This is a genomic window from Flavobacterium sp. GW821-FHT11G01 (assembly GCF_058808175.1).
Map to the genome: position 1 here is coordinate 230,686 of NZ_JBXARK010000007.1, position 92,858 is coordinate 323,543.

The 92,858-nt window shown below is 34.9% G+C and carries 55 protein-coding genes (1 of these 55 running past the window's edge); 21 read left to right on the plus strand and 34 right to left on the minus strand.

The features are described 5' to 3' along the window. A protein-coding gene (locus AC1RRN_RS14435; RefSeq protein ID WP_492967967.1) for a DUF8696 domain-containing protein crosses the window boundary here: on the minus strand, window positions 1–13,313 show its 5' portion. Its footprint begins 1,552 nt before the window's first position; only the first 13,313 of its 14,865 coding nucleotides appear in the window; its start codon is at window positions 13,311–13,313; its stop codon lies off the left edge, out of view. Between the two features lie 537 nt (window positions 13,314–13,850). Here AC1RRN_RS14435 and AC1RRN_RS14440 point away from each other — a divergent pair. Further along, window positions 13,851–16,238: an arylsulfatase gene (locus tag AC1RRN_RS14440; RefSeq protein WP_492967968.1), complete on the plus strand. Its 2,388-nt coding sequence runs from the start codon at window positions 13,851–13,853 to the stop codon at window positions 16,236–16,238. Window positions 16,239–16,351: 113 nt separating this feature from the next. On the opposite strand, the gene AC1RRN_RS14445 is transcribed toward AC1RRN_RS14440, so the two are convergent. Beyond that, window positions 16,352–16,831: a CinA family protein gene (locus AC1RRN_RS14445; RefSeq protein WP_492967969.1), complete on the minus strand. Its 480-nt coding sequence runs from the start codon at window positions 16,829–16,831 to the stop codon at window positions 16,352–16,354. A gap of 303 nt (window positions 16,832–17,134) precedes the next feature. On the opposite strand from AC1RRN_RS14445, the gene AC1RRN_RS14450 reads away from it, so the two are divergent. The 3 genes from AC1RRN_RS14450 to AC1RRN_RS14460 are packed head-to-tail and all read left to right on the plus strand — an operon-like array spanning window position 17,135 to window position 18,226. Then, window positions 17,135–17,506, plus strand: a complete 372-nt coding sequence (locus AC1RRN_RS14450) for a hypothetical protein (protein ID WP_492967970.1) — start codon at window positions 17,135–17,137, stop codon at window positions 17,504–17,506. A gap of 14 nt (window positions 17,507–17,520) precedes the next feature. After that, window positions 17,521–17,919 (plus strand): hypothetical protein, encoded by a 399-nt coding sequence (locus tag AC1RRN_RS14455; protein WP_492967971.1) that lies wholly within the window; start codon window positions 17,521–17,523, stop codon window positions 17,917–17,919. 37 nt (window positions 17,920–17,956) lie between these two features. Further along, window positions 17,957–18,226 (plus strand): PrgI family protein, encoded by a 270-nt coding sequence (locus AC1RRN_RS14460; RefSeq protein ID WP_492967972.1) that lies wholly within the window; start codon window positions 17,957–17,959, stop codon window positions 18,224–18,226. Between the two features lie 308 nt (window positions 18,227–18,534). Here the strand turns inward: AC1RRN_RS14460 and AC1RRN_RS14465 are convergent, their stop codons facing one another. The 3 genes from AC1RRN_RS14465 to AC1RRN_RS14475 form a co-directional block, all read right to left on the minus strand. Continuing rightward, window positions 18,535–18,909: a SpoIIAA family protein gene (locus AC1RRN_RS14465; protein ID WP_492967973.1), complete on the minus strand. Its 375-nt coding sequence runs from the start codon at window positions 18,907–18,909 to the stop codon at window positions 18,535–18,537. Window positions 18,910–19,264: 355 nt separating this feature from the next. Continuing rightward, window positions 19,265–19,756, minus strand: a complete 492-nt coding sequence (locus AC1RRN_RS14470) for a hypothetical protein (RefSeq protein WP_492967974.1) — start codon at window positions 19,754–19,756, stop codon at window positions 19,265–19,267. Window positions 19,757–19,797: 41 nt separating this feature from the next. Beyond that, on the minus strand, window positions 19,798–20,454 hold the full coding sequence (locus AC1RRN_RS14475) for an outer membrane beta-barrel protein (protein ID WP_492967975.1): 657 nt from the start codon (window positions 20,452–20,454) through the stop codon (window positions 19,798–19,800). Window positions 20,455–21,078: 624 nt separating this feature from the next. On the opposite strand from AC1RRN_RS14475, the gene AC1RRN_RS14480 reads away from it, so the two are divergent. Then, window positions 21,079–22,398 (plus strand): hypothetical protein, encoded by a 1,320-nt coding sequence (locus tag AC1RRN_RS14480; RefSeq protein ID WP_492967976.1) that lies wholly within the window; start codon window positions 21,079–21,081, stop codon window positions 22,396–22,398. An 89-nt stretch (window positions 22,399–22,487) separates the two neighbouring features. Here AC1RRN_RS14480 and AC1RRN_RS14485 read toward each other — a convergent pair whose 3' ends face one another. The 4 genes from AC1RRN_RS14485 to AC1RRN_RS14500 all read right to left on the minus strand — a co-directional run bounded on the left by AC1RRN_RS14485 (window position 22,488) and on the right by AC1RRN_RS14500 (window position 29,359). After that, on the minus strand, window positions 22,488–24,257 hold the full coding sequence (locus AC1RRN_RS14485) for a RagB/SusD family nutrient uptake outer membrane protein (protein ID WP_492967977.1): 1,770 nt from the start codon (window positions 24,255–24,257) through the stop codon (window positions 22,488–22,490). 5 nt (window positions 24,258–24,262) lie between these two features. Further along, window positions 24,263–27,547: a SusC/RagA family TonB-linked outer membrane protein gene (locus AC1RRN_RS14490; protein WP_492967978.1), complete on the minus strand. Its 3,285-nt coding sequence runs from the start codon at window positions 27,545–27,547 to the stop codon at window positions 24,263–24,265. Between the two features lie 73 nt (window positions 27,548–27,620). Then, on the minus strand, window positions 27,621–28,544 hold the full coding sequence (locus tag AC1RRN_RS14495; protein WP_492967979.1) for a FecR family protein: 924 nt from the start codon (window positions 28,542–28,544) through the stop codon (window positions 27,621–27,623). A gap of 290 nt (window positions 28,545–28,834) precedes the next feature. Beyond that, on the minus strand, window positions 28,835–29,359 hold the full coding sequence (locus tag AC1RRN_RS14500) for an RNA polymerase sigma-70 factor (RefSeq protein ID WP_492967980.1): 525 nt from the start codon (window positions 29,357–29,359) through the stop codon (window positions 28,835–28,837). A gap of 266 nt (window positions 29,360–29,625) precedes the next feature. Between AC1RRN_RS14500 and AC1RRN_RS14505 the strand changes: the two genes are divergently transcribed. Further along, window positions 29,626–30,687 (plus strand): phosphatidylinositol-specific phospholipase C1-like protein, encoded by a 1,062-nt coding sequence (locus AC1RRN_RS14505; protein ID WP_492967981.1) that lies wholly within the window; start codon window positions 29,626–29,628, stop codon window positions 30,685–30,687. 168 nt (window positions 30,688–30,855) lie between these two features. Here AC1RRN_RS14505 and AC1RRN_RS14510 read toward each other — a convergent pair whose 3' ends face one another. Continuing rightward, on the minus strand, window positions 30,856–32,802 hold the full coding sequence (locus AC1RRN_RS14510; RefSeq protein ID WP_492967982.1) for a metallophosphoesterase: 1,947 nt from the start codon (window positions 32,800–32,802) through the stop codon (window positions 30,856–30,858). A gap of 497 nt (window positions 32,803–33,299) precedes the next feature. Here AC1RRN_RS14510 and AC1RRN_RS14515 point away from each other — a divergent pair, with 497 nt between their 5' ends. Continuing rightward, entirely contained in the window at window positions 33,300–33,674 is a 375-nt protein-coding gene (locus AC1RRN_RS14515) for a YdeI/OmpD-associated family protein (protein WP_492967983.1), read from the plus strand. An 83-nt stretch (window positions 33,675–33,757) separates the two neighbouring features. On the opposite strand, the gene AC1RRN_RS14520 is transcribed toward AC1RRN_RS14515, so the two are convergent. From AC1RRN_RS14520 to AC1RRN_RS14550, 7 genes are all read right to left on the minus strand, one after another. After that, on the minus strand, window positions 33,758–36,631 hold the full coding sequence (locus AC1RRN_RS14520) for an RICIN domain-containing protein (RefSeq protein ID WP_492967984.1): 2,874 nt from the start codon (window positions 36,629–36,631) through the stop codon (window positions 33,758–33,760). Between the two features lie 311 nt (window positions 36,632–36,942). After that, complete coding sequence (locus tag AC1RRN_RS14525; protein ID WP_492967985.1) at window positions 36,943–38,580, minus strand: glycosyl hydrolase family 18 protein; 1,638 nt, start codon at window positions 38,578–38,580, stop codon at window positions 36,943–36,945. 177 nt (window positions 38,581–38,757) lie between these two features. Then, window positions 38,758–41,430: a beta-1,3-glucanase family protein gene (locus AC1RRN_RS14530; RefSeq protein WP_492967986.1), complete on the minus strand. Its 2,673-nt coding sequence runs from the start codon at window positions 41,428–41,430 to the stop codon at window positions 38,758–38,760. A gap of 123 nt (window positions 41,431–41,553) precedes the next feature. After that, a complete protein-coding gene (locus AC1RRN_RS14535) occupies window positions 41,554–45,510 on the minus strand; it encodes a family 16 glycosylhydrolase (RefSeq protein ID WP_492967987.1) in 3,957 nt (1,318 codons plus the stop codon). Between the two features lie 470 nt (window positions 45,511–45,980). Continuing rightward, window positions 45,981–48,911: a triple tyrosine motif-containing protein gene (locus AC1RRN_RS14540; protein WP_492967988.1), complete on the minus strand. Its 2,931-nt coding sequence runs from the start codon at window positions 48,909–48,911 to the stop codon at window positions 45,981–45,983. Between the two features lie 472 nt (window positions 48,912–49,383). Beyond that, window positions 49,384–50,022, minus strand: a complete 639-nt coding sequence (locus AC1RRN_RS14545) for an HAD family hydrolase (RefSeq protein ID WP_492967989.1) — start codon at window positions 50,020–50,022, stop codon at window positions 49,384–49,386. Between the two features lie 77 nt (window positions 50,023–50,099). After that, on the minus strand, window positions 50,100–50,564 hold the full coding sequence (locus tag AC1RRN_RS14550; RefSeq protein WP_492967990.1) for an NUDIX hydrolase: 465 nt from the start codon (window positions 50,562–50,564) through the stop codon (window positions 50,100–50,102). Between the two features lie 184 nt (window positions 50,565–50,748). Here AC1RRN_RS14550 and AC1RRN_RS14555 point away from each other — a divergent pair, with 184 nt between their 5' ends. Continuing rightward, entirely contained in the window at window positions 50,749–51,918 is a 1,170-nt protein-coding gene (locus tag AC1RRN_RS14555) for a BT3233 family polysaccharide utilization protein (protein ID WP_492967991.1), read from the plus strand. A gap of 60 nt (window positions 51,919–51,978) precedes the next feature. On the opposite strand, the gene AC1RRN_RS14560 is transcribed toward AC1RRN_RS14555, so the two are convergent. Continuing rightward, complete coding sequence (locus tag AC1RRN_RS14560) at window positions 51,979–53,052, minus strand: substrate-binding domain-containing protein (RefSeq protein ID WP_492968021.1); 1,074 nt, start codon at window positions 53,050–53,052, stop codon at window positions 51,979–51,981. A gap of 161 nt (window positions 53,053–53,213) precedes the next feature. Here AC1RRN_RS14560 and AC1RRN_RS14565 point away from each other — a divergent pair, with 161 nt between their 5' ends. The 10 genes from AC1RRN_RS14565 to AC1RRN_RS14610 all read left to right on the plus strand — a co-directional run bounded on the left by AC1RRN_RS14565 (window position 53,214) and on the right by AC1RRN_RS14610 (window position 70,250). Beyond that, complete coding sequence (locus AC1RRN_RS14565; RefSeq protein WP_492967992.1) at window positions 53,214–53,663, plus strand: NanQ anomerase/TabA/YiaL family protein; 450 nt, start codon at window positions 53,214–53,216, stop codon at window positions 53,661–53,663. A 20-nt stretch (window positions 53,664–53,683) separates the two neighbouring features. Continuing rightward, window positions 53,684–54,496, plus strand: coding sequence for an SDR family oxidoreductase (locus tag AC1RRN_RS14570; protein WP_492967993.1), 813 nt, complete (start codon window positions 53,684–53,686; stop codon window positions 54,494–54,496). Between the two features lie 180 nt (window positions 54,497–54,676). Then, entirely contained in the window at window positions 54,677–55,861 is a 1,185-nt protein-coding gene (gene uxuA, locus AC1RRN_RS14575) for a mannonate dehydratase (RefSeq protein ID WP_492967994.1), read from the plus strand. Between the two features lie 276 nt (window positions 55,862–56,137). Then, window positions 56,138–57,778, plus strand: a complete 1,641-nt coding sequence (locus AC1RRN_RS14580; RefSeq protein WP_492967995.1) for a hypothetical protein — start codon at window positions 56,138–56,140, stop codon at window positions 57,776–57,778. A 212-nt stretch (window positions 57,779–57,990) separates the two neighbouring features. Next, window positions 57,991–62,100: a two-component regulator propeller domain-containing protein gene (locus AC1RRN_RS14585; RefSeq protein ID WP_492967996.1), complete on the plus strand. Its 4,110-nt coding sequence runs from the start codon at window positions 57,991–57,993 to the stop codon at window positions 62,098–62,100. Window positions 62,101–62,482: 382 nt separating this feature from the next. Next, window positions 62,483–63,661: a glycoside hydrolase family 88 protein gene (locus tag AC1RRN_RS14590; RefSeq protein ID WP_492967997.1), complete on the plus strand. Its 1,179-nt coding sequence runs from the start codon at window positions 62,483–62,485 to the stop codon at window positions 63,659–63,661. 3 nt (window positions 63,662–63,664) lie between these two features. Beyond that, window positions 63,665–66,103, plus strand: a complete 2,439-nt coding sequence (locus AC1RRN_RS14595; protein WP_492967998.1) for a glycoside hydrolase family 2 protein — start codon at window positions 63,665–63,667, stop codon at window positions 66,101–66,103. A gap of 149 nt (window positions 66,104–66,252) precedes the next feature. Continuing rightward, window positions 66,253–68,067 carry a glycoside hydrolase family 2 protein gene (locus tag AC1RRN_RS14600; RefSeq protein ID WP_492967999.1) on the plus strand — a complete coding sequence of 605 codons (1,815 nt, stop codon included), beginning with the start codon at window positions 66,253–66,255 and terminating at the stop codon, window positions 68,065–68,067. A 97-nt stretch (window positions 68,068–68,164) separates the two neighbouring features. After that, complete coding sequence (locus AC1RRN_RS14605) at window positions 68,165–68,728, plus strand: DUF2911 domain-containing protein (protein WP_492968000.1); 564 nt, start codon at window positions 68,165–68,167, stop codon at window positions 68,726–68,728. Window positions 68,729–68,852: 124 nt separating this feature from the next. Beyond that, the gene (locus AC1RRN_RS14610) at window positions 68,853–70,250 is read left to right on the plus strand and encodes a serine hydrolase domain-containing protein (protein WP_492968001.1); all 1,398 of its coding nucleotides are present in this window, start codon (window positions 68,853–68,855) and stop codon (window positions 70,248–70,250) included. Between the two features lie 894 nt (window positions 70,251–71,144). Here the strand turns inward: AC1RRN_RS14610 and AC1RRN_RS14615 are convergent. From AC1RRN_RS14615 to AC1RRN_RS14625, 3 genes are read right to left on the minus strand one after another with little or no spacing between them, the layout of a single operon-like run. Further along, the gene (locus AC1RRN_RS14615) at window positions 71,145–73,352 is read right to left on the minus strand and encodes a xanthine dehydrogenase family protein molybdopterin-binding subunit (protein ID WP_492968002.1); all 2,208 of its coding nucleotides are present in this window, start codon (window positions 73,350–73,352) and stop codon (window positions 71,145–71,147) included. 8 nt (window positions 73,353–73,360) lie between these two features. Continuing rightward, window positions 73,361–74,341 carry an FAD binding domain-containing protein gene (locus AC1RRN_RS14620; RefSeq protein ID WP_492968003.1) on the minus strand — a complete coding sequence of 327 codons (981 nt, stop codon included), beginning with the start codon at window positions 74,339–74,341 and terminating at the stop codon, window positions 73,361–73,363. After that, window positions 74,338–74,979 (minus strand): 2Fe-2S iron-sulfur cluster-binding protein, encoded by a 642-nt coding sequence (locus AC1RRN_RS14625; RefSeq protein WP_492968004.1) that lies wholly within the window; start codon window positions 74,977–74,979, stop codon window positions 74,338–74,340. Before AC1RRN_RS14625 ends, AC1RRN_RS14620 begins: the two co-directional genes overlap by 4 nt. A 169-nt stretch (window positions 74,980–75,148) precedes the next feature. On the opposite strand from AC1RRN_RS14625, the gene AC1RRN_RS14630 reads away from it, so the two are divergent. Next, complete coding sequence (locus tag AC1RRN_RS14630; protein WP_492968005.1) at window positions 75,149–76,282, plus strand: cysteine desulfurase family protein; 1,134 nt, start codon at window positions 75,149–75,151, stop codon at window positions 76,280–76,282. Window positions 76,283–76,439: 157 nt separating this feature from the next. Here the strand turns inward: AC1RRN_RS14630 and AC1RRN_RS14635 are convergent, their stop codons facing one another. Further along, window positions 76,440–77,027 carry a nucleotidyltransferase family protein gene (locus tag AC1RRN_RS14635; RefSeq protein WP_492968006.1) on the minus strand — a complete coding sequence of 196 codons (588 nt, stop codon included), beginning with the start codon at window positions 77,025–77,027 and terminating at the stop codon, window positions 76,440–76,442. 11 nt (window positions 77,028–77,038) lie between these two features. Continuing rightward, on the minus strand, window positions 77,039–78,160 hold the full coding sequence (locus tag AC1RRN_RS14640; protein ID WP_492968007.1) for an XdhC family protein: 1,122 nt from the start codon (window positions 78,158–78,160) through the stop codon (window positions 77,039–77,041). Window positions 78,161–78,394: 234 nt separating this feature from the next. Between AC1RRN_RS14640 and AC1RRN_RS14645 the strand changes: the two genes are divergently transcribed. Next, the gene (locus tag AC1RRN_RS14645) at window positions 78,395–78,727 is read left to right on the plus strand and encodes a YegP family protein (protein WP_492968008.1); all 333 of its coding nucleotides are present in this window, start codon (window positions 78,395–78,397) and stop codon (window positions 78,725–78,727) included. A gap of 52 nt (window positions 78,728–78,779) precedes the next feature. Here the strand turns inward: AC1RRN_RS14645 and AC1RRN_RS14650 are convergent, their stop codons facing one another. The 5 genes from AC1RRN_RS14650 to AC1RRN_RS14670 form a co-directional block, all read right to left on the minus strand. Further along, window positions 78,780–79,169: a helix-turn-helix transcriptional regulator gene (locus tag AC1RRN_RS14650; RefSeq protein ID WP_492968009.1), complete on the minus strand. Its 390-nt coding sequence runs from the start codon at window positions 79,167–79,169 to the stop codon at window positions 78,780–78,782. A 224-nt stretch (window positions 79,170–79,393) separates the two neighbouring features. Beyond that, complete coding sequence (locus tag AC1RRN_RS14655) at window positions 79,394–79,801, minus strand: hypothetical protein (protein WP_492968010.1); 408 nt, start codon at window positions 79,799–79,801, stop codon at window positions 79,394–79,396. 396 nt (window positions 79,802–80,197) lie between these two features. Beyond that, the gene (locus AC1RRN_RS14660) at window positions 80,198–82,618 is read right to left on the minus strand and encodes a glycoside hydrolase family 2 TIM barrel-domain containing protein (RefSeq protein WP_492968011.1); all 2,421 of its coding nucleotides are present in this window, start codon (window positions 82,616–82,618) and stop codon (window positions 80,198–80,200) included. 188 nt (window positions 82,619–82,806) lie between these two features. Beyond that, entirely contained in the window at window positions 82,807–83,706 is a 900-nt protein-coding gene (locus tag AC1RRN_RS14665; RefSeq protein WP_492968012.1) for a carbohydrate kinase family protein, read from the minus strand. A 130-nt stretch (window positions 83,707–83,836) separates the two neighbouring features. Then, window positions 83,837–84,313: a GNAT family N-acetyltransferase gene (locus AC1RRN_RS14670; RefSeq protein ID WP_492968013.1), complete on the minus strand. Its 477-nt coding sequence runs from the start codon at window positions 84,311–84,313 to the stop codon at window positions 83,837–83,839. A gap of 783 nt (window positions 84,314–85,096) precedes the next feature. Between AC1RRN_RS14670 and AC1RRN_RS14675 the strand changes: the two genes are divergently transcribed. Next, window positions 85,097–85,333 carry a hypothetical protein gene (locus AC1RRN_RS14675; protein ID WP_492968014.1) on the plus strand — a complete coding sequence of 79 codons (237 nt, stop codon included), beginning with the start codon at window positions 85,097–85,099 and terminating at the stop codon, window positions 85,331–85,333. Between the two features lie 108 nt (window positions 85,334–85,441). Here the strand turns inward: AC1RRN_RS14675 and AC1RRN_RS14680 are convergent, their stop codons facing one another. The 6 genes from AC1RRN_RS14680 to AC1RRN_RS14705 all read right to left on the minus strand — a co-directional run bounded on the left by AC1RRN_RS14680 (window position 85,442) and on the right by AC1RRN_RS14705 (window position 92,666). Beyond that, entirely contained in the window at window positions 85,442–86,029 is a 588-nt protein-coding gene (locus AC1RRN_RS14680; protein ID WP_492968015.1) for a LutC/YkgG family protein, read from the minus strand. Beyond that, entirely contained in the window at window positions 86,022–87,422 is a 1,401-nt protein-coding gene (locus AC1RRN_RS14685) for a lactate utilization protein B (protein ID WP_492968016.1), read from the minus strand. The genes AC1RRN_RS14680 and AC1RRN_RS14685 overlap by 8 nt, the downstream gene beginning before the upstream one ends. A gap of 37 nt (window positions 87,423–87,459) precedes the next feature. Beyond that, complete coding sequence (locus tag AC1RRN_RS14690; protein ID WP_492968017.1) at window positions 87,460–88,830, minus strand: glycoside hydrolase family 28 protein; 1,371 nt, start codon at window positions 88,828–88,830, stop codon at window positions 87,460–87,462. Window positions 88,831–88,966: 136 nt separating this feature from the next. Next, window positions 88,967–89,704 (minus strand): (Fe-S)-binding protein, encoded by a 738-nt coding sequence (locus AC1RRN_RS14695; protein WP_492968018.1) that lies wholly within the window; start codon window positions 89,702–89,704, stop codon window positions 88,967–88,969. Between the two features lie 167 nt (window positions 89,705–89,871). Further along, window positions 89,872–91,233 carry an FGGY-family carbohydrate kinase gene (locus AC1RRN_RS14700; protein ID WP_492968019.1) on the minus strand — a complete coding sequence of 454 codons (1,362 nt, stop codon included), beginning with the start codon at window positions 91,231–91,233 and terminating at the stop codon, window positions 89,872–89,874. Window positions 91,234–91,391: 158 nt separating this feature from the next. Further along, complete coding sequence (locus tag AC1RRN_RS14705; protein ID WP_492968020.1) at window positions 91,392–92,666, minus strand: sugar isomerase; 1,275 nt, start codon at window positions 92,664–92,666, stop codon at window positions 91,392–91,394. Window positions 92,667–92,858: the final 192 nt, after the last annotated feature.

Below are 92,858 nucleotides of genomic sequence, written 5' to 3' on the forward strand. Positions count from 1 at the left end.
GTTGCCGTATTCAGTGTAGGAACTGCACCTCCAGAAATAGGATCCGCAGGTGATAATACACTTATTTTAACCTGAGATAAAGTTGGTGCTGTATTTTCTAATAAATCATTTGTTAAAACATTTATCACATTTACCGCTCCGTCTAAACCGTTTATTCCGGTTACGGTATCATCGTTGGCGATAATTGGTCCTGAAATAACAGTTACAATAATATCTGCCTGACTACAATTTGATGGATTTAAATTCTCGCAAATAGAATAACGTATTGTATACGTTCCGCTTGGTGTTCCAGCCGAAACACTTACATTTCCTGAAACAACATCTAATGTTGGTACTGGTCCGGCATTAATTGCAGTCGCTGGTGTTACAACTCCTATCGTAATTTCAGACAATTGTGCTGCAACTCCGTTCAGATTATCATTTGTAATTGCATTTATAACATTGGCCTGACCGTTAAAACCATTTATATTGAGAACTGTATCATTATTCGCCTCAATTGCAGTTGCTCTAACCGTAATAAATATTGTGGCATCATCAAAATTTGATGGATTTAAATTCTCTGAAATTCGGTATTGAATGGTATATAATCCAGCCGGAGTTTGCGGCGGAACACTAACAATACCCGTTGCAGGATCTAAAACAGGAACATTAGCATTTCCGTTTACAGGATCTGCGGGATCTAAAATCGTAATTGTAATTTGGCTAATATTTATAGCAGCTACTTTTGCTTTTTTAGCCTCTATTGAAGAATCATTAAACGAGTCATTATCCAAAACATTCAATAAATTTGGAGATCCTACGTAACCATTTGCGTTTAATTCAATATCGTTATTGGCAATAATGGTTGCTGCACTTACGACAACAGTAATATCAGCTTCACTGCAATTGGTTGGATTTAGTTTTTCGCATATTCTATAATGAATAGTATAGGTTCCGTTTGAAGTTCCTGCAGGAATATCAACATTTCCATTGGCGATATTTAAAACCGGAATAGGATTTCCTGCAATATAGTTTGCCGGTGTTGCTGTACTTACTGAAGTACTATTTATTTGAGCTAATTGAATGGCAGCGCCGTTTAGCGAATCATTTGTAAGTGCGTTTATAACGTTGTTTGCACCTGTGTAACCATTTACATTTGGAACGTTATCATTAACAGCAAGAATTGTTGGTCCAACTACCGTAATATAAACCGTAGCATCATTACAATTGGTTGGATTTAAATTCTCACAGATATGATATTTAATTTCATAACTACCTGCCGGAGTTCCTGCCAGAATACTTACTTTTCCTGTCAAAGGTTCTAATGTTGGTACTGGTCCGCCATTTATTGGTGTTGCTGTAGCATCAACAAAAACACTAATTTGACTTAGAGTAGTAGCAGAACCATTAAGTGTGTCATTGGTTAAAACATCTATAGCGTTATTAGTTGCAACATAACCGTTGATATTTGTTAAGGTATCGTCATTCGCTACTATTGCCGGAGCATCAACAATAATTGTTATCGTAGCATCATCAAAGTTTAATAAAGTTGTTGCTTCTCTCAATCTATAGGTGATTGTATATGTTCCTGCCGTAGTTCCTGCCGGAACACTTACAATACCAGTTGCGGCATCTAAGATTGGTACTGTACCACCATTTATAGGGGTTGCACGAACAACATTAGTAATAAGAACATCTCCCGGATTTACCAAAACACCATTTAAAGTATCGTTGTCCAAAGCATTGATCGCATTTGTAGTTCCCACAAAACCATTAATTCCGGTTACATTATCATCAACCGCATCAATTGGTGCCGGAACAACTCTTATTGTAATTACTGCCTGATCACAATTGGTTGAATTTAATCTTCCACAAATTTCATAAGTAATAAAATAGGTTCCTGCGTGCGTACCAGGAGGAACGTCTACATTTCCGGTAAGCTCATTAAAGACAGGAACCGGAGCTCCATTAAATGAACTTGCTGGCGTAATTAATCTTCCTCTGAAATCTGTAAAATCCATTGGAAATCCATCAAACGTATCATTATTATAAGCATTCAATACATTATTTGCTCCTGTATTTCCATTGATATTATCTACCAAATCGTCATTGGCAACAATTGGAGGCACTACTACAAGAATGGTAATAGTCGCTTCATCACAATTTAAAGGATTTAACTTATCGCAAATTAAATATCTAATTTGATAAGTGCCCGCCGGAGTACGTTGTGGAATAGACACCAGTCCGCTTGAAGGCAGTAAGAAAGGAACTGCACCTCCATCAATAGGAGTTGCAGGAGAAACTACTGTTCTTAATACTAAATCAAGATCTGTTAAAAGAGATCCGTCATATCGATCATTAGACGTTAAAGCATTCAACACATTATTTGCTCCACGATACCCATTAACATTGGTAATCACATCATCTTCAGCTAAAATTTGAGGTTGCTCTACAATAATATAAATTGAAGCATTATTACAATTATTTGGGTTTAATTTTTCGCAGATTTCATATTGAATTATATAGGTTCCTGATGATGTTAAAATCGGAACATCTACATTTCCAGTAATGGTATTCAATACAGGCACATTTCCGTTAGTTGAAGTTAAAGGCACAATGGTACCGATATGACGAATATTAACCTGAGAAAATGTAACAGATGCACCATTCAATAAATCATTTGTTAAGGCATTTACCACATTGTTTCCTCCTCTGTACCCATTTATATTCTGTACCAAATCATCGTTGGCAATAATACCTGTGGCTAAAACATTGATTACAATATCAGCCTCGCTACAATTTGTTGGGTTTAGTTTTTCGCAAATTCTATAATGAATAGTGTACGTTCCTGCAGATGTTCCTGCCGGAATATCTACATTTCCTGTTAAGCTATTCAATACCGGAACAGGATTACCAGAAACATAATCTACTGGTGTTGCAGTGCTCAATGATGTAATATCAATTTTAGTTAATTGAATATCCATTCCATTTAATCTGTCGTTTGTAATGGCATTTATTACGTTATTAGCTCCTACAAAGCCATTAATATTATTTACAGCATCATTATTGGCAATAATAGTTGGCACTATAACATTTATGGTTATTTCGGTTGTATCTAAATTAGCTGTATTTAGATTTTCACTTAAAGTATATTCAATATTATAAGTTCCTGCTGCCGTACCTGCCGGAACACTTACACTTCCTGTTAAAGGATCTAAGACAGGAATTGCTCCGCCATTAATTGGAATCGCAGGAATAACATTACTGATGGTCACTTGTGAAGGAATTACAGCAACTCCGTTTAACGTATCATTCGTTAAAGCGTTTACAACATTTGTTGCTCCAACAAAACCATTGATATTATTAACCGTGTCATTAACAGCATCAATTGGTGCTCCAACCACGTTAATAAATACGGTAGCATCATCACAATTGGTTGGATTTAGTTTTTCGCAAATATGATATTTAATTTCATAGTCGCCAGCCGGAGTTCCTGCCGGAATACCTATCGTTCCGGTTAATGGTACTAATACAGGAACTAGTCCGCCATTAATTGAAGTCGCTGGAGTATCTACCGTAATTGCAACCTGATTTAAGTTGGTACTTAGTCCGTTAAGAGTGTCATTTGTTAAAACATTTATAGCATTTAAAGTTGTAATGTAACCATTAATATTTGCAACTGTATCGTCATTGGCTTCAATAAGTGGAGCTATAACTTCGATCGTAATTATTGCTGTATCATTATTGCTAAGGTTTAATTTCTCTCTTAAACGATATGTAATAGAATAACTACCAGCCGCAGTACCCGCAGGGACACTAACATTTCCTGTAGCAGGATCCAAAATAGGAACTGGACTTCCATTAATAGGAGTTGCTGTTGTCAGCACATTTATCTCTACTTCTGAAGGATTCACCAGAACACCATCTAAGGTATCATTGTTCAAAGCGTTTATAGCACTTGGATTTCCAACAAATCCATTTATAGCAGCAAAAGGAGTATCATCTTCCGCAATAATTTGCGCCGGAACTACCGTAATAGTTATCGTTGCATCATCACAATTGTTTATATTCAGATTTTCACAAATCTTGTAAACAAATTTATATTCTCCGGCAGGGGTTAACGGAGGAACGCTAACAAAACCTGTTGCAGTATCAAATGAAGGAATTGGCCCTCCATTTATGGAGCTTGGACCAGATATAACTGTTGTTGTTATTTTACTAAGATCAAGTGCTCCTCCATTTAATAAATCATTATCGTATGCATTTAAAATATCTGTTGCACCAGCATAACCATTTATATTTGCTACAGCATCATCTGTAGCAATAATTCTGGGCGCGATTACATTTATAGTAATAATAGCATCATCACAATGGCCTGGATTAAGATTTTCGCACAATTGATATTTAATTTGATATTGTCCTGCGGGAGTTCCTGGCGGAACATTCACTCTTCCGGTAGCTACGATCAATTCAGGAACCGGACCACCATTTATAGAAGTAGCCGGACTCAGGATTGTTGGTGTAAGTACACCCACTAAGGTTATATTTACAAGGTTTCCATTAAAAAAATCATTGCTCGTATAGGCATTAATTATATTTGCTGCCCCCTCAAAACCATTAACATTATTAATCACATTATCATTGACAAGAAGTGATGCAGCATCGACAACAATTGCAATACTGGCATCTGAACAATTGGTTGGATTTAATTTTTCGCAAATATGATAGGTAATGTAATACGTGTGAGCAGGAGTTTTCTCTGGTATCGTTACCCATCCTGTTGTTGTGCTGAATATAGGTACATTAGCTCCCGGATACAAAGGAGTCGCAGCTGATTCTTGTGTTATTGTTATGTCATTAAAAGTTGTCGGGTTTATTGGTATGTTATTTAATTCATCATTCTGTATTGCATTTATAGCATTCATCTGACCAATAAATCCATTTATATCTTCGACAGCATCATCATTGGCATCAATATTTGCAACTCCCACTGGTATTACAATTCTTGCCGTATCACAATTTCCCGGAGCAGCTATTTCACATATTCTGTATTCTATTTCGTAAAGACCACTTACCGTTCCTGCCGGTACATCAACATCACCAGTTGTAGTATTTAAAACAGGAACTAATAAAATTGATGGATCAACTGGTAATGCAGGATGAACCACAGATATTTGAACATTTGAAGTAGTTGCTGGTAAAGTAGCCAGTTTATCATTCGTTAGTACATTTATAACGCCTATATTATCTACTGATCCATTCAATATTGTCGGAACAATATCAATTACCGCATCAATTCCAGAAGTTGTTACTATTATTGTTTCTGTCGCAGAAGAGCAGTTTGAAGGATTTGTATTTTCGCAAATTGTGTACGTAAGTGTATAATAATCTGCTGGTGTTGCTGCCGCTACAGAAATAGTATTTGTACCAGGATCAAAAGTTAAATAACTTGAAATCGAATTTATCGTTACAGTTACATCTGCCGGATTTAAAATCACTCCGTTTATTAAATCAGAATCTAAAATGGTATGTGTTCCGGTATTTCCACCTGTATCTCCAGAAATTGAGGCAAACGTTTCAGGAATAGCACAAATTCCATTAAAAATAGTGAATGCTGTACTTGGAGATATACACGTATTTAAACCAATCTTTCTAACATAAATTTGTTTAATTCCGGGTGTAAGATTATCAAAAATATTGCTGAATTGAAAAGTTGTGCCATCTATACTGTATTCAAAACCAGTTCCTAAATCAGGATTGGTAATGGCAATTGTTCCGCTTGCATTTGCACATGTTGGCTGTTGTATAACATCTCCAATTGGAGCCACTGGAAAATCAAAAACCTCCAATGTTACCTCATTTGAAATGGTTTGACAACCTGCTTCTGCTTGAGAGATTAAAACTCTGAAATATCGATTTCCTACTGTTGCATAGGTTGGCGTTGTATAGGAAGCTGTTGTTGCTCCTGTTCCGTCAGTAACATTAGTATAGGGACCGGATAAAGCTGTTGCTGTTTGCCATTGGTATAATATCGTTCCTGGAGGTATATTTCCTGAAGCGGTAACTGTAAAAGTATTGGTTTGGTTGATACATACTTCTCCATCTATAGGTTGTACACTTATTAGAGGAGATTCAAAAGTATTAACCAGAGCCGGATTCGAATTTGCAACACCACAACCAATGCCTGAATCAGTTACCTGCAATCTGTAATAAGTATCCATAGTTACAAGACCGGTCGTATAAGTTGTTGTATTAGCTCCGGAACCATCTGTTACATTTGCCCATCCGGTTGTTCCATCCAAAGATCTTTGCCATTGATAAGTAAAATTCCCTGAACCATTGGTTGCACCTGATGACATTGTAAATGTTCCTCCTTCGCAAATATTACCTCCTGTTGGTTGGGTTGTAATAACAGGATCCGGAATTACAGTTGCTATTACCACATTAGTAGTAAGCGTGCAAGATGGGCTTGATGAAGTTATTACAGCACGATAATAAGTCGTAACTGTTAATGCGTTTGAAGTATAGTTTGTTGTATTGCCTCCTGTTCCGCCAGAAACATTTGTCCAGCCTGTTGTACCGTCTAATGAACTTTGCCATTGATAGGCGAATGTTGCAGAACCGCCGTTAGCTGATGCTGATGTTGACAACGAAATTGTTCCGCCAACACAAACCGTAGGTGGAGTAACGGGCTGTGTGACAATACTCGGAATAATAACTCCGGAAATGCTTGAAGTTACCGAATCACATCCCTGCGTATTATCCGAAATGACTACCTGATAATATGTGTTTTGAGTTAAAGCCGGAGTTGTATAAGAAGATGAAGTTGCTCCCGAAATATTGGTAAATGGTCCTGCCAGTACCAAAGAATTTTTCCATTGATAAGTATAATTTCCTGAGCCTCCACTTGCAGCTACATTTAAAGTTGCAGTTGAACCACTACAAATATTAGTTCGTAATACAGGCTGAGTAGTAATGAAAATATCTGATAAAACAACTACTGTAGCCACAGAAGAAGTTACAGTTGTACAGCCATTTCCACTTGCAGAAACGGCAACTCTGTAATAAGTAGTTTGTGTTAAAGCTGGCGTCACATAAGTTGCTGAAGTGGCTCCAGAAATAGCAGAAAAATTAATATTATCTGTACTGTTAGACCATTGATACGTTAAACTTGGTGTACCGTTTGTAGCGGTTACAGTTAATGTATGACTTCCACCGGAACAAATTGTTGTTCCCGTTGGCTGAACTGTAATTGTCGGATCAGGGACAACTGTTGCTTGTAGTACATTAGAGGTTAAGGTACAATTTGTCGTTGATGAGGTAACGATACAGCGATAAAAAGTATTTGTTGATAATACTCCTGATGTATAGGCATTTGTAGTCGCTCCTGTTCCATCAGTAACATTTGCCCAACCCGTTGTTCCGTCTGGTGAGCTTTGCCATTGATAACTCAATGTTCCTGCGCCTCCGTTTAAAGAAGCAGTAATATTTAGATTTACAATTCCTCCAACACAAATTGGTGCTGGTGTCGTTGGTTGTGCAGTAATTGTTGCTACAAATACCGGAACTGCATCTGAAAAAGTTTCGCATCCGTTAAGAGATTGTGTAACCTGTACTCTGTAATATAAAGTTGAGGTTAAAGCAGCTGTAGTATAAGTATCTGAATTTGCTCCTGTTCCCCCTGTTACGTTGGTCCATCCGCTTGCTCCATCAGTAGAACTTTGCCATTGATAAGCTAAATTTCCACCCAAAGAATCTGAAGAAACCGCAACTGTCATAGTATGGGTTCCTCCTGAGCAAATGGTATTTCCTACTGGTTGTTGTGTCACAACCGGATCCGCAATAACGTCAACCAAAACTCCATTTGAAGTTGTCGTACCACAACCATTTCCTGTAGCTGAAACTTCAACTCTGTAATAGGTATCAACCGTAAGAGCTGGTGTTGTAAAAGTACTTGAAGTTGCACCAGATATTATGCTAAATGTATTATTATCTGAACTGCTATACCATTGATAATTTAAACCTGGTGTACCGCCTGTAGCCGCTACTGACAAAGTCGTGGTTCCACCTGTACAAATAATTGCAGGCAATGGTTGTACTGTAATTACCGGATCGGGAACAACTGTTGCTGTTACTGTATTTGAAGTCAACGTACAATTTGTTATTGATGAGGTAACCAAACATCTGAAATTAGTATTTCCTGTTAAAGGATCTGAAGTGAAATTTGGAGTTGTTGCTGATGCATTACTTTCGTTAACAAAACCAGAACCAGAATCACTTTGCCATTGATAACTCAATGTTCCTGAACCTCCGTTTAAAGAAGCAGTAATGCTGATATTTACAATACCTCCAATACAAATTGCTGGCGGAGCTATCGGTTGTGCAGTAATTGTCATTACATTGACTAAAGCCGGATCTGAAAAAGTTTTGCAGCCACTTCCACTTTGTGATATTCTGGCTCTAAAATATAAGTTTGAAGTTAAAGTAGCAGTTGTATAACTAGTTGTTGTCGCGCCTGTTCCGCCTGTTACATTGGTCCAGCCAGAAATTCCATCTGCAGAACTTTGCCATTGGTAATCAATTGCGCCTGCAGCCGAATTTGTAGTTGTTGCAGCAACAGTCATCGTGTGCGTTTCACCGGAACAAATAGTATTGCCAACTGGCTGAGTTGTAACTACAGGATCGGCAATAATTGTAAGTGTGGCTACAGTACTACTTATTTGAGTACACGAATTAGAAACATTTACCCGATAATAATATTCTCCAATTGTTAAACTACTTGCTGTTGTATAAGAGGCATTCGTTTGACCTGAAATATCAGACCAAGCCGTAACACCATCGGCCGAGCTTTGCCATTGATAACTATAAGGTGTCAAACTTCCTGAAGGAGTTGTGCTTAATGTTATCGTTCCATCCTGACAAATGGTAGTATTTGCTGGTAAAGCAGAAGTCGTTAAATCGGATGGTTTTGTAATTTGAATCTCATCAGAATATGGAGTACATGTACCATTTGAAATGGTCCATTTTAATCTCGTAATTCCTTCTGAAATTCCGTTAACCGTTGTATTATAAAGACCAGGATTGGTTATAACAGCTGTATTTCCTGCATTTAAAACAAATGTCCAGGTACCTGTGGCTGTTAAAGGATCGTTTCCGTTTAAAGTTGTTGTTGACGTATTACAAATAGTCTGGTCTACGCCTGCATCTGCTAGAGGTGGCAGCTCATTTATGGTTACAGTAACATCACTTGAACTTGGCGGACAGGTTCCACTTGAAATAGTCCATCTAAAAACATACACTCCGGCCTGCGTTCCTAATACACCGGTTGTAGGTGATGTTGCATCAGCAAATACTGCTGTGGTTCCTCCTGAAACCTGTGTCCATAATCCTGTACCAATTGTTGGAACATTTCCGGCTAAATTCACCGGTTGAAACTGACATACTGAAAATGCGGTTCCGGCATTAGAAACAGACGGTAAAGGATCAACCGTCAATGTCATATCATCAAAAAAAGTACAACTAAGATTTGTTGATGACCATCGCAATACATAAGTTCCTGCTGCATTCGGAGTAAAGATAGCCGTTGGATTTGCAGTGTTAGAAAAAGATCCACCTGCCACATGTCCGCTAAATATTGACCATGCTCCGGTTCCTACTGTAATAGTATTTGCGGCTAAAGTTGCCGTTTCTGATGCACAAATATTTTGATCTGGTCCTGCATCTGGTGTTGTCAAATCTGCTGTTACAGTAATTTGAACAGTATCTGTTGTTGGCGAACAAATTGTACCGTTGGTCACAGTCCATCTAAAAATATAAACTCCACCTGTTACGGTTAAATTAGAAACTGTTGTTGCAGGTAAAATCTCTGAACTAAAGACAGCTGTAGTTGGCCCGGAATCCTGTGTCCATTTTCCGGTTCCTACTGTTGGAGCCGTTGCCAAAAGATTTGTTGTTGATCCGCAAATTACATCATCGCCTCCTGCATTAGCTATCGAAGGTGCATCAGAATAAACTACTCTTACCTGATCAGAGTTACTACAAGTTCCTGAACTTACTTTCCAATTAAAAACATAAATTCCAAAACCCGGATTACTATATATGGCATTAGGATCATTCACATCTGAAAAAGTTCCCACATTCTGGCCTGCTAAAACAGTCCATTCTCCAGTTGTTCCTACATCTGGCGGAGTTGCTGCAAGCTGAATTTGCTGAATGGCTAAATTAGCAGCACATAAATCCTGATCTGGACCTGCGTTTGGAGGTGTTGAGACACTTCCGTTGATGGTTACCGTAATATCATCAGAGGTTTCAGGACATCCTCCCTCAGCTGCAATAGTATATCTAAAAACATAAACTCCCGGAATCAAACCATTAACTGCGGCACTATTATTTCCTGTCGTTATTACTGTTGGCGTATTTGGCCCTGAAACATAAGTCCAGGTTCCTGTACTACCATCATTTCCCTTTAAATAAAGTGGTCCAACTAAACAAGTCGCAAAATCAGATCCAGCGGCGGCCGGTTCTTTTACAGTTATACTTACCTGATCTGTACTTTCCGGACAGCCCAAACCATTATATGTTTTCCATTCCAGAATATAGATTCCGGTTATTAAATTTGATAAGGTTGAAGTTGGTGATGTCAAATTTGAAAAAACTGGTGAATTCGGACCTGAAACCAGTGACCATAATCCACTTCCAACTGTTGGTGGAGCTGCTGCCAATGTAACACTAGATGAATTACATGTTGTCTGATCGGGACCTGCATCTGCTGTTGATGGAGCTTCTCCTATATTTAATTTTACCGAATCTGTCGAAGCATTACATACACCTCTTGAAATAGTCCATTTATAAGTCCATGATCCTGCTGTTAATCCTGTTATGGTTGTTGTTGGACTAGTAGGATTGGTAATCACTGGTCCATCTCCTCCACTCACAAATTCCCACAAACCCGTTTCTCCTGCAGCTGTTGTATTTCCTGTCACGGTTACCGTACTCCCACATACATTTTGATCCGGTCCTGCCTGTGCGACAGTAATCGCAGGAGCAATTGTAACCGCTACAGTATCAGAATTATCAACACATCCTACATTTGAAACTGTCCAGGTAAACTCATAATCTCCATCACTTAGTCCGGTAACTGTTGTATTGAATTGGTTCGGATTAGTTATGTTTGCCGGAGCACCCGAAGCTTGCGTCCATAATCCCGTTCCCGGAGCAGGATTATTAGCGGCTAAAGTTATTGTGGAGGTTCCTGTTGGACCACATTGGTCTGGTCCTGCATTTGCATTGGCGCCTTCCGAATTATTAGTATTAACATCAACAGTGTCTGAACTTGAACCACAACCATTTACAATAGTCCATGTAAATGTATAAATAGTATTTGCTGTCAAACCTGAAGCAATGGCATTTGGATCATTGGCATTGCTAAAAGTAATTCCTGCACTTGGTGTAACGGTCCATGTTCCTGTTTCACTGCTAATAGTAGCATTTCCCTGCAATTGAACTGGTGCTCCGTAACAAACAGACTGGTCATTTCCTGCATTAGCTGTAGTTGGTGTTGCGTTAGATACAATTACATCCGTAATGCTTTGTGAAACATCACATGCCCCACCGCCTGAAATAGTCCATCTAAATCTATAAACACCACTCACCAAAGGCGAAGCTGTTGTTGTAGGGTCGTGAACATCAGTAAAAACAACTATACCAGGACCTGTAACCTGCGACCACGTACCTTGTCCTTTTGTCGGGATATTTCCTGCTAACTCTACTTGGGTATCATTACAAGGTAAAACTTGCCTTGTAGCAGCATTTGAACCTGTTGGTTCAGCAGATACTATTAAAGCAACATCATCATATATGGTTTCACATTGACTACCCGGATTTGGGTTTTTTATTACTCTGACAATATAAGTTCCGGAATATATTAATTGATCTACAATGAAACTACTACCTGAAAAATTCACCAGAGGTGTTGGATACGATGGATAAGGTGGATTTAAAATAGGATTTATAATCGGACCACTTACAATTTGCCAACTCATTTGGCCATCTCCTGTTGAAGTAACAGGAATTGTTGCTTCTGAAACATTACAGTCTAATATCTGATCTGGTCCCGCTGATACAGCAATTACATCTTCTAAAATAACAACAAATGTTCCTGTACTAACACAATTTGTTGTGCTATTGGTTAGAGTATATGAATACGTATATGTGCCTGTTGTAGTCATGCCGGTAACAACAGTCGAAGGTGAAGTCGGATTTACGATGGTTGAAGCTGGCCCACCAGTTTGTGTCCATTGTACGGTTTCGTTTACATACAAAGGTGCAGTTCCCTGTAAAACGGTAGAAGTTCTTCCATCACAATAGTAAGATGTAGCGCTATTTACATTTGTAATATCGGCTGTTGGTGGCGGAACTGTAACCGAAACCTCATCGACACCATTTGCACATGTACCTGCCACAGTCCATCTAAAGACATAAGTTCCTTCAACAAGACCACTAACATTGGTATTATTATCATTGGCATTTGCAAAAGTGGGAACAGTTGGTCCTGAAACAACAGTCCATGTTCCTTGTTGCTGTCCTGGTGTATTTCCTCCAAAACTTCCGTTTAAATTTACGTTTTGGGTGGCCGAATAACAATTTGAGAGTGTAATATCTGTTCCCGCTGTAACGGGTTCTACACCTCCTAAAGTAGAAATAACCACTTCATCAGACGAATCACAACCTGATGACGTATTGGATAAAGTCCAGGTCAAAGTTGTATTCCCGGCTGAATTACCAGAAACTGTAATAGTTGTATTTGGAGAATTGGGATTATTAATTGTAACTCCTGCATTATTAGCACCATTAACAGTCCATATTCCTGTTTCATTGGCACCAGGTGTGTTTCCATTTAAAGGATAAGTGCCCTGACAATACGTTTGATCTGTACCTGCATTTGCAAAAGTAATAGGTAAAATGGTAATAAAAACATCATCAAAAACGGTTGCGCCGTCTGCACAAGTAGCGGTTAACCTAAATCCATAGGTGTTTCCCGGTACGGCGCCTGTAACTAAAGTCTGAACAGCATTAGGAAGAAGGATATTTACTGAGTTACCGGATATTTGTGTCCAGATAGGATTTTGCAAATAAGTCCCCTGAGAATTTGCAGTTCCTAATAAAGCAAATACATCTGGCGGAAGCGATGCCAATCCACCTGGGCATAGCGATCTGTCTGTATTGGCATTAACCGTACAATTTTGAGAAAATGCAAAAAATGGCAATAGAAAAAATAGAAATACTAATTTTTTTTTAGCCGTTCTAAATTCAATCAAAGAGTAAAGTAATTTCATAAATCTTCAGTTTAATTTAAAAATGAAATTTATAATCAAAGGCGCTTAGCAATCGGATTTTTAATTTTATCATTTCATCGCAGACTAAAATCAGATAACATTTGGGGCTGTTAAATGATAGTAAGAATACCTGCAAAAAAGAAATAATAGAACATCAACAGGTGATAAATAAAAATTAAGAGCAATTAAAATTGAATCTTAATTTTAAAAATATTAGTAGGGTTCCAGTATTATTAAACTAACACATCGTAAAACATAAATACATCGTAAATTTTTACTATTTACATCTTAAAAAAAACAGTGTTGTCTTTAATATTTATTTATAAACATAAAATTAGGAAAAAATTCAAAATTTTATCTTAAAAGTCTGTTCCATTTTATAAAATGCAACCTGTTTAATGCTAAACAATTCTTAGTTTTTGTAAACATTGTGTAATTTTATTTATCCTCATTACAAAGCAATTCAAAACAAAATGAATCAATAATTTAAATCATTTTTTCACTTCTTTTTTTGATAATTAATAAACTACCAATGTTATGAAAAGTAAATTTTTACTATTACAATTTGCTGTATTGCTTTCATTTTGTTTAGCGAAAGCGCAGGATAAATCTTCAACAGGAAATTGGCCTGACAGAACTGTTTTACCTATTGAAGCCTATCAAAAGGTTGGTAAAGTTGAGCCAAATATTAAGGATTCAGACCCTATTGAATGGCCTAAAGAAATTAGTGCTCCGGAAGGCGCTCCTAATGTATTATTAATTCTTATTGATGATGTTGGTTTTGGAGCAACTTCTACCTTTGGAGGACCAGTGCCAACACCTAATTTTGATGCTCTTGCTAAAAACGGACTTCAGTATAATCGTTTTCATACCACAGCAGTTTGTTCTCCTTCAAGAGCAGCATTAATTACAGGTAGAAATCACCATACAGCAGCGACAGGCATTATCATGGAATTTTCAACCCCATATCCGGGATACAATAGTTTAGTACCAAAAAGCGTAGCTACTATCGGAAAAATTTTAACTGACAATGGCTATGGAACCTCTTGGTTTGGTAAAAATCATAATGTACCGGATTGGCAATCAACACCTGCCGGACCATTTTACCTTTGGCCAACTGGTTTAGGTTTTGAATATTTTTACGGATTCCTGGGTGCTGATGCCCATCAGTTTAGACCTTCTCTTATTGAAGGAACAAAACCTATAGATCCTTATTTGGTAGATGGCAAGGTAGATCCTAATTATATTTTAGACAAAGACTTAGCAAATCATGCTATAAAATGGATTCAGACACAAAAAGCGGTTTCTCCAAATAAGCCATTTTTTGCTTATTACACTCCGGGAACAGCACATGCACCACATCAGGCACCGAAGGAATGGATTGCAAAATTTAAAGGAAAATTTGATCAGGGTTTTGACAAACAACGTATTGCAACATATGAAAATCAAAAGAAATTAGGAATTATTCCTAAAGACGCAAAACTGGCACCAACTCCTGACGACTATCAAAAATGGGACGCACTTAGTCCGAATATGAAAAAAGTTGTAGCGCGGGAAATGGAAGTGTATGCTGCACAATTGGCCTATTGTGATAACCAGATTGGCAGGGTAATTCAGTCTATTAAAGATCTTGGAGAACTTGACAATACGCTTATTATTTATATTATGGGTGATAATGGAGCAAGTGCCGAAGATCCAACAGGGCAAGGATTGACAAGTGAAATTGGAATTATGGTTAATGGAGAAAAAGATACCGAAGAATTTATGCTGAAAAATTTAGATGAATTTGGAGGACCATGGACACAGGAACATTATTCTCAAAGCTGGGCACATGCAATGAATACACCATATCAATGGGATAAAAAAATAGCATCTCATTTGGGAGGTACAAGAACCGGAATGGTGATTTCATGGCCAAAAAGAATCAAGCAAACAGGGCAAATTCGTAGTCAATATGCGCATATTACAGATATAGTTCCTACTATTCTGGAAGCGGCGAATATTCCTGCTCCTACTTCTGTAGATGGATTTAAACAGGTGCCAATGGCCGGAAAAAGTCTTGTATACAGTTTTGATAATGCAACAGCTCCTGAAACGCATACTACTCAATACTACGAAATTATTGCCAACAGAGGTATATACAAAGACGGCTGGCTGGCCAATACAACTCCAAGAAACTTACCTTGGCAAGGACATCCTATTCCGTCAGAAGATCCTATGAAAGATTACAAATGGGAATTATATGATCTTAAAAAAGATTTTAGTCAGGTAGATAATGTTGCAGAAAAAAATTCGGAAAAATTAAAAGAGCTCCAAAAAGCCTTTTTAGAAGAAGGAAGAAAGTTTAACGTATTTCCGTTAGATGACCGTTATATAGACAGAGTAAATCCGGAAAATCGTCCGAATTTAAATAAAGGAAGAACGAGCTATGTATACCACGAAGGAAATTCGCGAATTACGGAAGGAATGGCTCCTAATATGAAGAACACTTCATTTAGTATTACAGCAGATATAGAAGTTAAAGCAGGTGACGAAGGAATGATTATAACTCAAGGTGGCTATTTTGCAGGTTTAGCTTTAATGCTGCAAAAGGGTAAACCTACTTTTGCCTATGCTTTTTCTCATTATCCACAGTCAAAATGGTCTGTACAATCGCCAACTGCTTTAACAGCCGGCAAACATAATGTTACGGTCAATTTTGATTATGCCGGAGGCGGTGCAGGAAAAGCCGCTAAAGTTACATTACTAGTAGACGGTAAAGTAGTAGCCAAAGGTGATATCCCAAAAACAGTTCCAAGTAGATTTTCAGCTGATGAAACTTTAGATGTTGGTGAAGATTTCGGTACACCAGTAAACAGAACTTATGATGTACCATTTACTTTTCAGGGAGAAATAGATAAAGTTACAGTGAATTTAAAATCTTAAATAGTAAAGATAATCTTTCCTATAATTCACAAAAAGCAGGTATTTGGTTGAACAGTAAAATGGACAACAAATACCTCTTTTTTATTCTATTACTTTTTTAAATAAAACAAATACTATCTCTTAATTTCCTCCAAAATCAAATCTGACACTGCATCAATTGCCTGATCGATGATTTCTTCAGGAGTTCCTTCAAATAAATATCTTGCAGCAATTTCTTTATCAGGAAATACTATATGTATAAAAATAGTTCCGACAGGTTTTGTCGGGCTTTCGCTTCCGCCTGGAGTTGTCAGTCCAGTTAAGGCAACACAGACATCTGATTTGACATGAAGATGGAAATTTTGTGCCATCAATTTCGTTACTATGGCTGATTCTGCGGTATATTTTTCAATCGTTCCCTGCTGGATATGAAGTAAATCCTCTTTCATAGAAGGATGGTAACAAACCATTCCGCCAATTAAAATTTTTCCGGAATCAATAACAGTAGAAAACTCATAACTAAGTTTTCCTGCCGAAGCACTCTCTACAAAAGTTATGGTCCATTTTTTTTCTATAAGGGCTTTGCAACAAGTAGTTACTCTTTCAGAAGCCATAGTGTTTTACATTTAAATGATACATTTTATAAGAACAAATGAGGACTTCTATCCTCCATTTAATAAACAAATATAAAATGCGCTCTTCGTTATGCACTTATATGATTGTAATCAAAAATTATATGATTTAAACTTTGCAAATCAATTAGTATAATTTATATATGAAACTGATAATTATAGAACGAGAATCGAATTTTCTGTAACAAATTCAAACAATTGAAAAGGTAATTTTGTAAAATACAAGCCTTTAAAATAAAATTGGAAGACCTCTTTCAAGAAAAAAACAATTAAAAAATAAATATCATGGAAAAGTATAACAACGAAAATTATGGTCAGACTGACCCGGATTTTATAGATCAGGAAACCCTTATTGATAATGATAATTATAAAAAAGAAGAAGATCCTTATGAACAACAATATAATGGAGAATTTATAGGAGATGTTAATCATGAAACAAATGATTTCAACCGAAATGAAAACATTCCCAATGAAGAGAGAATTATCAATGAAGATGGTTTAATTACTAACGACAAAGAAAAGGATAACGAGTACGTTCCGGATGATGTCGATGATCACAGTCAGCCCAAAGATGAGGAAGAGCATATAGAGGACGACACTGATAAAATGGACGATTTCGAAGCAGAACATTTTCCTGAAACTCATCCGAGAGAATAAAAAAACATCTATTTATGGATCTTTCCACCCAAATTATTTGGCTTTTTGTTTTAGCAGTTCCAATTGCGTGTATCAGTTGGACAGTAACGCATGAAGAAATATTTCGGGAACCCAGGGAATGGTGTGTCAAACATTCTAAAAATGACCGGACATTACTGTCACGAAAAGCGTTTTATCTTTTTACCTGCGAATATTGTTTTAGTCACTATGTCACAATTGCCTGTTTATTCTTTACAGACTATAAACTTTTGTTAAATGACTGGCGCGGCTACATTTTGGCAGGATTCTCGCTGGTTTTTGTTGCAAATGTCTATATGAGTCTTTTGGCCTTATTAAGACAAGCCATCAAAAAAGAAAAAGTAGAAATTGAAAAAATCGAGAATGAAACAGAAAATGAAAAATTCTCGACATAAAATACAAATATGTTCAAACAAATAAATTAGTATAATCATGGAAAATTTAAATTTTATAGACCCACTATTGCACGGAATTACTCCAAATCCAGCATCAAAACTTTCTGTTAAGAATTTGGTTTGCGCCGGTGTAAGTACACTTATTGTTAGTGCTGTATTAAAAAAAACGGGACACAATAAAACTGCAGCTGTAATTGGAGGTCTTGCATTACCATTGTTAGCCTCAGCATGCTATAAAAAATTATCAAAAATATCTAAAGAGAAAAAAGCAGAAACGGAAAGCAGTGGTATAGAATACAATCACTAAGATTAGTGGTATAGAATACAATCACTAAGATTTAGTTTCAGTTTTTTCTTGTTTTAGTCTTCAGATTGAAACTGGGCTTAAAAAAATAAACAAAAAATTAGCCACGAAAATTCATCAATAGCTACAGTTATGTAGAAAATTTATGAAGGCGTGGCTATTTTTTTTGTTTCAGGTTTCACGTTTCAAGTTTCAAGTTATTGGAGCGATATATATAACTAAAAAAGTCAGTCATGAATTCATGATTGACTTTTTTTAACGTTCGAAATGAACTTAAAACCTGAAACAAAATAAAACCTGAAACAAGTCTTTTAAGCTATATTAATATTTCCTTCTACCCAATTTAAAGCTTTATTGAAATCTATTTTTTTAAATCCGTGGAATTCTCCCGGAACTACATAACTAAATCCGTTCGTAAAAGAAATAATATCTTCTGAATCTGTAATTATAGCAGCTCTATTCCATTTTCCAAGATGCTTTAATCCAAGTAATGCATCTTCAAGCCAGGCACCGGCCGTAAAATTTTCAAGATCCGTATCTAAAACTAATAAAAAATTAATTTCATTAATCTGCTTAACCAGATGTTCAACTGCCGGAACAACCACACTTAAAAAATCTTCTTTTGTTACTTCTGCTAATGCTCTAAAAGCCACTATATTATCAGTTGTGTCAATTTGATGTATCATGATATTCTTATTTTGAATTGTTATTTAATTGCATGTTTTATCTATTGATTTTTTTATCACAGTTAATGTGAAATTCTATCAAAAATACCGATAGTACACTATTAAAATATTATATCATTGCAATCGTATTTTATAAAATAACTACTTTTTTTTTTAGGCTCAAAGATACAAAGGCTCAGAGGCCCAAAGGTTTGGTAGTTATGAGTTTGAAATATGAATTGTAAATTATATGTCAAAAGATTCTAATTCAACCTTTGCACCTTTGTCCCTCTGAAACTCTGAACCTTTGAACCTTTGCCCCTCTGAACCTAAAAAAAGAAAATGCAACTCTCAAGAGTTGCATTTTTTCTTTTTTCTACTTAGAAATTTTTGATTTATCAATTTCATCAATAAAAGGAATTGAGTCCTGAATTTCACCTCTTATGGTTACTTGAAGATATTGCTCTAACTGAACAAACTTGGCAGCGTTACGTCCGCCAACTGCTTTTTTCATTTTACTAAACGTTTTAGATAGCAGTTTGTCTGAATCTGCCGTATTTTTCAAATTAGTTTCAGTTAATTCTGCTGCTTTGACATCATCAAGATTCTCGTAACTATCAGCGTAATCTTTTATTAATTGCATTTTCTTTTGCCCTAATGCTTTACGTTGTGTTTCATATTCATCATAAATTTTTTGAAACGCTGATGCCTGTGGTTCTGACAGGTTCATATATTGTTTGACTAAATCTGCTTTAGATTTACCATAAATAGTCTGAATTACAGCAACGTCATCAGCAAGATTGGAATCAGTTTGTGCGTATCCGCTCAGACCTAAAGTTAAGACAAGTAATAAAAATATTTTTTTCATGATTTTATTTATAAGATTGAAATTTGATTTAAGGTCAATTTTTATTTACTGAAGTCATAACTTAGAGAAGCTCCAAGTCCGAATTGAAATGTTGATGCATAATCATTAACTGCGATAGGTCCCCAATAGTAGTCCCAATAGTAATCATATCCAACAGCTGCCGACATAGATTGTAAATAAGCATGCAGATTGATTGATAATGGTGAATTGGTTTTTACTTTTACACCAGCTTTAATTTCCCATGCAAAATAAGTTCCGTTGCCACTTTGAGGTGTTTCAAGAATCGAAATCCCTGCACCGGCTCCTAAAAATGGTATCGCTTTCGAAGCACTTGATCCAAAATAATACGTGTAATCTGCCAATATATAATTAATAGCACCTTTATCATCTCCGGCGTTAAGTTGAGTTCCAGCAGGAATAGTATTAGGACCATTAATTAATGTAACATTTGTGTATAAAGGCATTTTTGTATCAAGCCTGTTATATTTTAATTCAATTGATTGGTTGTCGATAAAGAAATATTCCAATCCTGCACCCCACTCAAAACCATCTTCCACACGAGCGTAAGAATTATCAAATTCTACTTTGTCTGAAAAGGTATAACCTCCATACACATTAAGTAAAAATGCCCCTGAACTTTGTGCCGACATTGCCAGCGAAAAGAAAAAAACAACGAATAATAAATGATACTTTTTCATGATTTCTAATTTTAATTTGATTTATAATTTGTATTTGCTTTAAAATTTTCAGGCATAAAAATTCCCAACGACTACCACGAATAGAGTGCTGCTCTAATTTTGACGAAAAATACTCTTGAAAAAACATGGGTTCCCAGTACGGTTCCCAAACCTGAAAGTAATTTTATTTTCATACTTCTCTTTTGTTTTGCAAATTAAATCTTGTAGAATGGGGATTTTCAATTTGTCTGAATTGCAAATATTATACTGTTACTCTTCTTTCTAATTCTGATGATCAGTCAGTTTATAAAGTCGAAGCATAATTCTAAGAATGTCAAAATAATTTCAACAGTTTTAAAATCACATCAAAACTAAATAGAATTAAAAAATAAATATTTAAAGTATAGCTCCTTATTGGTTTCAAATTATAATTTGCAACCAATAATTCTTATAAATTATATTGCTTTTACTGCCTTAAAAAATGCTGAATTATTCTTAAAACATCAAAAAAAAGCAAATTGGGTGCTAAACAATAACACTAACAAAACGTCTCTATATCTTTGATTTACATATATTTGTAATCAAATTCTTAAATTATCGATAAACAGAAAAGTATCCTCTTATTAACTTTAAATCATAAATCACATGGCAGAAGTTTACAAAGTAGTTACCACGCTTTACGCGAACGTCTATAAAGCTATAGCAATAGACGGAAAACCAAAATCAAAGAATAATACCATTTTGATGGGTTCATTTGTCAAAGTTTTAGCTGAAGAAAATGGCAATTGGCAAAAAGTTTATGCTTTTAGCAAAGAAGGCTGGATTGATAAAACCTGTATTGGTTTGTCTCCGTCGCTAAAATGTTTTTATGTGGATGTTGGTCAGGGTGATGGCGCTTTGATTGAAGTAGGAAATGATGAAAACGGACTCAAAATCATTATTGATGGAGGACCGAATGATAACTTAAGTCACTATTTAAGCAAATGGCAATACAAGTATTACTTTGATAAAAACAAGAAAGTTCATCTGGATTACATTTTTATCAGTCATTTTGATAAAGATCATTATCAGGGTTTAATTGATATTATTAATGATGATCATTATACTATCGGAACAATTTACCATAACGGAATTGCGAAATTCAATAATGCAAAAATCAATTTTCCGAAACTGGAATACAATACTGAATTAGGCAAAAAATCCAAACAAGGAAATGAATATTATCTCGAAACTCACTTTGATACATTAGCCGAATTCAATGCTTTAAAACTAAAAGGCGGAATGCTTGATTTGCAGGAAAAGTTTCTGGCAGCAGTCAACAATGCTACTTCTCAGGGAAGATTAACTAATTTTCAGCGTCTGGATCATACGAGCGTGATTCCGCAGAAATTAATCAATAATAAAAACTTTAAGATCGAAGTTTTAGGGCCGGTCACTTCACAAATCAATAGTAAATTGGCCTATAAATATTTTGATGATGAAGCGCATACCATAAACGGACATAGTATTGTACTAAAAATTACCTACGGAAACCGTTCTTTTTTATACGGAGGAGATTTGAATATTCCGGCCGAAGAGCATTTGATGGAGCATTATCAAAATGCAAATCCGTTTGAAGTTGATGTTGCCAAATCGTGTCATCATGGTGCATCAGAGTTTACAACCGAGTTTATGAATCAGGTAAATCCTTATGCAACTGTAATTTCTTCAGGAGATAATGAAACCTATTCGCATCCGAGAGCTGATGCTATTGGCTGTGCCGGAAAATATACCAAATCAAAAAGGCCTTTGGTTTTTTCGACTGAACTGGCACGTTCTATCGACAGTACCAACAGAGTTAAATACGGAATGATTAATTTAAGGTGCGACGGAGAAAATATTATCATGGCCCAAATGAAAGAAGCGGTAAGTGGCGGAAGCGTCTGGGATTTATATGAAGAAATTCATTTTAATCCATCGATTTAATACTTCTGATTTACCAAAAAAAACAAAAGCCTGTCTCTTCCGAAACAGGCTTTTTGTAAAAAAATAAATAAAAATAAACTAACACAAAACTAATTGTATCCTTGATTTTGTTTGAATTCCTTAGTCACATCAATTGTTGATTGCGGAATTGGGAATACTCTTCTAAATGGCTGTGAAGCTGCTTTTGCAGTTCCCGGTAAATCAAACTTTCCAAAACGGATCATTTGTGGTCTTCTGTACAATTCCCAGTACAATTCGAAACCTATTTCATTATACAATTGTGTTGCATCTAATGATGTTAAAGCTTTTCCAGGAGCACTTGCATATAAAGATTCTCTTTTTCTGCTTGTACGCAATTTATTCAAATCATCCATTGCTAATCCTGTGCTTCCTTTTCTGAAATAAGCCTCAGCTCTCATGGTATAAATTCCACCTAAACGAAACAACGGAATATCAACATTACTATTACCATTTCCTCCTTCAGGATCAAATTCATATTTAAAAACACGTGCTCCCTGATTGATTTCATTTTGGGCAAAAACAGCCTGAGCAGGATTTTTAAATGTTAATGATGGCGTGAAATCCATTCTTGTAGTAGTACTTTTTTCCATGTATAATGGAGAAACTTTAATACGGTTACCTACCATTTCTAAAGATCCGGAAGGCAATAATATAGGACCATATTGAAGTCCGGCCTGAATTCCTCTGTTAAAATGGAACCAAGGTAAATTAGCACTTTTAGGAACGATATCTGTTGCAGGAACACTTACATCAGTACCATCATTCATAAACCATGTACCATCTGAGTAACGATAATGTTGTTGGAATCTTGGGTCATCATGATTTCCATCCCAGGTTGCATAAAATTCAGGGGTAATACAAGATGCATTTGTTCCTCTATTCGCTGCAGAAGTTCTCTGATTACGTTCCATAGACATATAAGCGAAACTGTTAGAACCGTTACGGATATAATCTATCTTTTGAGAAATAGCAAAAATAAGTTCTTTACCATTTTCATTGTCTCTTGCAAAGTTTTTGAAATAATCACTTTCTAAACTGTATTTCCCGGAATTGATTAATAATGAAGTGTAGTAAATTACACGATCCATATCAGTTCCTCCTCCACTTACTGCAGGCTCGCTAAAATTGAAAGTTGAGTTTGCATTAAAACGATCTTTAAAAACAGCACGGTTCAAATACATTGTACCTAAAAGACCATAAGCTGCTTCTTTTGTAAAACGTCCGTGGTGTGTTTGTTGTTCTCCCATAGAAGCCAAATCCGGAATCAGGGCTTCAACATCCGTGATTAATTTATCGATTTGAGTATCAGCTTTTAAAATTTGCAAAGGCGCATTCGGATTCATTGGATCTCTGTATGGCACTTGTCCGTACATATCCAAAGTGTTGTACAAATAATAAGCTAAAAGTGCTTTCGCTTCCGCCAAAAACAATTTTTTCTCCGGAATAGAACTTTCTTCAATTGACTGAATTGCAGTTAAAGAACGTGTAATTCCGTTAGTCAGCTTATTCCAGGTATCACCTACAACAGCATTATCAGATTTCCATGTAAATTCATGCATGTCTCTCCATTTTCCACCATCTCCCCAGTCACTTCCACGTGTTGGCAAGATAGCCTCATCTGTACTATATTCCTGTAAAGAAAAAACACAACCGTGATCTGTAAAAGTTCCGTCTCCTAATCGGTCATAAGCTGCAGCAAGCGCACCGGCAGGGTTAGAAGCATTATTTCCTAAAACCTCATCCAAAACAACTTCGTTAAGATCTGTACAGCTGGCAAACAACCAGATGAAAGAGAACAATGTGATTAATTTTATATTAAAAATTTTATTTGTCTTCATAATAATTATAATTTTAAAGTTGCACCAAAACTGAACGTTCTGGAAGTTGGATAACTAGCATAATCAATACCCAGAGATTGATTTCCTCCGTTTGATTTTGGACTGTTGATTAAAGGATCATAACCAGTATAGTTCGTAATTGTAATTAAGTTTTGTCCTGTAACATAAAGTGTCAATCCGTTGATCCAGTTCATTCCTTTTAAATCGAAATTGTATCCTACACGAGCCGTGTTCAATCGAATAAAATCTGATTTTTCTAAGAAAAGTGTAGATAAAATTGGTGAGTTTGTAGCATTTGCACCCGACTCATAATAACCTGTAGCAACGTTTCTGTCAGAAGCTAAGTTATTTATGTTCAAAGCGTTTAATCCTGTGTTATTCAACAAATACCCTCCTGTTTGCCCAATGATAGAGAAAGAGAATGTAAAGTTTTTGTATCTCATATCACTATTAAATCCGTAGTAAAAAGTTGGTAATGCACCTTCAATAATTACCCTGTCGCTGTTATCAATTTTACCGTCTCCGTTTTGATCTTTAAAGACATTTGCTCCGTTTGCATCAAAACCAGTATGTTGTAATAGATAGAAAGATCCTGCAGCGTAACCACTTTTGTAAATATTAGCATTTACTCCAGATTGTCCTGGTCCTGAAATGGTTCCTGAATAAATTTCTGAAACTGGTAAATCTTCAATTTTATTATTTAAAGTCGCTCCGTTCATATCGATATTCCAAGAGAAATCTTTTTTATCAATAATTTTTGATCCTAACATAAACTCAAAACCTTTATTGATAATTTTTCCATCGATATTAGTCCAAATTGTAGTTGTTGGACTCAATGCCTGAGAAGGAATATTCAAAATAGCATCAGTTGTCGTTTTGTTGAAATAATCTAAAGTTCCGTAGAATTTATCATTCCAAAAACTAAAATCTAAACCAGCATTATATTGCGTAACAACTTCCCATTTTAAATCTGGATTTGGTGTTCTGTTTACAGAAACTCCGTTTACCAAATTCAAATCGTTATACAAATAATATCCGTCAGCACCTGCCAATGAATAACTTGCCTGTGTAATTTTATTCTCTACTTCCTGATTTCCGGTTTGTCCCCAGCTTAATCTTAATTTTAAGTTGCTGACAGCTGTAGCATTTTCTAAGAATTTTTCTTTAGAGATATTCCAACCCAAAGCAGCTGAAGGAAAGTAACCGTATTTGTTATTATCTCCAAAACGAGTTGAACCATCTGCTCTCATCGAAGCTGTTAAAAGATATTTTTCATTGAAAGTATAATTCACCCTTCCAAAATAAGACTGTAATTCATTTTCCTGTGCATAACCTGAAACTCCGGATTGTGTTCCTGCAAAACCAGGATTAATGGCTGGAGGTACACCAACTCCCTGATTTGTAATTCCGTCTATACTGAAACTTGTTCCTGATCTTTCAAACTTTTGATAAGAAAATCCGCCTAAGGCTTCTAATTTATGTTTGTCTGACAATAAATTGTATGTCAAATAATGCTCGATCAAAGAGTTTTTTGAATCTAAATTGTTCTGAACATATTTTCCTTTAGGGTTCAAATCCGTTAAGTTTGGAAAAATTGTAGTGTTTCTTTCCGCTGCAGAACGGTCAAAACCAATATTTACTTTATATTCTAATCCATTTACAATTCGCAATGAAGCTTCGAAGTTGGCCAAAACTCTTAATGTACGTGTTTGGTCATCATAAATACTTAGCAAATAAGCCGGATTATAATGCGCGTTCATATTGAAGTTAGTATACTTTCCGTTAGCATCAAAAACAGATCTTGTTGGATTCGCCATTAAAGTATGAACGATCAATTGTCCGTTTGAACCTCCATCATCACTTGTCGGAACTCCGTCGTCTTTGGTTTCACTCGCCGTAAGATTCATTTTTACTTTTAAACGTTTGTTGTCCAAAAATGATTCAGCTGCATTAATTCTACCTGACATACGTTTAAAACCACTCGTTCTGATTACACCTTCCTGATTCATTTGCGCAGCAGAAGCATAATAATTACCTGTTTCTGTTTGTTTTGAAAAAGCCAATGAGTTGTTTGTCGTAATAGCCGTTCTGTAAATTACATCTTGCCAGTCTGTGTTTCCTCCGTGATCAAATGCAGGATCTTTAATCGCTTTTCTGTATTGATCAGCACTTAAAACATCTAATTTATTGGCAACATTCGCTATTCCGGTATACGTATCAAAAGTTAAAGTTCCTTCACCTTTAGATCCTTTTTTAGTCGTAACCAAAACAACTCCATTCGATCCTCTCGCTCCATAAATTGCTGAAGCCGAAGCATCTTTCAAAACTGTAATCGATTCGATATCACTATTGTTCAAAAAGTTTAAAGGATTTTTAGCTTGCGAGCTTCCAAAACCAACATTGCTTGCACCAGGGCTCACATCATCATTTGACAACGGAATACCATCAACTACGAACAAAGGCGTACTTCCGCTTCTGATAGAACCAACTCCACGAATCGTAACATTTACTCCCGCTCCCGGCTCACCGCTTGTACTTACCACACGAACACCAGCTACTTTTCCTTGTAATAATTGATCAGGAGAAATAGAAATACCTTGTTTAAAGTTAGCAGCTTCCAATTGTGTAACAGCTCCTGTAACATCTTTTTTAGATTGTTTACCGTAACCTACAACTAAAACCTCACTCAATTCGGCAGCATTTGGTTCCAACTGAATGGTCATAAAACCATTTTGAGCAGCTACTGTTTTCGTTTTATAACCTAAATACGAGATTTCGATTGTTTTTCCTTCTCCAACAGTAATTTCAAATTCTCCATCAAAGTTTGAAACTGTTGAATTTGATGAACTCGTTTCCATGATAGTGGCACCTGGAATCGGCACTTTGTTTTCATCAACAATTTTTCCTTTTACTTTAATTCTGTCAACCGCTTTATGTGTTGTCGTTTTTGGAGCTTCTGTTTTCTGAATTAAAACTAATTTTCCATTAATATTATAATTGAAATTAGCTTTTTTAGAAAGGTCGTTCAAAATTAACGAAACAGATTCGTTGGTATAATTTACCGTATAAACCGTATTATCAGCAATAATAGCTTGTCCGTAACTAAATTTATAATCCGTTTGTTGACTTAATTTTGAAAAAATAGAAACTAGCGTAGCTTTTTCTATTTTATTTTTTACATTTGATTTTTTTAGGGAATTAGTTGTACTGTAACCATTTTGAATGGCCAGTAACGCCATTACTAAAAAGACAATTCTCTTTAGATTTAAATAGGAAAGTTTAAAATACATGATTTAAGTTATTGGTTTTTTATCGATACTTAATTATTAATCGCAGTTGTTCTCAGCAACTGCTTTTTTGTTTTTAATCCACTTTTACTATTTCGCCATAAACTTTGAATTTTAGGTTTGTGATATAATTTATTTGTTCTAAAACATTCTCTAATGATGCGTCCTTCTTAATGAATACCGTTAACGGCATTGCTAATACTTTTTCATTATCATATTGAAATGAAACTCCGTATTTATATTGTAAAATCGTGATAACATGTTTAAGAGTAGTTTGATTTAGTGTGACATCGGTATTATACCAATTAACCAAAAACGATTTGTCTGCCAGTTGTTTGCTTAGTTTTTGAGATTCAAACAAGGCTTCTTCATTCGGAACCAAATCAACGCTTTGTCCTTTTGAAGTGACATTTACTTTTCCCGTAACAACAATCACTTCGCATTTTGATTTTGATAACTGAATGTGAAATGAAGTTCCAACCACTCTCGTTTTAATTTCGCCGGAAGTAATGATAAAAGGATGTTTTTTGTCTTTGGCCACTTCAAAAAATGCATTTCCTTTTAATAGCGAAACCTTTCTCTCTTGTCCTTCAAATTTTTCAGGATATTGAAATATAGAATTTGCTGCCAGATAAATTTTCGAGCCATCATTTAACTGGATAAATTTGGGGGTATCTACCGTTTTAAATGTTAGCTGCTTTTCGATTGAAAAACCTGGTTTGAAGAAGAACCCCAAACCAACAAGAAAAAGAATACTGGCAGCGGCCATGTATTTTAAACAAGGATTGAAGTTGCTCTTCTTTCCTATTCGAAGTTGAATTCCTTCATATATATGTTGCGAAACTTCATCTGGATTTCCCATTGTAGTTTCATTCCATTTTGAATTTTGATATTGGTCAAAAGCAAAATCGTTTAACAGATTTTCTTCTGCGATTGAAGTTTTATTTCGTGAACTCTTATTAATTAAATGTTCTAAACTATGTTTGATTCTTTTTATCATATTACTTATTGGTTCCTATTTGGCATAATTTTTAAACACATAGAGACATAGTCTTTGTTTACTTATTAAAGTCGTTTCACTTGCATTAACAATCATAGTGCATACATCTTGCTATGTGTGAAAAACTAGTTTTTTTTAAAAAATTCTCTTTTTTCAAAAGAAAAACCTATGTTTCTATGTGTTTAAACAGAAAACCATTAATTTCTTAAAGGTTATTGTTACCTATAAGTACCCGAATCACGAAATCGTACTATCGGGAAATATTATGAAAACATCAACTGAAAGTTATCTTAAAACTTTTGATGCAAAATAATGTATGGAGCCAGCCAGGCCAGATCTTTTAAGCCTTCACGAAGTTGTTTTAAGGCAGAAGAAATTTGATTTTTAACCGTTTGTTTCGAAATTCCAAGTTCATCAGCAATCTGATCGATTGACATATCCTGAAATTTATACATCAATAAAACCTCTTTTCGTTTCTCCGGAAGTTTATCTAATGCAGCATAAAGTAAATCCATTAATTCAGGATCGATTGACGAAAAGTTATCAATAATGTAGTCTTCGAATTTATCTTCCAGAATGGTCTTGTCAAAACGGTTATTTTGATAATGTTTGAAAACCTGATTTTTTACGGCACGAAATAAATAAGGTTCGATCGCATTAATATTCAAATCGTCCTTTCGTTCCCATAAATCAATAAAAACATCCTGAACGATGTTCTGCGCCAAGTCTTTATCCTGAGTCATCGTATACGAAAACGCGTTAAGCTTTTTCCAGTATTCGGTATACGTTTGTTCAAAAATTTCAGGATTCTTCATAGTCAATTTTGGTAGCATTTGGTGATGTAAAATAATAAAATGTTATACCAAAGTTTTTTGTCTGAAGGTTAACTTTAAATTAAATAATGAATTCTTTTGCTGTATAAATACTACTATTTTAAGGTAAAAATGACAATCGGTTTGCGATTTCTTTTTCTTAATCTAACATGAAATTCAAATACTGATTTTAATTTAGTGCTCTCTAAAAAGTGTTTTCTTTTGATGCGTCCCCAAAAATCTAATAACACTTTTTACACCCTTACATCATGAAACAAATTCTGTTCGCCTTATTTCTTGCCGGCGCTGTATCTAGCAGCGTTCAGGCACAAAATGACAATTTAAAAATCAATCAAATTCAGGTTATCGGATCTCATAACAGTTACCGTCATGCGATTGAAACTGATTTGTACAATTTTATTCAGGCTAAAGATACAAGCCGTTCTTTAAAAGGTTTACAATACACGCATATTCCACTTACAGAACAATTGAACAAAGGTTTAAGAAATCTTGAAATTGATGTTCAGGCGGATCCTAAAGGTGGGAAATTTGCACACCCAAAAGGTTTAGATCTTGTAAAATCTGAAGAAGCTTATGATCCGAATGGCGAAATGAAAAAACCGGGTTTTAAAGTTTTTCATATGATCGATATCGATTTTAGAACATCATGCTACACGCTTCAAAATTGCCTTGCAGAACTTAAAAAATGGTCTGATGCAAATCCGGATCACGTTCCGGTTTTTATTACTTTGGAACCAAAAGATGACGACAGCCACTTAGGTACAAAAGCAGAAAAATTTACATCTGAATTATTTGATGCTTTAGACAAAGAACTTAGAAAAGGCTTAGGAAATAAACTTATCACGCCAGATATGGTACGTGGAAAATACAAAACGTTAGAAGAAGCTGTTTTGAACAACAATTGGCCAACACTGAAAAAAGCAAAAGGTAAATTCTTGTTTATTTTGGATAATAATGGAGCCAAAAGAGATTTGTATGCTTTGAATCATCCTTCATTAAAAGGACGTGCCGTTTTTATCAATGCTGAACCTGGAAAACCGGAAGCCGCCTGGTTATTTAAAAATAATGCTGAAGATCCGCAAATTGCAGATTTAGTTAAAAAAGGTTACATCATCAGAACCAGAGCTGATTCTGATACCAAAGAAGCCCGCAAAAATGATTATTCGCACTTCGAAGCAGCGAAAAAATCTGGAGCACAAATCATTTCAACAGATTACTATTTACCAAGTACTTTCTTTAATTCTCCTTATCAAATAAAATATGATGACGGAACTTACGTGAGAGTTGATCCGATTAATGGAGAAAAATAGTTTCTGGTTGGAATGAATAAAATTTAACCACAGAGAACGCTAAGATTTTTATCTCAGTTTGTGTTCAGTAAACACAAAGTTCACAAAGCTATATCAATTAATAGCTTTGCGAACTTTGTATTCTTATAAAATCTCCTTTTAAAAAATCTTTGTGTACTTTGTGTAATCTTAGTGCTCTCTGTGGTTAATTTCCCCAGTCTTCAAATCAACTGTAAAATGATCTGCAGGAACTTCGTGCATGAATTTATTGAAGATGATTAAAAACAATCGCATTTGATTTTGCAACGGTTTTTCTTTTGAAGTTTGTTCTTTATGATTTTCAAAAAACAGCTGAGACAAAACTTTATATTGTTTCGCTCTTGCAGTTCCAACATCGGCTAAAGCCAATTCATCGGCACTTCTAAAACGATAAAAATCAACTAATAAATCGTAACCGGTCCAATTAAAATCTTCTTTTTTGAGTTTATTTTCTTTTAAATATTGAGCCGATTTAAGTTGTGCATCGCTCCATTCTTTTTGAAATCTTTCCTTATTTTTCAAAACTTCATCAAAATCACTATCCGATTGAACGCTCGCTAAAACCAATAAATCCTGGGCAGAAAGTTTCAGGAAAAAATCTTTAAAACTAGAAGGCCAATCATCTGATAAAAAACGCAAGCGAACCAATTCTTTCAAATGAAAATCGGTAAAATCATGATAATTTTTGGTTTTCAGAATATCAATATTCCAAATATCTTTTGTTTGCTGACTTTGCAAAAACTGATACTCCATTTTGTACAAATCAAAAAGTTCATCATATCTCGAAACCTCATTAATGGTAATCGTTTGAATATCAACTACATTATCTTTTTTAATAGTCAATAATTTATAGGCCGGAATATAAGCGGCCAAAGACGGCGTTTGAATATTCACCAAAGTATTTCCTTTTTCCGTCGTGCGAATTCCGGTATCATTAATATGCATATGCCCGCCAAAATGGATTTTTAATCCCGCATCGGCAAAAGTTTGCGCCACTTCTTCGACCGGAACTCTGTTCAATTGCCATTTATTTGGCCCGAGCAGTTCTTTTATTTCTGCGGAAGCGTCATCATTAAAATCAATCATCGGAAAATGACTGAAAGCTATTAAAGTTTTGCCTTGTTTTTTGGCTTCCGCCGAAATTTCTTCCACCCATTTTATAAGATGCTTTTTATTTGAAAGCACATTATTATAACCTGTACTTGCCTCCGAATAATTTTTAGGGTCTTTCGGGTCGCCATCATTTTTCTTCGGAATATAAACGTTTCCATCAATCGCCATTAACCAAAGTCCGTCAATTGGTTCAACGACATAACTTACATCCGGAACTTCGTAACCCGGTAACACATTGTAAACCCGATTTGACAATAAAGCGGCTTGAGACGCTTTTTCAAAACTATAATTCTGGCTGTTATACGTCGAAAACGGAGTTGCCCAGAATTTGTATTTTTTATTCGGATAAAAACCAAAATCTTTTAATCCGTCTGTGATTCCTAAATAACCCATTTTGGCAATATCGGCTGTTACAACTACAGGCTGTTCGGTACTTAAATTGGGCTTATAAAGGCCGTCTTTGCTATAAATGGGCTGGGTTTTTCCGTCTTTTCCTAAAAAATCTTCTTTACCGGAATCTTGTGCAAAAGGTCCAACAGGATCATGATTTCCTGTTGTGATAAAAAATTCAATATTGTATTTTTTGCTGTATTGTTCTAAGATCTTTTCTAGACCACGAACGTGAATAGGCTGACCATCATCAGTATAATCTCCGGGAAGTGCGACGTATTTTATTTTTCGCTTTGTGATATCCTCCAAAGCAGCGATAAAAGCAAAGTAATTTTCATTGAAGATTCTAGTCGAATGCAATTGCGAAGCCATCGTTCGAATTAATGTATATTGTCCGGTTTTCGGATTCAGAATACCTTTATAATCGTTGTCTGAAAAGGTTCCGAATAAATCCTGCAAATGCACATCAGACAAAAAAGCAATTTGAGTGCCGTTAAGATTCTTTGGATTTTGGGCTGAAATAGTAGAATTGAAAAAAATATAGAATAGAAATATAAAATAAGCTTTATGAGCGAATGTAATTTTTAAATTCATTAGGTTAAATTTTAAAAAGATTTATGAAATGGCGCAATCATAAAAAGAACGTGCAATTTTATGTCTAAAAATCTTAAATGCGTTTAACGTATTGTTACCGAATGATAATTTTTAATGCAGAACTTATTTAACCACAGAGTACACCAAGATTTTTTACCTTAGTTTATGGTTAGAAAACACAAAGTTCACAAAGCTGGAATTTACAAAGCTTTGTGAACTTTATGTTTTTTATAAAATCTTTACTATAAATCTTAGTGCACTCTGTAGTAAAAAAACTTTGCGGTTAATTTTATTGACAAAGCTTTGTGAACTTTGTGTTTTTATAAAATCTTTACTATAAATCTTTGTGCACTCTGTGGTAAAAAACTTTGCGGTTAATTTTATTGAGAAAGCTTTGTGAACTTTGTGTTTTTATAAAATCTTTACTATAAATCTTAGTGCACTCTGTGGTTAATTTTTTCATTAAATTTATATTCAATTTTCAATTCCGATAAATCATGGAAACAAAAGACGGAAAACTAGCCGTTTACGCCAAAACCAGAAAAGAATGGCGTGATTGGTTACAGCAAAATTCTCAGACAGAGAAATCAGTCTGGTTGATTTTATACCACAAAAAAAGTAAAGTCGAAAGTGTCAATTTGAATGATGCAACTGAAGAAGCTTTATGCTTTGGCTGGATTGACAGTTTGTGTAAAAAACGAGATTTTGAAAGTTTCTATCTGACTTTTACACCCCGAAACCCGAAGAAAAGTAAATGGAGTCAGCCCAACAAAGACCGCGCAGCAAAAATGATTGAACAGGGTTTAATGACAGAACATGGCCAACTAATGATTGATCTTGCAAAAGAAAACGGCAAATGGGAATCTGCATAAAAAAGGCTGCCATTTCTGACAGCCTTCATTACATTAAAACTTAAATTTAATGCACCTAAAACCATTATGGCAAATGGGTAAGATTATTTTTTAATAAAACGTTTAATCGTCTTTTCTCCATCTTTCTCAAAAACAACAAAATAAATTCCTTGTCTCAAATTCGAAACATTCAAACTATTGTCATTTATTTTTTGAGATAAAACTATATTTCCTGTTTGAGAATCGACAACATTTAAATTTCCTCCTGAAACATCTTTTGTAAAGAATAACGTCTCTGAAACCGGATTTGGATACACATTAAATGCAATTGCTCTAACCTCTTCTTCTTCAATCGTTGCTGCCGCAGCCGGTGCTCCTGCTCCAACTTTTGTAATTCTGATCCAGTTGATGTTCATACCCGTATTTTGAATATAGATTCCGAAATTATAAGTTCCGGCAGTCACACTTACCGTTTGAGTCACCGTTTGCCAGTTTTGCCATCCTCCGGTATTGGGTACGTCAACATTTCCTAAAACAATTGTTCCTCCGTTTAAATCCGATGATAATCTGCCTCCCGTTACAGCACTTGCTACTCTGTATTCAATTAAATAAGAACCTGTTGTTGAAAAATTAATATTATTGTACGCGATCCAGTCACCCGTTTCGGTATAACCAACATTTGATCCTCCATCAGTATCTGTCGTAGCTTCTACCTGAATTCCGCTCATAGCAGAATAATCTTCAGCCTGAATTAAAGTTGACGTTTGTGCGGTGGTTGTCGAAATTAATTTCCATTGCCCACAAGTTTGGTTGTTGTTATCCCATTGCTGCACATTCGCTCCGTTTGCGGTACTTGCTCCGGCAACCTCAACAATTCTACCGCTGTGTCTGGCCACGATTTTATAAAATCCATCGCCTGTTGCAACCAAAACAAACTGTTGATTCGTAGTTCCGTTATACGGATATTGCTCAACATTAGCGCCATTAGCTTTATTAAAACCATTTACATCTAATGATTGACCACTGTGGTTGGCTATTATTTTATATAACCCATCTCCTAAATGCGTCAAAGTAAATTTTTGATTGTTTCCTGTATTTACAGTTCCCTGTGCTACATTGGCTCCGTTAGCTAAACTGGCATTCCAGACATCCATATTTAAACCACTATTTCTATTTTGTAAATAGAAAGTCTGATTTCCTAAAGTCGTAACTCCGTTGGCAAGAATTCGGATCGAACTTACTTTGTCATTCCACGTTGCATTCAAACACGAATTATCAGAATTAATTACTGTCGATGCTCCGCCAAAATTATCATCCTGATATAGAATCGCCTGAAAACCCTGCGTAATCTTAAGTGATGAAATATCATCATTTAAAACTCCTAAAGCATTTAAACTAGCCAGATTATAATCGCCAATGGTCAATCCGCCAGAAAAACCAGTATAATTACAATCTTTATAAACGGTAATTACATCTGTCGAAGCCGCTATATTTCCTCCAGGCGGAATAGTTCCTGTAATTGAATAACTTCCAATAGAACCATAAGCTGAATATCCTCCGTAACCCGCACTTCCGGCTCCATTTCCATCAACACCCACAAAATATTTTCCGGCAGGTAAATTCACATTCATCGAAGCGTTCAAAGCAAACGGATCAGAATTCCAATAGGTTCCCATTTCGGTTCCGGCCGAATTATACAGTCGAAGTAAAAGGTGCAGATTTCCGTCTCTTGAAACCGTATTGGCGTTGATAGAAACATTTCCACCTCCAGTTGTAAACGTAAAGAAATCATAATCAGCTTCACTTGAAATAATTCCGTTTTTCTGATTGATAGCACCGCTTCCGTTATAATCTAAATTTGCTGCAGAAGCTGTAGTATTTCCATAATCATCACCTCTGTAACCTACTCCAAATTTAGCACTTGCAATAGTGGCAACATCATCTTGTTTATTATTGGCATAATCATATTCTCCTTTGCTCCATTGCACAACAGGTCTGTAATATCCAGCTCCCATAATCGGTGCCCACGAAGTATTGTTTATTCCAACAAAATAATCTTCTGCAGGATTGGTACGACCATCATGACCAAGATCAAAAGTATGTCCAACTTCATGCGCTGAGGCATCTCCACCCGATTTACCTGAAGTAATAAATACCCAACAAGGTACATCATTATCCCAATTGAAGGAACCAATATAAGCGACACCTCCTGCTCCCGGAGCTGCAGTATTAGTTGGAGTTACCACCACGCGCATTCTTCTGTTTCTTGGATAAGAATTAAAAACAGCTTCGCTTGTAGTAACGTTTAGATTGAAAGGTCTGTAATCTTCTGAAACTACTTCCCAATGTTGCTGAACATCGGCATCGCTCATTCCTGATGGCGCTGCGTTGATTGCATTTCCGTTGTTCCAAAGATTTCCTGCCGGCATATTATAACCGTCAAAATCTAACATAACACAGCCTGCCGCGCCTGGCAAACTTTGTAAATTCAGTAAAGCGGGTGCAATTGCAGCAGCAACTGTTGTTTTATTGGTTATTTTTTTAGTATTTTCAGGAATATCTTTAAAATTGATACAAACAATAGTATTGATATCTACTTTAGAAACATAAGCATTTCCCTGAGCATCTGAATAATATTTGAAAGCTTCTTTTGTTTTCTTTAAAATAATATGACCTTCCAGCTTTTTATCCATCACTTTGATGAAAAAAGAAGATTCGGGAACATCTTTGATTTCTCCAATTAGAAATTCGCTTGATGCATTTGATTCTTTATAATTTATTTTTCCTTTAAAGTTTTTTGAATTTTCGACTTCTAGCAAAATTGTTTTTTCAGTACTTTTTGCAGTGGTACTTATTAACTCATTTTTTAATTTATTCATGAAGGTTTTACTCGATCCTAAGGAAGTCTGAGCAATTGCAAAACTGCTAAAAGCCAGAAACAGGACTAAGCTTAACCGAAATTTGTAATTGGTTTTCATATGTAAGGTAGATTTGGGGTTAAAGGGATTGCAATACTATGCTAAAATTTTAACCGCAAAGAGCGCTAAGATTTACGCAATGTTCACAAAGTTTTTATTGATAAAGCTTTGCGAACTTTGTGATTTCTAAGCGCAAACTAAGACAAAAATCTTTGGGAGCTTTGCGGTTAATAAATTGAAATGATTTAACCGCAAAGGGTACTAAGATTTACGCAAAGTCCGCAAAGTTTTTATTGATAAAGTTTTGCGAACTTCGTATTTTCTGAACGTAAACTAAGACAAAAATCTTTGAGCTCTTTGCGGTTAAAAACTTATTTCTTAATAAAACGTCTTACTGTTTTGATTCCGTCTTTTTCAACTAAGATCAAGTAAATTCCCGTTTTTAAACCAGAAACATCAAGACTGTTGTTATTGATTTTTTGTACCGAAACTGTATCGCCACCCTGAGAATTTATAATACTCACATTGGCTCCTGAAACTTCAGCAGTAAAGAAAATAGTGCTTTCTGTAGGATTTGGATAAATAGTCAGGCTTTCAATCTTTTCTTCCGAAACAGTTTCTGTTAAAGCTGTTTTAGCTGCCAAAGCAGAAGCCGATTTTGTGATTCGGAACCAGTTTAAATTTACACCAGAACTCTGAATATAGATTCCGAAGTTATACGTTCCGGCATTTACATTTACTGTTTGAGTAACCGTTTGCCAGTTTTGCCATCCTCCTGTATTGGGTACATTAACAGCACCAAGCTGAATAGTTCCGGCATTTAAATCAGATGATAATTTAGCTCCGGCAACTGCGCTGGCAACTCTGTATTCAATTACATAATTACCCGAAGTTGGAAAATTGATGTTATAATACGCCATCCAATCACCTGTGTCTGCGTAACCTACGTTTAATCCGCCTCCAGTATCCGTTGTAGTTTCAGTTTGAACACCACTCATTGTTGAATAGTTTTCTGCCTGAATTAAAGTTCCGCCTGTTGGTGGCTGACTTCCGGTAATAACCTGATTTACGGCTGTTAATAGTGATTTTGAACCAGTTGCGTCTTGCGATAATTCCCAAATCATAACACCACCGGCATTCTGAATGGCAAAAGTTGTTTTTGCTTTAATAGTTGGAATTCCATTATAATAAATGGTATTTCCAACCTGATCAACATTTTCAGCTCCCGGATATTGCGCTACGATATTAGCATAAGAAATTCCCTGATTGGCTGAAGCTCCAAAACCATATCCGTAAAACGGTAATCCAATTATAGCTTTGCTTGCCGGTAATCCTCTGCCTGTCCAATAATTAAACTGATTAACAGCCATACTATATGGAGAATGCTGACCAGGACTTCCCGGTGCCCAAGGACCTGTTGCATCATAAGCCATAATATTGATCCAGTCGTAAGCTGCAAAAGTAGATGCAGGTACATTTGCACCACCATATCCTTCTGAAAGCGCTGCTGAAATCAATTTGCCATTGGCGTGCAATTTGTTCGCCAAAGCAATTACAAATCCGCCATAATCGCCGTTAATTGCCGGACCTTCAAGATCGACATCGATTCCATCAAAATTATGGGCTACAACGTAATCATATAATTTTTGGATGAAAGCTGTCCTGTTTCCTGGTGTAATTAAATTGAAATAATTGTCACGTATGGCACCACCTTCAGAAACGGAACCTCCACCAAGAGAAACAAAAACTTTTATGCCTTGTCCATGCGCTGCATTAATGATGGTGTTGCTTCCTGAATTGAAAGTCAGATACCCATTTGCATCGGGATTTTCAAACGCAATATTAATGTGCGTTAATTTACTGTACTGAATACTGCTTGAAAAAGCATTTAAATCTACCCAGTTTGGAATATAAGCGATAACTTTTTTTTGGGCTGTTGCTAAACTAAAAATACCCAACATTAAAATAATCATGCATTTCTGCAGCATTCTTCTGTAATTGTTTTTCATAATAATTGTTTTAATAGATTAATAAATTCGTAAATAATGGGGACGGTTTTTGAATTGTATTTTTTTTAGATTTCAGACTTTAAATTTTAGATTTGATTTGCTATGCAATCTAATTTCGTAGAACTAACACTACCTAATTATTACCTAAAATCTAAAGCCTAAAATCAGTTTTTAAAACTATTTTTTAATAAAACGTTTGATCGTCTGTTTGCCTTCTTTTTCAAAAACAATCAAATAGATTCCTTTTCTTAAGTGAGAAACATCGATGCTATTGTTATTGATTTTTTGTGATGCAACTGTAGCGCCTGTTTGAGAATCAACTATTTTTACATTTCCTCCGGAAAGATCGGTTGTTGTAAAAAGAGTACTTTCAACCGGATTTGGATAAACATTTAAAACAGTTTCAACCGCAGCTTCTTCTTCAACTGGAGCTAAAGCCGTTTTTGCAGCCAAACCAGCACCAACTTTTGTGATTTTTATCCAATTGATGTTCATTCCGGTATTTTGAATGTAGATTCCAAAATTGTAGGTTCCTGCATTTACATTTACCGTTTGAGAAACCGTTTGCCAGTTTTGCCATCCTCCAGTATTTGGGATATCAACATTGCCCAATACAATTGAGCCTCCATTTAAATCTGAAGATAATCTACCTCCAGTTACAGCACTCGCCACTCTGTATTCAATTAAATAAGAACCAGTTGTTGGGAAATTTATACTGTTATAAGCCAGCCAATCTCCTGTTTCAGTGTATCCAACATTCGATCCACCACCCGTATCTGTAGTAGCTTCAACCTGAATGCCGCTCATAGCAGAATAATCTTCCGCCTGAATTAAAACAGCTGTTTGCGAGGTTGTTGCCGGAACTAATTTCCATTGCCCACAAGTTTGGTTGTTATTGTCCCATTGCTGTACAATAGCTCCAGAGGCTGTACTTGCGCCTGCAACTTCGACAATTCTTCCGCTGTGTCTGGCTACAATTTTATAAAATCCATCACCTGTAGAAACCAGGACAAATTGCTGATTCGTTGTGGCATTGTATGGATATTGTTCTACGCGCGCGCCATTTGCTTTATTGAAGTTATTTACATCTAAAGATTGACCGCTGTGGTTGGCAATTATCTTATATAAACCATCACCTAAATGGGTAAACGTGAATTTTTGATTGTTTCCAGAATTAAGAGCACCCTGATTTATTCCTGCACCATTAGACATACTTGAATTCCAAACATCCATGTATAAACCACTGTTTCTGTTTTGTAAAAAGAAAGTTTGATTTCCTAAAGTTGTAGTTCCGTTTGCAATAATTCTGATAGAAGTTACTTTGTCATTCCACGTTGTGTTCAAACAAGCATTATCAGCATTAATTACGGTTGAAGTTCCGGTAAAATTATCATCCTGATATAAAATCGCCTGATAACCTTGTGTAATTTTAAGTGAAGAAATATCATCATTTAAAACACCTAAAGTATTCAAACGCGCCAGATTATAATCTCCAATGGTCAATCCTCCTGAGAATCCGGTGTAGTTACAATCTTTATAAACTGTAATTACATCTGTAGTAGCGGGTACAGAAGGAACTGTTCCTGAATATCCTCCAAAACTTGCAATAACTTTTGTTGGTTGCGGAGAATGTAGTGATGGCGATTGATCGGCTACATCATCATAAGCAAATCCGTAAGCCAGATTATCAACACTAATGCCTGGCAAATGCCAAAATTTAGAATAATGATTCGTTGGATTTACCTGATAGAATTTTGATGCATCATACCAGTTTTGTTGTCCCGGATTTGCAGTTGTAGTATTTACAACATGTCTGTTGATTGCTGCTGTCAATTGTGCCTGAATAACAAGATCTAAATCTCCGTCGACCAATCTTCTGTCCAGAACACCTTTTCCTTCAAGCGCTTCCTGAGTTGAAGGTCGGTTTTGAACTCTTCCGGTACGGCCTACAAATCCACCGGATTGTCCAACCATTTCTAGTTGTTCTCCAATTACTCTTCCTTTAAAAACTCCGGCATCTCCGGCATAAAATATTAAATCTTCATTTTTATATTTATTCCAAATGGCATCAATATAAGATTTTAGATAATTGGCCTGAGGTCCTACTGAAGTTCCCCCGGTTCCATCTGCGAAAGCAGGCGTTTTTGATGGCGCTGTAATTTCGCCAGTTGCATCATTCACGCAGCCTTGAAATTCTGATGGTACATTGGCTTTGAAAGCGGCCACAATATCAGCGTGTTTTTTTAATTCTCCTACTCTTTTCTGATAGCCGTTTGCTCCAAATAATTCTAATCCCATTGGGTATTTATAGGAATCCACTCTCGAAGGATTTCCGAAGAAACCATATTGATTATTAGTCAATTCGATGATTTCATATAAAATTCCCTGATTCGGATCTGTAGCATTTAACGGATTTGGCGAAGTATATCCTGAAGGTGCTCCACTTGCTCCAAAAAAATAAAAATACAATTGCTGTCCTTTGGCAATAAAAACTCTACAGCCCGCAATTTGCGGCAGTGTAAAAGTCTTGTTTGGAATTTCGCTCAACTTGGTAAAACAAGCGGCATATTTTGAATTTTGTCCTGGTCCGGTATTTCCGCCAATTGTTGGTCCGGTAACCGTATTATAAGACGAACTCATTGGTAAAACCTGACTCGTTTTTGCATTTACCCAAACGTGATTTCCGGTGGTGTAATCAATTCCCACAATAGCGACATACAATTCGTTGTCGTTAAAGGTGGAGGTATTACTGATGGTAAAAGGTATGGGTCCCTGCCCATACGTAAAATTCGATAGTAATGCGAATAGCATTACAGCAATAAAGGTTTTTAGTAATTTAAAATTTCTCATTCTTCATTCATTTTTAGTTAATAAATTGGTTTTTAATTAATTAGTAATAATGAGAAAATATTTATGCGTAAAAAGCCGGGTGTAACTATTTAGGATCATTACACCCAGCCTGTTTTTTTTTTATTATTGCCTGATCAGTTTTTTAGACCAGCTTTTTTGATCTGATTTAAAATTCAGAATATAGATTCCGCTTCTGAGTTTGCTGATATCAATTAAACTTTCATTGCTGTCAGAATCCAGTTTATACTGTAATACCTGAGTTCCTGAATTATCATAAATTGTTACTACTTTATTGTCTAGTTTTCCAGGTAATGAAAGCTGTACATAGTTAGTCGCCGGATTTGGATACATCACAAATGCAGTAGTTTCTACTTCAGTTTCTTCAATAACAGCTGCTTTTTTAGCTGTTGAAGCAGATCCGTAAGCTTCTATTTCGAATAGAGAATATCCGTATGGAGCCAATGCTTTTGTGTTACATAAGATTCGGATATATCTTCCTGTTCCGCTTACCGCTAAATCATCAGTTCCTCCATCGCTGGCGGTTTGTGTGTTTACGGTTTCATTTTCGGTAAAAACATTATCTGTCGAAATTTGTATTTTATATTGGGTTGCAAAAGCGGCCTCCCATTTCAAAACCACGCGATTGATGTTGTAATTGCTTCCCAAATCAACATAAATCCATTCACTTGTATTGGCAAAACTACTCGCCCAACGTGTTCCTGCATCGCCGTCTGTGGCTTTCGCCGAAGTGTAAGTAGCATTTTCTTCTGTAGAAGCTGTAGTTGTTTTTGCCAAAGCTAAATTAGTATTAGTTGGAACCGTAATATTTCGAACGATAACATCGCTGAAAACTCCTGTTGTCAAAGTTCCATTGGCATGAGATGTTACAGCCATACCCACATAAATGGTGCTCGCCATGGCAATCGTTCTTGGTGTACCAAGTTGGGTCCAGGTTGTTCCGTTATCTGAAGTATAAGATGTAAATACATTTGCTGATCTGACAATACGAATCCATTTTGGAGCCGTTCCAGCCGCTACGGTAGCAGTTGTGATCCCCGAAACAACATCTCTTGATAAAAATTCTACACCTGCTGCTGCACTTACATCAGTCATCGCATGTTTAGAAGTTGGCGTAAGCGTTTCACGGAACATTACTCCCGCTTTTGCGTACGTATTGGTATTCATTAGTGAATTTACTTTGGCAATAATTTCAGCATCACCTGTAATCGGTTGGTTTACAAATTGAAACTGATCGCTGGTTTCCCAAATATCGTTTCCTGAACCTTTGATTGTAAAAGTTCCGCTGGCATGAGTCGCTTCTCCCGCAGGAGTAACAGCACCCAAATCGGTACTTACCCACGGCGCAGGTAAAGTTGCCGGTGGATTTTCTGTAGAAACTAAATTTACTGCTCTTATATTATCAAAATAATACGTGTTTCCAGAACTTGTTCCCGGTTCTAACAAGAAAACAAAACGATTTACTTCACTGTCTAATGTCGATGCATCTGGCGAACTTGCATAGGTAAATACAAGTGTATGCCAGGTGTTGGTTTGTTTTACAACAGCCTGATAAATACTATGCCTTCCTGCAGGATAATTAGATGGAATTGAAGCACTACTTTCTGCCTGCCATGAAATTACAGATCCAACAGGTGCCGATGTATAAACATCCATAGCAAACTTTTTAGTTCCTGCTTTGAAATCTCCAATATTGGTTAAAGTCGTATTGAATGAAAAATTATCATATAATTCCGTTGCTTTTCTAACGTATTTTCCAACGTTTGAAGAAGTATTGATTCCGCTTGCGTTTGGATTTGCCGTGTTTGGTGTATACGTTCCGATAGCATCTCTAAACGTAATATTATGAACAGTTTGATAGTCTTCATACACAACTCCTGGTGTAAAGGTGTCCGGAAGTTTAGTTGAACCAATTCTGATATTATCAAAGTAATACGTATCGCTGGTGTAAGAACCTGAGTTGGCTAATATTACCATTTGATTTACAGCCAGGTTTGAAGTTCCCGCATCAGGACTTGAATTATAATAAAAAGTCAGTGTTTCCCATTGATTTTGTTTGGTGGTAATCGCGACGTAGTTACTATTTCTTCCTGTTGGAAAATTAGCCGGAAGCGATGTCGCACTATTCTCTAAATTCAAACTCACAACAGTTCCGATTGGTGCCGAAGTATAAACATCAATCATGATTTTATTCGTCTGATTTTTTAGTAAACCTGCATCTTCAATATTGTTTTGTGTATTGAAGAAAAGCACATCATATTGTTCCGTTACATTTCGAACATACTTCGCCACATTTGCTGATGAGTTTACCGAATTTGCTCCGGGATTTGCTACTACAGAATATGTTCCGGTTGTAGTTCCTTTTATAATTTTATTGATTCCGTCATAATTTTGCAAAACATCGGTAGCAATAATTGGTTTCTCTCGTGCTGCTTTTGTGAGTAAATTATCAAAATAATAGGTTGCACCTGAATTCGAATTGGATTCAAAAAGAAAAACCACATTATTGATTGTTAAGGCACTTGTATTTGGGTCAATTACTTTTTCGAATTCAAATTCAATTGTTTCCCATTTGTTTTGCACCGTTGTTGTGGCTTTGTAACCGCTATGTCTTCCTGATGGAAAATTGGTTGCTGTTGTTACCAAGCTATTTTCGAGTTGCATAGAAATCTTAGTACCAACCGGTGCCGATGTATAAATATCAAAAGAAAGCTTTTTTCTCCCGTACACATAATCATTTGCATTGCTGATTGTTACATTTTTGATATTTAAAACATCATACAATTCAGAAGCATTACGAACATATTTCCCTACTGAAGCAGAAGTATTAATCCCAGTCGCTGACGGATTTGCAACAGCTTCTGTCAAAACCCCTGTTTTGTTTCCGTAAACAACATTTCGATTTGATTGAAAATCTTCGTAAATTCTTTCTACCGGTAAAGGTGCTTCTGTGGTTACGGCCAGTTTATAGGTATTAGCAGCACATCCTGAAACTGTAGTAGCTACGGCAACATCTCCCCCAGAAGTTCCCCAGTTAACCGTAATCGTGTTTGTACCTTGCCCGGACGCAATGGTTGCTCCCGCAGGAACTGACCAGTTGTAAGTTGCACCTGAAATCGCATTTATAGAATAGGTTTTACCCGTTTCATTGTGGTATACTTTTGCATCACCCAAAACGCCATACGTAAAACTTCCACTGTAAACACGAACGTAATCAACTTGTAATTTGGCGGGAAAATCAGCCGGAATTGGCTCCACTCCTGCTCCGTTTACACTGGTATAAGGTGTTCCTAAACTACCAACAGCCAAATTCAAAATAATATAAAACTGTTGATCATTAAAAGGCCATCCTCCATTTACAGTAGTATTTGGTGTAGCGGTATGGAATAAATTACCGTCAATAAACCATTTAATGATATTTGGTCCCCATTCTACAGCATAAACGTGAAATTCTGTCGATAAATCAGTTGGCGAAGTATAACTTCTGCCTGTAAAATGATAACCGCCTCCGTCATAATGAATGGTTCCGTCTATAGATTTTGGGTTTCTGTGTTTGGCTTCCATAATATCAATTTCACCTGTAAAAGGCCAATTTGATGTGCCTGCCGGTAACATCCAGAATGCCGGCCACGCTCCCATTCCTGAAGATAATTTCATACGGGCTTCAATTCTACCATATTTAATAGCATATTTTCCTTCCGTAGTCAGTTTTGCAGAGGAATAAGGTTGTTGAGGAAAGGATGCATTTGGTTCGTATTTTGCCTGAATATTCAAATAACTGTCTGTTCCTTCCTTTACAATTGTTGCCTGATTTGGATCATAACGTTGTGCTTCTCCATTTCCAAATCCGCAAAGCGAAGGACATCCGTTTCCGGAAATACTTTGCCATTTAGTTAAATCTACTGTTGTTCCGTTGAATTCATCAGACCAGATTAAAGTGTTGCATTGGGCCTGAAGTTTTAGAAAAGATGTAAGAAAAAATAGTACCAGAATGATACACCTTTTTAAAAAATAATAATTATTTCCCGGTGGTCGGCCGAAAAAAGAGTCTTTTTGTTTCATTTGTTTTGGTTTTTTGTTAGTAAAGATTATTAACACAATAAATCTTCTGTTTTACAAAAAACAAATCAATATTGTATTAATAAGATGACAATATTAACAAATAAACTACCCAAGACTTCAATTTTGGGCTACGGTTTGACTACGGTGTTTATAAAAAAATGTAATAAACAGCTTTCAAAAACCGTAAAACTACTTAGGAATTTACTGATAGTAAAAAATTGCTTATGTATTGAATTTAAACAGATCAGGCAAAGATTTAATTTGTAGGAATTTAGGAAAAATTAAAAATTGATTATTAAAAATTAAAAATCTGCCAAATCTGCCAAATCTGCGTGAGAAAATATTAGCCACAGATTAATGGGTTAAAATGATTTTGTCTCTCGCAGATTTGGCAGATCTAGCAGATTAATTTGGATATCATCTGCGGATATCTGCTTAAATCTTTTTAAAATCTGCGTGAAAATATTCATCTAAAAATTAAGAATAAACTCCGTAATATTAGTATCTGATGGAAGTTGCAATTTCTTGCGAATGCGATAACGTGTGTCTTCCACGCCTCTTACGGAGATTCCTAAAAGCGGCGCAATCTCTTTGGTATTGAAATTCATGCGCAAATAAGCACATAATCGCATATCGCGAGGAGTTAATTCCGGAAAACTTGTTTTTAAACGTTGCATAAAATTATCATGAAGCTGATTGAATATTTCTTCAAACTCATTCCAATGCTGATCGCCTTGTAATTCGTGATCGATTATTCGGTTAATTTTGGCTAGTAAACTGAAATTAGTATTCGAATCGTTTTTCTTATCAATCTGGCCAATGAGTTCTTTAATAGAAAGTAAAATTTTATTTAAGTGGATAAGATTCACCGTATTCGAAGCCACTTTAGCATTTTTCAGATTAATAGTCGCTTCAAGATTTTCACGCATAATGGCCATATTTTCCTGTTCTAAGGTTAATTTTTGCTCATTTAATTCGGCACGATTTCTTAAAAGCTCTTTTTCCTGATTTAAAATTAATTGCTCACGATCACGCTCTGCCAGATTTTTTTGATATTTAATAATCGCATAAATCAGAACACCAAAAAGCAGCAAATACAAAATATAGGCCCAGCTAGTTCTGTACCATGGCGGTGAAACTTCGAATTTAAAAACTGCTTCTTCGCTTACAACATCGTAGATATTTTTTGCTCTTACATGAAAAACATATTCGTTTTCTGGCAAATTGGTATATTCTTTTTCGGTCTGAAGGCTCCACTCTGACCATTTGGGTTCAAAACCTTCCAGCCAATATTCATATTTTGTTGCATCAGCTTCATCATAACATAATGAAGCAAACGAAAAATGCAAAGCGTTATTCGAATACGATAAATCCGGGCAAAAAACTTTTTCTTCAGATTTTATATTTGTGGGAAGCACATCATATCGACTTGAAAACAATAGGCTGTCTTTCGGGAAAATACATTTTACTTCAGAAATAACAGCTTTATATTTAGACTGATAACTTTTGGTTTTCATCTTATTATAATGAATCAAACCATCCTGAGTTCCAAAAAATACATCTCCGCTTGCCGTTGTTTGAATGTTTTCGAAACCAGGAACATATAAATATCTTAATTTCCTAAAAGGCAATTCTTCTACTTCAAAATTTCCGTCTGCTTTCTGACTCATTTTTCCGGTATTTTCTCCTGAAACATACCAGATATTATTTTGATTATCAACTTTAAGCAAACGAATGTGATTTTGCAGGCCAAGATATTTTCTGAAAACAGGATCCGGAACCATTTCTTTTGAATTAGAATCTTGTTTGTAAACTCCTTTTGTTGTTCCAAAAAGTATTTGGTTATTTATTTTGAAAGTATTCAAAAACAAACTTGACGGAAAGCCAGCTTCCTGATTGTAAAACTGAATATGTGAAACGGCATCAAAAGTTTTATTGAATTTTAGTTTGTAAATTCCTTTATAACCGTGAGCGATCCAGATATTTCCTGCTGCATCCGTTTCAATTACCCTACTGCTTTCTTCAAATCCTTTTATTTTATGCTGAAAAACCCAGGAGTTATTTATTTTCTTCAATAAATACAATCCGTTATAACCTCCAACTAATAATAAATCAGCATGATTAGGCACAATAACTCCTTGCCATGCGCCATCTGTTTTGGCTAATAATTGAGCCGAATTGCCTTTTATTTCGAAAATTCCGTTTTTTTCAAAAGCCAAAAGTGAATTTCCAAAAACTCCTATATTCCATACATTTTCAGACATTCCGGAAATATGCTGAAAGTGTACATTTTTATGCTGATTCTTTTTATAGTCTTCCCAATCCATCCAAAAAACACCATTATCTGTAGCGATGTAAAGTTTGTCCTGATGAATTTTACTGCAGTATATTTTGGTTTCAGAATTTGAGGCATCCACTATTTTGGATAAAGGAGACGAAATCTGAATTAATGAAACTCCTTCTTTCAGGGTTATCCATAAATTGCCAGCGACATCCACTTTAAGATTGGTAACAAAATCGTTTTGCAAACCCATTTGTTTATTAATATGCTGAATCAAATTTCCAGAACTATCCAGAACTATCAATCCTGATTGACGCGTCCCGATTCCAAAATATCCATCAGAAAGAAGAATAGCTGTTGAGATTTGATTTTGCTTTAATAAAGCATCGACTTTGGTTGCAAAAGGTTTTAACTCGTTGTTTTTATATTTAAAAAGTCCATTTTTTTGCGTTAGAAGTACCAAACCATCTTTTGTTTCAAAGATTTTCCTGATTTTCATGCCGATAAATTGCAAACTATTAGGAATTGCAACCAAAGCATCATTTTCCAGTTTCAATAAACCTTTCGCATTATCTGAAACATAAATGATTTTATTGGTTTCAAAAAAATCATCAAATTTCGCAGCAGATTGTATTACTTTGATTTTGTTCTCCTTATAAATAAAAATCTCTTCATTAGAAAAAAAGATCACTTCGTTATTTCGGATAACAGTATGTAAAACATCACCAAAATTTTTGGCTGAAGCAGGAAGTAACTTTACAAGAGAGGTGTATTTATATTGTCCGTTGCGTAATTGAACCGCATAACCAAAATCTCCCTGAGCACCTACATATATTTTATCATTTTTGTCGATGGCAAGAGAACGGACCATACTTTTGTTTTCGGGCTGAGTAACGATGCTCCATCGTACGCCATCAAACTGCATGATACCAAAATGATTTGCAAAAAACATCATCCCTTTAGAATCTTGTATAAGATCACAATTTTCTGAAGCTGCTTTATACGTTTTCGGATTGTAATTTGTGATAAACGGAACTCCAATTTTCTTAATTTGAGCATTAACAATTGAAGGCAAAAGAGATATTGATAGAACTAAAATTCTAATTATAAATTTCGTCATTTTGTTTCTTTCTGTAGGTTAGTTTTGTGGTGTGTAAGAACCACAATCTAAAAATTAACTCTCGGGGGAAAAGTCAATTTTCAGGCAAAAAGAAATTATTTAATTAGGCTTTTGTAGTAACGATTTGGCAATTTAAAGCGCTAAAAAAATGAATCCCTAAAATCAAATATAGAAAAAATTATTTTAATGTAACTAATTGCATTAAAATTAGATAATTTGATAATGAGTAAATTAGGGGATTAGATAATGAGCCAATTAGATAATGAACCAATTAGATAATTAGATAATTTTTTAAGTACAATTTTGTCATCCTGACGTAGGAAGGATCACACACGTAACTCTACAAAGATTGGCGATTTTGATTGCGGAGCTTCTAGTGTGATCCTTCCTACGTCAGGATGACAAACAATCGCACCTAAACCTGAAACTTGAAACTTGAAACCTGAAACCTGAAACCTGAAACTAAAAAAACCTAAATTCCAAGCAAGCCACTCAACTCTTCGTAACTATTAAAAAGAATCGCTCCTTCTTTTTCTAAGTCTTCGTTATTAAATCCATTGGCAAAACCGTATACTTTAAAACCGCCACTGATTCCGGCTTTAACTCCGGCTTTACTATCTTCGAGAACAATACAATTGTTTATGTCAAAACCCATTTCTTCAGCAGCAAACAAAAATATTCCCGGTTCCGGTTTCCAGCTTTTTATTTGATAAGAACTAAATATTTTACCTTCAAATTTGTCCAATAAACCTGCTACTTCAAGATTCAATCTGATTTTTTCAACCGGACCACTAGAAGCTACACAATACGGAATTTTCAATTTTTCTATAAAGGCAATAACACCTTCCATTGGTTTTACTTGTGTTTTGAAAGCCTCGAAACTTCTCTCTCTATATTCTGACTCAAAACTATCTGGAAGTTTTTTTCCAATAGAATCCTCAACATGCAGGAAACATTCTTTTAAGTTACGACCATTAAAATTACTGTAGGCATCTTCAATTTTCATTTCGAAACCATGTTCGGCGGCCATCGAAAGCAGAATTTCGTTACCTATTTTTTCAGTGTCTACAAGAACTCCGTCACAATCGAAAATAATACATTTAACTTCCATACTTTATTATTACATTTTTAATTATCAGTTGACAAGAAATGTAAAATACAAAATTATTTTTATAAAGTGATCGGGATTTAAAGCGAAGTCGAAATTTTTGAAATAATTTGAATGATAAAATCGGCTTGGGCAGGATTTATTTTTTTGAGTGCTTCTGCAGTTTGAAACCATTCTGCTTTATCAATTTCGGGAAAACTTTTCATCGTTCCTGATTTAGGCGGCCATTCGATTTCAAATTCATTACTTTTTATCAAAGTAACATCAATATCAAATTCTACAGCCCAGGCCAAAACTGTTTTTCCTGATTTCAGTTTTACAAATTCAAGTGGTATAAAATCACCTTCCGCTTCAAAACCGGTTTCTTCCTGAAACTCTCGTTTTGCAGCTTCCAGAGGATCTTCATCGTCTGTAAACTCGCCTTTAGGAATAGACCAGCTTTCTAAATCTTTATTTTTCCAGAAAGGCCCACCAGGATGCACCAATAAAAAATAAATAGTTGAATCTATAAACTTGTAGAGTAATATACCGGCGCTTTGTTTCATGTGAATAGTATTGATTATTAGTATAAAGATACTGTTTTAGTAGAAATTCATTCATTTAAAACTTTTTAATAATCAACTGGATGTACATATTTGCCCTCATTCTGTACTTATGTTCAAAAATTGATTCGTAAATTTAAACTTTCATGATAACAAACATCAACAAGAAATTAAACCCTATTATATTTTGAAAAAACATATTCTATTAACTACAATTCTGGCAAGTAGCTTTGCCCTTTATTCACAAAACAAAACAGTTATTATTACCAATTCTCTTCCTGTTAACAGGGAATTTGAGACAGTAGAACTTACCAAAAAAGCACTCGGATTATCGAATTCAGTTAAACTGGAAGAACTTGCCGTAAAAGAAAAAAACAGTGATTTATTTCTCGAAAGTCAGGCTGTAGATAATGATGGCGACGGAACTATGGATGTTTTATTGTTTCAGCCGAAAATAAGTGCTTCTTCTCAAAAAGAATTCGAAATTGTGGCGGCTGCAAATACATCGGCAACAAAAAACATCAATTGCTATTCGAGATTTGTACCAGAAAGAACAGACGATTATGCCTGGGAAAACAATAAAGTTGCATTTAGAACTTACGGTCCGGTGGCACAAAAAATGGTAGAAGATAAAATCCCTGGCGGAACATTGACCAGCGGAATTGATGCGTGGTTAAAAAGAGTGGAATATCCTATTATTAATAAATGGTACGAAAAAACCGTTTCAGGAACCGGATCTTATCATAAAGATACTGGCGAAGGTCTGGATAATTTTCAGGTTGGCGAGAGTCGCGGAATTGGCGGAATTGCCGTAAATGTAGATGGAAAATATTATTTTTCGAAGAATTTCATCAGCTGGAAAACCATTACAACCGGACCAATCAGAACGAGTTTTATTCTGACGTATGCTGATTGGGATGCCAAGGGCAATAAAATAACCGAATCAAAATTGATTAGTCTGGATTACGGAAGCTATTTATCTCATTTTGAAATTCATATTACAGGAACAAAAACAATTGCAGCCGGGTTAACACTTCATGATAAAAAAGGGACTATTGGAACCAATGTTAAAGAAGGCTGGTTAAGCCATTGGGAACCAATTGACGATTCTGAAATTGGAATGGGATTGGTCGCACCAAAAAATACTTTATTAAGTTTTGACAATCATGTTACGACTGAAAAAGAATTAAGCAATTTGTATGGAAACCTAAAAGTAAAAAATAATAAAGTGGTCTATTTTGCTGGTTTTGGATGGAAAAAAGGAAGTCCGTTTCAGACGAAAGCAGAATGGGAAACGTATTTGAGTTCTTTTGCTAAAAAGGTAAATAATCCGCTTGTTGTTAAGGTGAAAAAGTAATTTATTTCACGCAGATTTTGACAAAATTGCGAAATAAAAAATCTGCGTGAAACCCTTTTACTACTTCCTGGCCGGAAAATAATTCTCTTTCAGAATAATTTCCAACGGAATATAATGTGTTTTTTCAACCGTTTCCTGAAGCACCAACTTTTTATACAAATGATTAACCGCCATATACCCTTGTTCTTCTGGTCTTTGATTAATCAAAAAATCAATTATTCCTTTGTTTAGGTATTCTATATTATCTTTCAATAAATCGTAACCAATAATTCGAACACCTTTAATATTGTTTTGCTCCAAAAATCGCGCTAAAATATAAGCTCTTGAATTGGGTACAAAAACACTGTTAATTCCGGAAAACATTTCCAGACACAACTGATCAATCCCGGAATCTTTAATGGTTACTTCTGAAAATTTGAAATTTGTCAATTCGTGATGGTCTTTAAAAAAAGAATAAAAACCATCTATACGTTGCAAATAAACCGAGGTGCTTTCTATTTCTCGGGTAATCTTAAAAATCAAAACGTGTCTTTCGTTATTAACCGCAAAACTAATCAGTCTTCCTGCTAAATAACCACTCTGAAAAGCATCCTGCCCCACATAGGCATGCTCTTCATCACTTGAAATATTGGAATCGATCATAACAACCGGAATATTCTTTTTTTCATATTCATTTAAAAAACGAACCGATTCTTCATAAAAAATAGGTGCAAATAACAACCCGTCGCATTCAAAATTCAAAACTTTTTCGACAGATTCCTTAAAAGAAGTAGCATTAAAATCATAGAAAAAATAATCGAGAACAACACCAAATTTTCCAAATTCAACAGCCGCTTTTTCTATTCCTGTAACCTGACTTTTCCAGTATTCAATGTTTTCATATTTGGGAAGGAAAACGGCAAAGCGGAATTTCTTATTTAAGGCCAGATTGCTTGCCAGAATATTTCGTTTATAGCCATATCGTTCGATAATAGTATTGACCTTATCAACATTTTCCTGTGCCACCTGACCTCGATTATGAATGATTCTGTCAACTGTTCCCGGTGAAACATTGGCTAATTCTGCTATTTTTTTTATTGTTATGATATTCTTACTTTTTAAGTTAAAACGATTTTGAAACCGTGTAAAATTAATTTTTTTAGGTAAAGATAAGTTGTTTTACTTAACTTTTTATATACATTTGTAAAAGCCCGTGTGCGTACACGTAAAATTACATAATTTACATACAAAACAATAATTTGTTTGCATATTAAAACAAATACCCTCACAAAAAAACCAAATAGAAAATTTAAAATATGATTATAGATGTTTTAAGTAATGCCGGAAAATATTTTGGCTTACATCCAAATTTCAAAAAAGCCTTTGATTATTTGAGTCAAAATGATTTGATTAATCTTGAAGATGGAGCTTTTGAAATTGCCGAAGGTTTAAAGGTAATCGTGATTTCCGGAGAAGGAACAACCAAAGAAGAAAGTATTAAAGGTTTTGAATGTCATGATCAGAATATTGACATTCAGATTTCGCTAAAAGGCCCTGAAACTTTTGCATGGAAACCAAGAGAAAAATGTGTAAATCCAAATGGAGAATATAGCGACGAAAGAGATGTTCGCTTTTTCCATGACAAACCAGATATGTTTTTTGAATTGCAGGAAGGACAATTTGCAATTTTATTCCCTACCGATGTTCACGCTGCCATGATTGGTGAAGGAACGTTGAAAAAAATTGTAATTAAAGTCAAAATATAAAACCAAACATAAATTTAAAAATGAATTCAATATTTAATCTTGAAGGAAAAATTGCTCTTATAACTGGCGGTGCAGGCGTATTGGGAAGCAATTTTGCAAACGTATTGGCCAAACAAGGTGTAATCGTCGGCATTGTGTCTCAATCTATTGAAAAAGCCAATAAAACTGTAGCTGCTATAGAAAGCAATGGCGGAAAAGCTTTTGCCGTTCAAGCCAATGTTTTAAACAAAGAAGAACTTGAAAAAGCCAAAGATTTTATTGTAGAAAAATATGGCCGTCTTGATATTTTGATCAATGCCGCAGGAGGAAATATGCCGGGAGCAACTATACAACCTGATCAGGCTATTTATGATATGAAAACAAATGATTTACAACAAGTAATCGATTTAAATATCATTGGAACAATGCTTCCATCACAAGTTTTTTCTGAACTTTTTGCAAAACAAAAACAAGGAAATATTATCAATATATCATCGACATCGGCGCAAAGACCTTTAACCAGAGTAGTTGGTTATTCGGCAGCAAAAGCGGCGATTGATAATTTCACCAAATGGATGTCGGTTGAACTGGCTTCAAAATATGGAGAAGAAATTCGCGTAAATGCTATTTCACCGGGTTTTTTCATTGGAGAACAAAACAGAGCTTTATTGTTAACTCCGGAAGGAAAATTAACACCAAGAGGTGAAAAAATTATTGACCATACGCCAATGGGAAGATTTGGAAAACCGGAAGATATTGACGGTGCACTTTTATTTTTATGCAGTGATATGTCAAAATTTGTTACCGGTACCATTATAGTGGTAGACGGTGGATTTGCTGCTACAAGTATTTAAAATTGAATTAGCTGGAAATGTTCTTATGAAAATGAGTGCCCTAGCCCCGATAGTAGTGGAAATCCTTTTGTGCCGGGGTTCGGCACAAAAGATTGAAACGGATAGCGGGAAATAGCTCCTGAAAAAATTAATAAATACCTACAAGGTTTTGAAAACCTTACAGGACAATAAACGAATAAAATGGAACAAACATTAAGATGGTTCGGACCAAATGATCCGGTTTCTTTACAAGATATAAAACAAACAGGTGCTACCGGAATTGTTACGGCATTGCATCATATTCCGAACGGACAAGTTTGGGAAATTGAAGAAATTATCAAACGAAAAGTTGAAATTGAACACGAAAACGGTGATCCTAAAAAAGGCGCTTCTGGCTTGATATGGTCAGTGGTTGAAAGTATTCCGGTTCATGAAGACATCAAAAAACAAACTGGAAATTATCTTCAATACATTGAAAATTATAAAGAAAGCATTCGAAATTTAGCATTATGCGGTATAAAATGCATCTGTTATAATTTCATGCCAGTTCTGGATTGGTCAAGAACAGATTTGTCTTATGAAGTAGAAGACGGTTCAAAAGCTTTACGTTTTGACATTAATGCATTTGCAGCTTTTGAATTGTTTATTTTGAAAAGACCCGGAGCTGAAAAAGAATATTCATCGGAACAAATTGAAAAAGCGACGAAATACTTTGGCGCCATGACAGATGCCGATAAAACCAAACTGCAACAAAACATTTTGGCAGGACTTCCGGGTGCTGAAGAAGCCTATTCTGTAGAAGATTTTCTGTTGACTTTGAGTGCTTATAATCACATTGACAGAACAGCTTTAAAGGAAAATCTTTTCTTCTTTTTGAAGGAAATTATTCCGGTTGCAGAAAGCAAAGGCGTGTTAATGGCGATTCATCCTGACGATCCACCCTACCCGATTTTAGGTTTGCCGAGAGTGGTAAGTACAGAAGAAGATTTGATCGAATTAATGAATGCCGCTCCTTCTAAATCAAACGGATTTACAATGTGTACAGGTTCTTATGGCGTTCGTGCTGATAATGACTTACCAGGAATTGTAAGACGTCACGGCGATAAAATGAACTTTATTCATTTAAGAAGCACACAAAGAGATGCAGAAGGAAGTTTCTATGAAGCTAATCATCTTGAAGGTGATGTTGATATGTACGAAGTTGTAAAAGCGATTATAGAAGTAGAAAAAAGAAATAACAGCCAATTGCCAATGCGTCCGGACCACGGTCACCAGATGTTGGATGATTTGAATAAAAAGACAAATCCTGGCTATTCTGCTATTGGGCGTTTAAGAGGTTTAGCCGAATTACGAGGGCTTGAAATGGGGATTAAGCGATCCTTGTAAGAGGTTTTGCCACAAAGGCGCTAAGACGCAAAGTTTTATTTAATGTCACAGATTACGGGATTGAAATGATTTTCTATTATGATTGCGTAAAGTTTGTCATTTCGACGGAGGAGAAATCACACGCGGAACTCTACAAAGATTGGCGATTTTGATTGCGGAGCTTCTAATGTGATTTCTCCTCCGTCGAAATGACAAGATTACGCTAAAAACTTAGAGCCTTAGTGCCTTCGTGGCAATCGCAAACCAAAAAACTAACTAACCACAAAACCACAAACCATGAACCGTCAAACCATTATTATTTATTGCAGTCTTTTTGTAAATAGTATTGTAATGGGTCAGCAAACACCTAAAATACTTACTGATTCAAAAGCAAATTATCTGCCTGATTTTAGTTATGCCGGCTACCATTTCGGCGAAAGCCAAATTCCTGAATATGTAGGGAAAATTGTGAATGCGACAGATTTTGGCGTAAAAGCAAATGACGGTTTAGATGATTCAAAAGCTTTATTGAAAGCTATAAAAGCGGCAAATTCTACTGAAGGAAACGTAATTTTGCAATTACCAGCCGGGCGAATTATTCTGAGTGATATTTTATACATCGAACGAAGTAATTTTGTGCTTCGCGGTACAGGTTCCGGAGAAAATGGAACCGAGATTTACTGTCCGAGACCGATGATGTATCTAAAAGACCCAGAATCGCTGGCAGAACTTCGCGAATATTTAACCACTTTTGATAAAAGACAACGCGAAACTGAAAATAATATCGATTTGCCTTTTTCGCAATATGCCTGGTCCGGTGGTTTTATCTGGACACAGGTTCCGAATGAACGTGTAAAATCTTATTTAGATAAATACGAACCGGTTCCAAATCCTTTAGCCAAAGTCAGTTCCGGAAATATGGGCGAGCATATTATTACTGTTTCTGATGTAAAAGGATTGAAGGTTGGCGATATAGTCGAACTTCAATTATTTAATAAAGACGGAGAAAATGGCGAAATTATTTCCGATTTATATAAAGGTGCCAAAGTAAAACCGGGATCTCATCATTGGAAATTTCCAAAACTTCCAATCGTAAGACAACAAGTTGAAATCACTAAAATTTCAAATTCAAAAATTACCATAAAAACGCCCTTAACTATTGCCATAAAACCAAGTTATCAGGCACAACTGGTTGAATGGAAACATTTAAACGAAGTGGGTATTGAACATATTCGTTTTACTTTTCCCGATATTCCGAGAGTCGCACACCATGTCGAACCAGGAAATAATGCGATCTTTTTGACGCGTTTATTTAACAGCTGGGTCAAAGACGTAACAATCACAAATGCTGATAGTGGAATTTTAGGTGAGGAAATTTCGAACGTTACCGTTCAGGATATTGTGACCGATGGAAACCATCTGGCGCATTATACCGTAACTTTAGGTGGCGTTCATAATGTTTTAGTCAAAAATCTCAAAATTTATAACAAAGCAGTTCATCCTTTAAGTTTCAACACCTTTGCTACTAAAAACGTGTATCAGAATTGTGAAATTTTTGCAGATCCAGTTCTAGATCAGCATTCGGGTGCAAATCATCAAAATTTATTTGATCATATTACGGTGCATTTAACTCCGGATAAAAATAACAGCTACGCCTTATTTGGCGGTGGTGGCGCTGATTACTGGAAACCTTCACATGGACCTTTTAGTACATTTTGGAATCTGAATGTTCAGGTTGAAAAACCAGATGGTAGTACAAAACCGGTTTTGTTATACGGAATGAAAGATGGCCCATTTGCCCGAATTATTGGCGTGAACGGTAATGCTAAATTCGAAGTAAAATATGAACCCGACGCTTATATTGAATTTTTAAATACATCATTGGATAATATTCCTTCCTTGTATGATTATCAATTAAATAAACGCCTGAAGAAATAATCTCGCAAAGTCGCAGAGTCGCAAAGTTTTTTTGCTAAACTTTTTAAGTCTCTTTTACTTGTCGAAATGATCTTCATCATAACATATTAAAATATTTTTTATCTCATAAACTCACGAAGACGCAAAAAAAATTTATAAGGAAACTTAAAAAACTAAACTTTGCGACTCTGCGACTTTGCAAGAAATCAACTCCACAACAAAATTCAAACGCCATGAAGTACAAAATAGCTTTTCTGGTTTTACTATTTATTTCGGGAAATATATTTTCCCAAAATAAGTATCGTCTCAAAAACATCTCTACAACTGACGGGCTTTCGCAGAATTCTGTTATTGCCATACATCAGGATAAATTTGGACAGATGTGGTTTGGTACGCGCGACGGTCTCAATAAATATGACGGCAGCCGATTCACCATTTTTAGGAATGATGTTGCCAATACAACATCTATCAGTAATGATATCTTAGCTATTGAAGAAGATAATTCCGGAAAATTATGGATTGGAACTTATAATGGACTGAATTGTTATGACCCTGTTAGTAATACTTTCAAGCGATATTTAAATGACAAGACCAATCATACTATAAATAGTAATACTATTTGGTGTATAAAGAAAATTGGGGATGAAATGTGGTTCGGAACTTCAAAAGGATTATCTGTTTATAACAAAAAAACGGGGCAGTTTGCTTCCGCTTTTCATTCTGCTACGGACAATACAACCATTCCAAGCAATAATATTCTGAGTATTTTAAAAACCAAAAAAGGTCAGATCTGGATTGGAACGACAAAAGGATTGTGTGTATTAACAAGCAGAAAAAACGGGAAATTTTCTTTTAAAAATTATCCGCTAAATAATATTGATGTATTAAATGTGTCAGCAATTGCTGAAGACCGCTTCAACAATATCTGGGTTGGAACAAAAAACAAAGGCCTTTTAAAATTTGATTCATCAACAAACAGTTTTGTTTCCTATTTATCTGATGAAAAACGCAAGGAAATCAACAATGAAATCCGTGCTTTGGCTATTGACAACAAAGGTTCGATCTGGATTGGTGCTTATGACGGAATTTATATTTTAGGAGAAGATAAGAGTATTCAAAAAATAAATAATAACAACAGTTATAGTAATAACAATCACAACAGTGGAATTGAAAAAGTAAAATCAATTTTCATCGATAAAAAAGGTTCTGTTTGGATTGGCTGTTATTACAAAGGCGTAAATATGTGGGATATTTCGAACGTAAATTTCTTCAATTACGATCAGAATTCTAAAAAGATTCCGATGAGTTATGATGTGGTGAGTTCGATTGTGGCCGACAAAAATCAGAATATTTATTTTGGAACTGAAGGTGGAGGCATCACCATTTTCAATAAAAATACAGAAACTACAAGTTACCTTAACAACAAAATTGGACAAACGCCCATAAATGATATTAAATCAATGTGCGTTGCAGAGAATAATATTTTGTGGATGGGAACTTTCTCCAAAGGAATTTCAGCTTATAATACTCTGAATAAAAGAATTGAAGAAGACAGAATTTCACCTCAATTAAAGGATTCAATAAAAGATGCCGGTGTTTATTCTATCAAAACAGAAGGAAACGGCATATTGTGGATGGGTACTTTTAGTAAAGGATTAATTCGCTATAATACTGTTTCTAAAGCTTTTCAATTTATTAGAAATGATAATACCAAGGCAAATTATCTAACCAATAATTATGTGCGAACGGTCTTAGTCGACAAACAAAAAAGACTTTGGGTAGGAACACTGAATGGCCTGAATCTTATTGGACTCAAAAATTTTCAACCCAATAAATACGTTGTAAAACATTTCCTTTTTGATGATGTTACTTTATCCGGAGATGATATTCTGACATTGTTTCAGGATTCACATAATATAATCTGGGTAGGAACAAAAGCAAAAGGATTGCATTATTTTGATGGAAAGAAATTCAACAGAATCAACCTGAAAATTGGAAATACAGTTGTTACATCAATCCATTCTATTTTGGAAGATGGTGATAAGAATCTTTGGATTAGTACCAATCAGGGAATTATAAAATACAGTACTACCCGAAAAACAGTCATTAATTATGATCAAAAAGATGGTATAACAAATAATGAATTTAATGATAATGCCGCTTTAAAACTTGATGCCAATACATTTTATTTTGGAAGCCCATCTGGCGCAACTTATTTTGACGCCCGAAAAATTTCCATAAATCAGCACGCTCCTCAGGTTTTAATTACGGATTTGAAAATCAAAAATGAAACTACAAATCCAAATGATTCTTTAGGCATTTTAGAAAAAAGTATTGGTTACACCAAAACCATTACTTTGGATTATGACAAAGCTAATTTCTCGATCAATTTTGCGATTCCGAATTACATTCGATCAAAAAAGAATCAGTATAGCTATCGTTTAACCGGACTGGAAAACAACTGGACACTTACAAAAAATACAGAAGCCATGTATGCCATTCAGAATCCCGGTACTTATGTTTTTGAAGTTAGAGGCGCTAATAATGATGGCGTTTGGAATAAATTTCCCACTACACTAACGGTTGTCGTTAAACCGGCTCCGTGGCGCAGTATTTGGGCATTCTTATTTTATGGAATCGTAATTGGTTCAGCATTATACGGTTTGATCTGGATTATGAAATCGAAAGCCAGATTGAAACAAAAACTCGAATTAGAGTATTTAGAAACCAAACGTATCGAAGAAAACAACAGGGCAAAACTGGATTTCTTTACTAATATTTCGCATGAATTCAGAACCCCATTAACGTTGATTTTAGGGCCGTTACAACAGATTTTATCTAATTATAACGGAACAAATGAAATGTACAAAAAGTTATTGGTCATTGAAGGAAGTGCAAATCATCTTTTAAGCCTGATCAATCGTTTGATGGATTTCAGAAAACTAGAAAATCATCAGGTTAAATTAGAATCGGCTAATGGTAATATCGTAAAATTCACCAGAGAAATCTTTTTGTCTTTTATAGAATATGCTAAAGATGGCAATTACCAATATACTTTTGAAGCTTCTGAAGAAGAAATACTGGTTTATTTTGATCGTTATAAACTCGAACGTGTTTTTTATAATTTGATTTCGAATGCGTTTCGCTACACCCCAAAAGGTGGCGATATAAGCATTAAAATAAATCACGATCAGGAAAACCTTTATATCGCCGTAGAAGATTCCGGTGTTGGCATTGCCGAGGAACATATTGATAAAATTTTTGATTTGTTTTTTGAAGTTCCGTTGCACAATAACGTTCAGAAAAACTATAATAAAGGAACCGGAATTGGTTTATCTATCGTAAAAAACATTGTCAAACTCCATAAAGGAGATATTGATGTAAACAATAAAGAAAGTGGTGGCGTTGTTTTTAAAGTTACACTTCCTTTGGGTCGTGCACATCTTTCAGACGATGAAATTATTGAAGATTTTAAAATTAGTGATGACATTGTGCAATATGCTAATCAATTGGAAACTCCGGAAATACCAGAACCTGAAGACATTGACGATTTGGTTGTAAATGACCAAAAACAAACCATTCTAATAGTAGAAGATCATAAGGTTTTAAGAACCTTCATGAGAAATCTACTCAAAAAAGAATACAATATTATTGAAGCTGAAAACGGTAAAATTGCTTTTGAAAAGGCATTACAATTTGTTCCGAACTTAATTATTAGTGACGTTATCATGCCGGAAATGGTTGGAACAGAACTTTGTTCAAAAATTAAAGAAAACCTAAAAACAAGTCATATTCCGGTTATTCTGTTAACTTCGAGATCTTCATTGGTTTATAAATTCGAAGGACTCGAAAGCGGTGCCGATGATTATATTAGTAAACCTTTTAATCTAATAGAGTTTAAACTTCGCGTTAAAAATCTGTTGAATTCAACTGAAAGGCTAAAAAACAAATTCGCAAGCGAAGATAATTTTGTTCCGTCAGAAATTACGGTTTCTTCTTTGGATGAAGAATTATTGAAAAAAGCATTCAAAATAGTAGAAGAAAATATTTCGAATGAACAATTTGATATTCCATTTTTCTGTTCCGAATTAGGTGTCAGCCGAACCATGTTATTCTTAAAAATTAAAGCATGGACAAATTATACGCCTAATGAATTTATTCATGAGATAAGATTAAAACGTGCCGCTCAATTATTGGAACAAAATAAGCTTAACGTTTCTGAAGTAAGCTATAAAGTTGGCTTTAATAATCCTAAATATTTCAGCAAATGCTTCCAGAAAAAGTACGGAGAAACACCGTCGCAATTTGCTGAAAAATTTTCAAAACCAATGCCGGTAGTTTAAAACTTCCAGTGTTTTCAAGGCTTAAAAAAGGGTATCTGTATTATTAGATACCCTTTTTTGTATTTCTATATCGTTTTCGCGTCCTACATTTGCCTTATGAAAATCAAGAAAACAAAATTCTTATTGCTGCAAATCTTCTTTATGCTGCTAATAATAGGAATGAGTTTATTGGTTTTCTACTTTATATAACATTAACCTTAAAACCACAAAATGAATGTTTACAAACCAAAAGATTGAAAAACAGACCAGAAGTATTTGGCCCAAATGGTTTTGAAACCCTAATTTTATATAAACAAATATTATTTATTTTCCATATCAGGAATAAAATTAGCTGTAAAACCAAACAATCCAGGTTATTAAAACATTAGATTAATTAGTAAGTATGAATAAAGTTAATTCATTTTTTTTAATTCTTGGATTTGCACTACTGGCATCGTGCAAATCCGGGATTAATTCTCAGACAAAAGTTACCACAACTTCAGAAAATCTTCTGGAAAAAAGATATAAAATGCTGCTCGACTATCCGGTTGACTCGATGTCGATGCCACGCAGTATGACCATCAAAACCAATTCAATTAAAAAAGTTCCTTCAAGGGACTGGACAAGCGGATTCTTTGCCGGAAACTTATGGCAATTGTACCGATTAACAGGTAATGAAGCCTATAAAAATCAGGCAGAAAAATGGATTCCTTTTAGTAAAAAAGAAAGTTTAAATAGTAATTCACACGACGTTGGATTTAAAGTGTTTTGCAGTTTTGGAGAAGCCCTAAAAGTGGAAAACAAACAAGAGTATAAAAACGTAATTATTAAAGGTGCCGAAACATTATGTACTCGTTTTAATGCCAAAGTAGGCGCCATCAGATCATGGGATTTTAATAAGGAAATCTGGGATTATCCAGTGATCATTGACAATATGATGAATTTGGAATTGCTTTTTGAAGCCTCAAAATTATCAGGAAATAAAAAGTATCACGATATAGCGATTCAACATGCCAATACAACTTTAAAAAATCAATTTAGAGCAGACAATAGTTGTTATCACGTTATTGATTATGACCCAACTTCTGGAGCTGTTAGAAAGAAAACTACTTTACAAGGTTACAATGACGATTCCGTTTGGGCTCGAGGACAAGGATGGGCAGTCTACGGATTTACGATGTCATATCGCTATACCAAAGATCCGGCTTATTTAAAACAAGCCGAAGCGACTGCTAATTTTTTTATAAATAATAAAAATTTACCTGAAGACGGAATTCCGTATTGGGATTTTAAAGATCCTGCTATTCCAAATACGGCTCGGGATGTTTCTGCTGCGACCGTTATGGCTTCTGCTTTATATGAGTTGTATGGTTATACTAAAAATAAGAGTTATTTGGCTTTCGCCGATAAAATAATGACTTCGTTAAATTCAGATAAATACATTTTAAGTGATGCTGTAAAAGCGCCTTTTATATTGGATCACAGCACTGGAAACTGGCCAAAACACGACGAAATTGACGAACCTATAATCTATGCTGATTATTATTTTCTGGAAGCATTACTAAGAAAAAAAGCTTTATAATTTATGAAAAAACAACACAACAACTATATCACTTTTCATAGTATAGCTTTCCTTATTGTTTTTCTGTTTTGCCTGAACTTAAGCTTTGCTCAAAAGAATTTGGCAATGCGAACCAAAACAAATATCAATGACAATTGGTTGTATTTAGAAAATCATACACCTACTCTTTCTGAAGCTCAAAAAGCGACAAACTGGAATAGCATAAATTTACCGCACAGCTGGAACGCCGAAGACGCAACCGACCTGAATCCGGGTTACAGACGTGATGCAAGCTGGTATCAAAAAAAGCTAAACATTGCGTCAATCGATAAAGATAAACGCTATTTTTTATATTTTGAAGGATCAAACATAACTACAAAAGTATATGTAAACGGCAAAGAAGCTGGCGGACATATTGGCGGTTATATTGGCTTTACAATCGATATTACAAATTATATAAACGAAGGAAATAACGATGTTTTTGTACGCGTGGATAATAGTTATGACATCGAAATAATTCCGTCCCAAAAGAGCGATTTCTTTATTTATGGCGGAATTACAAGAGATGTCTGGCTGTTATCTCAATATAAAAATCGCATCGATAATATAAAAATTACCACTCCGGAAGTTTCTGCAAAAAAAGCTTCGGTACAAATTCTGGCCTCAACAATTAATCCTGAAAATGCTAAGGATTTATCATTAACGGTAGTTCTTAAAAACCCAAAAGGAAAAAAAGTAGCCAGTAAAACGATTCCGGTTTCAGATAAAACATCGAATATCACTTTCGAAAACATCAAAAATCCAGAATTATGGGATACTGATAATCCGAATTTATATTCTGTTACCGCTATTTTATCCGAAAAAAATCAAATTAAGGACAGTGTAAACGAAAAAGTCGGTTTCAGATGGTTTGAATTTAAAGATCATGGGCCGTTTTACCTTAACGGAAAACGATTGTTGATTCGTGGTACACATCGTCACGAAGAACAAGCCGGTGTTGGAGCTGCAATGAGCAACGAGCAACATTGGGCGGATATGAAGTCTATCAAAAATATGGGTGCTAATTTTGTTCGATTGGCGCATTATCCGCAAGATCCTGAAGTTTATAAAGCCTGCGATGAACTTGGACTATTGGTTTGGGATGAATTGCCGTGGTGTCGTGGCGGAATTGGCGGCGAACTTTGGCAGACGAACACCAAAAATATGCTGACTGAAATCATCAATCAAAATTACAATCATCCGAGTATTATAATTTGGTCTTTAGGGAATGAAATGAACTGGCTTCCGGATTTTCCTGACGGAGATAATGCAGAGAAGACAAACGCATTTTTAACGGAATTAAACGACCTCGCACACAAGCTTGATCCAACGCGAAAAACAGCGATCAGAAAGTATTATGAAGGTTCACAAATTGTAGATGTCTTCTCCCCTTCTATCTGGTCTGGGTGGTATTCCGGAAGTTATAAAAGTTACCAAAAAGCCATTGATGTTTACAAGAAAGAATACAAACATTTTATTCATGCTGAATATGGCGGTGACAGTCATGTTGGCCGTCACAGCGAAAATCCGATTACGGGTGAAAATGTCATAAAAGCCGAAGGCTGGGAAGAAGCCATTGTGCAAACCAAAGTAGCAAATATTGCACAAATTGGAGATTGGAGCGAAAATTATATCGTTGATTTATTCGATTGGCATTTGCATATATCCGAGAATGATCCAACGTTTGTGGGTAACGTACAATGGGCATTTAAGGATTTTGCAACGCCTTTACGTCCAGAAGATGATATTCCATACATGAACCAAAAAGGGCTTGTAGACCGAAACGGAGTTCCGAAAGATGCTTATTATGTTTTTAAAAGTTATTGGAGCAAAGAGCCTTTTACATACATAGAATCACATACCTGGACCGAGCGTCAGGGACCAGAAAATACCCCAAGAACATTGAGTGTTTTCAGTAATTGCGAGAAAGTAACTTTATATCACGATGGGAAATCGCTTGGGGAAAAATTGAGAAATCTTTCATTATATCCTGCAAATGGTTTAACCTGGGATGTCAATTTTAAAAAAGGAGATAATATTCTGGTTGCCGTTGGTAAAAATAAAGATGGAAAAACGGTTTCAGATACTTTAAAAGTAAATTATCGCTTCAACAAAAATGATGCAGCGACTTCATTACAATTATCATCTCAAAAATTAAAAAACGGCAATTATCTCGTTACTGCAATTGCAATTGACAACAACAATTTGCGCTGTTTAGATTATGAAGAAAGTGTTTATTTTCAATGTTTGAAAGGTGGAAAAACTTTAAAAAACCAAGGAACACCAACTGGCAGTGAATCGATAAAAATGGCAAACGGAAAAGCTTCGATTGAAGTTGTGCCAGATGGTTCTAATGCCTCGATTGAAATGACCGCTTTGAATCAGAGCTTTAAAGGAGAATATTTGAAGATACCGATAGAATAAAAAGCTTGCTAAACCGCAAAGTTCGCAAAGTGAAAAACACAAGGTTCGCAAAGTTTAAAAAGGCTTTGCGAACTTTGTATAAAATCGTGGCGGTCTTTGCGGTTAAAAAACCTCCCTCTTAATTATAAGAAAACAAAATAACTTTACCAATGAAAAAACTATTAACCGCAATCCTCTTAACCACCTCTATTTTTGGATTTGCACAAAATCAAAACCTAATCTCAAATGTTCCAAACCGAAATACAACTTCTTTAAACGGCGTTTGGAATTATATTGTTGATCCTTATCAAACAGGTTTTTACAGCTTTCACCTTGATCAATATGACAAACAGGAAAAACCGGCAAAATCTGCCTTCTACAGCAATTATCATGCGGTAAACAAACAGGAATTAGTAGAATATGATTTTGATAAATCACCACAAATTAATATTCCGGGCGATTGGAATTCGCAGGTTACGGAACTTAAATATTACGAAGGAAATGTTTGGTTCAAAAAGTCTTTCGATTATAATTTGGCAGCTAAAAAACGTCTTTTTGTTTATTTGGGAGCAATCAATTACAAAGCAGATGTTTATTTGAACGGAAAAAAACTAGGAACTCATATAGGCGGTTTTACACCTTTCAATTACGAAATAACATCGATTGTAAAACCAAAAGATAATTATTTGGTTATTAAAGTAGATAATACACGTCATAAAGAAGATGTTCCGACTGTCAATACCGATTGGTGGAATTATGGCGGAATAACACGCGATGTGACTTTAATTGAAGAAGATGCTTCTTTTGTAGAAGATTACAACATTCAGCTTAAAAAAAATAATGCAGCTTTGATTTCAGGTTTTGTAAAAATCAATAATCCTGACGCTGTTCAAAATACTGTGACAATTACAATTCCGGAATTAAAAATCAATTACAAAGGAAAAGTGGGCGCTGATGGTCTTTTAAACTTCGAAATTCCGGCTAAAAAAATCTCCTATTGGTCACCTGAAAATCCAAAACTTTACAATGTAACTATTGATTTTAATGGACAAAAACTGAAAGATAATATTGGTTTCAGAACGATCGAAACCAAAGAAGATAAAATTATATTAAATGGAAAACCAATCTTTTTGCGTGGTATTTCGATTCACGAAGAAAATGCAAAAGGCGGACGTGCAAATTCAGAAGAAGATGCTTTACGTTTGTTAAACTGGGCAAAAGAATTAGGTTGCAATTATGTTCGTCTGGCACATTATCCGCATAACGAAAATATTATCAGAACGGCTGATAAAATGGGCTTAATGGTTTGGGAAGAAATTCCGGTTTACTGGACCGTAGAATTCACTAATAATGACACCTATAAAAATGCAGAAGATCAATTAACAGCTGCAATTACGAGAGATAAAAACAGAGCTTCTATTATTATCTGGTCGATGGCCAATGAAACTCCAGTTTCTGACGCTCGAAATACTTTTATTAAAAATTTAGCTGACCATACAAAATCTTTAGATAATACCCGATTAATCAGTGCCGCTCTATTGACGAAAAAAGAAACAATCAATGATGAAATTGGCGAGTTTCTGGATATTATTGCATTCAACCAATATTTAGGCTGGTATGGTGGTAATTTAGAAGATGCCGAAAAAATAACCTGGCAAACCAAATACAACAAACCTGTTGTTGTTTCTGAATTTGGAGGAGACGCAAAACAAGGTTTGCACGGTGAAAAAAATGAGCGCTGGACAGAAGAATATCAGGAATACCTATATATTCAGAATTTGAAAATGATTGAAAAAACACCTCATCTTAGTGGTTTGAGTCCATGGATTTTGGTTGATTTCAGGTCTCCGAAAAGACTACTTCCAGGGGTTCAGGACGGATACAACAGAAAAGGTTTAATATCAAATGATGGCGATAAAAAGAAGGCTTTTTACATTATGCAGAATTGGTATGAAAAGAAGAAAAAAGAGCAAAACCTGAATTAAGGAGCATTACCAATTCATTAACAAAAAACAAACTGTAATTATATGATTTTTCTTCATTATTAACTTACTTTGTACTTATTCTAAAAATTGTAATCCTATGAAAAAATTATGCTTACTCGCAGTTATTTTATTTACTGCCGTTACAGTTCAGGCTCAAGATGTGGTAAAATTCTCTCCACTTGACGCGAGTCCTGTTGATATTGTTTATTTTCCAAGCAGATCGATTAAATACAAAAAAACGGATACACCTTCAGCTACAATTAAAGTTATTTATTCAAGACCAGCTGTTAAAGGGCGTGTTGTATTTGGAGATTTGATTAAGTACGGTGAAATTTGGCGTGTTGGTGCAAATGAAAATACAGAAATTAAATTCTACAAACCGGCAACTATCAATGGTGTTTCAATTCCTGCAGGATCTTACAGTTTGTTTGCCATTCCTGAAAAAGACAAATGGACAATCATTATCAATAAAGAACTTGATATGTGGGGTGCATATGCTTATGATGAAAGCAAAGATTTAGTAAAAATTACAGTTCCGGTTAAAACAGTAACTACTCCAATTGAATCTTTATCTATTGCTTTTACAGCAAAAGATGGTATAACAAATTTGGTTATTGGCTGGGATAAAACAACAGTTGAAGTTCCTATTACAATCAAATAACCATTTGTTATTTTAACGTAAATATCAAAGAGACACTTAATTAAACAATAAGTGTCTCTTTTTTTTGTTTAATATTGAAGTAAATTTTAACATTTTACCAATAACTAACCAAAAACCACAAAGAATGAGAAGAACCGATTTACTTCTGTTATTTTTATTGTCAGTTTATTCCGGACATGCACAACAAAAGTTTAAGATTACGTATGAACAATTAAAAGAGTACGAAGGTATTTATGAATATCAAAACAATACCACATTACAAATAGCAGCATCTCCAAAAGATACAATTTTATATGCTATTATCAACGAAAGCAGATATGCGCTGAAGCCTTCTGAAAAAGACATCTTCCTCAATACGTCAAAAGAAAAAGTAACTTTCTTAAGAAACAATACTTCAGTTATTACAGGTTATACTTCTGAGGGAAAAACTTTTAATCTCATCAATAAAAAGGTCACTTTTCCCAAAGAAATGTGGTATCCAAGGCTTAATTCAAAAGATTTTAAATATGTCTATCAACAACCCAAAAAAGATCTTGATGGTTTGATAACAGGGACAATCGATAATACTTTATTAGACAAAGCATTATTGAATGAAATGATGCAAAAAATTGTTGATGGCACCTATCCAAATGTACATAGCGTTTTAATTATAAAAGATGGGAAACTCGTATTTGAAGAGTACTTCTATGAATACAACAAAACAAAGTTGCACGAAATGCGTTCTGCTACAAAAAGCCTTGTTTCTGCACTTACCGGAATTGCGATTGATAAAGGTTTGATTAAAGATATAAATGAAACTGTGCTTTCTTTTTTTCCGGAATACACTCTTAAAAATCTAACCGAAGATAAAAGACAAATTACAATCAAAAACCTTTTAACAAATCAAAGTGGTCTTGATTGCGATGTAAGTAATCCAAAATCAGAAGGAAATGAAACAACTATGAATTATTCTGAAGACTGGGTAAAATTCACTTTAGATTTACCAATGGTTGATGTTCCGGGCGGTAGAGGAATGTATTGTTCCGGCAATCCTATAACATTGGGCAAAATCGTCGAAAAAGCAACAAAAATGACACTTCCTGATTTTGCAAAAGAAACACTTTTTAAAGATATTGGTATAAAAAACTTCAAATGGAATTTTAAACCCGATGCATCGAGTGCCGAAACATTTTGCCAAATTTATTTAACGCCCAGAGATATGGCCAAATTTGGTTTGCTTTATCTTAATAAAGGAATTTGGAATGATAAACAGGTTATTTCTAAAGTATGGGTTAATGAATCGCTCACAAAACAATCTGTTGTTCAAGGCGTAAATTATGGTTACTTATGGTGGATTAAATACCTTGAAGTTAACGGAAAGAGATTTTATGGAAAAGCTGCGCAAGGAAATGGCGGACAGAAAATTTATATTTGGGAAGAACAAAACATGGTTACCGTTATTACTGGTGGCAACTACAACTCACAATCACCAAGTGATGAACTAATTCAAAAATATATTTTACCGGCTTTTAGTAAAAAATAGTATTATAAAATATAATCAAATATAAAGGCTGTCATTTTTGGCTGCCTTTTTTATGAAAAAATTGCTAGAATAAATATAAAATTGAAGATGAAAAATAATTTCAGACTAAAAACATGGTAATTATGTAACATTTTACCGAAATTATATAAATATCACATATATCTCAAGTGTATATTTGACACTTATGATACTGATTTTCGATTTAAAATTGTTCCACATACCTACTAAAAGTCGTTGTCAATATTGTAAAAAATATAACCAAAACCAATCGAAAAATGGTGCAGTATTACAACACAATGTAATATAGTTTTATTCATGAATGACAGAAACTATATTATGTCCCCCAAATAATAATGTAGTATTCTTCTATTATTCCGATAATTCTAAAAACTTTGTTTTATAAAACAACTGCATCATTTTTTTTCAAAAATGAACGCGTTTTCAATTTATTTTTTTCCTCTTCCTGAAAACAATTAAAAAACAAGAGACATGGAAATTATATAAGATTTGATAAAAATTATATAAACAACGTTTTTGATTGCCTTTTATTTTTGAAGTAAAAGATTTAATCTTTAAAGAAAACATTCAATATAAACACATAAATCAAACCATTAATAACCAAGACCAACAACTGAAAAATGATGCAATAGCCAAACAAGATATCAATGCAATTTTATAACAACAGACAGTAATTAAAAGAACTACGCTTTATATCCCATTAATAATATGTAGCATTCTGTTAATTTGTGTCTCATAAATTTGATGTTTTAGTTTATGTTGTTTTGCATCATTTTTTTATGATATAAATCAAAAATCACTCATTTACTTTAATCAAAAATCCCTTTAAGAAGTAGGACTTCCTAAAGGGATTTTTCGTTATTTCAGCATTGATTATTACGCTGTTGCCATATTTGGTTCTAGTATTTTATCTAATGTAATTGGTAAATCGCGGACACGTTTTCCTGTTGCGTTAAAAACGGCATTTGCAATTGCAGGCGCCATTCCTACCAAAGCAGTTTCACCAAGACCTTTTGTTCCCATCGGATTACTAATTGGATCTTTTTTATTAACGAAAAAGACTTCTTGTTTTTCGATATCTGCATTTACCGTAACATGATAATCGGCAAAATTGTTATTTATCGGTTTGCCAAAACGATGGTCAATTTCTAATGCTTCCATCAATCCCATTCCTATTCCTCCAACAGCGCCGCCATACATTTGTCCCGCAGAAGTTTTTTGATTGATCACAGTTCCAATATCTGCACAGGAAACTACATGTGCCAATCTTATTTTACCCAAATTTGGATTTACTAAAACTTTTACAAAGTGTACTGAAAACGAATAAATAGAATATTTTTTCATTTCTTCATTTCCTTTTGATGTATTTTCTACTTCAAAATCTTCCAGTTTATTAGCACTGATTAATGATGCTAAAGAAACTGATTTAGAAGTATCTTTTGAAGATATTATGCCATTTGCGAAAGTTAAATCGGTAATAGGTGTTCCTTTAAAAGTTGAAGTTCCACTAGCCAGTCCAAGAACTTTGCTTACTAACAAATTACAAGAATCATGAACTGCAGATCCAACTGATGAAGTTGTTGCAGATCCTCCCTGAGTCGGTCCTTTTGCTAAACCACTTCTTCCCATTTCAACAATAACATTTTCAGCTGGCAACCCTGTTATTTCAGCTCCAATTGCTGTCATCATAGTTGCGGTTCCAGGCCCCATATCATTTACACTACACTGTAAAACTAATTTTCCATCTGCTAAAAATTTTGCTTTTACAGAAGTTGGGCTTCTGTAACACCCAAAAGTCCCGGTTCCCATTCCGTAACCTACCAGCCATTCGCCTTCTTTTACAGAACCTGGTTTGTTTTTACGGTTTTTCCAGCCAATGCGTTCCATTCCGCCTTCGTAACATTCTAATAGATATTTACTACTCCAGGGTTTATTTTGTTCCAGATCTTTTTCGGCATAATTGAGTTTGCGGAATTCAATTGGATCCATATCTAATTTATGGGCCAATTCGTCCATGGCACTTTCTAAAGCAAAAGAACCAGTGGCTTCTCCCGGACCACGCATCCAGATTGGCGTACACGTATCCAGTTTAACAATACGATATCGGGTTGAAACATTATCACAATTGTAAATAAATCGGGACATGTTTACTGTTCCTTCCATAAAATCTTCATAGCTTGACGTCATGGCTACAGCTTCATGAGTCAGACCAATCAATTTACCTTCTTTTGTTGCACCTAAACCCATTTTTTGAATGGTGTAAGGTCTAAATCCTACATTGGTAAACATTTGCTCTCTATGAAGCACTAATTTAACCGGACGATTTAATTTTTTTGATCCGATAAGCGCTGCAATCTCGTAAGGCCAGGTATGTAAACCCATTCCGAAAGCACCACCAACATATTCTGAATTTACAGAAACATCTTCTGGCGGAATTCCAAATACACCGCCTATACTTTTTCTTGTTCCTTCAACACCCTGACTTTTGGTATAAACTGTTGGTTTGTTTCCGTCCCATTTGGCAATGATGTTTGCTAACTCCATCGGATTATGAACTTCTGTCGGAATTGTGTATTCTTCTTCTAAAACGACAGCTGCATTTTTATAATTGTCCTGAACGCCACGATGGTAATCATTACCTTTATCCGTTTCTACTTTTTTCTCTTTATCTTTTGCTTTTTGAAGATCTGTGGTATGTTCTTCTTTGATGTATTCTGCTTTAATTAAACTTGCAGCATATTGCATACGTTCAAAAGTATCTGCTACTACCATAGCAATTGGCTGATCATAGTAGAGAATAGTATCGTCTTTGAATACCTGAAGCGGTTGTCCAAAATTATGAGGATCTTTGGCTTTTGCGTATCCAGCGGGTTTGTCAACATTTAAATGCGAAATAACAGCCAGAACACCTGGCGCCCATTCGGCTTTTTTAGTATCAATCGTTTTGATTCTTCCTTTTGCAATAGTACTTCCTACAAGGCATGCGTACACAACACCATCCGTTTTATACTCGGCTGAATACGTTGCAGAACCGGTTACTTTAGCAAATCCATCAACTCTATTTATATTACTTGTCTTGCTCATAATTCAAATTATTTAGATGATGCTATAGTTAATGCTTCTACAATGGCATTTGGCCCGAGAACTAATTTAAAATCATTGTCACCGTAACCCCTTGCTCCTTTCATGGCCAAATCTGCAGCTTGTCTGAAAATGGTTTCTGAAACTGTTTTTCCTTTTAGAAATTCTTCCGCTTCATTTAATCGCCATGGTTTATGCGCTACACCTCCCATTGCAAGTCTTACATCTCTAATTGTATTGTTTTGAATATCTAAGGCAGCTGCAACAGAAATCAATGCGAATGCATAACTACTTCGGTCACGAACCTTTAAATAATGTACATTTTTATTAAAATTGTTATTCGGAATTTCAACTGAAGTTATCAATTCTTTATTTTGAAGTGTATTATCTTTTTCAGGAGTATTTCCGGGAAGACGGTGAAAATCAGTAAATTTAATTTCTCTTTTCCCTTTTGGCCCTTCCACTAAAACAGTCGCGTCCAATGCAGCCAAAGCCACACACATATCACTTGGATGAACGGCAATACAGCTTTCAGATGCGCCAAAAATAGCGTGCATACGGTTTGATCCGCCAATTGCACCACAGCCACTTTTTGGAACGCGTTTATTACAAGGCATATCGGTATTATAAAAATAGGAACAACGTGTACGCTGTAACATATTTCCACCAACCGTTGCCATATGTCTAATTTGTTGAGAAGCTCCGGCCGCTAAAGCCATTGCCAGCAAAGGATGTTTTTCTTTTATTGTTTTATCTTCGGCAACCTGACTGTTTTTTGCCAATGCGCCTATTGATGTTTTTGCGGTTAAGAATTCTATCTTTTTTAAATCTAATGCGGTAATGTCGACAAGTTTGTCCGGAGCGACCACATTTTTCTTCATTAAATCGACAAGATTGGTACCTCCTGCAATAAACATTGCTTCTTTTTCTTTAGCAATACTTGATACCGCTGAGCCCGATGATAATGCTCTGATTATTTGAAAGTTTTTCATGATAACATCCCTCCTTCCTTAACTTCAGTAATAGCATCGACAATATTATGATAAGCACCACAACGGCAAATATTTCCGCTCATATATTCTCTGATTTCTTCTCTGCTGTTCGCGTGCCCTTCTTTGATACAGGCAATTCCTGACATGATTTGTCCTGGAGTACAATATCCGCATTGAAAGCCATCGTTTTTGATAAAAGCTTCTTGCATTGGGTGCAGTTTTTTTCCTTTTGAAAGTCCTTCGATTGTAATTACCTGAGCATTTTGTTGCATGGATGCTAATGTCAAACAAGACAGAATTCTTGTACCATTAACATGTACCGTACACGCACCACATTGTCCGTGATCACAGCCTTTTTTTGTTCCCGTTAAATGTAATTGCTCACGTAATAAATCTAATAAAGTAGTACGAGGTTCTACATTGAGATTCTGTTTTACTCCGTTTACTTCGATAGAAAGCGGAACCGTTTCGAGATATTCTGCAATTTTTTCATCCCATTTATTATCAGAAGCCATCACCAACGAGGGCGGTGCCAAAGCTAGAGCGGTAAACAATCCCGACTTTTTTAGAAAGTCCCGACGAGATGCATTCGATTCATCTTCTATCAATTTGTCTTTGGTTGATCTTTTGGCAGCCATACCTACATGTTTTTAATTAGCAAATGTCAAAATGTTATTCCTAACAAATTTAACAATCCTTCGCAATAAATAGTCATAAAATTCACATAAACTCGTAATTTAATTTGAGTAATAATAAGAGAATTATTTAAATTACAAAATTGTATTTTTACATCATTAAGTATTATTTATGCCTCAATTACCTTCTATATATCTAGATAATAACGCGACAACTCGTCTTGATGAACGAGTTCTCGATGCAATGATTCCTTATTTTACTGATCTTTATGCAAATGCAAGCAGTAGTCATTTAGCCGGATTAGAAATTCAGGAAGCCGTTGAAAATGCCGCCTGGCAAACAGCTAACTTAATTGGTGCCAAAGAAGAAGAAATTATCTTTACTTCAGGAGCAACAGAATCAATTAATTTAGCCATTAAAGGATTGGCAAATGAAAACAAAAAACATATTGTGACTGTTGCAACAGAACATAAAGCTGTTCTTGAAACTTGTCGCTATATGGAAAGTATTGGCTTTAAAGTCACTTACTTACCAGTTGCTTCAGATGGAATATTAGATATTAATCTTTTAAATGATGTAATTACAGATAAAACACTGATAGTCATTATTATGATTACCAATAATGAAACTGGTGTCATTCAGGATATTGCAAAAATGGCAGACATTGCTCATGCTAAAAATACGTTCTTTTTATGCGATGCGACTCAGGCAGTCGGAAAGATTTCTATTGATGTAAAAAAACTCGGAATTGACCTTTTGGCACTTTCTGCACATAAGTTTTATGGTCCAAAAGGTGTTGGTGCCTTGTACATTTCGGCGGAAGCCAAAATAAAATTATCCCCACTATTAAATGGCGGAAACCAACAAAGAAAAATCCGTAGCGGAACATTAAATGTTCCTGGAATTATTGGTTTAGGTAAAGCATCTGAAATAGCTGTTTTAGAAATAGATAATGATAAAAAAAGAGTCATACGACTGAGAGATCATCTGGAAAATAGTTTGTTAAAAGTTGAAGGATCATTCGTAAACGGAAATACTCAAAACCGAATTTACAACACTTCAAATATTTGCTTTCCCGGAGTCAATTCTGAAAAACTAATATTGGCTTTGCAAAACATTTCTGTTTCAAATGGATCATCATGTTCGTCTGTAACTTCTCAACCTTCTCATGTATTGAAAGCTTTGGGTTTATCTGATGCAGATGCTTTGAGTTCAATACGTTTTAGTTTAGGCCGATTTACAACTAATGAAGAAATTGAGGAAACAATTGAAAGAGTAACTGCTTTGATTACACAACTTCGCTAATGCCACAAAGGCACTAAGACACAAAGTTTTTTTTTTTGAATTACAAGCCGGAAAGACACACGCAAATCTGAGCTATAAAAGAAATAGATAGTTTTTGATCTTATAATTAGATTAAAGTGCAAAAAACCCTGTGTCTTAGTGCCTTCGTGGCAAAACCCTACAATTCAGAAATAAGCTTATTGTAATCGTCTTCTGTATCAATATCAATATCTCCTTTTTCGAATGGAACTGAAGCCGTATCATCCAAAAATCGATTAATAATTTTTTTGGCTCCTTCTTGCCCTTTTAAATTTAGCAGTTCATCAAAGTATTTTTTATCAAATAAAACGGGTGTACCTAATGTTTCAGCATACGAAGAAGCTACAATTCCTTTTTTGGTTTTAGTGAATTCTGTAATCAAATTTTCAAAAATGAAATGCGAAACAAATGGCTGATCGCAAACGGTAAAAATGCATTTTTCTATTTCAGGATGCAATTTTAGTAATTTCTTTAAACCTGCATTTATAGAGGATGACATTCCCAATTCCCAATACTGATTAAATTCGGTTTTTGTTTTTGAAGAGTCAATTTCTTTTTCTATCAATTCATGATTAGCACCTGTTACCACAATAACTATAGCATCTTTTAATACAGAGGCTTCTGCAATTATATGTTGCAAAAGCGTAACATCTCTATAAGGCAACAATTGCTTTGGCTGCCCCAATCTTGAAGAATTTCCTGCTGCTAAAATTATAATACCCGTCATAACCTCTGTTTTTAGATTACTAATTTTGAATCGTGTATTTTTTGTGTTTTATACTTTAGTGAAGTTCCTGTTTTTCCACTCATAACAGCTTTAATTTCTGCTATAATTGATAATGCGATTTCTTCTGAAGTTTCCGCACCAATATCAAGTCCGATTGGGCCATAAATACGATCCAATTGTTCATCGGTCAAAATTATTCCTTCAGAGTTTAAATCATCCAGCATCCGATTTAATTTAGATTTCGGCCCCAGAATACCAATGTATTTGCAATCTCTCTTTAAAAGCAACCTTAATACCGCTAAATCATATTTATAATCATGAGTCATTAAAACAAAATAAGTCTGATCATCAATAGAAATAGTATCAAGAAATTCTTCTGGTCTGACAACAACTGTTTGTCTGGCCTGTGGAAAACGTTTTGTGGTTGCGTGCGTTGCCCTGCCATCACCAATACTTACTTCCCATCCTAACAAAAATGCTATATTCATTAGTGGCTGAACATCATTTCCGGCACCAGCGATAACAAGAGAAACAACTGGTTCTATACATTCAATTAAAGCTTCATTTTCATCATCATCCTGCATTTTTTTGATGATAGTCGTTTTACTTTCAAGTGCTCTTTTTACGTCTGGAATACTATTTATGGCGATATCATTGTTATGCAAAATGTCTGAATCTTGTCTGTAAAATAATACTGTTCCTATTTGCGGAGCATTTCTTTTAAGAGAAAAAATAGTTTCAATTATTGCGGCTTTTCGCTCTATTTCTAATTGCTGTAAAAGTTGTATCGGGTTATTAATTGTGTCATCATTAATATATTCAAAAAGAATATGAACGATTCCGTTGCAACCTAATTGCAGTCCAACTTCACTATCATTTTCATTGCTGGTATTGTAAGTAATTAATTTATTTTGTTGCTGATGAATAGACAGCAACGCTTTTCTTAAGGCATCACCTTCTAAACAGCCACCACTTATGGCGCCAGTTAGATTTCCGTCTTCAGTGACGAGCATGCGGGCACCCGGCTGACGATAAGAAGATCCTTCTACTTTTACGACAGTCGCCAAAGCAGTCTTTTGTCCAGCTTCTTTTGCCTCTGAATAGGCTTTTAGAATTTCATTGATTTCCTTCATAGTAATAGCGCTTACTAACAAAAGTAGATAAATATTTTTTTGATGAAGATTTTAATGATCAAAAGTATTAACTCAAAAAAATAGTTTTTTATTGAAATATGCTTTCTGAGGTTTCTATAATGTGTAATGTTCTAATATTCAATTTTATTTTTTCAAATGAATAATTTATACAATCAAGTTTTGTATTTTTATTAAAGCAAAGTTTATTTAATACCTAACTTAAAAATAAATAATATGGGAAAATTTGTAATTACTAAAAGAGCCAACGGCGAATTCCAATTCAATTTAAAAGCAGGAAATGGACAAACAATTTTAACAAGCGAAGGCTATTCAACAAAAGCTGCTGCTACAAATGGAATCGAATCTGTAAAAACAAACTCACAAGATGATAGCCGATACGACAAAAAAGAATCCAGCAACGGAAAACCATATTTTAATTTAAAAGCCAGTAACGGTCAAATTATTGGAGCAAGTGAAATGTACGAAAGTACATCAGCCAGAGATAACGGAATTGCATCTGTAAAATCAAATGCTCCTGATGCTGCTGTAGATGATCAGACTTCATAAATTATAACAATACAAATTAAGAAACGAGGTTCAATACCTCGTTTCTTTCATATTATATCTGACCAAATTTTCTTTTATATCGATTTAAATCTTCTTCTGTTTTACTTAAGAGTTTTTCTAAAAGCTTTATTTTATCTTCATACAATTCTTTTAAGGCAGCACTGTTATCAGAATTAATCAAAATACTTCCGTTATTACTGTTTCCTTTTACGGTATTAATACTGCTAAAATATCTTTCACTGTCAAAACTAATAATATCTTCTACGCTAACCTCTAAAATTCGGGCTATTTCTACCAATTTAACATAAGATAAAATAGTTTTTCCTTTTTCAATTTTACTATAACCCGCCTGGGTGACACCAAGTTGATCTGCCATATATTCCTGGGTATAATTTTTTAACTCTCTAATACTCTTTATTTTACTTTTTATTGAAGTGGCCATAGTTTTATTTGGGGACGTGTATAGCTAAATCAGCTGCTACTAAACTTTAAGATTGTAGCTATGTTTTTGGAAATTAATGGTGCTTCAAATTTAGGTTAATGAAGCAGAATTTGCGTATTGTTTATTTCTTTCTTGTTGTAATTATAAAACCGTATACAATAGCAACCACAATAAAAGCAAAATCAAAATTAGATATTCCGTATAATAATCGATTCATTGTAATGCTATTTTTTGGTTTGATCAAGAATTCGATGGTATTCATAATTCAGGTACTGATCGATTTGCTTTCCAATTAACGGACGATCCAGAACATCAATTTTAACCTTAATCTCTTTTTGGTAAATGTCTTTTACAATCACATAATATTCAAAATCGATCTTGTTATGAAATCTTAAAATGATCAGAATTGTGTAACAGAATAATGTTGGTATTATATAGTATAAATCCATTACCTCAGTAAAAAGCATACAATAATAGGCTAAGGCTGTAACTGAAATAAAAGCACTATTTACAAGAAGGTAGGTCTTCTTTTTTTTGAGTAAAACAAGTTCTTCAATTTCATTAAATTTGTATTGCCATTGTAGTGATCCGTAATGAAATTGCAGCTGGTCATGTGTAAGAGAAATGAACATAATAATTAATAGTATTAAAAAATAAACGAATCTATTATAAGGAAGCTCAAATAAAGCCTTAATAAAGAATTAGTTACAGCATAAAAAAAGCTATATAAAAATATAAAATGTTGCAACAACACTTGATATCGCAATATTACGGAGAATCTCTATTTTTTTTCTTACAAACCCTCTTATAGAATATAACCAATAGTTGTAATTAAATCCAAAACATCAATTTTAACTGACATTTTTAAAAAAATGTTTAAGTTTTATTCTAAAAAATTAAACAAGAAATAATTAATATTACTTTTTACTACAATTATATTAATGGCTTTGAATAAACGTAAAAAGCCATTTCTTTGACTGAAATGGCTTTAATATTTTTTTAAATATTACATATATTTTAGAATGATTCTACTGCATAATAACTTCAACAGGCTTTAACCACTGACTTGTAAAAGTGGCTTTTATTGGTTCTGATGATAATAATCCCGTTCTCTGAACATAAACCACAATACGGCCATGAAATACCCTTTGAACATTATCTGTATAATCTGTCATGTCGGTATTATTCCCAGCTTCAAGACCTAACAAAGTTCCCGGGCCTGTAATAGTACAAGTTACTTCGTTATCTGACAGCATAACCGGAAGACCATTTTGATCCTTTATCTCAATCACAATTTTAGCAACACCTTTTTCTTTTTTAATGGTAATATCGGCGTCTGAAATTGTTAACTCAGCAGGCTGTTGTGAAGAATTAATCGCATATCGGCTTATTTCTTTATCATTTTGATTCAAACCAACCGCTTCTAATTTTCCAGAAGCAAAAGGAAGATCCCAATAAATAATTCCGGTTTTTTCATCGTATGGTTTTACTTCGCCAACAACTTTACCGTTTAATTCTAAACGTGCTTTTGCAGCATTGGTATAACAAACTACACGAATTTTTTGCCCTTCAGTATAATTCCAGATTGACCAGGCATCTTTAGAAATATCTTTTTCATTTTTTAGGAGATAAGTTCCGATGTAAATCATTGGTTTGTCCATCCATAAAGATTGACGAAAATATCCTCTTGGTTTTATAAATCCTGCAAAATCAACTAATCCGGAATAAAATCCTCTTGAAGGCCATCTTCCCGATTCTCCCAAATAATCAATTCCTGTCCATAAAAATTGTCCAAAAATATGCTTGTTATTTTTAACCGCCTGCCACGCCGCCATATCATGACCATTTTCACTTCCGTAAATTACTCTGTTTGGATATTTTTCATGATCAGATTGATATTTACTTTCTGTATAATTATATCCTGTAATATCTAAAGCTCCCGGATATTCTGTTTCATTAGACATCGCAACACCGGCCAATCCCGCAGTTGTTGGACGGGATTTGTCGTATTTTTTTACAGCCGCAACCAAACGTTTTGCAATTACGCCCAGGCGCATTGCATCTGGAGCATCTTTCTTAAAACCTCCGTAAGCGGCTTGTCCAAAACCTTCTTTTCCCTTATCTAAAACAGGATGTGAATAAGGATCATTTGGATAATCTACCTCATTGCCAATACTCCATGCAAAAACCGAAAGATGATTTCTGTCGCGACGTACAAAATCTTCCAAATCTTTTTCGGCATAATCAGCAAAAATATCAAACGAGCCTTCAAATCCGGGTTTACCGTAATTCCATCCTTCTAGCCATTTACGTTTTGGAAATTCCCATTCGTCATAAGCTTCATTTAAAACTAACAATCCCAATTCATCACAAACCTCATAAAAATCAGGAGCTTGGGGATTATGACTGGTACGAACAGCGTTTACGCCAATTTCTTTTAAAGTTCTAAGTCGGCTTTCCCAAACTTCGCGAGGCACTGCAGAACCTAAAACACCAGCATCGTGATGCAAACAAACCCCTTTCATTTTCATCCACTTTCCATTTAGGGCAAAACCATTGTTTGGGCCAAAAGTGAAGCTTCTAAAACCTGTTTTGGTAATAGTTTGATCAATTTCTTTCCCCTCTTTTAAAATGGTTGTTTTAAGCTGATATAAATTCGGATTTTCCAGATCCCATAACTGCGGATTTTTTACATTTATTTTAGTCGAAATTTTTCCGTTCTGGTTCGCCGCAACTTCAATTTTAGCTGAAGTTTTTCCGACTGATTTTCCTTCTTTCGAAATCAATTCGTTAACTACTGTCAATTTTGATTTTTTTCCTGAACCATTTTCTACATCAACTTCAATATTTAAAATTCCGTTTTCTTTGTTTACTTCAGGATACGCATAAATACCCCATTGCGCAATATGAACCGGATTTGAGTAAACCAACCAGACATTACGATAAATTCCCGAACCGCTATACCATCTTGAATCGGCACTCTGACTGTGATCAACACGAACGGAAATCGTATTTTCTTGGCCATATTTTACATACGGAGTCGCATCATAAGCAAAAGAAATATAACCGTTTGGACGTTTTCCTAAAGAATGTCCGTTGATAAAAACTTCGCTTCTGTTATAAACGCCCTCAAAATACAAGTAGACTTTTTCACCCGATTTGTTTTGCGGAATACTAATTGATTTTCTATACCATGCAATTCCACCCGGCAAATACCCCGTACAACTTGCCAGCGTTGGACTTAATTGTCCTTTTACGCTCCAGTCATGCGGCACGTTTACCGTTTGCCATTTACTATCATTAAAAATTTCGTTTTGGGCTTCCGGCGTATCCTGAAGATTAAACTTCCAGTTGTCATTTATTTTTTCTGAATCGCCAAACGATATTTGGCTAAAAGCCGATAAACAAGAAAAAATAAAAAGAGTTAAAAAGATTTTTTTAGTAATCACAATCTATTGGTTTTGGTTGTTTTTTGGTTGTTTTTTGGTTGTTTTTTGGTTTTGTGTAAAAAACACAATTATAAACTAAAGTAAAGATAATTTATAATATTGGTTCTATTCAACCATAAAAAAAACCTGCATTGAGAGATGCAGGCATAAGTTTTCTTTAATTATTGAGTTAAAATCAACGGGCTATTTTATAGTTTATGAATCATATTTTCGATTCGTGAAAAAGAAATTTCAGGATTAGCACCCGGTGCTTCGGCAACCAAGGCTCCCACTGCACAAGCAAAATCAATCGCAGTTTGAGGATCTTTGCCCGTTAATAATGATGTGGTCAAAGCAGCAAGAAAAGAATCGCCTGCTCCCACTGTATCGGCAACTTTTACGGAATAACCCTCGTTTTCATAAAGTTCCCCTTTCCAGTATAACAAGGCTCCGTCTTTGCCTCTGGTAACGCATATTCCTGTTGTATTTGTTTTTTCCGCTATAAAATGAATATTCTCTTCAATATCTGTAAAAGGTGACTGTAACGCTACAGCTATTTCGATTATTTCTTCATCATTGAATTTGATAAAATCAGCCGATTGGATTAACTTTTCGAGAATTTCATAAGAATAATGTGGTCTTCTTAAATTGACATCAAAGGCTTTATAAACATTTGATTGTAACAATGTTTCCAATGATTTTCTGGATACTTCGTCACGACAAACCAGACTTCCGTAAATCAGAACATCAGCATTATTTACTAAGTTTTTAGCCAAATCATTCAAAGCAATTTTATCCCAGGCAGATGGATATTTGATTTCATAAGTAGCCGAACCAGTTTCGTTTAAGGTCACATTTACTAATCCTGTTGGGAATTCTTCAGATTGCATTATGGCTTCTGTTTCAAGTCCGAGTTGTTTGATGTGATTTAGGATTGCTTCTCCATCTTTATCTTTTCCAACGCAGCTAATCATGGCGACATCGCAACCTAAAGTTTTCATTCGCAAAGCAACATTTAATGGTGCTCCGCCAATCTTTTTTTTATCTGCAAAAACATCCCAAAGAACTTCTCCGTATGCTACTGCTTTTAGGTTTTTATTTTGATTCATTTTGGGAAATGTTTTGTGGATTTTAGTTTTTAAACAGAAAAAAGAGTGAACTATTGTTCTTTCTTTTAATATTGCTTAGAAATAGTAAAGATATCTACAGCTTTCATGAGGGTATTTCGAAAAGATCTTTTTAACTTATATCGCAACGCATCGTTGTCAATATTTGCTTAAAGCCAGCTTTTTCATAAGCTCTGATTGCTGCTTCATTTTCAGAATAAACTTCCAATCTAACCTCAGTTATTCCCTGAGATAAAATCCAATTTTTAAGATCATTAAGCAATAGATTATTAAGACCATTTCCTCTAAATTCCGGACTTACATACATGAAACCAAGATATCCGAACGATTCAAATTTTTGATACGGTTTTGCTGATCGGATCTGGGCATATCCACAACCGATAATTTGTTGTTTATAGTCGATAACCAGAAGTTCTGATTTCTCATCAGAGATAAATTCTTCTATGTTATAATAAAATATTTCACCCTCTTTAAGTGTTGGGTCAAATGGTCGTTCTGCTGCAACCAGGAACTGAAGAAATTCTGCCAATTGAGGTAAATCAGAAGTTGTTCCACGTCTTATTGATATATCTTTCTTATTTACATCCATATTTCAAATATAAGAAAACTACATTTATTATTATTTTATCTCTACAAACAAAGATATTATAAAGGCTAAAATTCCAAATGTTATAAGTATCACAACTCTATAGTATTTGGAATTATAATATCTATTAAATACTGTATCATTTGGTTTTTTCTTAATATCTACTAAAGTGTAAATTATAAACGTAATTCCCATTATATAATAGGCGTACATCATATATTTTAATTTTTATTTTTCATCTCATTCATAATTTGCATAAGAATTGAGACACTCATATTGGCGGGGAGTGGGGCAAAAACCACATTTTTACATTACAACAAATTATCGATACATCAATAAATAACACATAAATGCTATATATAACATTAAACAAATAAAAGAAGCATTAATCAGTCCATTACAAAAAAACCAAAATTTGCTTTTATCTATTGCAGTTCTTTTAAACGTTAATATATAAAGTGAAATTATATTTAGTAAAGTTGATCCAATAAACAATGTTACTGTTATTCCGTCAAATTTCATTGAAGGAATAAATATTAGTAAAGTGATTACTGAAAAAATATGTGAAAAATAAATTGTCTTTATCATTGGTTTATGATATTTCTTTTTTGATCTCATTTTAAACAAATATAATTGAAAAACGGAAACCTCATAAAGTCTCAGACTTTAAACTAAACTATTCCATATTATGTCCGAATGTAAATTTGATAACGAATCCCAATTTAAGTATAAGAAATTTAATAGTTATAAACTTAATTTTAAGTCTATTAATTAAATATCTAAATCATGGAAAATTCAAACAATTACAGCAGCGAAGATCTTAAAAGATGTCCATATCACAGCCAGCAAAATAACACCACTAATAATGATGAACGTGAAAATGCCAACACGGGAGATTGGGATGACGAGCGAGATGAAGAAGGAACCGATCCTAACCGTTATGATCCTGAGCAATTTGAAGAAGGCGGAAACGATAATTCAGGAGGTGCAGGAAGCACCGGAAGCGCGGCCACGAACAGTTAATTAATGAAATCGCGATCTAAAAGAAATGCATATCCCGAAACAAAAAATGCGCAAAAGATATTTTGCGCATTTTTTGTTTAAAGAGAAATCATTTTTATACGAAGTTTTTTACTCCATCAAAAACACAACCAATCCCCTGGCTCCATGCGCACCCAAAACCAAAGACTGCTCAATATCGGCAGTCTTAGAAGGTCCAGCAATAAAAGTTCCGAAACCATATTCCTGGTTTCCAATTCTGTCGTAAGCCTGGTGCATTGTCGGAATCAAGTCATTTTTATTTACTATAATAGCCAGATATTGAGTTATAAAAGGTGCCACACGTTGTCCTAAAATGTCATCTGTTACCCAAAGTGCGCTATTTTCGGCTACTCCAAAATGGGCTTTTATAACCGTTAATTCAACATCTTTAAGCGAATGCGGATCGTCATTTTTCCAATCTAAAACAGCGATTTCAGAAAGCTCCGGAATTGTCGTTATAATTCGTTTTTCGAGTGGATAATTGTTCTTTATATAAACTAATATTTCATCATAATTGGCTACTTCAATAGGATTTCCGCCAATGTTTTTTAATACCGTTTTATAAGCTTCCAACACATCAAACTGTTCTGAACCCAATACATTTAAATCAGGTAATTCAGCAGTTAGATTCGGTTGACTTTGTTTTATTTTATTTAAAATTTCAGCTTTACTACTCATCTTTTTTAGCTTTAGATTCCCTTGAATTTTTCTTGTACCATTCTCTAAAAGATTCCTCCGGAACGTCTGGCATTTCGCGTTGATCGTACCATTTGTTCATTTTATTGTTCACCAATCCCGGAATATTTTTCATTACAAATCTTCCTGATTTTCCAGCTAAATTAAATACCGTTGGATTTGCCAAAACTGTTGCCATGGTTTTCATCGCAATAGTTTTTGAAGTTGGCGTATGACCTTCCTTCACCAAAACCTGACGCCATTTATACAATTGATCGTGAATATCAATTTTCACCGGACATACGTTTGTGCAGGAACCACAAAGTGTACTTGCAAAAGGTAAATCGGCATTTTTGCTCATGTCTAAATTAGGCGCTAAAATAGAACCAATTGGTCCTGCCACCGCATTATGATAACTATGTCCGCCACTTCTTCTGTACACCGGACACGTATTCATACAAGCACCACAACGAATACATTTTAGAGAGTTTCTAAAATCGGGTCTTCCTAACTGTGTGCTTCTGCCGTTATCGACAATGACAATATGAATTTCTTTACCGTCTCTTGGTTTTTTAAAATGGCTTGAAAAAGTAGTAATCGGTTGTCCTGTAGCGCTTCTGGCTAATAATCTCAGAAAAACACCTAAATGTTTGCGTTGTGGAATCAGTTTTTCGAATCCCATACACGCAATGTGTACATCGGCTAAATGGGCACCCATATCAGCATTTCCTTCGTTGGTACAAACTACAAATTCGCCAGTTTCGGCAATCGCAAAGTTGACTCCGGTTAAAGCGGCTTTACGTGTTAAAAACGTATCACGAAGTTCACGTCTCGCCGATTCGGTTAAATATTGAGGATCAAAATTTCCTTTTTCGGTTCCTAAATGTTCATGAAAAGTTTCACTTACATCTTCTTTTTTAAGGTGAATTGCCGGCAATACAATATGGCTTGGCGGTTCTTTACGGAGCTGAACAATATATTCTCCTAAATCAGAATCGATAACTTCGATGCCTTTATCTGCTAAATAATCATTCAGATGACATTCTTCTGTAAGCATTGATTTTGATTTCACCATTTGCTTTACATCATGCTTTTGCAAAATCGAATGCACAATTTCATTATGTTCTTTTGCATCGGCAGCCCAATGCACAATGATTCCGTTTTTCTGAGCATTTGCTTCAAAATCACTTAAATAATCGTGCATATTTGCCAGCACGTTATTTTTGATTTGAGAAGCGGTTTCACGAAGCAATTCCCAATCCTGAATCTGATGTGCCGATTTATCTCGTTTTTCACGAACAAACCAAAGCGTTTCATCATGCCAGTTTACCCTTTCTACATCTTTATTAAAACGCGTTGCGGCTTCGCTGTGTTCTATTGTTTTTTTTGAAGACATCTTTTTATACTTTACTATAAAACTGTGGGTTTTATAATTAATTTTTATTCTCGAAATTCAACACGTTTTCATGAATATTTTCATTTCCCTGAATCGCATCTGCATGGATATTCTTCAGAAATATATTTTCTACAGGAAGTTCTTTCTGACCTAAAATTCTCGAAATAAACTTCACATTTGTTGCTTTTATATTCTCCAGATACACATTTTTTATCGGAGTTAATTTGCGTTCAATCGTCGGAACCAAGTCACGCCATTGATATAAAACATCGGTCTCAATTCCCAAAATTCCTGCATCAATTTTACCTGATGTGATATTCGTCATATGAATATTGTTCACGAATCCGCCTCTTCTTTCATTTGTTTTTATGTATAAAAGATGATTCAGTTTTGCTCCGTCCACGACAGTACAATTATCAATAAAAACATTTTCTATTCCACCAGATAGTTCACTTCCGATGGCTACTAATTGATGCCCGTTTTTTACGGTACAATTGCGCATTACAATGTTTTTTGAAGGCGTATGCAAATTCCAGGCATCGATACCACATCCCGACTTAATTGCAATAGCATCATCGCCCTGATCAAAAACACAATTTTCGATCAATACATTTTGAGACATTTCAGGATCAACACCATCATTATTATGTCCGTGAGCATACACCTGAAGGTTTCTGATTACGACATCTTTTGATAAAAACGGATGAATTGTCCAAAACGGACTATTAGTTATCTTAACACCATCCATTAAAACATTTTGGCAACGATTGAACTGAATAAAATGAGGACGCAAATTTGCCGTATCATTTACCATTTGTCTTTCTTCTACAGGTTTTTTATAAGAAGCCAGATAATATAATCTTTTCAGGCTTTCCATATGCGCTTTTGGACGTGCGAACCATTTGGTCCAAATATCCATTTTAGCTTTCAACTCGCCTTCGCCTGTAATGGCAATATTTTTACATTTATAAGCATAAATCAACGGCGAATAATTATAACATTCATATCCTTCCCAAGTTGAACGAACTGCAGGCAGATAATCTTTTGGATCTTCTGAAAAAAGCAAAACAGCGCCTTTATTCAAATGTAAATTTACATTGCTTTTAAAGTGGATTTTCTTGGTTAGCCACTCTCCTTCCGGAATTACAACTGTTCCTCCGCCGGCTTTATTGGCTTTTGCAATCGCTTTATTGATAGCTTCTGACGTTTTTTCTTTATCACCTTTAACAGCTCCAAAATCAACAATAGAGAATTCTTCGCATTTGCTAAAATCAGGGATTTTTATAACCGGCATTTCAAAAGGAGCTTTCACTACAACTTCTTGCAAAGTCACGCCAGACTTGTCTTTTTTAAAGGATAAAAAAACAAGCGAGAGGACTAATGCAAAACAAAGCGTTATTTTTTTCATGATTACTTTTTAAATGACCGCTGATTTTGCGGATTTGAACTAGTGTACACGGATTTATTTTTAATATGTTTTAGACAAAATAGGGATTAAAAACCTGTGCTAATCAGTTTAAATCCGTTTAATCCGTGGGCATTTTTTATACCAACGTATTTAATATTTCAGCAATATGTATCGTTTTTACCTTGCTTTTTTGTCTTTTCAGAATTCCTTCTAAATGCATTAGGCAAGACATATCTCCTCCTGTAATGAAATCAACATTATGATTTTCATGATCTTTAATTCGGTCTTGTCCCATTTTGACTGAAACCGCTTCTTCGGTCACACAAAATGTACCTCCAAATCCACAACATTCATCTTTTCTGGTTAAAGAAACCAAATCGAGTCCTTTTATATTATGCAGTAATTGTTCCGGTTTCGAGAAAAAGGGTGCATTTAATTCGGTCATCTGCGAAAGCTTTAAACCACGTTGTCCGTGGCAGCTGGTATGCATTCCGACTCTGTATGGAAAGTTTCCGTCTATATGATCTACTTTCAGAATATCAGTAATAAACTCTGTTAATTCGAAAACCTTTTTTCGCATTTCAGTCGCTACTTCTTCGTTTTTTTCGTCATGCAAATGATCTTTCACATGTAAAACACAACTTCCTGAAGGGCAAACGATATAATCAAAACCAGTAAAATTGGCTATAAAATTGGCATCGCAGCCTTTCGTTAAATATTGATAACCGCTGTTTGCCATTGGTTGTCCGCAACAGGTTTGTCCCATCGGAAAATGAACATCACAGCCTAATTTTTGTAAAAGTTCATAGGTTGCAATACCAACTTTTGGATAAAACTGGTCGACGTAACACGGTATAAATAATCCGATTTTCATATTCTTGGTAATTTTTCTTAAAACATATAAAAGTAAATATTTATAAGTTTTAAATGGTTTTTCACTCAGATTTAGAAAGATTTAAGCAGATGTACGCAGATTATTATCCAATTATATCTGCTAAATCTGTAAAATCTGCGTGAAATATTTTATTATCTTTTAGGTTATTAATGCTTATAAAACTTCAAATCAATTAAATCGTTCTGAATTGGTTTTGGATTCCAGTTTTGATGAATTGCCAATGCAGCTCCCAAGGCACTTGCCTGCGCCATTGATGCGGCATACACTTCTACATCAGGATAAGCTTCTGCTAATAAATTCATGAAAATTGAATTTTTACTGAATCCTCCATCAACAAAAATTTTCTTTACAGGGCTGTTATGAATCACTAAATTAGTCGAAAAAACCTGTTGTTCAACAAGATCCAGCATCAACTGATGGTATGCAATTTCATAATTTTTAAAAGTATTCAGATCTCTTTTTTGAAATGGACATTCTTTAAGAATATCAAAATCATATTTCTTTGGATAAACAATCTGGAAATTTAATGCTCTTAAATTTGATACTGTTTTTTTATCAAAATAAACATCTTTAAAAGTATCAAACGGCACATTAAAATGCTCTGCCAGTCTTTTGGCTTGTATTTCATGTTCGTTACCTGAAAATAAACGGGCTGCTTTAACAGGCTTCTCCGTATATTGCATATAACACAAACAATCGTATTTTAATTCTTCAAAAGTTAAAGGTCTGTTATTAAAAGGATTCAATGAAATACTCCAGGTTCCTGTTGATAATAAAACAAAAGGTTCTGTAAAGTTGATCGTGTACGGAATTATTGCTGACGAACTATCATGCAAACCTACTCCAACAGCCAAACCGTCTTCTTTTTTGATGATATCTTTTCCAAAATGAAGCGGTGGAATCTTATCAATTATCTCTTCTTTTTTCAGCCATTTATGATACTTCATCTTTTTAAAATTCCAAAGATTCGTATGACATCCAATACTCGTAATATCAGAATAGGCTTCGCCAGTTAAAAGAAAACTTAGGTATTGCGGCAAATGCAGGCAATATTTAACCTTATCAAAAAGTTCCGGTCTTTCTTCTTTTAGCCTGTAAATCTGCATTCCGGAATTAAGGCTTCCTAAAACAGGAGAAGCTGTTTTTACTGCAAAAACTTCTTCTCCTTTATATTTATTATAAAATCCCTGCTTTAATTCCTCCGGATAATCTTTTAGATAATTATACAAAGGCGTCAAACTTTTGCCATTTTCATCGATATAAACAAAACTAGCTCCGTAAGTGCTGAAATTTATTGCTTTTAAAACATAGTTTGTCAGATTTTTTATTTCTGATAAACATTCAAATATCCAGTTTTTGAGTAAGTCAATATCCTCGCAAGGAAAACCGTCTTCATCTACAGTTTCATCAAAATTTACTGATTTTTCCCAAACAATTCTATAATTTTCATCAAATAAAAATACTTTTTTGTTTGTTTTGCCGATATCAAAAATTGCAACTACATTCATTTAGTTAATTGTAAATTGTGAATTCTAAATTGTGAATTATGATTTTGTCCGAAGAATAAAATGTTATTAAGCCAGGTCTTTTTGTCGTGACATTAAACAATCAATATAATCAACAATTGTTTATTAACTTATAACTCATAATTCATAACTCATAATTATTATAATCCTGTAGCTATTGTTTTTAATCCTCTTTCTCCAATTAGATTTTTTCTAACATCAAGACCACGATATAATGCAACCGGATTTAATGCTGCACCAGAACGTAAACGAGCTTCAGCAACTAAAGCGCGAACATCTGTACGGAAAGCATTTTGCAGGATTTCCTGTGCTTTTACTACGTCATTTTCATCTTGTGCAGTTTCTAATGCCTTTCTATCAACTAAAAGAGCCTGAGCATAAGCAATCATAATCGCTTCAACTGATTGTAATAAATCTTCCAATGGATCTTTTATGTTGTGAGAAGCATCGATCATCCAGCCTAAATCTTTAGCGTGATTCATTCCTCTTGCATCCATACCCTCAACCAATTCGTTGAAAATCAAGAACAATTGGTATGGTTTTAAAGCTCCAGCCGTTAAATCGTCGTCTCCATATTTTGAATCATTAAAGTGGAAACCACCTAATTTTCCTTCCATTAATAATAAAGAAACAATTTGCTCGATATTAGCATTTGGCAAATGGTGTCCTAAATCAACTAATGTCTGTGCTTTGTCTCCTAATTTTTTTACATAAGAATAAGATTGTCCCCAATCTGCAACGGTAGTAGAATAAAAGTTAGGTTCAGCACATTTGTATTCTAAAAATAATTTCCAGTTTGAAGGCAATGCAGCATAGATTTCTTCTAAACTTTCTAATGTATTTTGATAAGCACGACGGAAATTTAATTGTCCCGGAAAAGAAGATCCATCCGCCAACCAAACGGTCAACGATTCTGAGCCTAAAGCAATTCCTTGTTGAATGACTTCAATATTATGAGCAATTGCCTGTTTGCGAACTGCTTTATTTACATTTTGTAATGATCCGAATTTATAGGTGTAATCCTGACTTGTCTGATCCTGAAAAGTATTAGAGTTTACAGCATCAAACTTTAAGTTATGTTGTGCTGCCAAAGCTTTGATCGCATTATGATCTGTTGGAATATCCCACGGAATATGTAACGAAATCGCTCCGGAAGCATTGTTTAAAGCATGAAGCAAACCTACATCTTCGATTTTTTCTTCTAAAGAACGTGGTTCTCCTCCTCCAGGAAAACGTCCGAATCTTGTTCCTCCTGTTCCTAAAGCCCAAGATGGAATTGCGATTTGAAAATCGATTAATTTTTGAATAATTGATTCTGTTTCACCAATTTCTGATGCTGTAAAAGCAAATTTATTTTGGTGTTTTTTTAATAACTCATCATTATGAGATTCTATTTTGTTTGCTCCAATTAACATATTCTTTTTCTTTTAATGGAATTACAATCGATAAATATATACAATGCATTCCTGTTTAACTAACCTATTTTATGCAATCTTGTTTGTTTAATAATTTCTTCATCTAAAAAAAATCTAACGTCCGAGGGCTGTCGGACGTTAAATTCACAAAAAACCACTTTTGCTTAAACAAACTTAAAAAAAACTATTTTT

Excerpts from the sequence above, each read along its gene's own strand:
- AC1RRN_RS14440 (WP_492967968.1), top strand. The coding sequence starts at position 13,851 with ATGAAAAGTAAATTTTTACTATTACAATTTGCTGTATTGCTTTCATTT.
- AC1RRN_RS14445 (WP_492967969.1), bottom strand. The coding sequence starts at position 16,831 with ATGGCTTCTGAAAGAGTAACTACTTGTTGCAAAGCCCTTATAGAAAAA.
- AC1RRN_RS14450 (WP_492967970.1), top strand. The coding sequence starts at position 17,135 with ATGGAAAAGTATAACAACGAAAATTATGGTCAGACTGACCCGGATTTT.
- AC1RRN_RS14455 (WP_492967971.1), top strand. The coding sequence starts at position 17,521 with ATGGATCTTTCCACCCAAATTATTTGGCTTTTTGTTTTAGCAGTTCCA.
- AC1RRN_RS14460 (WP_492967972.1), top strand. The coding sequence starts at position 17,957 with ATGGAAAATTTAAATTTTATAGACCCACTATTGCACGGAATTACTCCA.
- AC1RRN_RS14465 (WP_492967973.1), bottom strand. The coding sequence starts at position 18,909 with ATGATACATCAAATTGACACAACTGATAATATAGTGGCTTTTAGAGCA.
- AC1RRN_RS14470 (WP_492967974.1), bottom strand. The coding sequence starts at position 19,756 with ATGAAAAAAATATTTTTATTACTTGTCTTAACTTTAGGTCTGAGCGGA.
- AC1RRN_RS14475 (WP_492967975.1), bottom strand. The coding sequence starts at position 20,454 with ATGAAAAAGTATCATTTATTATTCGTTGTTTTTTTCTTTTCGCTGGCA.
- AC1RRN_RS14480 (WP_492967976.1), top strand. The coding sequence starts at position 21,079 with ATGGCAGAAGTTTACAAAGTAGTTACCACGCTTTACGCGAACGTCTAT.
- AC1RRN_RS14485 (WP_492967977.1), bottom strand. The coding sequence starts at position 24,257 with ATGAAGACAAATAAAATTTTTAATATAAAATTAATCACATTGTTCTCT.
- AC1RRN_RS14490 (WP_492967978.1), bottom strand. The coding sequence starts at position 27,547 with ATGTATTTTAAACTTTCCTATTTAAATCTAAAGAGAATTGTCTTTTTA.
- AC1RRN_RS14495 (WP_492967979.1), bottom strand. The coding sequence starts at position 28,544 with ATGATAAAAAGAATCAAACATAGTTTAGAACATTTAATTAATAAGAGT.
- AC1RRN_RS14500 (WP_492967980.1), bottom strand. The coding sequence starts at position 29,359 with ATGAAGAATCCTGAAATTTTTGAACAAACGTATACCGAATACTGGAAA.
- AC1RRN_RS14505 (WP_492967981.1), top strand. The coding sequence starts at position 29,626 with ATGAAACAAATTCTGTTCGCCTTATTTCTTGCCGGCGCTGTATCTAGC.
- AC1RRN_RS14510 (WP_492967982.1), bottom strand. The coding sequence starts at position 32,802 with ATGAATTTAAAAATTACATTCGCTCATAAAGCTTATTTTATATTTCTA.
- AC1RRN_RS14515 (WP_492967983.1), top strand. The coding sequence starts at position 33,300 with ATGGAAACAAAAGACGGAAAACTAGCCGTTTACGCCAAAACCAGAAAA.
- AC1RRN_RS14520 (WP_492967984.1), bottom strand. The coding sequence starts at position 36,631 with ATGAAAACCAATTACAAATTTCGGTTAAGCTTAGTCCTGTTTCTGGCT.
- AC1RRN_RS14525 (WP_492967985.1), bottom strand. The coding sequence starts at position 38,580 with ATGAAAAACAATTACAGAAGAATGCTGCAGAAATGCATGATTATTTTA.
- AC1RRN_RS14530 (WP_492967986.1), bottom strand. The coding sequence starts at position 41,430 with ATGAGAAATTTTAAATTACTAAAAACCTTTATTGCTGTAATGCTATTC.
- AC1RRN_RS14535 (WP_492967987.1), bottom strand. The coding sequence starts at position 45,510 with ATGAAACAAAAAGACTCTTTTTTCGGCCGACCACCGGGAAATAATTAT.
- AC1RRN_RS14540 (WP_492967988.1), bottom strand. The coding sequence starts at position 48,911 with ATGACGAAATTTATAATTAGAATTTTAGTTCTATCAATATCTCTTTTG.
- AC1RRN_RS14545 (WP_492967989.1), bottom strand. The coding sequence starts at position 50,022 with ATGGAAGTTAAATGTATTATTTTCGATTGTGACGGAGTTCTTGTAGAC.
- AC1RRN_RS14550 (WP_492967990.1), bottom strand. The coding sequence starts at position 50,564 with ATGAAACAAAGCGCCGGTATATTACTCTACAAGTTTATAGATTCAACT.
- AC1RRN_RS14565 (WP_492967992.1), top strand. The coding sequence starts at position 53,214 with ATGATTATAGATGTTTTAAGTAATGCCGGAAAATATTTTGGCTTACAT.
- AC1RRN_RS14570 (WP_492967993.1), top strand. The coding sequence starts at position 53,684 with ATGAATTCAATATTTAATCTTGAAGGAAAAATTGCTCTTATAACTGGC.
- uxuA (WP_492967994.1), top strand. The coding sequence starts at position 54,677 with ATGGAACAAACATTAAGATGGTTCGGACCAAATGATCCGGTTTCTTTA.
- AC1RRN_RS14580 (WP_492967995.1), top strand. The coding sequence starts at position 56,138 with ATGAACCGTCAAACCATTATTATTTATTGCAGTCTTTTTGTAAATAGT.
- AC1RRN_RS14585 (WP_492967996.1), top strand. The coding sequence starts at position 57,991 with ATGAAGTACAAAATAGCTTTTCTGGTTTTACTATTTATTTCGGGAAAT.
- AC1RRN_RS14590 (WP_492967997.1), top strand. The coding sequence starts at position 62,483 with ATGAATAAAGTTAATTCATTTTTTTTAATTCTTGGATTTGCACTACTG.
- AC1RRN_RS14595 (WP_492967998.1), top strand. The coding sequence starts at position 63,665 with ATGAAAAAACAACACAACAACTATATCACTTTTCATAGTATAGCTTTC.
- AC1RRN_RS14600 (WP_492967999.1), top strand. The coding sequence starts at position 66,253 with ATGAAAAAACTATTAACCGCAATCCTCTTAACCACCTCTATTTTTGGA.
- AC1RRN_RS14605 (WP_492968000.1), top strand. The coding sequence starts at position 68,165 with ATGAAAAAATTATGCTTACTCGCAGTTATTTTATTTACTGCCGTTACA.
- AC1RRN_RS14610 (WP_492968001.1), top strand. The coding sequence starts at position 68,853 with ATGAGAAGAACCGATTTACTTCTGTTATTTTTATTGTCAGTTTATTCC.
- AC1RRN_RS14615 (WP_492968002.1), bottom strand. The coding sequence starts at position 73,352 with ATGAGCAAGACAAGTAATATAAATAGAGTTGATGGATTTGCTAAAGTA.
- AC1RRN_RS14620 (WP_492968003.1), bottom strand. The coding sequence starts at position 74,341 with ATGAAAAACTTTCAAATAATCAGAGCATTATCATCGGGCTCAGCGGTA.
- AC1RRN_RS14625 (WP_492968004.1), bottom strand. The coding sequence starts at position 74,979 with ATGGCTGCCAAAAGATCAACCAAAGACAAATTGATAGAAGATGAATCG.
- AC1RRN_RS14630 (WP_492968005.1), top strand. The coding sequence starts at position 75,149 with ATGCCTCAATTACCTTCTATATATCTAGATAATAACGCGACAACTCGT.
- AC1RRN_RS14635 (WP_492968006.1), bottom strand. The coding sequence starts at position 77,027 with ATGACGGGTATTATAATTTTAGCAGCAGGAAATTCTTCAAGATTGGGG.
- AC1RRN_RS14640 (WP_492968007.1), bottom strand. The coding sequence starts at position 78,160 with ATGAAGGAAATCAATGAAATTCTAAAAGCCTATTCAGAGGCAAAAGAA.
- AC1RRN_RS14645 (WP_492968008.1), top strand. The coding sequence starts at position 78,395 with ATGGGAAAATTTGTAATTACTAAAAGAGCCAACGGCGAATTCCAATTC.
- AC1RRN_RS14650 (WP_492968009.1), bottom strand. The coding sequence starts at position 79,169 with ATGGCCACTTCAATAAAAAGTAAAATAAAGAGTATTAGAGAGTTAAAA.
- AC1RRN_RS14655 (WP_492968010.1), bottom strand. The coding sequence starts at position 79,801 with ATGTTCATTTCTCTTACACATGACCAGCTGCAATTTCATTACGGATCA.
- AC1RRN_RS14665 (WP_492968012.1), bottom strand. The coding sequence starts at position 83,706 with ATGAATCAAAATAAAAACCTAAAAGCAGTAGCATACGGAGAAGTTCTT.
- AC1RRN_RS14670 (WP_492968013.1), bottom strand. The coding sequence starts at position 84,313 with ATGGATGTAAATAAGAAAGATATATCAATAAGACGTGGAACAACTTCT.
- AC1RRN_RS14675 (WP_492968014.1), top strand. The coding sequence starts at position 85,097 with ATGGAAAATTCAAACAATTACAGCAGCGAAGATCTTAAAAGATGTCCA.
- AC1RRN_RS14680 (WP_492968015.1), bottom strand. The coding sequence starts at position 86,029 with ATGAGTAGTAAAGCTGAAATTTTAAATAAAATAAAACAAAGTCAACCG.
- AC1RRN_RS14685 (WP_492968016.1), bottom strand. The coding sequence starts at position 87,422 with ATGTCTTCAAAAAAAACAATAGAACACAGCGAAGCCGCAACGCGTTTT.
- AC1RRN_RS14690 (WP_492968017.1), bottom strand. The coding sequence starts at position 88,830 with ATGAAAAAAATAACGCTTTGTTTTGCATTAGTCCTCTCGCTTGTTTTT.
- AC1RRN_RS14695 (WP_492968018.1), bottom strand. The coding sequence starts at position 89,704 with ATGAAAATCGGATTATTTATACCGTGTTACGTCGACCAGTTTTATCCA.
- AC1RRN_RS14700 (WP_492968019.1), bottom strand. The coding sequence starts at position 91,233 with ATGAATGTAGTTGCAATTTTTGATATCGGCAAAACAAACAAAAAAGTA.
- AC1RRN_RS14705 (WP_492968020.1), bottom strand. The coding sequence starts at position 92,666 with ATGTTAATTGGAGCAAACAAAATAGAATCTCATAATGATGAGTTATTA.